Origin of the sequence: Microbacterium sp. NPDC012755 (assembly GCF_042901325.1) — a bacterium.
Taxonomy (GTDB): domain Bacteria; phylum Actinomycetota; class Actinomycetes; order Actinomycetales; family Microbacteriaceae; genus Microbacterium; species Microbacterium natoriense.
Genome location: NZ_JBIBCT010000001.1, coordinates 1,641,439 through 1,756,781 on the forward strand (window position 1 = coordinate 1,641,439; position 115,343 = coordinate 1,756,781).

88 protein-coding genes and 3 tRNA genes (2 of these 91 only partly in view) are annotated in these 115,343 nt (G+C 69.3%); 60 read left to right on the forward strand and 31 right to left on the reverse strand.

Annotated elements, in window-relative coordinates; translation table 11 throughout:
- The 32 genes from ACFY5A_RS07625 to ACFY5A_RS07780 all read left to right on the forward strand — a co-directional run.
- Window positions 1-5,030 carry the 3' portion of an Ig-like domain-containing protein gene (locus ACFY5A_RS07625; protein WP_387232875.1) on the forward strand. It extends 883 nt beyond the left edge of the window, so 5,030 of the gene's 5,913 nt are visible here — the last part of the coding sequence; its start codon lies beyond the left edge, outside the window; the stop codon is at window positions 5,028-5,030.
- Between the two features lie 37 nt (window positions 5,031-5,067).
- Window positions 5,068-6,033 (forward strand): MoxR family ATPase, encoded by a 966-nt coding sequence (locus tag ACFY5A_RS07630; protein ID WP_341940448.1) that lies wholly within the window; start codon window positions 5,068-5,070, stop codon window positions 6,031-6,033.
- On the forward strand, window positions 6,030-7,400 hold the full coding sequence (locus ACFY5A_RS07635) for a DUF58 domain-containing protein (protein WP_387232878.1): 1,371 nt from the start codon (window positions 6,030-6,032) through the stop codon (window positions 7,398-7,400). Before ACFY5A_RS07630 ends, ACFY5A_RS07635 begins: the two co-directional genes overlap by 4 nt.
- The gene (locus ACFY5A_RS07640) at window positions 7,397-9,931 is read left to right on the forward strand and encodes a transglutaminase domain-containing protein (protein ID WP_387232880.1); all 2,535 of its coding nucleotides are present in this window, start codon (window positions 7,397-7,399) and stop codon (window positions 9,929-9,931) included. Before ACFY5A_RS07635 ends, ACFY5A_RS07640 begins: the two co-directional genes overlap by 4 nt.
- Complete coding sequence (locus ACFY5A_RS07645) at window positions 9,928-11,907, forward strand: DUF5684 domain-containing protein (protein ID WP_387232883.1); 1,980 nt, start codon at window positions 9,928-9,930, stop codon at window positions 11,905-11,907. The genes ACFY5A_RS07640 and ACFY5A_RS07645 overlap by 4 nt, the downstream gene beginning before the upstream one ends.
- Entirely contained in the window at window positions 11,904-12,737 is an 834-nt protein-coding gene (locus ACFY5A_RS07650; protein WP_341940444.1) for a protein phosphatase 2C domain-containing protein, read from the forward strand. The genes ACFY5A_RS07645 and ACFY5A_RS07650 overlap by 4 nt, the downstream gene beginning before the upstream one ends.
- Window positions 12,737-13,366, forward strand: coding sequence for a hypothetical protein (locus ACFY5A_RS07655; RefSeq protein WP_387232887.1), 630 nt, complete (start codon window positions 12,737-12,739; stop codon window positions 13,364-13,366). The genes ACFY5A_RS07650 and ACFY5A_RS07655 overlap by 1 nt, the downstream gene beginning before the upstream one ends.
- A 299-nt stretch (window positions 13,367-13,665) precedes the next feature.
- Window positions 13,666-13,842 carry a hypothetical protein gene (locus ACFY5A_RS07660; RefSeq protein ID WP_387232890.1) on the forward strand — a complete coding sequence of 59 codons (177 nt, stop codon included), beginning with the start codon at window positions 13,666-13,668 and terminating at the stop codon, window positions 13,840-13,842.
- 112 nt (window positions 13,843-13,954) lie between these two features.
- A complete protein-coding gene (locus tag ACFY5A_RS07665; protein ID WP_387232893.1) occupies window positions 13,955-20,029 on the forward strand; it encodes an Ig-like domain-containing protein in 6,075 nt (2,024 codons plus the stop codon).
- Window positions 20,030-20,200: 171 nt separating this feature from the next.
- Window positions 20,201-26,242, forward strand: a complete 6,042-nt coding sequence (locus tag ACFY5A_RS07670) for an Ig-like domain-containing protein (RefSeq protein ID WP_387232896.1) — start codon at window positions 20,201-20,203, stop codon at window positions 26,240-26,242.
- A 43-nt stretch (window positions 26,243-26,285) separates the two neighbouring features.
- Window positions 26,286-27,257 (forward strand): MoxR family ATPase, encoded by a 972-nt coding sequence (locus tag ACFY5A_RS07675; RefSeq protein ID WP_105673861.1) that lies wholly within the window; start codon window positions 26,286-26,288, stop codon window positions 27,255-27,257.
- A complete protein-coding gene (locus ACFY5A_RS07680) occupies window positions 27,257-28,513 on the forward strand; it encodes a DUF58 domain-containing protein (RefSeq protein ID WP_387232899.1) in 1,257 nt (418 codons plus the stop codon). The genes ACFY5A_RS07675 and ACFY5A_RS07680 overlap by 1 nt, the downstream gene beginning before the upstream one ends.
- Entirely contained in the window at window positions 28,510-30,915 is a 2,406-nt protein-coding gene (locus ACFY5A_RS07685) for a transglutaminaseTgpA domain-containing protein (protein ID WP_387232902.1), read from the forward strand. Before ACFY5A_RS07680 ends, ACFY5A_RS07685 begins: the two co-directional genes overlap by 4 nt.
- Complete coding sequence (locus tag ACFY5A_RS07690) at window positions 30,912-32,282, forward strand: RDD family protein (protein ID WP_387232904.1); 1,371 nt, start codon at window positions 30,912-30,914, stop codon at window positions 32,280-32,282. Before ACFY5A_RS07685 ends, ACFY5A_RS07690 begins: the two co-directional genes overlap by 4 nt.
- Complete coding sequence (locus ACFY5A_RS07695; protein ID WP_105673869.1) at window positions 32,279-33,094, forward strand: PP2C family serine/threonine-protein phosphatase; 816 nt, start codon at window positions 32,279-32,281, stop codon at window positions 33,092-33,094. The genes ACFY5A_RS07690 and ACFY5A_RS07695 overlap by 4 nt, the downstream gene beginning before the upstream one ends.
- A complete protein-coding gene (locus ACFY5A_RS07700; protein ID WP_341940435.1) occupies window positions 33,094-34,578 on the forward strand; it encodes an FHA domain-containing protein in 1,485 nt (494 codons plus the stop codon). The genes ACFY5A_RS07695 and ACFY5A_RS07700 overlap by 1 nt, the downstream gene beginning before the upstream one ends.
- Window positions 34,575-36,200 (forward strand): serine/threonine-protein kinase, encoded by a 1,626-nt coding sequence (locus ACFY5A_RS07705; RefSeq protein ID WP_341940434.1) that lies wholly within the window; start codon window positions 34,575-34,577, stop codon window positions 36,198-36,200. The genes ACFY5A_RS07700 and ACFY5A_RS07705 overlap by 4 nt, the downstream gene beginning before the upstream one ends.
- 14 nt (window positions 36,201-36,214) lie before the next feature.
- Entirely contained in the window at window positions 36,215-36,922 is a 708-nt protein-coding gene (locus ACFY5A_RS07710) for a hypothetical protein (protein ID WP_223587192.1), read from the forward strand.
- Window positions 36,919-38,457 carry an RDD family protein gene (locus tag ACFY5A_RS07715; protein ID WP_387232909.1) on the forward strand — a complete coding sequence of 513 codons (1,539 nt, stop codon included), beginning with the start codon at window positions 36,919-36,921 and terminating at the stop codon, window positions 38,455-38,457. Before ACFY5A_RS07710 ends, ACFY5A_RS07715 begins: the two co-directional genes overlap by 4 nt.
- Window positions 38,458-38,500: 43 nt before the next feature.
- The gene (locus ACFY5A_RS07720) at window positions 38,501-43,000 is read left to right on the forward strand and encodes an FtsK/SpoIIIE domain-containing protein (RefSeq protein ID WP_341940432.1); all 4,500 of its coding nucleotides are present in this window, start codon (window positions 38,501-38,503) and stop codon (window positions 42,998-43,000) included.
- 108 nt (window positions 43,001-43,108) lie between these two features.
- A complete protein-coding gene (locus ACFY5A_RS07725) occupies window positions 43,109-43,396 on the forward strand; it encodes a WXG100 family type VII secretion target (protein ID WP_105673989.1) in 288 nt (95 codons plus the stop codon).
- Window positions 43,397-43,472: 76 nt separating this feature from the next.
- On the forward strand, window positions 43,473-43,781 hold the full coding sequence (locus tag ACFY5A_RS07730; protein ID WP_105673883.1) for a flagellar protein FlgN: 309 nt from the start codon (window positions 43,473-43,475) through the stop codon (window positions 43,779-43,781).
- 11 nt (window positions 43,782-43,792) lie between these two features.
- A complete protein-coding gene (locus tag ACFY5A_RS07735) occupies window positions 43,793-44,959 on the forward strand; it encodes a DUF308 domain-containing protein (RefSeq protein ID WP_341940431.1) in 1,167 nt (388 codons plus the stop codon).
- A gap of 36 nt (window positions 44,960-44,995) precedes the next feature.
- A complete protein-coding gene (locus tag ACFY5A_RS07740) occupies window positions 44,996-45,613 on the forward strand; it encodes a hypothetical protein (RefSeq protein ID WP_341940430.1) in 618 nt (205 codons plus the stop codon).
- Complete coding sequence (locus ACFY5A_RS07745) at window positions 45,610-46,230, forward strand: hypothetical protein (RefSeq protein ID WP_341940429.1); 621 nt, start codon at window positions 45,610-45,612, stop codon at window positions 46,228-46,230. Before ACFY5A_RS07740 ends, ACFY5A_RS07745 begins: the two co-directional genes overlap by 4 nt.
- Window positions 46,227-47,267 carry a hypothetical protein gene (locus ACFY5A_RS07750; protein ID WP_387232914.1) on the forward strand — a complete coding sequence of 347 codons (1,041 nt, stop codon included), beginning with the start codon at window positions 46,227-46,229 and terminating at the stop codon, window positions 47,265-47,267. The genes ACFY5A_RS07745 and ACFY5A_RS07750 overlap by 4 nt, the downstream gene beginning before the upstream one ends.
- A 128-nt stretch (window positions 47,268-47,395) precedes the next feature.
- Entirely contained in the window at window positions 47,396-47,683 is a 288-nt protein-coding gene (locus tag ACFY5A_RS07755; protein ID WP_105673989.1) for a WXG100 family type VII secretion target, read from the forward strand.
- 78 nt (window positions 47,684-47,761) lie between these two features.
- The gene (locus ACFY5A_RS07760; protein WP_341940426.1) at window positions 47,762-47,950 is read left to right on the forward strand and encodes a hypothetical protein; all 189 of its coding nucleotides are present in this window, start codon (window positions 47,762-47,764) and stop codon (window positions 47,948-47,950) included.
- The gene (locus ACFY5A_RS07765; protein ID WP_105673895.1) at window positions 47,947-48,228 is read left to right on the forward strand and encodes a hypothetical protein; all 282 of its coding nucleotides are present in this window, start codon (window positions 47,947-47,949) and stop codon (window positions 48,226-48,228) included. Before ACFY5A_RS07760 ends, ACFY5A_RS07765 begins: the two co-directional genes overlap by 4 nt.
- Window positions 48,229-48,231: 3 nt before the next feature.
- The gene (locus ACFY5A_RS07770; protein WP_341940424.1) at window positions 48,232-49,797 is read left to right on the forward strand and encodes a hypothetical protein; all 1,566 of its coding nucleotides are present in this window, start codon (window positions 48,232-48,234) and stop codon (window positions 49,795-49,797) included.
- Window positions 49,794-50,303: a hypothetical protein gene (locus ACFY5A_RS07775; protein WP_341940423.1), complete on the forward strand. Its 510-nt coding sequence runs from the start codon at window positions 49,794-49,796 to the stop codon at window positions 50,301-50,303. Before ACFY5A_RS07770 ends, ACFY5A_RS07775 begins: the two co-directional genes overlap by 4 nt.
- A complete protein-coding gene (locus ACFY5A_RS07780; protein WP_387232919.1) occupies window positions 50,285-50,959 on the forward strand; it encodes a hypothetical protein in 675 nt (224 codons plus the stop codon). The genes ACFY5A_RS07775 and ACFY5A_RS07780 overlap by 19 nt, the downstream gene beginning before the upstream one ends.
- 137 nt (window positions 50,960-51,096) lie before the next feature.
- Here ACFY5A_RS07780 and ACFY5A_RS07785 read toward each other — a convergent pair whose 3' ends face one another.
- The 3 genes from ACFY5A_RS07785 to ACFY5A_RS07795 form a co-directional block, all read right to left on the reverse strand.
- Window positions 51,097-51,570, reverse strand: a complete 474-nt coding sequence (locus ACFY5A_RS07785) for a recombinase family protein (protein WP_341940421.1) — start codon at window positions 51,568-51,570, stop codon at window positions 51,097-51,099.
- Window positions 51,571-51,644: 74 nt separating this feature from the next.
- Window positions 51,645-51,974, reverse strand: a complete 330-nt coding sequence (locus ACFY5A_RS07790) for a response regulator (protein WP_341940420.1) — start codon at window positions 51,972-51,974, stop codon at window positions 51,645-51,647.
- A gap of 118 nt (window positions 51,975-52,092) precedes the next feature.
- Window positions 52,093-53,082, reverse strand: coding sequence for a malate dehydrogenase (locus ACFY5A_RS07795; protein ID WP_223587180.1), 990 nt, complete (start codon window positions 53,080-53,082; stop codon window positions 52,093-52,095).
- A 44-nt stretch (window positions 53,083-53,126) separates the two neighbouring features.
- On the opposite strand from ACFY5A_RS07795, the gene ACFY5A_RS07800 reads away from it, so the two are divergent.
- Window positions 53,127-54,023: a neutral zinc metallopeptidase gene (locus tag ACFY5A_RS07800; RefSeq protein ID WP_387232923.1), complete on the forward strand. Its 897-nt coding sequence runs from the start codon at window positions 53,127-53,129 to the stop codon at window positions 54,021-54,023.
- Window positions 54,024-54,057: 34 nt separating this feature from the next.
- A complete protein-coding gene (pip, locus tag ACFY5A_RS07805; RefSeq protein ID WP_387232926.1) occupies window positions 54,058-55,044 on the forward strand; it encodes a prolyl aminopeptidase in 987 nt (328 codons plus the stop codon).
- 147 nt (window positions 55,045-55,191) lie between these two features.
- Here the strand turns inward: pip and ACFY5A_RS07810 are convergent, their stop codons facing one another.
- The 3 genes from ACFY5A_RS07810 to ACFY5A_RS07820 form a co-directional block, all read right to left on the reverse strand.
- Entirely contained in the window at window positions 55,192-57,216 is a 2,025-nt protein-coding gene (locus tag ACFY5A_RS07810) for an aldehyde dehydrogenase family protein (protein ID WP_387232929.1), read from the reverse strand.
- Window positions 57,217-57,443: 227 nt separating this feature from the next.
- Window positions 57,444-58,820 (reverse strand): MFS transporter, encoded by a 1,377-nt coding sequence (locus ACFY5A_RS07815; RefSeq protein ID WP_387232932.1) that lies wholly within the window; start codon window positions 58,818-58,820, stop codon window positions 57,444-57,446.
- A gap of 82 nt (window positions 58,821-58,902) precedes the next feature.
- A complete protein-coding gene (locus ACFY5A_RS07820; protein WP_105673911.1) occupies window positions 58,903-59,166 on the reverse strand; it encodes a glutaredoxin domain-containing protein in 264 nt (87 codons plus the stop codon).
- Window positions 59,167-59,239: 73 nt separating this feature from the next.
- On the opposite strand from ACFY5A_RS07820, the gene ACFY5A_RS07825 reads away from it, so the two are divergent.
- Window positions 59,240-59,632 (forward strand): SIP domain-containing protein, encoded by a 393-nt coding sequence (locus tag ACFY5A_RS07825; protein WP_223587176.1) that lies wholly within the window; start codon window positions 59,240-59,242, stop codon window positions 59,630-59,632.
- A gap of 90 nt (window positions 59,633-59,722) precedes the next feature.
- On the opposite strand, the gene ACFY5A_RS07830 is transcribed toward ACFY5A_RS07825, so the two are convergent.
- Entirely contained in the window at window positions 59,723-60,178 is a 456-nt protein-coding gene (locus tag ACFY5A_RS07830) for an adenylyltransferase/cytidyltransferase family protein (protein WP_105673915.1), read from the reverse strand.
- A 201-nt stretch (window positions 60,179-60,379) separates the two neighbouring features.
- Between ACFY5A_RS07830 and ACFY5A_RS07835 the strand changes: the two genes are divergently transcribed.
- Window positions 60,380-61,585, forward strand: coding sequence for a glycosyltransferase (locus ACFY5A_RS07835; RefSeq protein ID WP_387232936.1), 1,206 nt, complete (start codon window positions 60,380-60,382; stop codon window positions 61,583-61,585).
- Here ACFY5A_RS07835 and ACFY5A_RS07840 read toward each other — a convergent pair.
- Together ACFY5A_RS07840 and ACFY5A_RS07845 are read right to left on the reverse strand one after the other, a co-directional pair.
- Entirely contained in the window at window positions 61,582-62,490 is a 909-nt protein-coding gene (locus ACFY5A_RS07840) for a glycosyltransferase (protein WP_341940413.1), read from the reverse strand. The two genes, ACFY5A_RS07835 and ACFY5A_RS07840, sit on opposite strands and share 4 nt — an antisense overlap.
- Window positions 62,487-63,440 carry a glycosyltransferase gene (locus tag ACFY5A_RS07845; RefSeq protein ID WP_341942598.1) on the reverse strand — a complete coding sequence of 318 codons (954 nt, stop codon included), beginning with the start codon at window positions 63,438-63,440 and terminating at the stop codon, window positions 62,487-62,489. The genes ACFY5A_RS07840 and ACFY5A_RS07845 overlap by 4 nt, the downstream gene beginning before the upstream one ends.
- A gap of 181 nt (window positions 63,441-63,621) precedes the next feature.
- On the opposite strand from ACFY5A_RS07845, the gene ACFY5A_RS07850 reads away from it, so the two are divergent.
- From ACFY5A_RS07850 to ACFY5A_RS07880, 7 genes are all read left to right on the forward strand, one after another.
- Entirely contained in the window at window positions 63,622-64,356 is a 735-nt protein-coding gene (locus tag ACFY5A_RS07850; protein ID WP_105673924.1) for a CDP-alcohol phosphatidyltransferase family protein, read from the forward strand.
- Window positions 64,357-64,361: 5 nt separating this feature from the next.
- Window positions 64,362-65,267, forward strand: a complete 906-nt coding sequence (locus tag ACFY5A_RS07855) for a glycosyltransferase family 2 protein (RefSeq protein WP_387232940.1) — start codon at window positions 64,362-64,364, stop codon at window positions 65,265-65,267.
- Window positions 65,264-65,902 carry a hypothetical protein gene (locus tag ACFY5A_RS07860; RefSeq protein ID WP_387232942.1) on the forward strand — a complete coding sequence of 213 codons (639 nt, stop codon included), beginning with the start codon at window positions 65,264-65,266 and terminating at the stop codon, window positions 65,900-65,902. The genes ACFY5A_RS07855 and ACFY5A_RS07860 overlap by 4 nt, the downstream gene beginning before the upstream one ends.
- Window positions 65,903-65,981: 79 nt before the next feature.
- Window positions 65,982-66,596, forward strand: a complete 615-nt coding sequence (locus ACFY5A_RS07865; protein WP_387232945.1) for a hypothetical protein — start codon at window positions 65,982-65,984, stop codon at window positions 66,594-66,596.
- The gene (locus ACFY5A_RS07870) at window positions 66,596-71,266 is read left to right on the forward strand and encodes a PKD domain-containing protein (RefSeq protein ID WP_387232948.1); all 4,671 of its coding nucleotides are present in this window, start codon (window positions 66,596-66,598) and stop codon (window positions 71,264-71,266) included. The genes ACFY5A_RS07865 and ACFY5A_RS07870 overlap by 1 nt, the downstream gene beginning before the upstream one ends.
- 331 nt (window positions 71,267-71,597) lie before the next feature.
- Window positions 71,598-76,274 (forward strand): PKD domain-containing protein, encoded by a 4,677-nt coding sequence (locus ACFY5A_RS07875; protein ID WP_387232951.1) that lies wholly within the window; start codon window positions 71,598-71,600, stop codon window positions 76,272-76,274.
- A 60-nt stretch (window positions 76,275-76,334) separates the two neighbouring features.
- Window positions 76,335-77,633 carry a hypothetical protein gene (locus ACFY5A_RS07880; RefSeq protein ID WP_105673936.1) on the forward strand — a complete coding sequence of 433 codons (1,299 nt, stop codon included), beginning with the start codon at window positions 76,335-76,337 and terminating at the stop codon, window positions 77,631-77,633.
- On the opposite strand, the gene ACFY5A_RS07885 is transcribed toward ACFY5A_RS07880, so the two are convergent.
- From ACFY5A_RS07885 to ACFY5A_RS07895, 3 genes are read right to left on the reverse strand one after another with little or no spacing between them, the layout of a single operon-like run.
- Complete coding sequence (locus tag ACFY5A_RS07885; protein WP_105673938.1) at window positions 77,561-79,027, reverse strand: lipopolysaccharide biosynthesis protein; 1,467 nt, start codon at window positions 79,025-79,027, stop codon at window positions 77,561-77,563. The two genes, ACFY5A_RS07880 and ACFY5A_RS07885, sit on opposite strands and share 73 nt — an antisense overlap.
- Window positions 79,027-80,238, reverse strand: coding sequence for a Coenzyme F420 hydrogenase/dehydrogenase, beta subunit C-terminal domain (locus ACFY5A_RS07890; protein WP_387232954.1), 1,212 nt, complete (start codon window positions 80,236-80,238; stop codon window positions 79,027-79,029). The genes ACFY5A_RS07885 and ACFY5A_RS07890 overlap by 1 nt, the downstream gene beginning before the upstream one ends.
- A complete protein-coding gene (locus tag ACFY5A_RS07895; RefSeq protein ID WP_387232957.1) occupies window positions 80,235-81,311 on the reverse strand; it encodes a polysaccharide pyruvyl transferase family protein in 1,077 nt (358 codons plus the stop codon). Before ACFY5A_RS07895 ends, ACFY5A_RS07890 begins: the two co-directional genes overlap by 4 nt.
- Window positions 81,312-81,570: 259 nt before the next feature.
- Between ACFY5A_RS07895 and ACFY5A_RS07900 the strand changes: the two genes are divergently transcribed.
- Together ACFY5A_RS07900 and ACFY5A_RS07905 are read left to right on the forward strand one after the other, a co-directional pair.
- Complete coding sequence (locus ACFY5A_RS07900; protein WP_387232960.1) at window positions 81,571-82,944, forward strand: polysaccharide biosynthesis tyrosine autokinase; 1,374 nt, start codon at window positions 81,571-81,573, stop codon at window positions 82,942-82,944.
- Between the two features lie 79 nt (window positions 82,945-83,023).
- Complete coding sequence (locus tag ACFY5A_RS07905) at window positions 83,024-86,224, forward strand: right-handed parallel beta-helix repeat-containing protein (protein WP_387232963.1); 3,201 nt, start codon at window positions 83,024-83,026, stop codon at window positions 86,222-86,224.
- Between the two features lie 22 nt (window positions 86,225-86,246).
- Here ACFY5A_RS07905 and ACFY5A_RS07910 read toward each other — a convergent pair whose 3' ends face one another.
- From ACFY5A_RS07910 to ACFY5A_RS07925, 4 genes are read right to left on the reverse strand one after another with little or no spacing between them, the layout of a single operon-like run.
- On the reverse strand, window positions 86,247-87,260 hold the full coding sequence (locus ACFY5A_RS07910) for an acyltransferase family protein (protein ID WP_387232966.1): 1,014 nt from the start codon (window positions 87,258-87,260) through the stop codon (window positions 86,247-86,249).
- 4 nt (window positions 87,261-87,264) lie between these two features.
- Window positions 87,265-88,398, reverse strand: coding sequence for a glycosyltransferase (locus ACFY5A_RS07915; protein WP_387232969.1), 1,134 nt, complete (start codon window positions 88,396-88,398; stop codon window positions 87,265-87,267).
- On the reverse strand, window positions 88,392-89,558 hold the full coding sequence (locus tag ACFY5A_RS07920) for a DUF1972 domain-containing protein (protein WP_387232972.1): 1,167 nt from the start codon (window positions 89,556-89,558) through the stop codon (window positions 88,392-88,394). Before ACFY5A_RS07920 ends, ACFY5A_RS07915 begins: the two co-directional genes overlap by 7 nt.
- A 5-nt stretch (window positions 89,559-89,563) precedes the next feature.
- Window positions 89,564-91,096, reverse strand: coding sequence for a sugar transferase (locus ACFY5A_RS07925; RefSeq protein ID WP_341940399.1), 1,533 nt, complete (start codon window positions 91,094-91,096; stop codon window positions 89,564-89,566).
- Between the two features lie 314 nt (window positions 91,097-91,410).
- On the opposite strand from ACFY5A_RS07925, the gene ACFY5A_RS07930 reads away from it, so the two are divergent.
- The 6 genes from ACFY5A_RS07930 to ACFY5A_RS07955 all read left to right on the forward strand — a co-directional run bounded on the left by ACFY5A_RS07930 (window position 91,411) and on the right by ACFY5A_RS07955 (window position 96,502).
- Window positions 91,411-92,577: a low temperature requirement protein A gene (locus ACFY5A_RS07930; protein WP_387232975.1), complete on the forward strand. Its 1,167-nt coding sequence runs from the start codon at window positions 91,411-91,413 to the stop codon at window positions 92,575-92,577.
- A 90-nt stretch (window positions 92,578-92,667) separates the two neighbouring features.
- Window positions 92,668-93,624 (forward strand): intradiol ring-cleavage dioxygenase, encoded by a 957-nt coding sequence (locus ACFY5A_RS07935; RefSeq protein WP_387232978.1) that lies wholly within the window; start codon window positions 92,668-92,670, stop codon window positions 93,622-93,624.
- A gap of 233 nt (window positions 93,625-93,857) precedes the next feature.
- Window positions 93,858-94,142: a hypothetical protein gene (locus ACFY5A_RS07940; RefSeq protein WP_341940396.1), complete on the forward strand. Its 285-nt coding sequence runs from the start codon at window positions 93,858-93,860 to the stop codon at window positions 94,140-94,142.
- A 106-nt stretch (window positions 94,143-94,248) separates the two neighbouring features.
- Window positions 94,249-95,370 carry an acyl-CoA desaturase gene (locus ACFY5A_RS07945; RefSeq protein ID WP_308116193.1) on the forward strand — a complete coding sequence of 374 codons (1,122 nt, stop codon included), beginning with the start codon at window positions 94,249-94,251 and terminating at the stop codon, window positions 95,368-95,370.
- Between the two features lie 101 nt (window positions 95,371-95,471).
- Window positions 95,472-95,909, forward strand: coding sequence for a MarR family transcriptional regulator (locus ACFY5A_RS07950; RefSeq protein WP_341940395.1), 438 nt, complete (start codon window positions 95,472-95,474; stop codon window positions 95,907-95,909).
- Window positions 95,906-96,502: a DUF998 domain-containing protein gene (locus ACFY5A_RS07955; protein WP_387232982.1), complete on the forward strand. Its 597-nt coding sequence runs from the start codon at window positions 95,906-95,908 to the stop codon at window positions 96,500-96,502. The genes ACFY5A_RS07950 and ACFY5A_RS07955 overlap by 4 nt, the downstream gene beginning before the upstream one ends.
- A 120-nt stretch (window positions 96,503-96,622) precedes the next feature.
- On the opposite strand, the gene ACFY5A_RS07960 is transcribed toward ACFY5A_RS07955, so the two are convergent.
- Both ACFY5A_RS07960 and ACFY5A_RS07965 read right to left on the reverse strand, forming a co-directional pair.
- On the reverse strand, window positions 96,623-98,077 hold the full coding sequence (locus ACFY5A_RS07960) for a cell division initiation protein (protein WP_105673964.1): 1,455 nt from the start codon (window positions 98,075-98,077) through the stop codon (window positions 96,623-96,625).
- Between the two features lie 245 nt (window positions 98,078-98,322).
- The gene (locus ACFY5A_RS07965) at window positions 98,323-98,844 is read right to left on the reverse strand and encodes a hypothetical protein (protein ID WP_341940392.1); all 522 of its coding nucleotides are present in this window, start codon (window positions 98,842-98,844) and stop codon (window positions 98,323-98,325) included.
- Window positions 98,845-98,913: 69 nt separating this feature from the next.
- Between ACFY5A_RS07965 and ACFY5A_RS07970 the strand changes: the two genes are divergently transcribed.
- From ACFY5A_RS07970 to ACFY5A_RS07980, 3 genes are read left to right on the forward strand one after another with little or no spacing between them, the layout of a single operon-like run.
- Window positions 98,914-99,252: a metalloregulator ArsR/SmtB family transcription factor gene (locus ACFY5A_RS07970; protein WP_341940391.1), complete on the forward strand. Its 339-nt coding sequence runs from the start codon at window positions 98,914-98,916 to the stop codon at window positions 99,250-99,252.
- Complete coding sequence (locus ACFY5A_RS07975) at window positions 99,249-99,983, forward strand: DUF2071 domain-containing protein (RefSeq protein WP_387232987.1); 735 nt, start codon at window positions 99,249-99,251, stop codon at window positions 99,981-99,983. Before ACFY5A_RS07970 ends, ACFY5A_RS07975 begins: the two co-directional genes overlap by 4 nt.
- A 9-nt stretch (window positions 99,984-99,992) precedes the next feature.
- Window positions 99,993-100,664, forward strand: coding sequence for a nucleotidyltransferase domain-containing protein (locus ACFY5A_RS07980; protein ID WP_387232989.1), 672 nt, complete (start codon window positions 99,993-99,995; stop codon window positions 100,662-100,664).
- Here the strand turns inward: ACFY5A_RS07980 and ACFY5A_RS07985 are convergent.
- Window positions 100,645-101,562 carry an AEC family transporter gene (locus ACFY5A_RS07985; RefSeq protein WP_344011418.1) on the reverse strand — a complete coding sequence of 306 codons (918 nt, stop codon included), beginning with the start codon at window positions 101,560-101,562 and terminating at the stop codon, window positions 100,645-100,647. The two genes, ACFY5A_RS07980 and ACFY5A_RS07985, sit on opposite strands and share 20 nt — an antisense overlap.
- 58 nt (window positions 101,563-101,620) lie before the next feature.
- Window positions 101,621-102,073: a GNAT family N-acetyltransferase gene (locus ACFY5A_RS07990; RefSeq protein WP_387232993.1), complete on the reverse strand. Its 453-nt coding sequence runs from the start codon at window positions 102,071-102,073 to the stop codon at window positions 101,621-101,623.
- A 120-nt stretch (window positions 102,074-102,193) separates the two neighbouring features.
- On the opposite strand from ACFY5A_RS07990, the gene ACFY5A_RS07995 reads away from it, so the two are divergent.
- Window positions 102,194-102,715 carry a GNAT family N-acetyltransferase gene (locus ACFY5A_RS07995; protein ID WP_387232996.1) on the forward strand — a complete coding sequence of 174 codons (522 nt, stop codon included), beginning with the start codon at window positions 102,194-102,196 and terminating at the stop codon, window positions 102,713-102,715.
- Window positions 102,716-102,717: 2 nt separating this feature from the next.
- A complete protein-coding gene (locus tag ACFY5A_RS08000) occupies window positions 102,718-103,140 on the forward strand; it encodes a GNAT family N-acetyltransferase (protein WP_387232999.1) in 423 nt (140 codons plus the stop codon).
- Window positions 103,141-103,480: 340 nt separating this feature from the next.
- Here ACFY5A_RS08000 and ACFY5A_RS08005 read toward each other — a convergent pair whose 3' ends face one another.
- From ACFY5A_RS08005 to ACFY5A_RS08040, 8 genes are all read right to left on the reverse strand, one after another.
- Complete coding sequence (locus ACFY5A_RS08005; RefSeq protein WP_387233002.1) at window positions 103,481-104,422, reverse strand: hypothetical protein; 942 nt, start codon at window positions 104,420-104,422, stop codon at window positions 103,481-103,483.
- Window positions 104,409-105,404 carry a ParB N-terminal domain-containing protein gene (locus ACFY5A_RS08010; RefSeq protein WP_387233005.1) on the reverse strand — a complete coding sequence of 332 codons (996 nt, stop codon included), beginning with the start codon at window positions 105,402-105,404 and terminating at the stop codon, window positions 104,409-104,411. The genes ACFY5A_RS08005 and ACFY5A_RS08010 overlap by 14 nt, the downstream gene beginning before the upstream one ends.
- Window positions 105,405-105,531: 127 nt before the next feature.
- Window positions 105,532-106,770 carry a DNA cytosine methyltransferase gene (locus ACFY5A_RS08015; RefSeq protein WP_387233008.1) on the reverse strand — a complete coding sequence of 413 codons (1,239 nt, stop codon included), beginning with the start codon at window positions 106,768-106,770 and terminating at the stop codon, window positions 105,532-105,534.
- 145 nt (window positions 106,771-106,915) lie between these two features.
- Window positions 106,916-107,581: a hypothetical protein gene (locus tag ACFY5A_RS08020; protein ID WP_387233010.1), complete on the reverse strand. Its 666-nt coding sequence runs from the start codon at window positions 107,579-107,581 to the stop codon at window positions 106,916-106,918.
- 137 nt (window positions 107,582-107,718) lie between these two features.
- Window positions 107,719-107,943 carry a hypothetical protein gene (locus ACFY5A_RS08025; RefSeq protein WP_387233012.1) on the reverse strand — a complete coding sequence of 75 codons (225 nt, stop codon included), beginning with the start codon at window positions 107,941-107,943 and terminating at the stop codon, window positions 107,719-107,721.
- Between the two features lie 278 nt (window positions 107,944-108,221).
- Window positions 108,222-108,294, reverse strand: a tRNA-Phe gene (locus ACFY5A_RS08030).
- 69 nt (window positions 108,295-108,363) lie between these two features.
- A tRNA-Asp gene (locus ACFY5A_RS08035) sits at window positions 108,364-108,437 on the reverse strand.
- 28 nt (window positions 108,438-108,465) lie between these two features.
- Window positions 108,466-108,538: transfer RNA gene (locus ACFY5A_RS08040), tRNA-Glu, on the reverse strand.
- Window positions 108,539-108,766: 228 nt separating this feature from the next.
- Between ACFY5A_RS08040 and ACFY5A_RS08045 the strand changes: the two genes are divergently transcribed.
- Entirely contained in the window at window positions 108,767-110,119 is a 1,353-nt protein-coding gene (locus ACFY5A_RS08045; protein ID WP_387235908.1) for a M23 family metallopeptidase, read from the forward strand.
- 95 nt (window positions 110,120-110,214) lie between these two features.
- On the opposite strand, the gene ACFY5A_RS08050 is transcribed toward ACFY5A_RS08045, so the two are convergent.
- Entirely contained in the window at window positions 110,215-110,706 is a 492-nt protein-coding gene (locus ACFY5A_RS08050) for an inorganic diphosphatase (RefSeq protein ID WP_060926386.1), read from the reverse strand.
- An 87-nt stretch (window positions 110,707-110,793) separates the two neighbouring features.
- Window positions 110,794-111,456: a TMEM175 family protein gene (locus ACFY5A_RS08055; protein ID WP_223587154.1), complete on the reverse strand. Its 663-nt coding sequence runs from the start codon at window positions 111,454-111,456 to the stop codon at window positions 110,794-110,796.
- A 76-nt stretch (window positions 111,457-111,532) separates the two neighbouring features.
- On the opposite strand from ACFY5A_RS08055, the gene tilS reads away from it, so the two are divergent.
- Window positions 111,533-112,525: a tRNA lysidine(34) synthetase TilS gene (gene tilS / locus ACFY5A_RS08060; protein ID WP_387233014.1), complete on the forward strand. Its 993-nt coding sequence runs from the start codon at window positions 111,533-111,535 to the stop codon at window positions 112,523-112,525.
- A 125-nt stretch (window positions 112,526-112,650) separates the two neighbouring features.
- On the opposite strand, the gene ACFY5A_RS08065 is transcribed toward tilS, so the two are convergent.
- Window positions 112,651-113,238, reverse strand: a complete 588-nt coding sequence (locus tag ACFY5A_RS08065; protein ID WP_105674881.1) for a DUF937 domain-containing protein — start codon at window positions 113,236-113,238, stop codon at window positions 112,651-112,653.
- 193 nt (window positions 113,239-113,431) lie between these two features.
- On the opposite strand from ACFY5A_RS08065, the gene hpt reads away from it, so the two are divergent.
- The gene (gene hpt / locus ACFY5A_RS08070) at window positions 113,432-113,983 is read left to right on the forward strand and encodes a hypoxanthine phosphoribosyltransferase (RefSeq protein ID WP_105674879.1); all 552 of its coding nucleotides are present in this window, start codon (window positions 113,432-113,434) and stop codon (window positions 113,981-113,983) included.
- Window positions 113,984-114,102: 119 nt separating this feature from the next.
- A protein-coding gene (gene ftsH, locus ACFY5A_RS08075) for an ATP-dependent zinc metalloprotease FtsH (RefSeq protein ID WP_105674877.1) crosses the window boundary here: on the forward strand, window positions 114,103-115,343 show its 5' portion. Its footprint extends 760 nt past the window's final position; the window shows 1,241 of its 2,001 coding nt (coding positions 1-1,241); the start codon lies at window positions 114,103-114,105; its stop codon lies off the right edge, out of view.

Genomic DNA, 115,343 nt, shown 5'->3' on the forward strand with positions numbered 1-115,343 from the left:
CCAGCGGCGAATCGACGCGCGTCGCCGAGGCCAAGGGCGCGCCGGCGGCTCCGCTCGTGGTGGGCGGAAAGACCCTCGCAGCGTGGATCGACACGGACTCCGGAACCCTGTGGACCGACGGCGAGACGGTGCCGCTGGCGGTGCCGGATGCCGCGCTCGAATCCGCGTCGATCCGTCCGGTGCTGCAGACCAACGGCGATAGAGCGGTACTCGTCGAAGCAGGCACCGGCCTCATCTGGACGGCGCCGGAGGGCCGGCTGATCCCGCTCGAGCAGTGGGCCGTCGACGATGAGACCGAGCAGCAGGAGGGCACGGTCGTCGTCGAGGACGTCGCGGAGGAGCTTCCGCCGGTGGCTGTCGCCGACTCGTTCGGAGTGCGCAGCGGCCAGCAGGTGATCCTGCCGGTGCTGTTCAACGACCACGACCCCAACAAGAAAGACGTGCTCACGATCGATCCGGCATCGGTCGGCGCGCTGGCGGATGCCGGGTTCGGCGATCTTTCTCTCGTCGGCGGAGGACAGTCGCTCGTCGTGGATGTGCGCGCCACTTCGGGGCAGACCACGTTCACGTACACCGTGACCGACGGCGCTGCGGTCTCCGAGCCCACGACCGTCACGCTCACCGTCGTGGCCGCTGACGTCAACTCCGCACCCGTATGGTGCGGCGTCGAGGCCTGCCAGCAGGAGTGGCCGGCGCCTCAGCTGCTGCCTGGCGGCAGCACGATCGTCGATGCGCTCGCGGGGTGGGTCGACCCTGAGGGCGATCCCTTCGTGCTCAGCGACGCGTATGAGACCGATTCTGCGGCACCCGTCATGGTCGTGCCGATGGCCGACGGCCGGGTGGCGATCCGTCACACCGACCCTAACGCCTCAGATGCCGTGGTCTCCGTCACGGTGGTCATCCAGGACTCGTACGGCGCCACGGCGGAGAAGATCCTCGAGGTGCACGTCACCGGCAGTCCCACGCTGACCGCGGCCCCGATCGCGCTGACCGTGCGGGTCGAAGAGCCGCAGTCCATCAGGGTCGCCGATCATATCTCCGGCGGTTCGGGCACGTATCGACTGCTCGATGCCGTGCAGACCGCGGCGGCGGACGAAGGGCTCGAGGTCTCGCCGAACGCCGCGTCGGGCACCGTGGACTTCACGGTCGCCGTGCCGGGGCAGTACCTCGTGACCTACACGGCGCAGGATGTGGTGACCCAGGCCGAGAAGTCGGCCGTCATCCGCCTCACCGCGGTCGACGGATCATCGGCGCTGGCCATGGCGCCGCTCACCGCGTTCGTGCGCGAGGGCGAGGACACCACGGTCGACGTGCTGCGCGCCGTGCAGAACACCAGCGGACGCGTCCTGATCGTCTCCGAGGCGTCGAGCTCGACGCCTCGGCTCGACGTCGGGATCGTCGGCAACGAGAGCATCCGTGTCAGTGGTACGACGGAGACCGGGGAGTCGGGGGTGATCGGCTCCGCTGCAGTCACCGTCGCCGACGGAGCCGGCGCCGCGGTCAAGGGCACGGTGACGGTCTTCCTCGCTCCGCCGTCGACCGTGACCCGCCCGATCGTCTTCCCCGACGCGATCACCGTGCGGGCGGGGGCGCTCGCACGCATCGAGGTCGCCGCGAACGACGTCGCGCCGCGCGGTGAGGCGCTGATCGTGCAACCGGAGGTGATCGGCTCCGGCCAGCCCGATGAGCTGGTCTTCGCCGACGGCAACAGCTTGCGCTATCTCGCGCCCCAGAATCCTGGCACCTACCGCCTGACCTACGCGGTGTCCCTCGAGCGCAACCCCTCGCTGTCCGACACCGGCACCGTCACCGTCACCGTCGTCCCGCCGGGGACCAACCGGGCGCCCACCCCGACCGCGCTCACCGGCCGGGTGCTCACCGGGCAGACCGTCACGCTGAAGGTGCCGACGACGGGCGTGGATGCCGACGGAGATCGCGTCGTGCTCGCCGACGTGACCCAACCCGGGAAGGGACAGGGCACCGTCACCGTCACCGCCTCGGGCGATGCGATCGTGTACCGCGCCCCTGCTGCCGCGGGCGCAGGCGGCCAGGTGGGTTTCAGCTACACGGTCCGCGACCCCGGCGGTGAGGAAGGCACCGGGCAGGTGCGCATCGGCGTGCTCGACGGCAGGGTCGACGACGCCGCTCCGGTGACGTACAGCGATTACGTGCGGGTCCAGGCCGGGTCCGCCTCTCCAGTGATCCTCGACCCGCGGGCGAACGACCTCGACCCCGCCCAGGGCGACCTGGAGCTCATCGAGCTCGTTCCGAACGCTCCGCAGGTGAAGGGCAACCCGTACTTCGAACGCCTCGACGCGCTGATCGACGAATCGACGTCGCTCGATGACGGCCGCGTCGTGCTGCGCGCAGGAGAGACGGCGGGCACGAACTCGTACATCTACACGGTGCGCTCCACCCGCACTCAGAGCACCTCGCAGGGACTCATCGTCGTCACGGTCACCGACGACGCCGTGACCGATCGGCCCACGGTCGCCGATACCGTGCTCACCGCGCGCACGCGCGCAGAGCTGAGCGACGGCGGACTCGACGTCGTCAAGGATCGGGTGCGCTGGGCCTCAGGCGACACCGGGGCGCTCACGCTCAGCCTGTGGGGCGAGCAGCCCGGCTTCACGGTCGCCGGCAACCGCATCGTGGGCGAGGCCCCCGCCGAAGGCGCGCTCGTCCCGTTCCAGCTCACGGGCAAGGCCGAAGGCGGGCGCGAGGTGGTCGCTTACGGGTTCCTGCACATTCCGCCCTTCGACGATCTGCGCGTGCAGCTGAAGCCGGGTGTCGCACCGGTCGTCGTCGACGAGGAGAAGTCCAAGCCCTTCGACGTGACCGACTATGTCGACCTCCCGTCATCGGATCGCATCGAGGTCGGCACGGGTGAGTTCTCCGTGCAGCGGGCCGTCGCGAGCTGCACGCCGAAGGGCAAGACCTCCGTCTCCTACACCGCAGGCGCCGACGCTCCGTGGTCCGACACGTGCCTCGTGCAGGTGCGCGTGCAGGGCCAGCAGCGCTGGTCGTACGTCGAGGTGCCGGTCGCCATCCGCCCCGCCGCGCCTCAGGTCGTGCTCAGTTCGGCATCCCGCACGGTCGCACCGGGCGGGACCGAGACGGTCGATCTCTACTCGACCATGACCTCGTGGGAGGGCGGGCGCGAGGGCGACCCGAAGTCGCTCGACTTCGGGATCGTGTACTCCGGTGCCTCCTTCACCGTCACGCGCAACGGCTCCTCGCTGTCGATCGAGGCGCGCGCAGATGCGAAACCGGGAACCAGGGAAGACGTCGACGTGAACGTGTCCGCCTTCGGCGGGGCCGCAGCATCCCTCCGCCTGGTGGTCGGGATCGCCCCGCCGGATGCCCCCCGGGGCGCGACGTTCACCCGGCAGTGCACGGTCACCAGCGGCGGCTGCACCATCGACGCAGTGGGGGTGTCCGGAGAGTACGACCCGTTCCAGGGCAAGCAGGGTGCCGGCCTCACGCTGGTGTCGCTGGGCGAGGGGGCACGCTGCGATGTCGCGACCTTCTCGGCATCGGGCGAGCGGAACATCGCGGTGAGCTGGCCCGGCGGAGGCAAGGCGGCGGGCGGGCAGTGCATCGTCCCGTTCGTGGTGGCGGATGCTCAGGACCGCACCGGCACCGGCTCGCTCACGCTCGATCTTCAGGGCTATCCGCAGGCCCCAGCCAGCGTGACGACGGTCGGCTACACGCGAACCACCGTCGTGCTCGAAGTGCCGCTCGGGGAAGCGGCGAACGCGCATCCGGCCGTGAGCGGGGTCACGATCATGCAGGACGGCGCGCCGGCAAACGCCTCATGCTCGCCCTCCGGATCGGTCTACCAGTGCACGGTGTCGGGACTCGTGACCGGAGCGCCGCACTCCTTCACCGCGCTCGCGGTCAACGCCGTCGGCACGTCCGCACCGACATCCGCGCACACGAGCTGGGCGTACGCCCCGCCGGAGGTCTCGAACGTGACAGCCACGCCGGTCTATCGCCCCGGAGTCACCGACACCACTCGCGGCGTGGCAGCGCTGTCGATCGATTCGTCGAACGATGCGGCATCTTTTCGCGTGCAGGAGACCGGCGAGGTCATCCAGCGACAGGGGCCGACGACGAACGCCGACATCGTGCTGAGCCCGGGCGCGCAGTCGGTCACCGTCGTGCCCATCAGCCAATTCCAGCCTCCTGCGGGGAACATCGGCAACGAGGGCGGCGCTTTCGGCGTCCAGGTGCAGGTGGCGGGATCGCCGTACTTCGACCCGCGCTCGCCGTCTGCGACCGCGGTGTCGAACTCGTCGGTGAACGTCTCCGGGATCGCAGCGCAGAGCAACGGCAGCACGCAGCCGCTCACCGTGAAGTACGTCGCGTGGCGGTCGGGCACCGTGTCTTGCTCGGTCGACAGCAGCGGCGGCCTCGTCGTCTCCGGGGGAGTGGCCTCCGACTCGCCGTCGATCGGCGGCCTCGAGCAGTACAAGCGCTACAACGTCAAGGCCTGCGTCTCGAACGGCTTCGGCGTCGGAGAGTCGAACACGACCACGGTCTTCACCTTCGTCTCGGTCAGCGGACCGGGCGGCGACACGACCTACTCCGTGGCCACGACTCCGTCGCAGAACGGCAGCACCTACACCTACGGACTGGCCTCGGCGCCCGCGCCGACCGTGGAGCCGGAGTTCACGCCGTGGTACTACCTCTACGGCATCTGGCGCACCGACTTCACACTGTCATCCGACTCGGCGCCGGGGCAGGTCAGCGTGAAGGCGTGCAACGTGGCCGAGCCCGACAAATGCTCCGGTACCGCCCCGATCACGGCGGCCACGGCCCCCACCACTGTGAAGGTGACGTTCGATCCCTGTCTGCCTCTGCTGAATCAGCAGGGCGCCGTGAACGTCTCGTCTGCGGCCAGCGGGTCGTACAGCTTCTCGGCGACCGGAGTGGCCGACCAGCTCGGCGTCTACGACGTGAAGATCGACTTCACCGGTGCGTACAACACCCTCTCGACCATCACCCATCGGATGCCGCTGTGCTGAGCGGACGGCATCCGTTCCGAAAGGAAGCCCTGATCTCATGACCATCGCGACAGAGCAGGCGGCCTGGTTCGCCGAGACGTTCTCGATCCTCGCCGGCAACGTCGAGCAGGCCATCCTCGGAAAGCGCCACGTCGTCGAGCTGGTGCTCGCCTCTGCCGTCACCGGTGGGCACGTGCTGCTCGAGGACTTCCCCGGCACAGGCAAGACCGCGCTCGCCCGTTCGATCGGGCAGACGATCAACGGCACCAGCTCGCGCATCCAGTTCACCCCTGACCTGCTTCCCGGCGATGTCACCGGTATCACGGTGTACGACCAGAAGGAGGGCACGTTCGAGTTCCACGCCGGTCCGGTCTTCGCCAACATCGTGCTCGCCGACGAGATCAACCGTGCGAGCCCGAAGACCCAGTCGGCGCTGCTGGAGGTCATGGAAGAGGGCACGGTCACGGTCGATGGAGTCTCTCGCGAGGTGGGCTCGCCGTTCCTCGTGATGGCGACCCAGAACCCGATCGAGCAAGGAGGCACCTACCGCCTGCCGGAAGCGCAGCTCGACCGCTTCATGATCAAGACGTCGATCGGCTACCCCGACGATGCTGCGACCATGCGCATCCTGCAGGGCGCGGCGACCGTGAAGCCTCCGCTGAAGAGCATCGCCGGCACCGACACGATCCTCACGATGGCCGAGATGGCCCGCGGGGTGTACGTGAACCCGCTGATCTCCGACTACATCATGCGGATCGTCGACGCGACGCGTCGTGCCTCCGAGGTGCGCCTGGGCGTCAGCGTCCGTGGAGCCCTGGCGCTCTCGCGCCTCGTGATGACCTGGGCTGCGAAGTCGGGTCGCACCTTCGTGACCCCGGACGACGTGCGCGATCTCGCGGTCGTCGCACTCGCCCACCGTCTGGTGCTCGAGCCCGAGGCGGAGTTCGACGGCGTCACCGCGGTCGCGGTCGTCGGCCAGATCCTGCTCGACGTCGAACCGCCGCGCGAGAACGGGACTGCGTGAGCTTCAGCACCGAATCCCGAATCACGCGCACCGCCGCGAGCACGAGCACCTCGACTCGCACCTCGACGGTGACGCGGTATGACACGACGCGTCGCGGCCCCGTCCGCGGAGCGGTGTTCGGTGTGCGTCGGACTCTGCGCCGCACCGGTCGGATGCTGCGTCGGGTCTCCCGCTGGGTCGGGGAGACGGTCACCGCGGCCGGAGTGCTCGTCTCGGCAGCGCTGGTGATCGGTCTCGTCTGCGGCCTGCTGTTCGGGTGGGTGGAGGCGTGGGCCGTCGCGGCGATCGCCCTGGCGCTGCTCGTGCTGTGCGTGCCGTTCATCCTCGGCGAGCACGACTACCGCATCGAGCTCGCGCTCGGCCGTGATCGCGTCGTCGCCGGTTCCGACATCGGCGCCGTGCTCGACGTGCGCAACAACGGCTCGCGGCTCGCTCTGCCCGGCGTCGTCGACGTGCCGGTGGGCGAGGGGCTCGTCGAGGCCCACGTCCCGCTGCTCCGTCCCGAGGCTCACCACCGCGAGGAGCTCACGATCGCGGCTCACCGCAGAGGCATCATCGACGTCGGTCCTATGACGATCACCCGCGGCGATCCTCTCGGCATCCTGCGGCGGGAGCTGCGCTGGCCTGAGGTCCAGCGCATCCACGTCCATCCGGTGACCGTCCGCATCCCCAGCACCAGCGCCGGACTCATCCGCGATCTCGAGGGGACTCCGAGTTCGGTCCTGATCGACGCCGACCTGTCGTTCCATGCCGTGCGCGAGTACGTGGTGGGCGACTCCCCGCGCCACGTGCACTGGAAGTCGACGGCCAAGACCGGGCAGCTCATGGTGCGGCAGTACGAGGAGTCGAGGCATGCGCGCATCGCGATCATCCTCGACCTCGCTTCGTCGTCGTACGGCAGTGACGACGAGTTCGAGATGACCGTGAGCGCCGCAGCATCGCTCGCGCTGCAGGCGGTCACCGAGGGTCGCGACGTCCTGTTCGCGGTGAGCAACGAGATCTCCGAGCATGCGCGAGCGGAGGTGCTGTCGATCAGCGCGCTGCCCACGGCGACACCGAAGGCGCTGCTCGATGCGACCAGCGGAGTCGACGCGAGCGATGCCGTGATGCGGCTCGAAGCCGTGACGAAGCTCACCGTGCAGTCCTACCCCGACCTGTCGATCGCCTTCCTGATGACGGGTTCGCTGATGCCCCTCGATCGCATGCGGATGGCCGCGATCGCGCTGCCGGTCGAGGTCGAGGCGGTGGCGGTGAGGTCCGAGCTCGGCGAGGAGCCGACTCTGCGCAACGCCCGTGAGCTCTCCGTCATGACTCTCGGCGCTCTGGGCGACCTCCCGCAGCTGCTCGCCAGAGGGGTGCTGAAGTGAGTGCCAGGGCCGCGCGCGGGCAGCGGTTCTCAGGAGCTCTCGACCTCTGGGGCCTCGGATACGTGTTCCTCGGCGTCGTCCTCGCGACTCTCGCCGCCTGGCCGGTGTACGACTCCCCGCGGGCGCTCGTCGTCGGCATCGTGGGCGGACTGGTCGGCATGAGCGTGGCCGTGCTCGCACGGATGCTGCGCTGGGGGGCGCTGCTCGCCGGCGTGCTGTCCGCCGTCGCCTACGTCGTCGTCGCTGTGCCGCTCGCGATCCCCTCGGCACTGTCGTCGGTGCCCGCGTTCGTCGGCGGTCTACGGGATGCCGTGCTCGGTGTCGTGCTGGGCTGGAAGCAGATCCTCACGCTGAAGCCTCCGCTGGGCGAGTATCAGGCCGTGCTCATCCCGTTCCTCGTGATCGTGCTGTTCGGAGCCTTCCTCTCCGCTCTTCTCGTGCTCGGGGGGCGCCGCCGATCCACGCTCTCCGTGATCCCGGTGTCGGCCATGAGCGTGTTCGGCATCGCGTTCGGCGACACCGGCACCAGTTCCCCCTTCACGTTTCTCGGCTTCACTCTGCCTGCTCCCCGCGAGTGGGTCATCGGGGTCGCGGTGTTCGTCGTCGCGCTCGTGTTCCTCGTGGGTGCGGCACGGCTCCGGCGCGCGCAGGCGCTCCGCATCGTCGCGGCGCACAACATCACCCGTCGTGCAACGCCGGTGTGGCTCGGCATCCGCCGTCATGTCCTGTCGGGCGCCATCGTCGTCGTCGCGCTCGTCGCCGGCCTGGCGATCGCGCCCGCCGCTGCGGGGTGGAGTGACCGCTCCGTGCTGCGCGACGAGGTCGAGCCGATGATCGTGGTGCAGCAGCAGCCGAGTCCGCTCAGCGGGTACCGATCCTGGTTCACTGCGGAACGCGCCGACGAGACCGTCGTGCGGATCGACGGAGACCCGGGCGACCTGGAGCGCATCCGGATCGCGACCCTGGACTCCTACGACGGACAGGACTTCCACGTGGCCGCCGACGACCGCTTCACGCGCTTGCCGCGAGCAGCCGCGCCGGGTGCGGGGCGAATCGGGCTGGACATCACGGTGGGTGACGCGTACCGGGGCATCTGGGTTCCCGCGCCATCCGGCCTCGTTCAGGCGCCGACCTTCGCCGGTGCTCGCGCCGATGCGCTGGCCGACGGATTCCACGTGGATGCCGGCGGCGACACCGCGATCACGATCGCCGAGACCGCAGCCGGCGCGGCGGGTCTCGAGCCCGGCGATCGCTACAGCGTGCTCGTGGACGCGCCGGGCAGGAGCGCGACGCTGACCGAGGTGCAGGGCGGGGAGTCGCTGCTCGATGCCGACGCGCACCCTGCGCTCGCCGAGTGGGCCGACATGCAGGAGCTACCGCGCACCGGCGCGGGCTACCTCGAGCTGATCGAGCGGTTGCGTGCCCGCGGCTACCTCTCGCACGCCATCCTCGACGATGAGGCCGCCGCAGACTGGATCGCCGGACTGAAGGCGACGGAGGGCTACGCCTTCGCCCCCAGCTATGCAGGGCACTCCACGGCGAGGATCGAAGAGCTGTTCACCTCACTGGTCGACCAGCAGCGCAGGGCGGGTGCGGATGCCACGCCTGCCATGCTCGTGGCAGCGGTCGGCGATGACGAGCAGTTCGCCACCGCGGCGGCACTGCTCGCGCAGCATTGGGGTCTCGAGTCGCGGGTCGTTCTCGGCGCCCGCCTCCCCGCAGCCGAGAAGGTGCCCGGCATCCCCTCGTGCGACACGGAGTGCGTGGGGGCGAACATGACGGCATGGGTCGAGGTGCGCGCGTCGGAGGGCGAGTGGGTCGCGGTCGACGTCACGCCGCAGTTCTCGCAGCTGCCGAGCCTCATCACCGAGGGCGAGCAGCTGCCGGAACATCCGACCGTTCCCGAGCAGCCGCACTCCGAGTCCCTCGATCCGCCGCAGGCACAGAGCGACTCGCGCGATGGCGAGGCGCCGTCGGAGCCCGCCGCCTCCGACGCGTGGGCCGTGGCGATGCTCGTCGCCCGCATCGTCGGCGTCGGTCTGCTCGCCCTCACCCTCCTGCTGCTGCCGTTGATCGTCCTGCTGGTGGTCAAGGGGCTTCGCGGCAGGACCCGCAGGACGGCGGCCGACCCGGAGGTGCGTCTGGTCGGTGCGTGGGAGGAACTCGCCGACCTCTACGTCGACAACGGGATTGCGATGACCGGTCGGGGCACCAGGGTGCAGGGCGCGCGGTCGGTCGGCCGGCCGGCGGCTGAACGCCTCGCACGATCGGTCGATGACGCGGTGTTCGCGGCGCATCCGCCGACGGATGCCGATGCCGACAAGGCGTGGAGCATCGTGGATGCCGAGCGCGTCGCGCTGCGCGGCGAGCAGACCCGATGGGGCGGGCTTCGCGCGCGACTGCGGTTGAGGTCGTTCATGGCGCGGATCGCGCCGGGACGAGCCGCATCCCGGACGCCGGTTGGAAGTCGGCACCTGGCACTCGGTACGCTCGCAATGGCCGGCGCTCGCCGGCAGGAGGAGGACGCATGATCGCTGTCGCAGACCCTCGATTCCTGGCACAGATTGGCTCGCCCGATCTGCTCGCGGCGACGGCAGCCGTCGGCGGCGTCGGTGCTCTGATCGGCATCGGCGTGTACGTCTGGTACGCGATCGCGCTGTCGAAGCTGTTCCCCCGACTCGAACAGGAGAGCTGGAAGGGCTGGGTTCCCGTTCTCAACGAGGCCACGATCCTGCAGATCGGCGGGCGGCCCGCCTGGAACGTCGTGTTCTACTTCATCCCGATCGTGCAGCTGTACGGCCTGTACCTGAAGGTGGTGGCGACGCACGCGATCAACAAGCGCTTCGATCGGGGTGCCGGCTTCACGGTCCTCGCCGTGGTGCTGCCGCCGGTGTGGGCGACGCTTCTCGCTGCAGGCGTGCCGCCCTTCCCCGACGATGACCGCCTGGCCGGCCTTCACGGGCCCCGTCGGATCGGAATGGATGCCGCCCGAGCCATCGGCGCCCCCGGAGCCCAGGGCTATCTCGCACCTCCGATCCCGCACGGAGCGCCGGTGCCTCCGGCTGCCGCAGGTTCCTACCCGTCAGCCCCCTTCGCTCCGGCTCCGGCGGGGTTCCCGCCCGCCGCTCCCGGATATCCCGCACAGGGACTCGCTCCGCAGGCTCCGGGCGCCGCCTTCCCTGCCCCCGGATCTCCTCCGCAGCAGGGTGGGTACGATGCACGCCTCGCAGGACCGCCGACCCTGGATGAGACCGTTCCCGCTTCGTATCGTCTCGCCGCGCAGCACGTCGATCCGACCACAGGGCTTCCGGCTCCGGCGTTCGGGTCTCCGCAGCAGGCCCCGTCTGCGCAGCCGCCCGCTCCGGCGCCCCCGGCGCCGCCCGCGCTCCCGATCTCGCAGGGGCTGATCGATTCGGTGCCGGGATCAACTCCGCACGCTGCGTCCGCGCCGCCGCCTGCAGCTCCGGCGGCCACCGGCGTTCCGCCGGCTTCTGCGCCTCCTGTCGCACCGGTGGCATCCGAGCCGTACGTGGCACAGGCCTCGCCCCTGCAACCTGTGGTCGCGCCGCCCGCCGCGCCGCCCGCCTCGCTCGCCCCGCCTGCGGCTGCGGTTCCTGCATTCGCACCCGTCGACCAGCCTGCGCCTCCGGCAGAGGTACCTCCTGCAGCGGCGCCTGCTGCAGCTGTGACTCCAGCACCATACGCGTCTCCGGTCGAGCCGTGGGCACAGGTGACGGCACAGGCGGCACCTGTACCCACGGCGCATGATGTGTCCGCCTATCAGGCCCAGAGCGAGCACGCCGTTCCCTCCGTTCCGGCGGGGGAGCAAGCGGGGGAGCCGAGCGCGTCGCTGACGTCCGCAGCGGTTCCGATCGGGTCGCCGGTATCGGGCGTCGCCCCATCGGGAGAACCGGCATCCGCGAACCCTGAGTCGGCGGCATCGATTCCGATCGTCGTGCCGCAGTTCGAGGCGGCCAATCCGTTCGCCGAGCCGCAGCGTCTCCGCGGCTCGGGACTGGGAACCCGCGCCGACCGCACGGCGTCGATCCGGCCCGTGCCGGTCGTGCTCCCGGCTCCCGCGACCGAGGCTGCCGTCACGGCATCCGCGCCCGCTGCGGCCCCGGCCGTCGAGGGCGACGACGAGTTCGACGCGACCGTCGTCGTGAAGCGCAGTCGTGGCCCGCGTCGGGTGCTCGTGCTCGACGACGGGCGAACGTTCGCCCTCTCGGCGACGAGCATCGTGATCGGACGCAATCCCGAGGGGGAGCCGGGCGAGCAGCGGCTGGCGATCCCCGATAAGACGCGAACCCTGTCGAAGACCCACGCGCGTCTGGTCGTGCAGGGCGACGAGTGGCGTCTGACCGACCTGCACTCGACCAACGGCGTGGTCGTGGTCGCGGATGATGGTGCGGAGACCCTGCTCGACCCGGGCGAGAGCGTGACGGGCGCCGGGCGGTTCGTGCTGGGCGAGGTCGGTATGCACGTCGCCGTCGAGTCCGTGTCGTGACGTTGTCGTCCGTCGTGCTCAACGTCTCGTCGCTCAGCGACGTGGGCCTGAAGCGTGTGGTCAACGAAGACTCGGTGCTCGCCGCATCGCCCGTTTTTCTGGTCGCCGACGGCATGGGCGGGCACGAGGCCGGAGACAAGGCCAGCCAGGCAGTCGTCGCTGCGTTCGCCCCTCTCAGCGGCACGCAGGTGTCGACGGCCGAGATCGGCGCTGCGCTCGCGCGGGCGAACGACGCGGTGTCGGTCATCGCCGCACAGCATTCGAGAGGAGCGGGCAGCACGGTCGCCGCCGTGGTTCTCCTCGAGCACGACGAGGTGCCGCACTGGCTGGTGTTCAACGTCGGAGACTCGCGCGTCTACCGCCACCACGGCAACGAGCTCGAGCAGCTCACGGTCGATCATTCTCTCGGGCAGGAACTGGTCGACGCGGGTGAGCTGCGGGCCGAGGATCTCGCGACCTTCCCGCAGCGCAATGTCATCACACGGGCGATCGGGGCGGACGACAGTCTGGCTGACAGCTGGCTGGTGCCGGTGGTCAACGGCGAACGCCTGCTGATCTGCTCCGACGGCTTGAGCGGGGAGGTCACTGACGAGAGCATCCGGGCGACTCTGACGATGTGCGGTCGGCCGGAGACCGCCGCGGCTGCTCTGGTCCGCCGCGCCACACAGGCGGGCGGGCGCGACAACATCTCCGTCGTCGTGGTCGACGTCGTCTCGGGTGGACTGGCCGGCGGCTCGCACGAATCCACCGACAGCAGGCATTCGGCATCGGCCGTGCACACCACGACCATGCTCGAGGGAACGACCGTGCCGGCCCGGAGACGCGGCTGATGGACCCAGACGACGAAGTCTTCGAAGAGACGGTGATGCTCACACGGCGGGTGCGCAGGCAGCGGCGCGTCGATGCGACCGGGGAGTCGGATGACGACGCCGACCCGGTCGAGGAGCACACGGTCGTCATGGATCGTCGGCGTGGGAAGGATGTCGTCGAATCGGACTCGGGCGATGCGGACGCGGATGCGGATGCGGATGCCGGTGTTGACGAGAGCACACGGCTGATCGAGGAACGCACGGTGGTCATCGAGCGTCGGCGTCGCTCTTCGACCGACGACGCGCCCGCCGAAGAGCACACCGTCGCGATCGATCGTCGACGGCGGGAAGGCGCAGAGAACACGCCGACCGCTGACGATGAGAGCCTCTACGACACGGTGCGGAGGCCTCCCGCACCCGAGCAGAAGAGCACTCCGTCGATCTACAAGCCACGAGCGGCTCCGCGCACTCCGCATCGCCCACCGGTCCAGACCGAGGAGACCGCGCCCACCCGCGTGCACGACTCCGGCATCCTGTCCGTCACGAAGGCAGGGCGCCGTGGCGGCATCATCGCGGTCGCAGCCGTGGGAGGCGCGTGCGTCGTATCGGTCGTCGGACTGGTGCTTCTGGCGGTTGCGGTCTTGACCTGATCCGGTGCGGAGATCTCTCGTGCCAGGATTGACGGGTCGGGCGCCGCGCTCCGACGCCATCGGTCTCGCATTGAGCGGACTGCTCCTTCTCCCGGAGGTGTTATCCGTTCCTCCGGTGCAGGCCGCGACGGTCGTCGGGGTGCTCTGCGCACTGCTGCTCGGCGTGCTGCCCTGGATCGCGCTGTCGGCAGCCGGGCTCACCGGTCTCGACCAGACCGCTGCCGAATTCGCGGTGGATCGGCGCCGCGCTCCAGGTCCCGCTCGACGATGCGCTCCTCGCCACGGTCGCTCGGGCACGCGTGTTGCCGACGCCGGACGAGCTCGATCGACTCCGGCCCGATCTCGACGTCGCGTCGCTCGCCCTGCCCGTCTTCTGGACCGAGGCGTACACGCCCTGGTCTGCCGAAGGCGCGGTGGGCGTGGCTGTCCTCGACGAGCTCGCTGCCGCGGCGAAAGGCATCATCGCCCACGCCTGATGGGCAGTTCTCCCCATCGGCGAAGCGCGAGGGGACGAACTAGGGTGGGAGAGAGTGTCGCCGGTTCAGGTCCGGCGAGCTGTCGGGCAGTGACCCTGGGGGGAAACCGGGTATGAAGATGTTGTCATGGGTACGGACACGTCCGAAGACCCTCGCCTCCGCGGCCGCCGTCACCGTGAGCGCCGTGGCGATCACGACGATGGCCTTCGCCTATGACGGCAATCCCACGACGAAGGTCGACCTGAACGACGGCGGCGTCTGGATCACCAAGACGTCGAGCCTGCTGATCGGGCACTTCAACCACGAGTCCACCGTGCTCGACGGCGGGCTGCGCACCAGCGGCGACAACTACGACATCCTGCAGGATGCCGCGAACGTCCTGGTCGTTGACACGGGGGCGGCGACGCTCAGCACGGTGGATCCCGCGCGCGTCGCGCTGGGGGACTCCGCGTCCATCCCCGGCTCGGCGAAGGTGGCCCTCGGCGCCGCCACCGCGGCGATCCTCGACCGCAAATCGGGCGACCTCTGGGTCGTGCCCGTCAAGGGCATCGCGAGCTTCGAGCTCAAGGCGGCGGACCCCACGGCGGAGCTCGGGGAGAACGCCGACGTCGCCGTCGCGAAGGACGGCACCGTGTTCGGCCTCTCCGCCGACAAGGGCGAGGTCGTCACCATCCCCGTCGACAACGAGGGCCAGGCGCTCAAGCCGTCGTCGGCGTCGGTCGGCGACATCGATCCGTCGGGAGAGCACTCGATCACCGCTGTCGGCGACAAGCCGGTCGTGCTCGACCGCGACGCGGGCGTCGTGATCACCCCCGGAGGCGGCCGCACCGAGATCGCCGACGCGGAGGATGCCGTGCTGCAGCAGCCGTCGGCGGCGACCGACGCCGTGGCCGTCGCGACCGCGTCTGCGCTGCTGAGCGTTCCGCTCGCGGGAGGCGAGGCGACGAAGACCGAGGCGAGCGGCAAGGGCGTGCCCGCCGCCCCGGTGTGGCTGCGCGGCTGCACCTACGGGGCCTGGGCCGGGTCTGCGAGCTTCGTGCGCGACTGCGCGGGCGATGCGAGCGACGTGAACGAGAAGATCCCGGATGCCGAGGACTCCACGAGCCTCGTGTTCCGCGTGAACCGCGACGTCATCGTGCTGAACGACGCGGTCGGCGGCGCGGCCTGGCTCACCAACGAGAGCCTGCAGCGCGTCGACAACTGGAACGACATCACCCCGCCGGAGGGGGAGACGGAGAACCAGGAGGACACCACCGAGGAGACGGTGGAGACCACGCTCCCCGAGCGCAGCGAGCAGAACACGCCCCCGGTCGCGGAGGACGACGAGTTCGGCGTGCGGCCGGGTCGCACCACGATGCTGCCAGCGCTCGACAACGACACCGACGCCGACGGCGACGTGCTCGTCGCCTCGCTCGCGCAGAGCCAGCCGGCTCTGGGCGAGGTGCAGCCCGTCAACAACGGCGGCTCCCTGCAGATCGCCGTCCCCGAGGACGCGACCGGCGGCGGGTCGTTCGAGTACCAGGTCGACGACGGCCGCGGCGGCAAGGACACCGCGAACGTGCAGCTCTCGGTGCACGGATGGGACACCAACGGCGCGCCCGTCCAGCGCCGCACGACCGGCATCGCGGTCGAGGAGGGCGGCTCGGTCTCCTACAACGTGCTCCCGGACTGGCTCGACCCCGACGGCGACGACATCTACCTGCAGGACGTCGTGGCGGCGCCCGGCGACGAGGTCGACTTCACCACGGACGGTCAGGTCACGTACCGCGCTGTCGCGAGCATGCAGGGGCGCAAGGACATCCAGATCAGGGTCGCCGACGGGCTCGGCGAGACCTCGACCGGCGTGCTCCGGCTCGACGTCCGGCCGGCGGGATCCACCCTCCCGAAGACGAACGCCGACCACGTCGTGACCCGCGTGGGGGAGGCCGTCACCGTCGCGCCCCTCGTCAACGACACGAGCTCCGGCCGTGAGCAGCTGCGCCTGGCCAAGGTCGACGAGACCCCGGGCGCCATCATCGTCCCCGACTTCCCGAACAAGTCGTTCACCTTCCAGTCGGATGCCGCGGGCGTCTACTACGTGCAGTATCTGGTCAGCGCGGGCCCGAACGCGGTTCCCGGTCTCGTCCGCGTGGACGTGCTGGAGCCGAGCGAGACCGAGCTCCCGCCGATCGCGGTGCGCGACGTCGCCCTGCTCCCCGCCGGCGGCGAGGTGCTCGTCGGCGTGCTCGGCAACGACTCCGATCCGGCCGGCGGCATCCTCGTCGTGCAGTCGGTCACCGTGCCGCCGCACAGCGGCATCTCGGTGTCGGTGCTCAACCACGAGACCCTGCGCATCGGCGACCAGGGCGCGCTCGACGAGACCGTGCGGATCGGCTACCGCATCTCCAACGGCAGTCAGATCGCTGACGGCGAGGTCGTCGTCATCCCGATCCCGCGCCCTGAGCAGCTGATGCCGCCGGTCGCGAACGACGACCAGGTCGTCGTCCGTGCGGGCGACGTCGTCACGATCCCGGTGCTCGACAACGACACGCACCCCAACGGCGACGTGCTGCACGTGGCCCCCGACCTCGTCGAGCCGCTCGTCGACCCGGAGGACGGCGAGGCGTTCGTGTCGCAGGACACGGTCCGGTTCCGCGCCTCCGACACCCCGGGGACGGTCTACCTGACGTATCAGGCCGTCGACTCCCTCGGCCAGAAGGACGCCGGGTACGTCACGATTCAGGTGCGGCCGATCGACGAGGAGGCGAACTCCGCCCCCAAGCCCAAGGACCTCACGGTGCGCGCGCTGAGCGGGTCGACCGTGCGCATCGCGATCCCGCTCGACGGCATCGACACCGACGGCGACTCGGTCGAGCTCGTCGGGCAGGAGAGCGCGCCGTCGAAGGGACAGGTCGCCGAGACCGGCAGCAACTACCTCGTCTACGAGGCGTTCGGCGATGCCACCGGCGTCGACTCGTTCACCTATCGGGTGCGCGACCGCCTCGGCAAGGAGGGCGTCGCGACCATCAGGGTCGGCATCGCCCCCGGTGACGCCTCGAACCAGGCGCCGTACGCGGTCAAGGACACCGTCGTGGTGCGCCCGGGCCGCACGATCGCGGTGCCCGTGCTCTCGAACGACTCCGACCCCGAGGGCGACGCGATCTCGCTCGTCAAGAAGGGGCTCGAGATCCCGCCTGATGCCGGCGTCAAGGCCGTGGTGTCCGGCGATCGCGTCGTGGTCACCGCTCCGGACAAGGCGATGGACACGTCGATCCAGTACACGATCCGCGACGCCAGGGGAGCGACGGCGACCGCGGTGCTGCAGATCACCGTCGACGAGGACGTTCCGCTGAAGGTGCCGACGGCGCGCGACGACCGCATCGTCGCCTCCGACGTGCAGGACAGCCTGAAGGTCGACGTCGAGGTGCTCGTGAACGACGACGACCCCGACGGCACCGTCGACGCGCTCGACCTCTCGGTCGGGTCGGGCGGCGTCGTGCGGGAGGATCGCACGATCCGCGTCACGGTCGGCCAGGAGCGCCAGCTCATCCGCTACACGATCACCGATCAGGACGACCAGGAGGCATCCGCCTTCATCTTCGTCCCCGCGCTGAGCGAGCTCCGTCCGACCCTGACGTCGACCAAGCCGGTCGAGGTCAAGAGCGGTGAGACGGTCGAGCTGCCGCTGTCGAAGTACGTCACGGTCGCCGGCGGCGGCGATGTGCTCCTCACCGAGGCCGCGAAGGTGAGCGCCGTCTACGCCGACGGCTCGTCCCTGATCAAGGATGAGAAGACCCTCGTCTACACGTCGAAGCAGGGGTACTTCGGCAAGGACGCCCTGACGTTCGAGGTGACCGACGGCTCGGGTCCTGACGACCCTGAGGGTCGCAAGGCCACGCTGACGATCCAGATCACCGTGCTCCCGCCGGAGAACCAGCAGCCCGTGTTCGTGAACGGCCAGGTCGAGGTCGCTCCGGGCGAGCCCGCGATGCCGCTCGATCTCGCCGCCCTCACGACCGACCCCGACCCCGAGGACGCGAAGGGCATCCGCTTCAGCATCGTGGACCAGCCGTCCGGCGGGGTGAAGGCGCGCATCGACGGCTCGAAGCTGCTCGTCGAGGCGGACTCCGGTACGCCGAAGGGCACGAGCGCGACCGTCGGGCTGCGCATCGACGACGGCACGACCGAGCCGGTCGAGGGGTCGGTGGCCGTGCTGGTCGCCGCCTCGACCCGATCGCTCCCGACCGCGAACACCGACACGGTGCCCGAGGCCGACCAGGGCAAGACCGTCACGGTCCCGGTTCTCGACAACGACGTGAACCCCTTCCCGGAGACGCCGCTCAAGGTCGTCTCCGCGGCGACGGAGACCGGATCGGGAACTGTCTCGTTCACCGCGGGCGAGGTGAAGGTCACGCCCGCTGCGGAGTTCGTGGGGACGATGGTGGTGCGCTACCGCATCCAGGATGCGACGAAGGACGCCGATCGCGAGGTCGACGGACGCATCGTGCTGACCGTGCAGGGCGTGCCGGAGGCGCCGGGAACGCCGACCGTGTCGAGCGTCCAGGACCGCACCGTCGTGCTGTCGTGGTCGCCGCCCTCGAACAACGGCGCGGAGATCACCTCCTACACCGTGAAGTCGGTGGCCGGGAACTACACGAAGAAGTGCACGTCGACGACCTGCACGCTCGACGGTCTGACGAACAACGTCGAGTACGTGTTCCAGGTCGTGGCGACCAACCGCGTCGGCGACGGCAAGCCGTCTCCGACCTCCGCGGTGGCCCGCCCCGACGCGCGTCCGGACACACCCCAGCCGCCGAAGCTCGTGTTCGGCGACAAGAGCCTCAAGGTCTCGTGGACGACGCCCACGACGCCGGGCTCGCCTGTCGAGTCGTACACGCTGCAGATCTCTCCGGCCCCGCCCTCGGGCATCTCGGAGAAGTCCGGGGTCACCGGCAACTCCCTGGTCTGGGAGGGGCTGGAGAACGGCTCGAACTACCAGATCCAGATCCAGGCGCACAACCGCGCACCGGAGCCGTCGAGCTGGAGCGGCTGGTCGGCGAGCGAGATCCCGGCCGGTGTGCCCGGCACGGTCGCGGCGCCGACGGCGAAGAGCGCGCCGTCGGTGGGCAAGCAGGTGCAGATGACGGTGTCCTGGGCCGCCGCGCCGCAGAACGGCGACGCGATCGCCGAGTACGAGCTCGTCGTGATGCGCGGAGGCGGGGTCGTGAACCGCATCCCCGGCATCCCCGGCACCCAGCTCAGCCAGACCGTGAACGTCGACACGTCCACGTCCGACTACACCTACTCGGTGCGGGCGCGGAACAAGGCCGGGTGGGGCGCGCAGAGCCCGGCCTCCGCGCCGCAGCGCGCCTTCGGCAGCCCAGGGGCCCCGACCATCACCGGCACTCAGGAGCACGACGGGTACGTCACCGTCTCGTACTCGCTCTCCGACACCAACGGCGCCTCCGGAGGAGAGGTGCGCTACGAGTACTCCCTCAGCGGCGGCGCCTGGAGCCGCAACTGGGACGGCACGCGCATCAACGCCGCGAACGGCAGCAGCTACACCGTGCGGGTCAGGGCCTACTCGGTCGTCGGCGGCCAGGAGTCGCAGCCCGGTGCGCCGTCGGCGGCCTCGGGGGCTCTGAGGCCGTACGGACCCGTGCAGAACCCCGGCGCCTCCGCGACCAACCAGGGCACCTCGGTCAGGGTCGCGTGGTCTCCTCCGGCTGCGAACGGCCGTGCGATCACCCAGGTGCTCGTCAGCCTCGACGGCGGAGGATGGCAGGACCTCGGACTCAACGGCAGCCGCAGCCTCGGCGGCGGCTACAGCGAGACGCACAGCATCCAGGTCAAGGCCAAGGACGAGGCCGGCCAGTGGTCGAACGTCGTGTCGGCATCCGCCGTCACCGACAGCCAGCCCGTGCCCGAGGCGTGGGTCACGCGGGGCAACGCCAAGACCAACGGCTGCACCAGCGTCGGAGGCGGTCCCTGCTACAACCTGCAGCTGAACACGAAGAACTTCGCCGGCGGCTCGTACCGGGTCGAGTGCACGGCCGACGGCAGCGTGTTCTCCACCAACGCGGGTTTCCCGGTCAACATCCCGTCGAACGGTTCCGTGATCATCGACTGCTGGAACGGCTTCGTCACCCGCAAGGGTCTGAACATCATCGGCGGCAACCCGTCGAGCGCCAGGGAAGGCAACTTCTAGCAGGCGTTCGGCCCGTGCGCGCCGGGCGCTCTCGGTGGGGACTCCTCCCCATCGAGAGCGTCCGCCACGCAAGTTAGACTCATCTGGTATGCCGCGCGCCCTCGGGCGTGTCGGCCGAGTCCGAGAGTGCACAACCCAGGGGGGATACCGGGGATGAAGGCGTTGTCATGGATGCGTGCGCGTCCGAAGACGCTGGCCTCCGCCGCCGGCGTGGCCGCCGCGGCCATCGCGATCACCACCCTCGCGTTCGCCTACGACGGCAACCCCACCACCAAGGTCGAGCTGAACGACGGCGGCGTCTGGATCACGAAGACCTCGAGCCTGCTCGTCGGGCACTTCAACCACGAGTCCACGGTGCTCGACGGCGGCCTGCGCACGACCGGTGAGAACTACGACATCCTGCAGGACGAGAGCAACGTCCTCGTCGTCGATCGCGGCTCCTCCACCCTCACAGCCGTCGATCCGGCCCGCGTCGCACTCGGCGACAGCTCCGGCATCCCATCGTCCGCGAAGGTCGTGCTCGGCAACAAGACGGCGGCGATCCTCGATCCGAAGTCCGGAAACCTCTGGGTCATCGCGGTCAGGGCCATCGCGGGCTTCAAGATCGAGGCGGTCGACCCGACCGCCGAGCTCGGCGACGGCGCCGACGTGGCGGTCGCCGACGACGGCACCGTGTTCGGCCTCTCCGCCGCCCGCGGCGAGGTCGTCACCATCCCCGTCGACAACGAGGGCGAGCCCCTCGATCCGTCCGAGGCGTCGGTCGGCGACATCGACACCGACGAGGCGCCCACGATCACCGCGGTCGGACGCACGGCCGTCGTGTTAGATGCCGCTGCCGGTGTCGTCACGACCCCCGGTGGCTTCCGCACCGAGATCCCCGACGCAGCGGATGCCGTGCTGCAGCAGCCGTCCGCCTCGGCGGACTCCGTGGCCATCGCGACGCCGTCGGCGCTGCTCAGCGTGCCGCTCGACGGGAGCGATCCGACCGAGACCGTGGTCGACGGCGCGGGCAATCCGGCCGTCCCCGTGTCGTTGCGCGGGTGCTTCTACGGCGCATGGGCGGGCTCGGCGCGGTTCGTGCGCGACTGTCCTGGCGACGCCGACGACGTGGAGGCGAAGATCGACGGGGCCGAAGACGCCGCCTCGCTGATCTTCCGCGTGAACCGCGACGTGATCATCCTCAACGACGCCGTCGGCGGAGCGGCCTGGATGGCCGATGAGAGCCTGCAGCGCGTCGACAACTGGAACGACCTGACGCCCCCGGAGGGCGAGGCGGAGAACGAGGAGGACACGACCCAGGAGACGGTCGAGACCACCCTCCCCGACCGCAAGGAGGAGAACACCCCGCCCGTGGCGGAGGACGACTCCTTCGGGGTGCGGCCCGGAGCCTCCATCCTCCTGCCGGTGCTCGACAACGACAACGACCCCGACGGGGACGTCCTCGTGGCGGCGCTCGCCGAGCAGCAGCCCTCGATCGGCACCGTGCAGCCGATCCAGAACGGCGGATCCCTGCAGATCGCCGTCGACGAGAAGGCGACGGGTTCGGCGACCTTCACCTACGAGGCCGACGACGGACGCAAGGGCAAGGACACCGCCGCCGTCACCCTCTCGGTGCACGACTGGGACGTGAACGGCGCGCCTGCGCCGAAGCGCAAGACCAGCCTCACCGTCGAGAGCGGCGGGACGGTGTCGTACAACATCCTCCCCGACTGGATCGACCCCGACGGAGATGACATCTACCTGAAGGCGGTGGCGGCCGCCCCCGGCGACGAGGTCGACTTCAGCACCGACGGACAGATCACGTACAAGGCCACGGCGAGCCTGCAGGGCCGCAAGGACATCGAGGTCGCGGTGGCCGACGGCTCCGGCGAGGTCGGCACCGCGTCGATCACGATCGACGTCCGCCCTCCCGGCACGACCGACCCCAAGACGAACGCCGATCACGTGGTCACCCGCGTCGGCGAGCAGGTCACCGTCGCGCCGCTCACGAACGACACGAGCTCCAGCAGGGAGCCGCTGCGTCTCGGCCGGGTCGACGAGGTGCCCGGCGCCACCGTCATCCCCGACTTCACGAACAAGACGTTCACCTTCTCCGCCGACGCACCCGGCACCTACTACGTGCAGTACCTCGCGACCGCCGGGCCCAAGAACGGTGAGGGGCTCGTCCGCGTCGACGTGCTCGAGGCCGGGGCATCCGACCTCGCTCCCGTCGCCGTGCGCGACGTCGCCCTGCTGCCCTCCGGAGGCGACGTGCTGATCGGGGTGCTCGCCAACGACGAGGACCCCGGCGGCGGCATCCTCGTGGTCCAGTCGGTGTCGATGGAGCCCAGCTCCGGCGTCTCCGTCTCGGTGATCAACCACGAGACGCTGCGCATCACCGACCAGGGGTCGCTCACCGGTCAGGCGCGCATCACCTACACGATCTCGAACGGGTCGAAGTCGGCAGAGGGCGAGGTCGTCGTCATCCCGATCCCCGCGCCCGACACGATCATGCAGCCGGTCGCCAACCCCGACACGGTCACCGTGCGGGCCGGCGACGTCGTGACGATCCCCGTTCTCGACAACGACACGCATCCGAACGACGACGTCATGCACGTCGCCCCGGAGCTCATCGAGCCGTTCGTCGACCCGGACGACGGCGAGGCGTTCGTGTCGCAGGACACCGTGCGCTTCAAGGCGGGGCCGGAGGCGAAGACCGTCTACCTCACGTACGAGGCCGTCGACTCGCGTCAGCAGAAGGCCGCGGGCTACGTGACGATCCAGATCCTCCCCGTCGACGAGGACACCAACGCGGCGCCGCGGCCGCGCGACCTCGTCGCCCGAGCCCTCGCGGGCACGGAGATCAGCATCGCCGTGCCGCTGGACGGCATCGACGCCGACGGCGACTCGGTCGAGCTCCTCGACATCGCCTCCAGCCCCACCAAGGGCCGCATCAACGAGACGGGCGCGAACTACTTCACCTACGAGGCCTTCACGGGTTCGAGCGGCGTCGACACCTTCAAGTACCGGGTGCGCGACCACCTCGGCAAGGAGGGCATCGCGACCATCCGCGTCGGCATCGCCCCGCCGGAGCAGGTCAACCAGGATCCGTACGCGGTGAAGGATGCCGTGGTCGTCCGTCCGGGTCGTGAGATCGCCGTCCCCGTGCTGGCCAACGACTCCGACCCCGAGGGCGACGAGATCACGCTCGTCAGCGAGAAGAACGGCGGACTCGAGGTCCCGAAGGAGCTCGAGGCCAGGGTCTCGGGCGACCGTGTGCTCGTGCAGGCCCCGGACAGGTCCCTCGAGACGTCTCTGCAGTACACGATCCGCGACGCCAGAGGAGCCACGGCATCCGCGATCCTGCAGGTCACGGTCGACGAGGACGTGCCGCTCCAGGCGCCGGTCGCGCGCGACGACCGGGTGCGTCCAGACGACCTCAAGGACGGCGGGCTGACCGCCGACATCGAGATCCTCACGAACGACGAGGACCCCGACGGCACGACCGACTCCCTCGATCTCGACCTCGGCGCCGGGGCGACGGCGCTGCAGAACGGCAAGGTCAGGGTCACCGTCACGGACGAGCAGCAGCTCATCCGGTACACGCTCACGGACCAGGACGGTCTGCAGGCGTCGGCGTTCATCTTCGTGCCGGCCGTGTCGGGCCTGCGTCCGACCATCGACTCGACCAAGCCCGTGCAGGTGGTCAGCGGCGAGACCATCTCGCTCCCGCTCTCGAAGTACGTGACCGTGGCCGGAGGCGGCACGGCCCGCATCACCGAGCACGCCAAGGTCTCCGCTGTGCACGCCGACGGCGCCGATCTGGTGAAGGACGAGTCGACGCTCGTCTACACCTCCGCGGCCGGCTACTTCGGTCAGGACGCGATCACCTTCGAGGTGACCGACGGCACGGGGCCCGATGATCCCGAGGGACGCAAGGCGACTCTCACGATCCCGATCGACGTGCTCCCGCCCGAGAACCAGCAGCCGACGTTCGTCAGCGGACAGGTGCAGGTGGCGCCGGGCGAGAAGGCGACGGCGCTCGACCTCGCCGCGCTCACCACAGACCCCGACCCGGAAGACGAGCACACCTTCGCGTTCGTGGGCGGCGACGGCAAGGGCGTGACCGCGAAGGTCGACGGCGACAAGCTGCTCGTCGAGGCCGCGTCGAGCGCGAAGAAGGGCACCGCCCTCACCCTCGACGTGCGCATCAGCGACGGCGAGACCGAGCCCGTCGAGGGCACGGTCTCGGTGATCGTCGCGGCATCCACCCGTGCTCTGCCCGCGGCCAACACCGACACCGTCGGCCAGGCCGATCAGGGCAAGTCGGTGACGGTCCCGGTCCTCGCCAACGACTTCAACCCCTTCCCCGAGACGCCGCTCGAGATCGTGTCGTACGTCGTCGAGTCCGGCTCTGGTGACGTCTCGAAGAAGGGCGACGAGCTCGTGGTCACCCCGTCGGCGAACTTCGTCGGCACGATGGTGGTGCGCTACCGCATCAAGGATGCGACCGACGATCCCGACCGCGAGGCCAACGGCCAGGTCGTCGTCACCGTGCAGGGCGTACCAGAGGCCCCGGGCGCGCCGACGGTCACGAGCGTGCAGGACCGCACCGTCGTCATCTCCTTCGCGGCGCCGTCGAACAACGGCGCGGAGATCACCAAGTACACGGTGACCTCGGCGCAGGGCTCCTCCTACCGCAAGGAGTGCCAGTCGACGACGTGCACGCTCGACGGGCTGACCAACAACGTCGAGTACACGTTCCGCGTCACCGCGACGAACCGCGTCGGCGAGGGCAAGCCGTCCGGCACCTCCGAGGTGGCGCGTCCCGACGCTCGTCCGGACACGCCCAACCCGCCGTCGCTCAAGTTCGGCGACAAGTCGCTCCAGGTGAGCTGGGTGACCCCGTCGACGCCGGGTTCGCCCGTGGAGCGGTACACGCTCGAGATCTCGCCCGCCCCGCCGTCTGGCATCGCTCAGAAAGAGGTGACGGGCAACTCGATCACCTGGGAGGGGCTGGAGAACGGCTCCAACTACCAGGTGCGCGTGCAGGCGCACAACAAGGCGCCCGAGCCGTCGAGCTGGAGCGGCTGGTCGGCATCCGAGATCCCCGCAGGCCCCCCGTTCGCGCCCGCGGCGCCGACGACGACGGAGATCCCGAGCGTGGGCGACCAGGCGCAGATGCAGGTGAACTGGGCCGCCCCGAACAGCAACGGCGACGCGATCGACGGCTACCAGCTGGAGATCTACGAGGGGTCCACGCTGAGGCGCACGGTGACGCCCGGCGCCGGCGCCACCAGCCAGGCGGTCACTCTGCCGACCTCGGAGACCGCCTACACGTTCCGCATCAAGGCGACCAACAAGGCGGGCTGGGGAGAGTACAGCCCGATGTCGGCCCCGCGCCGCGGAGTGAACGCCCCCGGGGCGCCGACCGGCCTGACGGCGACCCCCGGTGACAGGTTCATCGACATCGCCTACACCCCGGGCTCCCGCAACGGCGCGCGCACGGGCGAGGTGAGTTACCAGTACCGACTCAACGGCGGAAGCTGGCAGGCGTTGAGCGGTACGCGGATCTCCGGGCTCACCAACGGCACGACCTACAAGGTCGAGGTCAAGGGGGTCGCGACCGTCGACGGCACGACATACTCGGGCGCCACGTCGAATGCGGCCTCGGCGGTGCCGTACGGCGTGCCGTTCGCCCCCAAGGCGACGGCGAAGAACCTCGGCACGCAGGTGCAGCTGAACTGGGATGCCTCCGGCTCGGGCAACGGCCGCAAGATCGACGTCGTGCAGATCAGCGTCGACGGCGGCGGCTGGCAGAACGTCGCCGTGAGCGGTTCCCGGACCGTCGGCGGCGGATACAAGGAGACCCACAGCATCAAGGTCAGGGCGCAGGACAGCGCCGGCCAGTGGTCACCGGAGGCCTCCGACTCCGCGCGCACCAACGACCCGCCGGCCGAGGTGCTGAAGACCGAGAAGGGCGCCTCCGGGTCCTGGCCCGACTGCGGCTCGTCCTCCTGCGCCAAGGTCAGGCTGACCGTGGCGAACTTCAACAGTCCAGGCAACTACCACCTGCAGTGCGACGACGGCAACAAGTGGGGTGGCGGCACGCTGTCGTACGTCCCCGCGAACGGCAGCGTCGACCTCAACTGCTACTACGGGTTCCCCGGCAACACGATCCGCGTCTACATCAAAGAGCTCGACAGATACGCCACGGCGATGGTCTGGTACTGACGCTCTCTCGAACGACACATACAGAACAGGAAGCACCACGCTCATGACAATGACCCCCGAACAGGCCGCCTGGTTCCAGGGCACCTTCACCCGCCTCGTCGACAACGTCGACAAGGCCGTGCAGGGCAAGCGCGAGATCGTCTCGCTCGTGCTCGCCTCCATGCTCGCCGAGGGCCACGTGCTGCTCGAGGACGCCCCCGGCACCGGCAAGACGAGCCTCGCGAAGGCGCTCGCCGCGACCGTGCAGGGCACCAGCGCCCGCATCCAGTTCACCCCCGACCTGCTGCCGTCCGACGTCACCGGCGTCACGATCTACGACCAGCAGTCGCACCGCTTCGAGTTCCACAAGGGACCGATCTTCGCCTCGATCGTGCTCGCCGACGAGATCAACCGCGCGTCGCCGAAGACGCAGTCGGCGCTGCTGGAGGTCATGGAGGAGTCGCGCGTCACCGTCGACGGCGTGACCCACGAGACCGGCCGGCCGTTCCTCGTGATCGCCACGCAGAACCCGATCGAGCAGGCGGGCACGTACAAGCTGCCCGAGGCGCAGCTCGACCGGTTCCTGATCAAGACCTCGATCGGCTACCCCGATCTCGCCATCACCGAGAGCATCCTGGCCGGAGCATCCGACCGCAACCCGTCGGCCGCGCTGTCCGCGGTGATCACGACGAGCGCCGTCGCCGACATGGCCGACCTCGGTGCATCCGTGCACGTCGAGCCCGCCGTGCTGCGCTACGTCGCCGAGCTCTCCGAGGCGACGCGCAAGGACCCCGCCATCCGCCTCGGCGTCTCTGTCCGCGGCGCGATCGCGATGGTGCGCATGGCGAAGGTGTGGGCGGCGGCCCACGGCCGTCACTTCGTGCTGCCGGATGACATCAAGGCCCTCGCACGTCCGGTCTGGCAGCACCGTCTGCTGCTGGATGCCGAGGCGGAGTTCGCCGGCACCACGAGCGACATCGTGATCGCCCGCGTGCTCGAGAACATCGCGGCGCCGCAGGCGCGATCGGCCGCGTGATGACGACGGAGGCACCCGAGGCTGCGCCGATCGCCCGCGACGCCGGCTGGCGCGACGTCGCGGCGGTCATCGGTGCGCGCGGCCTCGCGCGCCTCCGCAAGGTCACCGCGGCGATCCGGCCGCTGGCATGGGTGCTGATGGCGCTCGCCGTCGGCTTCTGGATCCTCGGTCAGGTGGCCGGATGGGCGGAGTTCACCGTCGCCGCCGTCGTGATCGCGATCACCGTCGTCCTGTGCGCCCTGTTCCTGATCGGGCGCACCGCCTACGACGTGTCCCTCGACCTCGCGCGCACGCGCGTCGTCGTGGGGGAGCGCGCGGTCGGCGGCCTGAAGCTCGCGAACCACGGCACGAGGGCGATCCTGCCCTCCCGTGTGGTGCTGCCCGTCGGATCGGGCCGCGGCGAGTTCGGCATCCAGCGGCTCGCACCCGGTGAGGAGGCGGAGGAGCTCTTCGCCATCCCCACGCAGAAGCGCGGGGTCGTGAAGGTCGGGCCCGTCAGCGTCGTGCGCGGAGACCCGCTCGGCCTGTTCGAGCGCGCCCACCGCCGCGACGACCCCGTCGACCTCTTCGTGCATCCGAAGACCATCCTCTTCGACGGCCAGTCGCTCGGGTACCTGCGCGATCTCGAGGGTCTTCCCGCCGCCGACCTCTCGCGCGACGACGTCTCCTTCCACGCTCTGCTGGAGTATCAGCCCGGCGACGACCTGCGTCACGTGCACTGGAAGTCCACCGCGCGCACGGGGACGATGATGGTGCGGCAGTACGAGGAGACCCGGCGCTCGCACTTCGTGATCGGCCTCTCCCGCGCCGCGGCGGAGTACGCCACGGGAGACGACTTCGAGCTCGCGATCTCGGTCGCAGGTTCCATCGGCCTGCGGGCCATCCGCGACTCGCAGCGCGTCGACGTCCGCGTGCAGGGGCGCGAGCTCCCCGCGGGCACCGGCAAGCAGCTGCTCGACTCGCTGTCGGCCGTGACCCATTCCAAGCCCCGCCGCGGCGGTATCGACGACCTCGCCGGCGTCGTCGCCAGGACCATGCCCCTCGCCAGCGTCGTCGTGCTGATCTGCGGGTCCAAGGTGCGCTCGGACGACCTCCGTCTGGCATGCTCCCGCCTGCCCTTCGGCGCACGCGTTCTCGCCATCGTCGCCGACCGCTCGGCATCCTCTCCCGCGCTCCGCCGCATCGGCGACGCCGACGTCGTCACCGTCGGCTCGCTCGAGCAGATCCCCCTCGCGCTCCAGAAGGTTCTCGCATGACCGCACCCGCCACCACGGCCACGGCGCTGCCGCTGCGCCGCTGGATCCTCGACCTCGGAGCGTCCGCGCTGCTCGTCGGCGTCTCCATGGTCGGCTTCTGGCCGACGTTCGCCGGCGGCTCGTACCTCCCGGCCGCGATCGGCGGCATCCTCCTGGGTCTCGCGATCTCCGCGGTCGCCGCCTGGCGCCGCTGGGGCATCCTGATCATCGCCGGACTCACGGTCGCGGCGTACTTCGTCTTCGGCGGCGCCCTCGCCCTGCCGCACACCACGCTCCTCGGTGTCGTGCCGACGCTCGACACCCTCCAGCGCCTCGCGCTCGGCACGGTCACCTCGTGGAAGCAGATGCTCACCACCGTCGCCCCCGTGGCGGCGGCGGACGGGCACCTCATCGTGCCGTTCCTGCTCGCGCTCGTCGGCACGGTGCTGACGGCATCCCTCGCCCTCCGGCTCTCTCGGGTCGCCTGGGCGCTGATCCCCGCCGGTGCACTGCTCATGCTCGTCATCGTGCTGGGCACGCCCGAGCCGGCGTTCCCGCTCGCCCAGGGGCTGGTGTTCGCCGTCATGGCCATCGCGTGGCTCGCGCTCCGCCAGCTGTGGGCGCCGCAGAACGACGCCGTGTCGGTCAGCGAGGTCGACTCCTCTCGCGCCACCCAGATGCGCATGCGGCGCCTCATCGCGGGCGCGGCGGTGCTCGTCGTCGCGGGTGGTGCGGGCATCGCCACGAGCGCGGTCGCCGCGCCGGCGCAGCCCCGGCACGTCTTCCGCGACGTCATCATCCCTCCGTTCAACATCCGCGACTATCCGAGTCCGCTGCAGTCCTTCCGCAAGAACGTGCGCGACGAAGCAGACGAGACGCTGTTCACCGTGAAGGGGCTGCCCAAGGGGGCGCGCATCCGGATCGCCGTCATGGATCAGTACGACGGCATGGTCTACAACGTCACCGACGGCGGACCCGACTCGTCGAGCGCGTTCGCGCCGCTCCGGTCGAACATGTCACCGGAGGCCGAGGGCGTCCCCGTCACGCTGAAGGTCGACATCGACCGCTACAACGGCGTGTGGGTGCCCGACGCGGGCGCGGTCTCCGCGATCGACTTCACGGGCGGTCGTGCAGAGGAGCTGCGCCGCACCGGCTACTACAACACCGAGACCGGCACGGCGGTCGTCACGTCGAAGCTCAAGAAGGGCGACAGCTACACGATCGACACGGTCATGCCCGCGCCGCTCGACGACACCCAGCTGGCCGACGTCGACTTCGGCAAGGTGCCCCTCCCGAAGCAGAGCAACGTTCCGGAGGAGCTCACCTCCCTCGCGTCCGAGACCGTCGCCGGCGCCGAGTCGCCCATCGAGCGGGTCCGCGCGCTGGAGACGTTCCTCGCCGAGGGCGGCTTCTTCAGCCACGGTCTGGAGGGCGAGGTCCTCTCGCGCGCCGGCCACACGGCCGAGCGCATCTCGACGCTCATCGGCGGCGATCAGATGATCGGCGACGACGAGCAGTACGCGGTCGCGATGGCGCTGCTCGCGCGCGAGGTCGGCATCCCGGCTCGCGTGGTGATGGGGTACTACCCCGACGAGGAGCGCGAGGGAGACCCCGAGTTCGCGGCCACAGGCGACGACGTGCACGCGTGGGTCGAGGTCAACTTCGAGGGGGTGGGCTGGCTCACCTTCAACCCGACCCCGCCCGAGGACAAGGTCCCGAACGACCAGAACACCAAGCCGAAGGTCGACCCCAAGCCGCAGGTGCTGCAGCCGCCGCCCCCGCCGCAGGAGCCGGTCGACCTCCCGCCGACGCTGCCGGACGACCGCAAGGGCGAGGACGAGACGTTCAACCTCGCGGGGCTGATCGGCATCATCCTCGCGGTCGGCGGCATCACGCTCGGCATCCTCGCGCTGCTCGCGTCGCCGTTCATCGTGATCGGCGCGTGGAAGGCGGCCAAGCGCCGCTCGCGGCGCAACGCGGCCAGGGCATCCGACCGCATCAGCGGCGGGTGGGACGAGCTGACCGATCGCGCCGTCGACTACGGCGCCAGGGTCACGCCCGGCGGCACCAGGGTCGAGGAGGCCGCGACCGTGGCCACGGCCCTCGCGCTCCCGCAGGTCACGACGCTCGCCGAGCGCGCCGACGCCGAGGTGTTCGGACCCGCCGATCCGACCCCGGAAGACGTGGACGCATTCTGGGCGGAGGTCGACGGACTCGTCGGCGGGCTCGGCAAGGAGGCGGGCTTCTTCAAGAGGATGAAGGCGCGCCTGAGCCTGCGCTCGCTGATGGGCGGCACCGCCGTGGCGACCGGGATGCAGAACCTGAAGGATGCCGCCGCCGCGCGTGTCCGCCGTGAACCTGGCACGATCAAGAGCAGCACCGCTGCGAAGACGCCCCCCGCACCCGAGAGCGAGACCCCATGAGCCAGCCCGCGATCGAGAGCAGCGCGCCGATCCCGCGGCGCGCGATCGCCTACCTGATCGACGCCCTGATCGCCGGGGCGATCGCGATCGTCGGCTTCATCGTCGTCGCCGTGATCGCCTTCAGCACCAGGCCCATCGAGAACCTCATGATCGTGATGCCGATCGGTTACGGGCTGCTCCTGCTGGTCATGATGGGCTGGGCCGTCGCCTACACCGTGATGCAGACCGGCAAGGGCTCGTTCGGCATGCGCGCGCAGGGCGTGCGGCTCGCCTCGGCGACCGACGGCTCCCCGATCCGCTTCGGACGCGCTCTGCTGCGCAATATCGTCTTCTGGCTCACCGCGAGCGTCGTGGTCGGATACTTCTCCCCGTTGTTCGACGGCTCCGGCCGGTTCCAGGGCTGGCACGACCGGGTCGCGGATGCTCGTGTGCTCGACGCGCGGCGACCGTCGACGGCGGCACCCGCAGCGCCCGCCGCTCCAGCGACGACGGCGTTCCCCGTGGTGGCTCCGGGCCAGGGGCTCCCCGGCATCCCCGCCGCGCCGCCGGTCCCCGGCATCCCCGCGCCGGCCGCACCGCAGCACCCCGGGGCGTTCGCGGCGCCCGCAGCGCCCGCCGCGCCGATCGTCCCCGCCGCACCCGCGGTTCCTCCGGCTCCGGCCGTGCCCGCGGCTCAGCCGGCGCCGGCTGCTCAGCCCGCGACCGTCCACCCGGAGCCGGTCGAGCAGGCCGACGCGGGGTCGCTGATCGCCTTCGTGCCCGGCGTCACCCAGCCCCGGCCCCCGGCCTCGGCTGCACCCGAGCCCGCTGCCGCTCCGGCGGCGTCGGACCTCGACCCGTCGCTCGATGAGACGGTGGTGCAGCGCCCGGCGCCCGCAGCGCCGATCGCCGCCGAGCCGACCCTCGCCGTGCCGCCCGCTCCCGCCGTGCCTCCCGCCCCTGCCGTGCCGCCCGCTCCTGCAGCGCCGCCCGCCCAGGATGCCTTCCCCGTCGACGGCGCGGAGGACGAGGCGGAGCTCGAGCAGACCCGCATCAGCATCCCCGGCCACCGCCTGATCTTCACGTGGGACGACGGCACCAGGGTCCCGGTGTCGCGACGCACGATCTTCGGCCGCAACCCCGCCCCCGAAGACGGCGCCGTGCTCGTGCCCGTGCGCGATGAGACGCTGTCGCTGTCGAAGACGCACTTCGAGGCGGCATCCGAGATCTCCGGCGGCTGGGTCCTCGACCGCCACTCCACGAACGGCATGACCATCGTGCGCGACGGCCAGCGCATCGCCTGCCCCGCCGGCCAGCGCGTGCCCGTGCGTCTCGGCGACGCCATCGAGATCGGCGATCGCATCGTCACGGTCGGCGGCTACGCGTGAGGCCCGGACTCGTCGTCACCACCGGGTCAGCGACGCACCCGGGGCTGCGGCGCGCCCTGAACGAGGACGCGTACCTGGCGAGCTCGCCCGTGTTCGTCGTCGCCGACGGCATGGGCGGCCACGAGGCGGGAGAGCGCGCGAGCGCCACCGTGATCGAGGAGTTCGCGCTGTTCATCGGCCGAGCATCCCTCGCACTCGACGACGTCCGCTTCGCCCTGGAGCGGGCCCGGGAGGGCGTCGAGCATCTGTCGACTTCGGGCAACGGGCGCGCCGGCACCACGCTCAGCGGCGTCGTGATCGCCTCGGTCGACGGCATGGGCTACTGGCTCGCGCTGAACATCGGAGACTCCCGCACGTATCGTCTCGCCGACGGAGAGCTCGAGCAGATCACGGTCGACCACTCGGTCGTCCAGGAGCTCATCGAGGCGGGGCAGCTCACGCCGGAGGACGCGGCCACCGATCGGCGGCGCAACATCATCACCAGGGCGATCGGAGCGAGCAGCACGGGGGATGCCGACTACTGGCTCTTCCCCGCCGAGCTCGGCGACCGGATCATGGTGTGCTCCGACGGCCTCACCTCCGAGCTCTCCGACGGGCGGATCCGCGAAGTGCTCACGCTGACGACGGACCCGCAGGAGGCCGCAGACGTTCTCGTCGCCGAGGCCCTGCAGGCCGGAGGACGCGATAACATCACGGTCGTGATCGCGGATGCCGTGTCGGTGGCCTCGCGGCCCGGCACGCTGCTGGAGACCGACGACACCGACATCGACATGGACACGCGTCCGCGCGAGGCAGCAGGAGGGGTTCGCTGATGCAGACGATCTATCGACCGGGACAGTGGCACCTGATCGTGATTCCGGGGGCTCTCGTCGCACTGCCGCCGGACGCGCCCGCCGACCTCGTCGCGCGGCTGTGGGACAGGCTCCCCGCCGAGAAGACCCTCGCCAGCGTGGTCGACGTGCTCACGACGAGCGTCGGGGGATCGTTCTCCGCGCTGCCGCCGTTCGCGGCCGCCGTCGCGGAGGGCACCGACGTCCGCATCGCGCTGCGCGGCGGCGTCGTGGCCAGGATCAGCAGCGGAACGGAGTCCGCGCAGGAGTTCACCGGCGCGGAGGTGACCACCTGGAGCGAGCGCTTCGTCGGCGGCGCCACCCGCATCGAGATCACGGTGGAGGAGTCGGATGCCGTCTCCGCGCTCCCGGTGCAGAGCGGGGTCGTGCGGGCCGCGGCCGTGAGCGCTGAGCTCGAGGCGAGCGACGCCGAGCGGATCGTCGCCGTGCTGGGCCCGGCCCCGGTGATCGAGTCCGAGGAGAGCGGCGTGTCCGCCGCGGTCCTGGGAGGCGTGCCCGCTCCGGCGCTCGCGCTGTTCGGTGCGGCTGTCGCTCCGGCCCCGCCTCTCGTCGCTCCCGTGCCGCCGATCGTCGATGTTGCTCCCGTGCCGCCGATCGCCGGAGCCGCCCCGGTCGGCGCTCCCGCATCCGCTGCGGCGGACGAGCCGTCTGCCGGGGACGGAGCCGTCGAGGCCCCGATCGATCCGGCGCCCGAGGTCTCCGAGCCGGCGGCCGCGGAGCCGGTGGTCGACGAGGTCCCGGTTCTCCCGGAGCCGGTCGAGGCGCCGTCCGATCCCGCCGCGGTGCCGTCCGACGAGGATGAGGCGCCCGCCGCGGCAACCGACGAGGACCCGTCGGCCGAGGACGAGGTCGAGGGGGTCACGCTGATCCCCACCGAGACGCTGTCCCCCCTGAGCGACATCGACGAGTTCGATCAGCTCTTCGGCGAGACCGTGCACACCGCGCCGAGCTTCGTCGACGCTCCGCCGCCTCCACCCTTCCCGATCGTGGCCGAGGGCGACCACGACGGAGCGACCATCTCGGCCGCCGAGCTGCGGGCGCTGCGCCAGCAGCCTCCGGTGGCCGATGACGCTCCCACCCAGGTGATCCCCGTCGCCTCGGCTGGATTCGGCCGCATCCGCGTCTCCACGGGCCAGGTGGTCGAACTCGACCGCACCGTGATCATCGGCCGGCGGCCGCGATCCACCCGCGCCAGCGGTGAGAACCTGCCGCATCTCGTCGCGGTGGAGAGCCCTCAGCAGGACATCTCGCGCAGCCACCTCGAGGTGCGCCCCGACGCCGACACCGTCGTCGTGATCGACCTGCACACGACCAACGGCTCGACGCTGCTGCGCCCAGGCGCCGACCCCGTTCGACTGCATCCCGGTGAGCAGACGCTCGTCCTGTCCGGAGACGTCGTCGACCTGGGAGACGGAGTGACCGTCGCCTTCGAGGACCTGCCGTGACCCGTCGCCCCTCACCGCCCCCGCAGCTGCCGGGCTTCACCTATGTGGAGCCGCTCGGCACCGGAGGGTTCGCCGACGTCTTCCTGTACGAGCAGCAGATGCCGCGCCGCCGGGTCGCGGTCAAGGTGCTGCTCGCCGACCGGATCTCGAGCGGCGCCGCGCAGGAGTTCGCCGACGAGGCGAACGTCATGGCGATGCTCTCCACGCATCCGGCGATCGTCACGATCTACCAGGCCGGCGTCGCGGGCGACGGGCGCCCGTATCTGGTCATGGAGTACTGCCCCCGGCCGAACCTGCAGCTGCGTGCGCGCAAGGAGCCGTTCTCGGTCGCCGAGGCGCTGCGCGTCGGCGTGCAGGTCGCCGGTGCGGTCGAGACCGCTCACCGGGCAGGGGTCCTGCACCGCGACATCAAGCCGGCGAACATCCTCGTCACCGAGTACAACCGTCCGGCTCTCACCGACTTCGGCATCGCCTCGACGACGGGCGCGACGGGCGAAGCATCCGGCATGTCCATCCCGTGGTCGCCGCCGGAGTCGTTCGCCGAGCCGCCGCAGAGCGGGCCGCGCACGGACGTGTGGGCCCTGGGTGCGACGCTGTACACGCTGCTGGCCGGTCGCTCGCCGTTCGAACGCGTGGGGGAGCGCAACTCCAGCGCCGACCTCATCGAGCGCATCGAGCGCGCCGCCCTGCCGCCCCTCGCGCGCCCCGACTCCCCGGAGAGCCTGCAGCGCCTGCTCGAGCGCTCGATGGCGAAGAACCCCGACGACCGCTACCCGAGCGCCGTGGCCTTCGCCCGCGCCCTGCAGAAGGTGCAGATCGAGCTGTCGCACTCGGTCACCCCGATCGACATCGTCGACGACCACGCTCCGGCCGAGGAGCAGGAGGACGACGGAGACGGGCTGACCCGCGTCAGGGAGATCGTCAGCATCGACCCCGAGGTCGCCGCCTTCACACGTCCGTCGGCGACGACGGAGCGCAAGGCGCCGGCCGTCGTGTTCCCCGAGGTTCCGCGCTTCGACTCGCCCCCCGCCGCGCAGGCGCCGTCGATCGAGGAGACCCAGATCCGGGTGCCCGCTCCCGTGCTCGGAGCGGATGCCGACGAGCGCACGCTGCTGCGCGCGCCTCGAGTGCTCGCCCCGGATGCCGCGGCATCCGCCGCCCCGCCCGTCGCTCCCGTCGTCGACGCCCCAGCGCAGACGGCGTCGAAGGCGCCTCGAGGACGCAAGGGCCTCTGGATCCTGCTCTCGGTCGCGGGAGTCGCCGTCGTCGTCGGCGCGATCGTGATGCTCAACATCCTGGTCTCCGGTATCGAACCGACTCCGCAGGCGACGTCGGAGGCCCCCGACCCGCAGGACGTCGTCTCCGACGTCGTGCCGAAGGTGGGCGACCTCAGCGGCACCAGGACGGGCGAGCAGATCGCGTTCACCTGGACCAACAAGGACCCGCAGGAGGGCGACTCGTTCATCTGGAACGTCGTCGAGGTGTCCGGCGAGATCGACCCGCAGCAGACGACCGAGCCGACCGCGCAGTTCACGGCGGGCGCGGGGAAGGTCTGCGTCGACGTGATGCTGCGCCGTGACGACGGCCGCGCGTCGGAGCCGGTGCGGGGGTGCGTCGAGTGAGCGGGACGAGCGGCGTGACCGTCGAGTTCGCCGGGGAGTTCTTCCCGCTGGAGCGCGGCGGTCGGTTCGTGGTCGGTCGAGAGGGCGACCTGGAGCTGGACGACAATCTCTTCCTGCACCGCCACTTCCTGGAGATCACGGATGCCGACGGCCTGTGGTGGCTGTCGAACGTCGGCACCCGCCTCACGGCGACGGTGACGGACTCGGCCGGCGGGGTGCAGGCCTGGCTCGCGCCGGGCGCCCGGCTGCCGCTCGTGTTCGAGATGACGACGATCGTGTTCAGCGCGGGCCCCACGACCTACGAGCTGACGGTGCACGCCGCCGAGCCGACCTTCCGCGCCACGCGCCGCGAGCACGACGACGGCGGAGCCTCGACCATCGGCGACGTGCCGCTCACCCTCAGCCAGAAGCTGCTGATCCTCGCACTCGCGGAGCCGCAGCTGCGCAGAGACGGCACCGGGATGAGCGACATCCCGACATCCGCGAAGGCCGCGGAGCGCCTGGGATGGACGGTCACCCGCTTCAACCGCAAGCTCGACAACGTGTGCGACAAGTTCGACCGCGTCGGCGTCCCCGGCATGCGCGGAGGGCAGCGCCTGCTCGCGACCAACCGCCGAGCGCGTCTCGTCGAGCACGTGATCGCCTCGCGTCTGGTGACGAAGGACGACCTGCCGCTGCTCGACACGGCGCACGCCGACGAGGCAGAGGGGGAGTCCGAGTGATCTGGGAGATCGACGATCACGCCCCGGTGATCGAGGGCCTCGACGCGCACGGACGCCCTGACCCCGCCTATGCCGCCTCGCTCGGACTCCGTGCGGCCGGCCGAGGATCCCGCGTGCTCGCGGCGCTGATCGAATGGCTCGTCGCCGTGCTCATCGCCCTGCCGGCGATCATCGTCCTCACACCTCCGCTCACGCAGGCCCTCTCGGGCACCCTCGACCTGGGATCCGTCTTCGGCGGCGCCAACGGGGTCTGGGCGATCGTGGCCGTCGCCGTGTCACAGGGACTCATGACCGCGTACGTCGTGGTGCAGCTGGTGCTGCACGGACGCAAGGGCGTCACGCTCGGCAAGGCGATCTGCGGCATCCGCTCGGTGAACGTGCGCACGCTCGAGCGCCCCGGATTCTGGCGCGGCGCCGTGGTGCGCTACCTCGTCGCGTACGCGTCGCTGCTGGTGCCGCTCATCGGGCCGCTGCTCGTGATCGCGCTCTCGCCGCTGTTCGACACCGAGCGCCGTGGACGCGGCTGGCTCGACCTGGCGGCCGCGACCTGGTTCGTCGACGTGCGCGGCGGCCTCAACCCCTACGACCAGAAGCGCATGCGCATCGCCCGCAAGCGCGTCAAGACCCCGGAGGTCGAGGAGCAGGCGCCGCTGCCGTCTCTCGCGACGCCGGTCGATCGCGATGCCCCTGCGGAGTACGTGCCGAGCGCGCGTCTGTCCGGCGGTGTGATCGGCGCACACCGCACCTCGACTCCGACAGCCCCCGATGCGGCGCAGCCGCCGGTCTCCGGTTCCATGGTGTCGGCGGTGCCCCCCTCTCTCGCGACAGGGGCCGCCACGCCCTCGCCGGCCCCTGCGGCTCCGTCCTCTTTCGCGCCTCCCGCCGCGGAGTCCGCGCCGTTCGTGCCTCCGGTGATCGCCCCGCAGCCGACGGGCGCCGCGCCCGCTGCGGTTCCCGCTCCGGCCCCGGCCCCGGTGACTCCGGTGGCGCCAGCTCCGACCCAGGCGGCCCCGGCCGTGGTCCCTGCGTCTGCTCCAGCCGTGGCGGCTCCGACCCCGCCCCCGCATACCCCCGCTCCCGCCTCGACGCCGGGTCCCGCATCCGCGGCCCCCGCCTCGGCACCGGCTCCCGCCTCGGCCCCGGCTCCCGCCTCGGCCCCGGCTCCCGCGCCGGCATCCCCTGCTTCCGCGCCTGCCGCCCCGGCCGGGGTGCGCGCCGTGCTCGTGCTCGACACGGGAGAGCGCATCGAGGTCCGCGGCACCACGCTGTTCGGCCGCTCGCCGAGCCCGGCCGCCGGAGAGGGCGAGACCCAGCTCGTGGCGGTGTTCGACGACACCCGCTCGGTGTCGAAGACGCACATCGCCGTGATGCCCGCTCGCCGCGGTCTCTTCGTCGTCGATCGGGCGTCGACCAACGGCAGCGCGATCGTGCGGGGAGGCTCCGAGACGGCGTTGGCGCCCGGCCACCCCGTGGAGCTGAAGGCGGGCGACACGGTGCGGTTCGGCGACCGCACGCTCCAGGTCGAACGGGTATGACGCGACAGTGCAGAACGCGCCTGCGGCGCGGTGAGGACGGACGATGAGAGTCAAGCTGACGTTGCGGCGCCCTTCGGCCCCGCTGACGGATGTCGTCGTGATGGCGGATTCGACGGCGACGGTCGCCGACGTCGCGAGACAGATCGCCTCGACCGACCCGCTGCGCAGCATCCCCGCCGGCCCCTCCGACGTGCTCACGCTGTCGGTCGCACCGCCCACCAGCGATCAGCTGACCATGCTCAGCCCCGATCTCCTCGTCGGAGACGCCCCGATCGGCTCCGGCTTCCTCGCCGAGGTGGTCAACGTGGGTGCGAACCGCGCGTCGACGGGCTCGGCGAGCGCACGCCCAGCGGCCGTGCTCACCGTGGTGGCAGGTCCCGCGGCCGGGCAGGAGTTCCCGCTGCCGATCGGTCACTTCATGATCGGACGCGATCACGCGAACGACGTCGCGATCGCCGATCCGCTGATCTCGAAGCGCCACGCGCGCATCGAGGTCGCCGCGACCTTCGTCGAGCTCGTCGACCTGAACTCCGCGAACGGCATCCTCGTCGACGGCGGTCTCGTGCAGCGCCTGCGCGTCATCCCCGGCCAGCACTTCACGCTCGGAGACTGCGAGTTCGTGGTGCACCTGGTCGGCGACTTCGACGGCTCGGCGTCCGGCGACCCCGTGCTCGAACGCGGCGGCGCCCTGCTGTTCAACCGCAGCCCGCGCGTCGAGGAGCGCTTCACCGGAGAAGACCTCGACGAGCCCCGCTATCCCCGCGACCAGGTGCAGCGCCTCTTCCCCTGGCCGATGCTCGTCGCGCCGGTCCTGCTGGGCGCCGTGACGTTCTTCATGTTCGACAATCCGCGCGCGCTGCTGGTGATCTTCATGTCGCCGCTCATGATGTTCGGCAACTTCATCTCGCAGAAGACCAATCTCGGCCAGCGGCTGCGCAAGGAGGCGGAGTCCTTCGAGGAGCAGTTCGAGCGCCTGGAGGAGAAGCTCTACCACTCCCACCCCAAGGAGCGGGAGGTGCGTCAGAACGAGGTGCCCGCCGTCGCCGTCGTCTTCGACGAGGCGATGCGGCTCGGCCCGCTCCTGTGGACCCGTCGCCCTGAGCACTGGAACTTCCTCTCGGTGCGGCTCGGCGTCTGCGAAGACGAGTCGCGCACCTCGATCAAGCGCACCGAGACGCCAGAGGCTCTGGTCGAGTACGTCGAGCGCGTCGACCGGCTCGAAGAGCGCTACCGGATGATCAGCGACGTGCCGATCCTCGAATCGCTGCAGAGCGTCGGCTCGATCGGCGTCGCCGGTCCCACGTCGCTCGCGAGCGACGCCCTCCGCGGCATCGCGGTGCAGCTGTTCGGCATGCACTCGCCGAACGAGCTGGTCACCGTGGCCCTCACCGAACCCGGCTGGGCCAACGAGCTCGACTGGCTGAAGTGGCTGCCGCACACGTCCAGCGAGCGCAACCCGTTCAAGGACGTCTCCCTCGCCGACTCGGCCTCCACGGGCGCCGCCCTGCTGTCGGGTCTGGAGGAGATCGTGATGCGTCGCTCCAGGGAGGCGAAGTCGCAGCGGCCGCCCTACGGCGACGACTGGGATCCGATGCTCTTCGGCACCGACGTCAAGCGAGCGGCGGAGGATGCGACGTTCCCCGGCCAGACCGCGATCCTCGTCATCGTCACCAACGACGCGCCGGTCGACCGCGCCCGGCTCACGCAGATCCTCGAGCGGGGCGCCGACGTCGGCGTGTACGGCCTCTTCGTCGCCCCCGTGGTGGCGGCGCTGCCCGCCGCCTGCCGCACGTTCGTCGACGTGGGCCGCGGGCTCGAGCACGCCACCGTCGGCACCGTGCGCAGCGGCGTCGCCTATCCCGATGTGCAGGTCGAGGGCGTCTCGCACTCGTACATGACGATGTTCGCCAAGCGGCTCGCGCCGGTGGTCGACTCCAGCACGGTGATCGAGGACTCCTCCGACATCCCCAACTCCGTCATGTTCCTGTCGCTGATCGGCGCCGACCTCGCGACAGACCCGAACGCGGTGATCGACCGGTGGCGGCAGAACAACACGATCATCGACCGCTCGGGGGCGCCGCAGTCGCGTCTCAAGAAGGCCGGCAACCTGCGTGCCATCATCGGTCAGTCGCAGACCGACGCCATGACGCTCGACCTGCGCACCCAGGGACCGCACGCCCTCGTCGGCGGAACCACCGGAGCCGGAAAGAGCGAGTTCCTGCAGGCGTGGGTGCTCGGCATGGCCGCCGCGCACAGCCCCGACCGCGTGACGTTCCTCTTCGTCGACTACAAGGGCGGCTCCGCGTTCGCCGATTGCGTCGATCTGCCGCACACCGTGGGGCTCGTGACCGACCTGAGCCCGCACCTCGTGCGGCGCGCGCTCACCAGCCTGCGCGCCGAGCTGCACCACCGCGAGCATCTGTTCAACCGCAAGAAGGCGAAGGACCTCCTCGAACTCGAGAAGCGCCGTGACCCCGAGACGCCGCCCGCGCTCGTGCTCGTGATCGACGAGTTCGCCGCGCTCGCCGGAGAGGTCCCGGAGTTCGTCGACGGCGTCGTCGACATCGCCCAGCGCGGGCGGTCCCTCGGCATCCACCTCATCATGGCCACCCAGCGTCCGGCCGGCGTCATCAAGGACAACCTCCGCGCCAACACCAACCTGCGCGTCGCACTGCGCATGGCCGACGAGTCGGACTCGAAGGACGTCGTGGACGACCCGGTGGCGGCATCCTTCCCTCCGTCCCTCCCCGGCCGCGGCATCGCCAAGACCGGACCGGGGCGTCTGGTGCCCTTCCAGTCCGCCTATGCGGGTGGCTGGAGCACCGACGAGGTGCAGGCCGCCGAGGTCAAGGTGGCGGAGCTGCGGTTCGGCTCCATCCAGACCTGGGAGGCTGAGCAGGCGCCCGAGTCGGACTCGCACGACGAGGACCTCGGCCCGAACGACCAGAAGCGCATCGTCGCGACGCTCGTGAAGGCGGCGACCGCCGCCCGCATCCCCGCACCTCGGCGCCCGTGGCTGGACGACCTCGAGCGGGCCGTCGACATGCGCGATCTGCCCGTGCTCGGCGACGGGCAGATCCTGCTCGGCAAGATGGACGTGCCGGAGCGCCAGCTGCAGGAGCCGGCGTACTTCCACCCCGACAAGGACGGCTCGCTGCTCGTCTACGGCACCAGCGGCTCCGGCAAGTCGACCGTGCTGCGCACCCTGGCGATCGCTGCGGGGTTCGACCCGGCCCGGTCGAACGTCGAGGTCTTCGGGCTCGACTTCGGCTCCGGCTCGCTCAAGAGCCTCGAAGAGCTCCCGCACGTCGGCTCGATCATCTCGGGCGACGACGCCGAGCGCGTGCAGCGCATCCTGCGCTCGCTGTCGAGGGTGCTCGATGACCGCGGCAAGCGGTTCAGCGCGGCGAACGCGTCGAGCCTGACGGAGTACCGCGAGATCACCGGCACGGCCGAGTCGCGCATCCTGCTGCTGATCGACGGCTTCCCCCAGTTCCGCAGCGAGTGGGAGTCGACGACCGCGAGGATGCCGTTCTACCAGACGTTCATGCGGATCCTCGGCGAGGGGCGACCGCTCGGCGTCCACGTGATCGCCAGCGCGGATCGCTCGGGCTCCGTGCCGACGGCCGTGAGCGCGAACGTGTCGCGCCGGGTCGTGCTGCGTCTGTCCGACGAGTCGGGCTACGCGATGCTGAACGCGCCCAAGGACGTGCTCGACGAGCGCTCCGCACCGGGGCGCGCGATCGTCGACGGCTTGGAGACGCAGATCGCCACCCTCGGGGGGACTCCCAACGTGGCGGAGCAGACGAAGCTGCAGGGCGTGCTCGCCGCGGAGCTGCGCGCGGCCGGAGCCCGCGAGGTCGCCGAGATCGGCGCACTGCCGACGCGGCTCTCGCCGCGGGAGCTGCCGGACCGCATCGGGGAGTTCCCCGTGCTCGGCATCGCGGAGGACACCCTGGCCGCACGCGACTTCGACCCGGTCGGCACGTTCGTGGTCGCGGGGCCGCCGCAGTCGGGCAAGACGAATGCGCTGAAGGCGATCATCGGATCGATGCGCCGCTTCGATCCCGAGATCAAGCTGTTCCACTTCGGCGGTCGGCGTGCGCAGCTCAAGGAGTACGCCGACTGGACGCGCAGCGCCGTCACGCCGGAGGACGCGAAGGAGCTCGCGAAGGAGATCGCCGAGATCGCCGTCGACGAGACGGTCCCTGTGCGGATGCTGATCGTGGTGGAGGACGTGCCGCAGTTCGCCGACGGACCCGCCGAGCGCGAGATGAAGGCGCTGTTCCAGGCGATCAACCGCAGCGACCACCTGCTGATCGGCGACGCCGACGTCACGCAGGTGACCAGCGGATTCGGCTTCATCGGAGACTTCAAGGCCGGACGCAAGGGCATCATCCTCAAGCCGGACGCCTTCGACGGCGACGCCGTCTTCAAGGTGCCCTTCCCGAAGGTCAAGCGCACGGACTTCCCCGACGGCCGCGGCATCTTCGTGCAGGCCGGACGTCAGGTCACCGTGCAGATGCCGCTCGTCGAGGGGTGATCGTTCGATGGGGAGTCCTCCCCATCGCGGTGGGGGGTGTTGTTTCGTAAAGTTGGTGGTGTCGGGCCGGAGAGGTCCGGTCCAATTCGATTACCGGAGGTGTGGACGATGGCCGATTTCGGTGCGTCTTATGCGGAGATGGAGCAGGTGGCGTCGTCGCTGTCGCAGGCTCGTGATGACATTCAGGGGCAGCTGGATTCTCTGAAGTCTCAGGTGGACACCCTGCTGGGTGAGGACTTCAAGACGCAGCATGCGTCGGGCAAGTTCGGTGAGGGTTATGGGGAGCTGACCACGGGTCTGAAGACCGCGGTGGATGGTATCAACGACATGTCGGAGTCGCTGCTGGGCATGATGCGTGCGATCCAGGACCTGGACACGCAGCTCGCCGGCGGCTGACACGCTGCTGCAGGATCTTCGGGGGTCGGCCGAGAGGCCGACCCCCGCTATCTGACACATACCGGAGGAGAACAGCGTGGGCGACGGGGTCAAGCTCAAGTACGACGATCTTGATGATCTGCAGACCGAGCTCAAGAACATCATCGGCGAGTTCGAGGCGGCGGGGAGCCGGCGCAGGGATCTGTCCCATGCCGTCGGGCGGCCCTACGGCGAAGACGCTCTGCAGGATGCCGCCGACGACTTCGAAGGCCGCTGGGACGACAAGCGCAAGACGCTGATGGACAACTGCAAGAAGGTCGCCGAACATCTCGAAGGCGTGATCAAGGGCTTCAAGGACTTCGACGTCGAAGCCGCGAAGAAGTCAGAGAACAACGGGGGCAACTGACGATGTACCGGATGATGCCTCAGACCTCCCCCGCCGGACACTACATCCAGGTGGTCACGGGTGATGCCGACGCGATCAAGGAGCGCGGCACGCAGATCAGCGAGCTCGCGACGGACATGCAGAAGTCCTCCGCCCTCCTCCAGCGTCTGGTCGACAACGGCTCCGACATGAGGGGCGACGCGATCGACAAGCTCAAGGAGCTGTCGAAGGAGGTCCACGAGGACCTCAAGAAGGGCGGCGAGCTCTACAGCGTGGTCGCGCCCTACATCAAGACCTACGGGCAGGAGCTCGAGGGGTCCCAGACGGCGATGACCACGATCATCGAGGACCTCTGCGACCTCTGGGACGAGTACAACCGCAAGGCCGAGGCCGCGGAATCGGCGCGCAACGAGCGCCCCGACTACCCGACGGGCGACGACGCCGACGACGAGCAGCTCCGCAAGGACGCCGAGGATGCGCGAGACGAGGCGGCCGGAGCCGCGAACACCGTCGCCACCAACGCCAAGGGCGCCTGGGACGCTCGTGCGAAGGACTACGACACCGAGTGGGACTCGTGGCACACGGCGTTCACCAACGCCGCCAACGGTATCCGCGACGACATGGCGGGCAAGATCGAGGACTCCTGGAGCGATGACTTCGGCGGCTTCCTGCAGTTCATGTCCGATGTGCTGGCCGTCGCCGGCATCATCCTCGCAGTGCTCGCCATCATCGTCGGCGGACCGATCATCGCCGTCCTCGCCGGCATCGTCGCCGTGCTCACCCTCGCGGTCGCGCTCACACGGGCGATACGCGGGGAGGGCAGCTGGGTCGACGTGGCCTTCGGCGTGATCGGCGTCATCCCCTTCATCGGTCCCGCCGCCCGCGGCATCCGGACCTTCGCCAGCGCCCCGGCCGGCACCGGCTTCCTCGCCAGGATGACCCCCGCCGCGGGGTGGAGCGCGTGGAGCCGCCAGACCGATCTGGTGAGGAGCTTCCCCGACTTCAGCGCACGACTCTTCGGAGGCCACTCTCTCGTGGAGTTCGGGACGCTGACGAGCGGCACCGCCACCGGCGTGCAGACGCTCGAGATGGTCGGGAAGATCTGGTCCGCGCAGTTCGCGATCGCCGGCGCCACCAAGGATTCCTTCGGCGGTGCCTGGTCGGGGACCTTCGATCCCGATCAGAACCCGTTCAGCTGACCGTTCGCGTTTCTGCAGGGATGACAGACTGGTGCCATGAGCGATCTTCGATCTGAGCTGCTCGGGCGCCGCGGCGCCACCATTCCCCCGTATCGCATGCTCCTTCCTCCGGGGTGGGACGCCTACGACCTGAGCGAGCAGACCGAGAAGGAGCTGGTGAACCGGGCGACGACCCGGCTGCGCGCCGCGCAGGCGACCGAGGCCCTCACCCTGAACCTCTCGCGGCAGGTCCGCGATGCGCTCGCCTCCGTGCGTGCGCAGAACGGTTTCGTGTACGCCTTCGCGGGGGAGAGTGCGCCCACCTGGGCGCTCGGCTCCGCGAGCCTGATCGGCATCAAGAGAGCGGCGACGCCCGAGGCTCCCCTCGGTCGCGTCGTCGAGAACGTGATCGCTAACCAGGGCGGCGTCGCCGTCGGCGAGGGGCATCGCATCGTCCGCTGGACCGAGCGCCGCCCCGTCTCCATGGATGACGTCGACGCCGTGTCGTTCATGATCAACTACCTCATCCCGATCCCCGGCTCGAAGCTCACCGAAGCCGTGCAGTGGACGGTCACCGTCGCGCACGAGGCCGATCTGCCCGAGGACGACCCGGTCCTTGAACTCTGGGTGGCGCTCTTCGACGCCCACGTCGCCACGTTCACCTGGGAGGCATGATGGAGATCGGCTTCGACTTCGAGCTGGCCAAGGCCATCCCGGTGGAGACCGCCGACGTCCGGCAGCTGGGCGCCGCCGAATGGGCGGCTCAGGCCGTCTCCCGGTTCACCGCGGTCGTCGACGTTCCGGTCGCACTTCGTCCGCGCCTCCAGGGGGCGCTGGAGAGCGTCGCCGCAGAGGTCTCCGACGACGCACGACGGTTCCTGCTGGTCGGCACGGATGCCGCCGTGCTCGCTCCCCTGGTGTTCTTCGTCGTCGACCGCGAGCTCACCCGGCAGGAGCAGGCCGACTTCCTGTGGGCGCCGTCGGCGATCCTGCCTCCGGCGTCGCTTCGGGTGGAGACGGCGCATCTCGGCGTCGGGTTCTCCTCGACCCTCGCGCAGCGCGAGGACGGTGTGGACTTCGGGACCCGTCGCTGGCTCTTCTTCGGGCAGGGGCTCACGGCGGGCGCTCTGCTGGGTCCGGTGGCGCCGTACTCGCTGGCCGTTGCCGAGCCCATCGCCGAGAGCATCCTCTCCGCCGCGCGCGTGGAGGGCTTCGTCCCGCTCGCGAACCACGACCGCGTCGAGGAGCTCTTGGCCGCTGTCGTCCGGGCGGGGGACGAGTGGAAGGCGTGAGTTCCCTCGAGTTCGACACCGCCGCCCTGCACGCACCGATCAGCCCGTCGGCGCCCGCCCCTCCGGCGGACGACTCGATCCACGGGAGCGCTGCGGAGGAGCTGTCTGTGCGACGGCTCGTCATCAGAGTCGTTTTCCAGGTTCTCGGGTTCGGCGCCCTGGCCGCGATCGTGGTCATGTTCGTCCAGATGATCTTCGGCGGGGACGGGATGAACATCCTCACCTGGATCATCGCCGCGTTCATGGTCGCGCCGTTCGCGATCTCGCAGATCGTCGCGTTCGGATCACGCCGCCGGGAGATCGCGGACATCGCGTACCGGCTCCCGCGGTTCGCGGCGGACAACCGGATGAGCCACGTCGCCGCCGAGCCGGCGGCGCAGCATCCCGTCACCCGTTTCCGCGCAGGCGGCCCGCTCGCGATCAGAGATCTGCTGAGCTCCCCCGAGCGGTCAGGACTCGAAGCGGGCACGTACTACTACGAGCGGAGCATGGGGCGTTCGATGGTGGAGCACAGCGCGACCTATGTCGCGCTGGACCTTCCGACCGCGGTGCCGTCGATGACCGTCGCCACGAAGCTCGGAGACGTGTGGAGCCAGCAGTCGACCCGTCAGAAGGCGCAGCATCCGGTCAGCATCGACCCCGACTTCGACGCGCACGTGCGGGTGTACTGCGAGCCGCAGGACGACGACGCCGTGCGGAGGCAGCTGACTCCGCCGGTGCGTGAGGCTCTGCGCGAGGTGGCGGGTCGGTGCGACGTCGAGGTGGACGGCGGCCGGATCCATGTCATCGCCCGCAAGGCCCTCCCCTTCGCGGAACCCGCGTTCTGGCGCTGGGTCGGCGACATCGGCGCTCTCGTCTCCGTCCTCTCGCGGCCGGACGCTCCGGTCCCGGCGGAGACGGCATCGGGATGGAGGAGCCGCGACGCCGAGCGTGAGGCGCTCTTCGCGGCGCCCAGGTCGGGGAGGGGCTTCGCCATCGGAGTCCTGTTCATCGTTCTGGGCCTGGTGGCCGCCGCCGTCATCGCAGCCACGACCTGATCCGAGCCGCTCCGCGACCCGTTGGTGGATGGGGAGTTGTGCCCATCGACCGGTGGTGCGGGTGTTGTTAGGTTGGTGGTGTCGGGCCGGAGAGGTCCGGTCCAATTCGATTACCGGAGGTGTGGACGATGGCCGATTTCGGTGCGTCTTATGCGGAGATGGAGCAGGTGGCGTCGTCGCTGTCGCAGGCTCGTGATGACATTCAGGGGCAGCTGGATTCTCTGAAGTCTCAGGTGGACACCCTGCTGGGTGAGGACTTCAAGACGCAGCATGCGTCGGGCAAGTTCGGTGAGGGTTATGGGGAGCTGACCACGGGTCTGAAGACCGCGGTGGATGGTATCAACGACATGTCGGAGTCGCTGCTGGGCATGATGCGTGCGATCCAGGACCTGGACACGCAGCTCGCCGGCGGCTGACACGCTGCTGCAGGATCTTCGGGGGTCGGCCGTCTGCGGTCGGCCCCTGTGCATACACGCGACGGAGGGGTCGTACGGATGTCGGAGGAGACGCTGAGAGCGGCGATGCAGTCGCTGCGGGTGCGTGTGCCCGCGTCCGCTGCGGACGCCGCCGAGCTGCGCGCCGAGGTGAGGGCGGCCGATGCCGCGCTGGGAGCCTGGCTGCGGGAGACGACGGCGGACCGCCTCGCGCGGCACGATCAGAGCGATGACGGGGGAGATGCATGAGCGACGTCAGGATGGACCTCGCGCGGTTGCAGTCGACCGCGCAGAAGGCCAGGGGGCTGGCGACGACGTTCGACGAGGCGGAGTCCTTCGCGGACGACCTCGGAGGCCTCACCGGTCACGGCGGTCTCAGCGACAAGGTCGACGACTTCGGCGGCAAATGGGACATCGCGCGGGAGAAGCTGCGCGACAACCTGCGTTCGCAGGCCGACTTCATGCAGGCCATCGTCGACACGTTCCGTGACCTCGATCAGAAGATGGCCCAGGACGGGGAGGGTTAGACCATGACCGTTCTTCCCGGAAGACCGGATGAGCTGACCGCGCGCGCCGCGGATCTCGTCGCATCGGCCGGCGTCATCCTCACGGTGATCCACGAACTGCGCGGCATCGTCGAGGACGACGAGGGCAAAGCCGTTCAGGCGCTCTACGAGCAGAACGACGAGATCTCGTCTGACCTCGAGCGCATCCATCCGCGCTACAAGGGCACCGCCGACGCGCTCACCGAGTATGCTGTCGCGCTCACGGATGCTCACGCCGACGCAGAACGCGCGCAGGACGATCTCGACGACGCGCTCCTCGCACAGGGCCGCGCCGACGCGGCGCTCCACGACCTCAACGATCGGGTGGATGCCGCCGGCGACTCCACCGACCCCTCCCTCGCCGATCAGGTCCCCGGCGCGCAGCGTGCGGCGAACGATGCCCAGGCGGCCGTCGGGTCGGCGCGCTCGCGGATCGAATCGGCGCGCGAGGCCATGAACGACGCCGCTGAGATCGCGATCCGCAAGATCGACGCGGCCATCGACTCCACGAACGAGGGGTTCTGGGACAAGGTCGGCGACTTCTTCTCCGACATCGGTGACTTCCTCGCGAGCATCGGCGAGTGGATCGGCGATTTCCTGCAGGACGTCGTCGATTTGCTCAAGAAGATCGCCGACACGCTCATCGCGATCCTGGGCGTTCTCGTGGTGCTGCTCCTCATCATCGCGGTGGGCGCGCTGTTCGGAACGATCGGTCTCATCATCGGGGCCGTGATCGCCGGGGTGCTCGCCGCTTTCATCATCACGAGCATCCTGTCCGACGTGCTCAAGGGCACGCCGGGGGTGAGCGAGACGGATCCTTACGCGAACGTGCCGGCGGAGGACGTTCCCGAGGGGCCGAGTCTGGCGACCGTGCTCGACGGCACCGGGGAAGTCGATGGCCTCGGCGGGGAGACCGACTCGGTCGTGAAGATCACCAAGGTGCTCGGGCCCGACGGCTGGTACTACACCGTCACGCTGCCCAGCACGCAGGAGTGGCTGTCCCGCTTCGGAGACCAGGGTGCGGTCAACGACCTCGACAGCAACCTCGCGCTGATGCTGACGCCGGCTCTGCAGACGCAGTACGAGCGGGCGGTCCTCGAGGCGATGGAGCAGGCGGGCATCGGTGAGAACGACCCTGTCATGCTCGTCGGATTCAGCCAGGGCGGGATCATGGCCGGACACCTCGCGGCGTACAACTCCGACTACAACTGGCAGGCCGTCGTCGTCTCCGGAGCGCCCATCGACCACATGCCGATCCCCGATTCGGTCGACGTGGTCTCCGTGCAGCACAACGGAGACCCGGTGCCGAACCTCGACATCGTCGCCGGCGACCTCGGCACCGAGCACGGCTCGAACTGGACGACTATCCACGTGGACCCGCCGAACCCCGCCCCGGTGCTGGGCGTGGATGCCGGCGCACACAACGCCGACAAGTACTCGCAGACCTACCAGGATCATCTGGCCGAAGTGCAGGCGAATCATCCCGGTCTCTCGAACTTCTTCAACGAGGATGGGTACGTCGACGTGTCCTACTACCACTGGAGCGAATGAGCATGAGGCGAGGACACATCGGACGGCGACGGATCATCGCCGTGATGCTGGCGGGGTCTCTCCTGAGCGGTGCGCTGGCGGGATGCACGATGCTGATGCCGCAGACGGGCCAGGCAGAACAGACGGAAGGGTCGACAGTGGACTACGGTGATGTGGCGAACGCCGTGACAGCGGCGGTGCCGAGGGTCGTGGGCGTGCGAGACCTCGCGCAGTCGGCCAATGGTCTGGGCCATCGACTCAGCCTCGGGCTGGAGGTCGACACCGCCGAGCCGCTCACGGCTGATGAGCTGGATGCCGTGGTCGAGGCGATCTGGGGCGCGCTTCCCTGGGAGCCGAACACGATCAAAATCACGGCCGGTGCGGATACGGCGGAGGGCCACGAGATCGTCGATCTCAGGACGGCGGCGGCCGATCTCGATCCGCTGGGCGTGACGAATGCGGGCACGGGTGGAGTGAGCCTGACCGACATGAGCGCTCGGTACGGGAAGTGGTCGGCACCCGAGTGACCGGTCGCGATCTGCGGTTCCGCCTCCCCGGGCGCTGGTTCTCGGTGGACCTGTCCGGTGAAGACGCCAGGACGTCCTCCATCGCGCGCATCGCCAAGGATGCGGTGGGACCGGCCGACGATCGCGCGGCCGAGCGTGCCACGGTGCGGCGTCAGCTGCAGCAGGCGGTCACGGCGGGGGCGGACGGCGACGTCCGCGCCATCATGTTCTCGACCGAGATCGCCAGGGGTACTCCGCTGCCGGTGACGCTCCTCGTCTTCGAGCCCGCAGACCTGCGGATGAGTCCCGCGGTCGGCACGGCGCCGCAGTCGGTGCTCAAGGTCATGGCCGAGGGGCTGAAGCAGCTCGATCCCGGCGCGTACGCCTCGATGATCGAGGTGCGCGGCCCGGGCGTTCCCGCTCTGCGCACGCACCGCGTCGAACAGGTCGAGGAGAGCGGGGACTCGGAGGGGATCCTGCGGTTGATCGCCGATTACTGGATCCCGGTACCAGACACGAAGCGGATGCTGATGGTGCGTTTCTCGACGCCGCTGGGCGAGCTGGAGAACGTGATGCTCGCACTGTTCGACGAGTTCATCGCCGTCGCCTACTTCAGCGAGGACAAGCCGGAGTCCCTGCGCGATCAGCTGCGTGCGGGTGCGACCGCGCACAGCTGACCGGGCGGACCTGACCGCGCGCAGTGATCGCGCTCGGCTGACCACTCGCAGTTGATCAGGCGGAGTCGAGGGCACGGAGCTGACCGCGCAGCCATCACCGCGCGCGTCCGTCGTTGGTCGACGGGTTGCGGTCGGTCTCAGCGTGCAGCCGCGTCGGCGAGGTGTCTCGCGTTGTGGCTGAGCACCTTGACCATGATGCCCCGACGGCGCAGGTCAGCCACCGTCCTGGTGCCCTCATCGGCGTTCCGGCCGAGAGCGTTGATGTTGGCGACGACCAGGACGTCACCGGGGTGCAGAGTCGCGATCAGCCGCGCGAGGCGGTCGTTCCAGCTCTCCAGGATGTCGGGCGCCGGGTGCCGGAAACCCTCGATCGGCACCCCGAACCGGGTGAGATCGTCGCGCTGCTCGACCACCGACGGCATCCCATCGCGTGCGACGACCAGACCGACCAGTCGTGACCCGTCCGGTCGCGCCGACCAGAAGTCCCTGTTCTGCTGCAGCTCGGTGAAGCACTTCGGGCACTCTGCGGCCGCGTGCGGCAGGTGCAGCGGGCTCGTCAAGGCGTCATCCACGGATGCCGCAGCCTTCGTCGGTTCTGTCGTCTCGCTCATCGCGCACCTCCAGCGTCCATTCTGCCCTGTCCGCACACCCCTGGCATGCCTGTCCGCAACCTGCGGGCACGCCCTCAGAGTCGCTGCAGTCGTCGTTGAGGACCTTCGAGGCGGGCCACGGCGATCTTGACCTCGACGATCTCACCCGCCAGGTGGTCGAGCTGGGACTCGACGCGGTCCATCCTGCCTTCGACGCGGTCGATGCGCGTGTCGAGTCTGTCTATCCGTGCATCGACCTGGTCGAACCGCGCTCCGACCTGATCGAACCGCGCATCGACCTGATCGAACCGCGCATCGAGTCCCCTCGACTGGTGCGCGATCATCCCGCCGACGCCACCGAGGACGGCGACGGCGAAGGCGAAGAGGGCGATGACCATTCCGATCACGTCAGGCGACACGAACACCCTCCCATTCTGCTCCGGCGACCAGGGCTCGTCCATCGACTTTAGGCCAGAGAATCCGGCGGTTCCGCGGTCTGTGGACGAACCCGATCGGAGGCACGATGGGGAGGAGGAGAGCGGGTCAGAGCAGGCCGAGCGCCCGCACGGTCTCGCGCTCGTCGACGAGCTCGGCGACGGACGCGTCGATCCGGGCTCGAGACCGTGCGTCGAGCTCGAGCCCCTCGACGATGCGCCACTCTCCGTCCACCGACTGCACGGGGAACGAGGAGATCAGCCCCTCCGGCACTCCGTACTCGCCGTGGGAGACCACCCCCGCCGAGGTCCAGTCGTCGGTGCCCCGCACCCAATCGCGCACGTGATCGATCGTGGCGCTCGCTGCCGAGGCCACCGACGACGATCCGCGGACCTTGATGATCTCGGCCCCGCGCTGAGCGACCCGCGGGATGAACGTCTCGTCGAGCCACGCGGGCACGTCGCCCACGATGGCGGCGAGAGCATCGCCGACCGGCATCCCGGCGACGGTCGCGTGCGAGACGTCGGGGAACTGCGTCGCCGAGTGATTGCCCCAGATGGGCACCCGGCGCACGGTCTCGACCGGGACGCCGAGGGTGGCCGCGAGCTGCCCGCGGGCGCGGTTCTCATCGAGCCTGGTCAGCGCCGTGAAGCGCTCCGCCGGCACGCCGTCGGCGGATGCCGCCGCGATCAGGGCGTTGGTGTTGGCCGGGTTGCCGACGACCGTGACGCGCACACCGGATGCCGCGTGCGCCGCGATCGCGCGCCCCTGCGGACCGAAGATGCCGCCGTTGGCCGCGAGCAGGTCTCCGCGCTCCATCCCCGGTCCTCGGGGGCGGGCGCCGACCAGCAGCGCGAGGTCGCTTCCATCGAAGCCGACAGCGGGGTCGTCCGTCACCTCGACGTGCTCGAGGAGCCCGAACGCGCCGTCCTGCAGTTCCAGAGCCGCGCCCTCTGCGGCGCCCAGGCCCTGCGGGATCTCCAGCAGGCGCAGCCGGACCTTCTCGTCGGGCCCCAGCAGGTCGCCTGCGGCGATGCGGAACAGCAGGGCGTAGCCGATCTGGCCGCCCGCACCGGTGATCGTGATGGTCGTCGTCATATGTCGAGCCTATGACGGCATCCGCCCGGGAGTACCCTCGATCCATGACGTTCAATCCGGATGCCGACATCTCGACCAACACCACTCGTCGCCGAGGACGCGGGGCTGTCGTCGCCGGCGCCGGAGGAATCGGCCTCCTCGGGATCATCGCGCTGATCGCAGGTCCGCTTCTGGGCATCGACCTGACCGGACTGATCCCCGGCGGCACCGATGGTGGCGGGAGCGGCGCGGGAGCACCCCAGGAGTCGAGTCTTACGGACTGCAAGACCGGCCAGGATGCGAACGAGAGGACCGACTGCCGTATGGCAGGCGCCGAGGTGGCGCTGAACGCCTACTGGGAGGACCACGTCGACGGATATGTCAAGCCGGGCATGGTCGTCGTCGACGGATCGACGTCCACGGCGTGCGGCACCGCATCGAACGCGGTGGGCCCCTTCTACTGCCCGCCGGATCAGACCGTCTACATCGACCCCACCTTCTTCCAGGTCATGCAGCAGCAGTTCGGGGCCTCCGCCGGAGATCTCGCTCAGCTCTACATCGTCGGGCACGAGTGGGGCCACCACATCCAGTACATCACCGGCACGATGGACAAGTATCCGAACAACGGCACAGGACCCGAGAGCAACGGCGTGCGCACCGAGCTCCAGGCCGACTGCTATGCGGGGGCCTGGATCGCGCGCATGTCGGAGGACAAGGATGCCGACGGTGTTCCCTACCTGAAGCCTTCGACCGAGGAGCAGCGACGTGACGCGCTCAACGCGGCACTTGTGGTGGGCGACGATCACATCCAGCAGCAGTCGGGCGGCTTCGTGAATCCGGAGAGCTTCACCCACGGGACGAGCGACCAGCGTCAGTACTGGTTCGCGAACGGGTACAAGAACGGCCTCGACGTGTGCGCGGCGACCTTCACTCTGCCGGGGGATCAGCTCGACGGCCAGTAGCGTTGACGGCGTAGGTCTGTGATCTGGAGGATCGATGACGATGAATCTGGATGCGCTGTATCCGGCGATCGAGCCGTATGAGACGGGCGAGCTGCTCGTGGGCGACGGCCACCGCATGTACTGGGAGGTCAGCGGCAACCCGGAGGGCAAGCCGGTGGTGTTCCTCCACGGCGGGCCCGGGAGCGGGACGTCGCCCTGGCAGCGACGGTTCTTCGACCCCGAGGTCTACCGGATCGTCCTGCTCGATCAGCGCGGCTGCGGACGCAGCACCCCGCATGCGGGGGAAGCGGGCGCCGACCTGCGCCACGTCACCACCGCGCACCTCATCGCCGACATCGAGCTGCTGCGCAAGAACCTCGGAATCCGCACCTGGCAGGTGTTCGGCGGCTCCTGGGGCAGCGCGCTCGCGCTCGCCTACGCGCAGGCGCACCCGGATGCCGTCTCCGAGCTCGTGCTCCGCGGCATCTTCACCCTGCGCCGCGAAGAGCTGGAGTGGTTCTACGAGGGCGGGGCGGCCGCGCTGTTCCCCGACCTCTGGGAGGCGTTCATCGCGCCGATACCCGTGCTGGAGCGCACGAGGATGATCGAGGCGTACCATCGGCGCCTGTTCGATCCGGACCCGGCCGTGCACGAGCCCGCCGCGGTCGCCTGGTCGACCTGGGAGGCGTCGACGGTCACGCTCACTCCCGACGCCGAGCAGATCGCCGCGATGTCCGATGCGCGCAGGGCCACCGCGTTCGCGCGGATCGAGAACCACTTCTTCGTGCATCGCGGCTGGTGGGACGAGGGGCAGTTGATCGCCGGTGTGGACGGCATCCGTCACATTCCGACCGTGATCGTGCAGGGGCGGCATGACGTGTGCACGCCCATGATGACCGCGTGGGATCTGCACAGGGCGTGGCCGGAGGCGGACTTCGTCGTGGTCGACGACGCGGGCCACTCGGCATCCGAACCCGGCATCCAGCGCGCGCTCAGGGCCGCGACCGACCGCTTCGCCGGGGCATTCTCCGCCGGTCGGTGAGCGAGCTTCCTCTCGGCCGTTGAGCGAGGGAGCGGAGCGACCGAGACGAAACGGATCTGTCGGCGGGGCGTTTCGTCTCGCTGCGCTCGCTCGACGACCGGGACTTCAGGGGGCGGAGCGACCGAGACAGACGGGGTGGGGCCAGGGCTACGCGCGCAGCGCCTTCAGCAGCGTCTTCACGAGACCCGCGGTGCTGCCGTTCACACGGAACCGGGTCAGCCCCTCGCTCACCTCGGCGCCGGTGCGGGCCGACACGAACCACGGCGGCTTCGGGAGGATCGTGAGCCGACCGCCGCCGTTCACCACGGGCAGCGACCGGGGGAACGGGCGGAACGGTCCGCGGATCACCGAGCGCTCCACGCCGTCGAGCAGCAGGGCGTTGTGCACGATGCCGATGCCGCTGCCCACGTCGTCGATCGTGCTGCCGGGGAACGCGCCCCACGTGAGGGTCGGGGTGATGAACCCGAAGGCCGTCCAGCCGTTGATGGCGATCGAGCCGTAGCGGAGGTTCGCGATCGCGCGCTCGAATCCGCTGCCGAGCGACTTCTCCGTCGCCGGGTCGATCAGCAGGTTCGCGCCGAGCGTGCCCTGCAGCTCGTCGTTGGCGTACGCGACCGCGGCGTCGAGGAAGGACTGCCCCTCGCCGGGGACGGTCACGACGCCGAGCACAGGGGCGAAGTACTCGGTGCGCTGCAGCGCGTCGGGGTCGTCTCCGTCGCCGATCTCGACGAGCAGGCGGTCGCCGAGCACGAGGGCGTCGGGGTAGGCGTCTGTGGCCTGCTGCATCCTCGAGGGCGACCCGGGGTACCAGATCGGCCGTTCCGGGGCGTTCGCGTAGGCGCGGCGCAGCTCGGCGCGGAAGCGGTCGGCCTGCGGCCAGTCGGACGACAGGATGACGACCTGACCGGCGATGCAGTTGTGTCCGCCGTTCTGCAGGCGCATGGTCGCGACGTGCTCCGCCTGGTAGCGCAGGTCGTCGTCCGACCACGCGCCGGGGACGACGATGATGGGCGAGACTCCGCCCAGCTCGGCGGTGATCGGCTTCTTCAGCTGCGGACGGTTCTCGCGGCGGCGTCTGGCGGCCGCGGCGCCCGTGCCCCACACGATCGCGTCGAACGTCGCCGCAGAGCCGGTGATGTGCACGTGGACGAGGTCGGGGTGACCGGTCAGGTAGGCGCCGACCGACGGTCCGCCGCGCACGATGCGCAGGAACCCCGGCTCGATGAGCGGCGCGAAGGCGCGTTTGTAGACGGGCACGAGGGCGTCCTGCGTGGGGTTGACCTTCAGCAGCGCGGTGCGGTTGTGGGCGAGCAGCTCGTAGAGCACGTCGAGCACGGGGATGGAGGTGATGTTGCCCGCGCCGAGCACGAGTCCGACCCCGCCGGATGCGGTCGGGGTGCGCTGCGCGAGCCCCGCGGCGGCCCGCGCACCGTTCGGGGTGATGCCCGGTTCCAGCCAGACCTCTCCGGTGAACCCCGACAGCAGGAACCTGTCGATGCCGGTCAGCGGGAAGGTGTGCACGCGGGTGCGTCCGCCCGGAGCACGGTCGATCTTCACGCCGTCGAGGGGGTTGGTGCCGTCGGCGAGACGCGAGAGGGTCTCGATGTAGGCGTCGAGGGCGCCGAGCACGCTGTACGGGCCGCTCAGCCACTCCTCGCCGCGGAGAGGATGCCGTCCGTCCAGCCCCTTCGACGCCGCAGCGGTGTCGGCCCAGTCCTCGGCGGTCGCCGCGACGCTCGTCCGCACCGCGCGCAGGAGAGTGACGCGCTGTGACAGCGTCAGCGCCGACCAGATCGAGGCGCCGGTCTGCAGGTCGCCGATCGCGGAGTCGAGGCGCGCGCGCTCGCCCTCATCGAGTGCGGGGAGGGCGGATGCGGATGCAGTGACCCCCGAGCTCTTCGCCGTCGCGGGTGCGGTGCTGGCGACTTCCGAGCTCTTCTGCCGTGCAGACGCCGGAGCCTTCGCGGTCTTGGTGGCACCCGGGCTCTTCGCTGCCGAGGCGTCGGTCTTCGGCCGTGCAGATGCCGGAGCCTTCGCGGTCTGGGCCGCATCCGGGCTCTTCGGTGTCGCGGGCGCGGTCTTCGGGGCTTTCGCGCCCGACGAGGCCTTCTTCGCAGGGCGAGGGGTGCTCGACGCGCTCTCGTCGGCGCTGGGCGATGTCGCAGAAGTCATCGGCGTCTCCTTCAAGGCAGGACCCCAGCTTATGCCGCCGGGTCCGGTTCGGCCCGGTCTCACGTGGTGGACCTGGGCTTTCGCGCGGCGAGAACCTGCACGAGCTGCAGAAGTTTCGGGCGCGTGCGCAGCGATCAGCAGCGCGAGCGGGAGAAGAGCCGCGCGAGGAGGGGAGCAGCGCGAGCGGGAGAAGCGCAGCGGGAACGGGGAGCCTGCGCGAGCGGGTATCAGCCCTCGATGTCGACGCGACGGAGGCGGTAGCGGCGCAGCGCGGCGAGACTTCCCAGCATGAGGACTGCCGGGAGGATGCTGAAGCTCAGCACGATGCCGGCGATCGCGGCATCCGGCTGGGTCGTCGTCGCCCCGGCGACCGTCGACACGTAGCCGGTCGCGGCCAGCGTGAGCGACACGACGGTGGCGCCCAGGGCGAAGCCGACGGTCTCGCCGGCGGTCCAGACGCCCGTGAACGTGCCGGCCTGGCCGGCGCCGTGGATGCGCTCGTCATGCGAGATGACGTCGGGGAGCATGGCCATCGGCAGCGACTGCAGCCCGGCGTAGGCGACTCCGGCCACGGCCACCGAACCGTAGATCCACGGTCCGGGCGCCCACACGGCGAGCGTGATCGACGCCGCCGCGACGGTGAACAGCACGCTCGCGACGCCGAACGCGCGTTCCTTGCCGACGCGACGGGCGATCGCGGTCCATCCGGGCGTCGCGAGCAGCGCGGGGCCGACGAGTGCGAGGAAGACCAGCGTCACGGCATCCTCCGACCGCAGCACCCAGGTCGCCACGTACTGGGCGCCGGCGAGCATCGTGCCGGTCGCGAGCGCCTGAAGGAGGAACGTCGCGAGCAGCGCCCGGAAGGGCTGGCTGCGGCGGAGGGCGCTGAACCCCGATGCGTAGTGGTCGCGCAGGCTCGCCGTCTCCGGCGCGGCGCTCGCCGCAGGGCGCGCACGGGATGCCGCGGCATCCGCCGTCTTCGCGGCCACGTACATCCCGATGCCGATCGCGAGACCGGCGGCGATGCCCATCAGGAGGTATCCGACGACCTGGTCGGACCCGGCCTTGCGCAGCTCGGGGCCGCCTGCGCCGAACAGCAGGATCGCCGCGGTCAGGACGATGACGCGCCAGCCGAGCAGCCGCGTGCGCTCGTCGTAGCTGTCGGTGAGCTCGGCGGGGAGGGCGACGTACGGCACCTGGAACAGGCTGAAGGCCGTGGCGGTGGCGAGGAACGCCAGGAGCACGCACGCGGCGCCGGCGACAGGACCCCACGATGGCGGCACCGCGAAGGTGAGCGCGAAGAAGAGGGGGAGCGTGAGCGCGCCGGTGACCATGAATCCGCGGCGGGATCCGGTGCGGGCGAGCTGGCGATCGGATGCCGCCCCGATGACCGGGTCGATCACCACGTCCCAGATCTTCGCCGCGGTCACGATGAGCCCCGCGGCCAGGGCCGCGACACCGAGGTTGTCGGTGAGGAAGTAGGTCAGCACGAGACCCGGGAGGGTCGCGTAACCGCCGGTCCCCAGGGAACCGATCGAGTACAGCGCGATCGTGCGGGCGGACAGGCGGGCGGATGCTCGTTCGGGGCGAGCCTCGGTGCTCATCGCGCCAGTGTATCGGTCGCCTCGGCGAGGCGATCCGCGCCGTCGCCCTGCGGGGTCGGCGAGGATCGAACGCTGATCGGGATCAGATCAGGGAGAGCTCGCGGAGCTTCGCCTCGACGTCGGCGTTGGACGGCTCGACGTGGTGGGAGGAGTCCGGGTAGACGACGACGGGGATGTTCGTGCGGCCCGAGATCTCCTTCGCGACGTCGGCCGCGGAGGGATCGGCGACGAGGTCGATGTAGGTGTACTCGATGCCGAGCTCGTCGAGCTGCTTCTTGGTGCGGATGCAGTCGCGGCACCAGTCGGCGCCGAACATCGTGATCTCGGATGCTGCAGGAGTGGTCATGCATCCAGGGTACGACGAACGGATGCCCCTGGCGTCGTTGACTAGTAAGGGTAGCCTTACCTATGCTTGAGGGATGAGCACCGCATGCGAGCACCTCGAGGATCCGGACTGGGAGAGCATCGAGGGCGCGGTGCTCATCGCGGGGGATGCCGCGGACGCCGTGTTCATCGCCGGCATCTGCGCCCGACTGCCGTGGGACGCGCAGGGCGTGGTCCTGCTCGAGGCCGCCGCCCGCATCCAGCTCCGCCATATCGACGTGCCCGACGGGGTGTCGGTGCGATGGCTGATGCGGGGCGACGGCATCCGCCAGCACGTCAAGGGGGAGCGTCTCGCCGCCGCGGTCCACGCCTGGTGCGTGGAGTGGACCTGCACGGAGCCTCCGGCGCAGTGGACGGTCTGGCTCGGCCCGCACACTCCTCCGCGGGTGGCCCGCATGGCTCGGAGCCTTCTCGGCGTCGCCAACTGACCACGCGCCGCCGACCCCGGAGGGCGGCGGCGCGTCCCTCGACCGCATCGACCCGGCGGCCCCAGCTCGGCCGGATCGATGCGGTCGGTCTCAGCGCGCGACGGCGGATGCCGTCTGCGCGGCCCCGGCGGTGATCGCATCGAGGGCGCGGCGCAGCGAGGAGCTCGAGGTGTGGGCGGTGTACGGGAAGTACACGACCTCCACTCCGACCTCGGCGAACTCCCGCTCGAGCCGCAGGCCCTTCTCGGTGCCCCGCCAGTCGTCGCCCTTGAAGAAGTGCGTGAAGTGCACGTCTCGCCAGGAGTCCATCTTCGACGGCGTCGTCTCGACGTAGACGTCGTCGACGAACGAGATGTGACGAACGATCTCCGCGCGCTCCGCCGTCGGGATGACGGGCTCGATGCCCTTCACCTCGCGCAGCATCTCGTCGCTCACGACGCCGGCGATCAGAATGTCGCACTGCTGCTTGGCGTGTCGAAGAAGGTTCAGGTGCCCGACGTGAAACAGGTCGAAGGCACCAACGGCATAGCCGATGCGCGTCCCCATGATCTCCCCAGATCAGTAGATTCCCCAGAAGCGGATCCCCATCCGCTCAGCGACTCCCACAGCCGCATCCGGTCAGCCTAGCAGGAGTTCGCCCGAAGCGGGGAGTGCCCGGTTCTGACCCTTCTCACGCGGGGCCGAATATGGAAAGGTTGTTTATGAAGTGAGTGAGGACGTTCTCAACTCATAGCAACCCGTGAAACGATGGAGTCGGCATCCGACGAGGGGGATCAGGTGGTGGCAGAGGTCACGGTCATCGTGCCGACGTACAACGAGCGCGACAACGTCGCGGAACTCGTCGCACGCACCGCCGCCGCGCTCGCGGGGCGTGACGCCGAGATCCTCTTCGTCGACGACAGCACCGACGACACCGCTCTCGAGGTCGAGCGGGTCGCGGCCGACGCGCCCCTGCCCGTCCGCGTGATCCACCGCGACGACAACACCGGCGGACTCGGCGGCGCCGTGGTCGTCGGGCTCAAGGCCGCGGCATCCGACCTCTGCATCGTCATGGACGGCGACCTGCAGCATCCGCCTGAGCTGCTGCCCTCGCTCGTCGACCGCCACGACGAGGGCGGCGCCGACGTCGTCGCGGCGTCGCGCTACATCGGCGGAGGCGACACCAGCGGGCTCGGCACGGCCGTGAGATTCGGGGTGTCGCGCGCCGCGACCTGGCTGACCAGGGCGATGTTCCCGATCCGCCTCGCGCGCAGCACCGACCCGATGACCGGCTTCTTCCTGGTCGATCGCAGCAGGCTCGACCTCGACGCGCTCCGACCGCAGGGGTTCAAGATCCTCCTCGAGATCCTCGCGCGCACCGACCTGCGCATCGCCGAGGTGCCGATGGAGTTCGCCGAGCGACGCCACGGCACATCCAAGGCGAGCCTCCGGCAGGGGGCCACGTTCATCGCCCACCTGGCCAGGCTCCGCTTCGGGAAGATGTCGCTGTTCGCGATGATCGGCGTCATCGGCGCCGTCGCCAATCTCGGCATCATGTGGCTGCTCGTCGAGGCGGGAGTGCCGGACATCTGGGCGGCGATCATCGGCGCCGAGGTCACGATCATCGGCAACTTCCTGCTGCAGGAGCGCTTCGTCTTCGCCGACATGCGCACGGACGCCAGGGCCCTCGGCATCCGCTTCGCCTCGTCGTTCGCGTTCAACAACGCCGAGGCGGCACTGCGCATCCCGGTGATGGCGCTGATGGCCTCGAGCTGGCACATCTCCAGCGTGCTCGCCACGGCGCTCTCGCTGATCGTCGCGTTCTTCGCCCGGTTCCTGTTCCACTCCCTCGTCGTCTACGCGCCGCGTCGGCGGCGGAAGGCGGATGCCGCGGAGGAGCCTTCCGTCGACACCGCGGCGCTCAGGGTCATCAGGGCGATCGACGCCGAGGCGATGCGGCCGGGGGAGCTCTAACTCTTCGGGCGGGCGTACTCGCCGCGCACGATGCCGAGGGCGGCGAGCATCCGTCCCTGCGCGAACCACGCGCGCCGCTGGTAGACGGCGTTCGCCGCCGTGTCGCGTCGCAGGGCCGAGACCGCGCGTCCGCCGGTGAAGGCGATCCAGCGCACCGCTCCGCCGACCAGGTGCGCGACGTGCAGGAGCGGGCGCTTCCACGCCGGCGCCTCCCGGATCAGCAGCCGCACGCGGGCCTGCCCGTGGGAGATCGCGCGGCGGTGCACGAACTCGCGCGTCGTGCGCTCGGGCGCGATGTCGTCGCGGGCCACGGAGTCGGCTGAGGCCACGATCGATCCGCCCCGCGCGACGACGGCGCGGCCGAACACGTTGTCCTCGCCGCCGATGAGACCGAGCGAGACGTCGAAGCGCACGCCGAGGGCCCGCACCTGGGCGGTGTCGACGAGCACGTTCCCGGTGGCGAGGGAGTCCAGCCGCTTGCCGTTCGGGAAGCGCGTGCGGCGCATGAAGCCGCCCGCGGCGATCCACGGGTCGGTGCCCTCGGGCCACACGTAGCGGACGTAGCCCATCACCACGGCGGCGCGTGTGTCGCGCCAGACGTCGACCAGGCCGTGCAGCCACCCGTCCTCGGGGAACACGTCATCGTCGATCATGACCGTGAGCTCGTCGTCGGATGCCGCGTCCAGGGCCGCCTGCCGGACGGCGGCGATGCCGGGGGTCGTCTCCGAGAGGTACTCGACGCCCAGTTCTCCGGCGACGACCTCGGCGGATCGCTCCGGGTCGTTGTCGACGAGCAGGATGCGCGTGCGCAGCCCATCGGTCTGCGTGCGGATCGCCGCGACCAGAGGGGGCAGCAGAGCAGCGCGTCGGTACGTCGGGACGGCGATCAGCACGGACTCGGTCATCGTGTCGCTCCGCGACGGTGCGCCACCGCGCGTGTGAAGGCCTCGCGATGGGCGACGCCCGCCCGGTCCCAGTCACGGGCCGAGAGGTCGGGCTCGCCGGCCGGAAGGGTGCGGATCGCCTCGGCGAACGCCAGGAGATCGGATGCCGCGAGCTCCTCGTCGAACATCGTGATCCAGCCGGGGCCGACCTCCGCCGACAGGGCTTCGTTGACGGCGGTGCGGGGCACCAGCACGGGGCGGTTCAGGGACAGCGCCGCGAGCACGGTGCCGGAGTTGTGCATGAAGCGGTAGGGCAGCACGATGCCGGAGCTGCTCATGACGGCGCGGGCGAAGTCGGGCTCCGACAGGTAGCGGAGGTCGAGCTCGATGCGGCCGTCGGCCTTCGCGCTCGCCCGCACCTCGTCGGCGAGGCCGGCGCTGGTCGGGTTGCCGGCGATGCGCAGCCGCAGCTCGGGGGCGGCCTCCGCCGTCTCCGAGAAGACGCGGATCAGGTCCTCGACGCCCTTGTACCGTCGCACGAGGCCGACGAATCCGAGGGTTCCGGGAGCGGCATCCGTCTTCTCGACATCGGCGAACCAGTCGCGGTAGTGGCCGTGCGGGATCAGCGTCGACTCCGCGCCCTCCGGAAGCTCCGTCAGCTCGTTGAGCACGATGCGGTGATCGGTGCGACGCTCCACCCATTCGAGGTAGCGGCGCTGCCAGGGGGAGACGTCGCCAGGGAGCTCGACGTTGTGCACGGTGCGGATGACGGCGACCCGGCCCATCGAGATGCGGGCCCGCAGCGCGATCGCGTACGCCCGACGGGCGAGGCCCTTCGCACCCGTCCCGGAGCCGAACAGCGTCTCCGGCCAGTGGAACTGGATGGCGTCGAGTCGGCCGAACAGCGCCTGACGGCGGTCGAAGCGCAGGTGCTCCACGCCCGGCGTCGACGCCAGCGCCTCATCCAGCATGTGCACGTACGGATTGGATGTGGGGCGCGGCGCCCCGAATGACTGCATCACCCTGATCGGGCGCGCAGAACCCCCTGATTTGTTCCCCATGGTTCCAGTGTGCCAGCAGTCGGGCTCTACACTGGTCGGGAATGACCCGGGCATGTGGGGTGCCCGCGGGTCGTGACATAGGGGAGTCGACATGTCTGCATCCTTCGCTGCCGCATACCGGCAGCTGGCCGCTGCGCAGAAGGGCCATGCCCGCGGGGCGCCCGGCTACTCGGTGTACGTGAACCGCAGGGTCGGGCGGATGCTGGCCGCTTTCGCGTTCCGCGTGGGCATCACGCCGAACCAGGCCACGGCCATCAGCGCCGTGCACACGTTCACCGGTCTCGCGCTCCTGCTCCTCCTCCCGGCGGCGTGGTGGACCGGCATCCTCGTCGCCCTGTTGCTCGCCCTCGGCTACGCGTGGGACTCGGCCGACGGTCAGATCGCACGGCTCCGCGGCGGCGGCAGCCTCGCGGGCGAGTGGCTCGACCACTTCGTCGACGCGCTGAAGATCGCCTCGCTGCACCTCGTCGTGCTGCTCGCTCTGCAGCTGCACACCCCGCTCGCCGGCACGCCGTGGCTGCTCATCCCGCTCGCCTTCTCGGTGGTCGACGTCGTGACGTTCTTCGGGATGCTCCTCAACGACCTGCTGAAGCAGAAGAAGGGAGTGCAGTCGACGCACTCCCGCGGCGGCGGCACCTTCCTGCGGTCGATGATCCTGCTGCCCACCGATTTCGGGCTGCTGTGCCTGGTGTTCGCCCTGTGGGGATGGACGACCGGCTTCCTCGCCGTCTACGCGGTGCTCGCCCTGATCAACGCGCTGTTCCTCGCGCTCGCCGCCGTGAAGTGGTTCCGTGAGATCAGCGCGCTCGACCGCGAGGACGGCTGAGCGGCATGGCTGCCGCACCCGCGTTCGCGGTCGTCACGGTCAACTACGGATCCAGTGCGCTGATCGCCGAGAACTTCGGCCGCCTCGCGCTGCCGCCGGAGGGGCGTCTCATCATCGTCGACAGCTTCAGCTCCGCGGCCGAGCGCGAGGCCGTCAGCGCCGTGGCCGACGCACTGGGCGCCGAGCGCGTGCTGCTCGACGAGAACCTCGGCTACGGCGGCGGGACCAACGCCGGGGCGGCGCGGGCGCTCGAGCTCGGCGCCGAGGTGATCGTGCCTCTCAACCCCGATGCGAGCATCGCGATCGACGACCTGCGTCGGATCGTCGACGCCGCGCACGGCACCCGAGATCTCGTGTCTCCCCGCATCGTCACGGGAACGGGCGCCAACTGGTTCGCGGGGGCCGACCTCTACCTCGATGACGGCACGACCGCCGGGCGCGCGGCCAGGGCGAGGCACGAGGGCCGCCCTCGACGCGAGTGGGCCACAGGCGCGTGCTTCGCGCTGTCCGCCGACGTGTGGCGGGACCTCGACGGATTCGACGAGGAGTACTTCTTGTACTGGGAGGACATCGACCTCTCGCATCGTGTGCTCGATGCCGGCGGGGCGCTCGTGCTGGCCGACGCGGTCGTCGTCCACGACGAGGGCGGCACCCACGAGGGCGAGACCACCGATCGTGCGAAGTCGCCGACGTACTACTACTTCAACATCCGCAATCGGATGATGTACGCCCGCAAGCATCTCGATCAGGACGGCATCCGTCGGTGGCGGCGTTCCTCGCTGCGCGTCGGGTACGGGGTACTCCTTCAGGGTGGTCGGCGCCAGCTTCTGTCCACTGCCCCGTGGCGCGCCTATGCGCGCGGGGTCCGCGACGGCTTCCGGGTGAGCCGGGGGAAGGCGACGGGACGATGAGCGGCATCCTCACGGTCTGCGACGCGAACGTGTGCCGTTCGGTCGCAGCGGAGTTCCTCCTCGCCGAGGAGTTCTCGCAGCACGCCTCGCTCGCGGGGGTGCGGGTCTCCAGTCGAGGAGCGCAGGCTCTGCAGGCCCACTCCGCCTGTCGGCTCGTGGCGGAGATGCGCGAGGACGAGATCTGGCTCGCGCGGTCTCGACGGCATCAGTCGCTCCAGCTCGGCGCCGAGGAGATCGAGGACGCGGATCTGATTCTGACGGCGACGACGAGCTCCCGCGCGGCGGTCGTGTCGCTGGTTCCGGGTGCGCGGCGCCGGGTCTTCACGCTGCGCGAGGCCCTGTGGCTCGCGCCGGGGTTCGCACCGAGACCGGGCGCGGTCGGTGACGACCTCGTGCGCGACTTCGCCGCGCACCTCGATGCGCAGCGCGGGCTCCAGCAGGTTCCGGTGAAGCGGGCGCGTCCGTGGCGGCGCGCTGCTCACCCCTTCGACATCGCAGACGGGCACGGCGCCGGTCGTCGTGCTCACGCCGCGACGCTCCAGCAGGTGCAGAAGACGGTCGCAGAGCTGGTCAGGGCGATGGCCACGGATCCGACTTTGCCTTTTCTCTCGACACGGAGGGCACCCGTCCAGTAGGATTCGGGTTGTGCGACTTAGGGAGTCGCGCATGGGAGCGGCTTAGGGGAGCCGCCACTGGGGAAAACTGGGGAAAAACGTGAGCCTTCATTGGTGCACGCGTCGAACGGGGTATTCGACGCTGTCAAAAACTGTCGGGGGAGCCGTCGTCATCGCGGCGATGCTCACCCTTGCCGCATGCGCGCCCGCTGAGACGGACGGCGCTTCGCCGTCGCCGTCGCCGAGCGCGACGCAGATCCTGCCGCCCGGCGCGACCGAGAGTCCTGACGCCGGGGACGGCCCGCAGACCGCGGCTCCGCTTCCGACGCAGGAGGCAGCCGTCGGCGAGACCGTCGCCTTCGACACCGGCATCTCCGTCGTGATCGACAAGGTCGAGTCCGTGACCGTCAAGGCGGAGACGCCCGGCGAGGTCTCCGGAACCGCCGTCGTCGTCACCGTCACCGCGAAGAACGGCACGGATGCCGCGCAGAGCCTCGACTCCGCCGTCGTCACCGTCAACGCGCAGGACGGCGAGCCCGGCATCGGCACGACCGCGGGCGATCCCGCGCCGCTGACCGGCTCACTCGCACCGGGGAAGTCCGCCACCGGTCGCTATGTCTTCATGCTCGGCTCCGCGTCCGGTCGCGACGTCGCCGTCTCCGTCAACTACGCCGCCGGTGAGCCTGTGGCGATCTTCACCGGAAAGGTCTCCTGATGGCTGTTCAGGCTGGAACCTCGCGCTCGCGTCTGCGGGCGGCCCTGGCGCTCGGCGTCGGCATCGCTCTCGCAGCGGCCGCTGTCGTCGCCGTCCCGAACGCCGCGTCCGCGGCGGTGCCGGCGGCGAAGGCGCCTCTGCTCGAGCGCACGAACGACGTGATCACCTCCGACCCGCTGCCGACGGTCCAGATCGACTCGGGGTACGTGTGGGCGCAGGCCACGATCGGCAACATCGTCTACGCGGGCGGCAGCTTCACGAACGCGCGGGCCGCGCTCGCGGCTCCGGGCACGAGCCTGACCCCGCGCAGCAACATCCTCGCCTACGACATCACGACGGGTGAGCTGCAGGGCTTCGCTCCTGCGGTGAACGGCGTGATCAAGGCCGTCGCGGCGTCTCCCGACGGATCGCGCATCTACATCGGCGGCTCGTTCACGCAGGTCAACGGCACCGCGCGGTACAACTTCGCGGCCCTCGACGCCCAGACCGGGCAGCTGATCCCGGGCTTCGCGCCCGCTGTCGGCGGCGCCGGCGTGTACGGCATCGCGGTGAGCGCGGACTCCGTGTACGTGGCGGGCAACTTCACGCAGGCGAACACGGTGGCGCGCAAGAACTTCGCGGCCTTCGCTACCGCGGACGGGGCGCTGCGCGATTGGGCGCCGACCTCCGACCAGCAGGTCGACGCGCTCATCATGGAGCCGGGCGGGCAGCACGTGATCGCGGGTGGACGCTTCTACCTCATCAACAACGCGACCCAGCGCGGGCTCGTCGCCCTCGATCCGACCACGGGGGGCATCGACACCGGGTGGGCCGCACCCAACACCGTGAAGAATGGCGGGGCACTCGGCACAAGCGCCGCAGGCAAGACGGGTATCTTCGGACTGTCCACCGACGGGACGGGCATCTACGGCACAGGGTGGGTCTACACGGCGCACACCGCCGGCAACCTCGAAGGCGCGTTCGCGGCCGAGGTGGGCACTGGCGCAATTCGTTGGGTCGCGGACTGCCACGGCGACAACTACGGCGTGTACTCGACGGGAAAGGTCGTCTACACGACGAGCCACACGCATGCCTGTGAGACGGCCAACCTCTGGCCCGAACAGAGCACCCGTACCTGGCGCTACATGCTCGCGTTCACAGCGACGGCGGAAGGAACGCTCACCCGCAGCACCAGCCTGGGGTCGACCTATGCCGACTGGAACGGCACGCCGTCTCCGTCCGCCTATGCGGTCACCCCTGACTACACGGTCGGAAACACCACGGGCCTTGGCCAGGCGGGGCTGTCGATCACGGGTGCCGGCGACTACGTCGCCGTCGCGGGAGAGTTCACGAGCGTGAACAACAAGATGTTCCAGGGCATCGTGCGTTTCTCCTCCAAGCCCGCGGGCGGCGCCAAGCAGGGGCCGCGACTCTCCGGCACCGACTGGGCCACGCCGACGGCGACGTCGACGCAGTCCGGACGCGTGCGCGTGTCGACCACGACGAACTGGGATCGCGACAACCGCGACCTCACCTATCAGCTGCTCCGCTCCGACTCGGCCACTCCGGTCGACCAGGTGACCACGCAGTCGGTGTGGTGGCAGATCGGCGCGGTCGTCCTCAACGACACCACGGCCGTACCCGGAACCAACTACACCTACACGGTCAAGGCGGTGGATGCCGATGGCAACTCCGCGCTCAGTCAGCCGGTCTCGGTGACCGCCGCGGGTGGCACCGGCTCCGACTACGCCAACCTCGTCCTCAACGACCGCGCCGAGCTGTACTACCCGCTCGGCAGCCTCGGCGGCAACTGGGCCGGCGGCGCGAACCCGGTCGTCGGCAGCGGCGTCAGCAACACGTCGCCGGGAGCCGTGCAGGGCACGACCGGCGCCAGCGCCTCCAGCTTCAGCGGCTCCACGTCGGGCCGTGTCTCGTCGGCGACCGCGGCGAAGGGCGACGACAACTACGCCGCCGAGGCCTGGTTCAAGACGAGCACCACCCGCGGAGGCAAGGTCTTCGGCTACGGTTCCTCCCAGACGGGCAGCTCCGGCAGCAATGATCGCAACGTCTACATGTTGAACAACGGGCGCCTCGCCTATGGCGTCAACCCCGTGACCGCGAAGACCGTGACCACGACCGCGTCCTACAACGACAACAAGTGGCACCACGTCGTCTCGACGCTGAGCCCGGCGGGCATGGTGCTCTACGTCGACGGCAAGGTCGTCGCGCAGGACACGTCCGTTGTCGCGGCGCAGAACAACTACAACGGATACTGGCGAGTGGGCTATGACAACCTGAGCGGATGGCCGAGCGCACCGACGTCGTACTCCTTCGCCGGCAGCATCGACGAGTTCGCGGTCTACCCGAACGCGCTGACGGCCGCGCAGGTCGCGCAGCACTACGCGACGGGTATGGGCTTCAAGGCCCCGACGGCCTCGTTCACCACGGCCGCGACCGACCTCTCGGTCGCCTTCACCGGCACCGCGACCGCCGACACCGGACAGACCATCACGGGCTACTCCTGGAACTTCGGCGACGGACAGACCGCGACCGGCGCGACGCCCACGCACGTGTACGCCGCCTCCGGCACGTACACCGTCACGCTCACCGCCACGGACAGCCGCGGGATCATCGGGGTGTCCACCCAGCAGGTCACGGCCCTCGCGCCGAACGTCCTGCCGACGGCGGACTTCACCTCCACGGTCTCCGGACTCACCGCATCGGTGAACGGCCTGCCGTCCGCCGACTCCGACGGCACGATCGCCGGGTACTCCTGGAACTGGGGCGACGGAACGCCCGCTGGTGCCGGAGCCACGGCCACGCATGCCTACGGGGCGGCGGGAACCTACACCGTGACGCTCACGGTGACGGATGACCGCGGCGGTCAGGCGACCAAGACGGGCGACGTCGTCGTGACGCATGCCGCTCCGGTCGCGTCGTTCGAGGCGAGCCCGAATGTGCTCGACGTGAACGTCAACGCCTCGGCCTCGACCGCGTCGGATGCCGCGACGCTCAGTTACTCCTGGAACTGGGGCGACGGCTCGGCCGCGGGCAGCGGAGCGACCGCGTCGCACCACTACGCGGTGGCCGGCAACTACACGATCACCCTGACGGTGACCGACAGCCTCGGCGCGACCGCGACGACCACCCGCACGGCGACCGTCGCCGACAAGCCGTTCGCGATCCGCGACGACTTCGAGCGCACCGCGGCATCCGGCTGGGGTTCGGCCGAGGCCGGCGGCGCGTACACCGTGATGAACGGGGCGGCGGCCGCGGCATCCGTCGCGGGCGGTCGGGGACTGCTGACGCTCGCCACCGGTCAGACGCGCAACCTGGCACTGCAGGGCACGTCGCTCGCCGACACGCTGACGTCGCTGTCGTACTCGATCGACCAGGCGCCGTCCACCGGCGGATCCTACGTCGGCGTGAGCGCCCGCAAGTCCGCGACGAACGAGTACCTGGCCCGCGTCTGGATGCGGACCGACGGCAAGCTCTGGCTCACCGTCCAGCGCGGCAGCACCGTGATCGCCACGCAGGCGCTCACCACGACGTGGGCCGCCGGAGACGTGTTCCGTCTCGCGGTGAACGTCAGCGGTGCGTCGCCGACGACCATCCAGGTGAAGACCTGGAAGGACGGCGCGATCGAGCCCGCCGACTGGCAGCTCACCGTGACCGACTCGACCGCCGACCTGCAGGGGACCGGCTGGACGAGCGTGCACGCATCCCGTGGATCCACGGCGACGTCGACCGCGGTCTTCTCGTTCGATTCGCTGCGGGTCACCGACCTCAAGGCCCCGCTGCCGAACGTGGCTCCGACGGCGGCGTTCACGAGCACGGTGACGAACCTCGGTGTCGCGGTCGACGGATCCACGTCGACGGACAGCGACGGCACCGTCGCCGGGTACTCCTGGAACTGGGGAGACGGCACGGCCGCAGGCACGGGCGCGACCGCGTCGCACACCTACGCCGCGGCGGGCACGTACGACGTGACGCTGACGGTCACGGATGACGACGGCGCCACCGGCACCGTCACCCACCAGGTCGTCGCCACCGACCCGCCCGTCGTGGATCCGGCGATCGCTCGCGATGCGTTCGCCCGCACGGCGACCTCGGGCTGGGGCACCTCGGACGTCGGCGGTGCGTGGAGTCTCACGGGCGGTGCGGCATCGGCGGCATCCGTCGCAGACGGCGTCGGAAAGCTCACCCTCGCGGCGGGCGGAACGCGCAATATGCTGCTGAATTCGGTGTCCGCGAAGAATGTCACGATGTCGGCCGATTTCAGCGCCGATGCGGCTCCGTCCACCGGGTCCGCATATGTCGGCCTCATCGCCAGGTCGAGCGCGACGGACAACTATCTCGTGCGCGCCTGGCTGAACGCGAACGGGACTGTGTCGATCGTGATCCAGCAGGGATCCGCTGTGCTGTCCACTTACGTGGTCCCGGGAATCACCCGCGGCGCCGGAGACTCGTTCACCCTCAAGGTCGACGTATCCGGCGGAGCATCCACGACGATCTCGGCGAAGCTGTGGCGTCAGGGCACCGAGGAGCCGGCGAACTGGCAGACCTCGTTCGTCGACACCACCGGTATCGACGCGGCTGGTGCCGTCGGAGTGCACGGCAACCGTGTCAGTTCCGCCACCGCGCCGACCGTCATCTCCGTCGACAACTTCCGGGTTCTCGACAACGGCTGATCCAGCCGCAAACGAAGAGTCGACAGGCGGCCGCCTCTCGCCGAGACATTTCTCTGCGAGGGGCGGCCGCTTTCTTGCGTGAAATCGGTGGAAATCTGCAGAAACACCCCTCGACGGGGATGAGGGCGACGGGGTAATATACCAATGCGACCGCTTAGGGGAGTGGCCGTAATACTGGGGAAACTGGGGATCACGTGAACCGTCATCGGTGCACGCGCCGAACAGGGAATTCGGCGCTGTTCGAATTCACTGCGTCTGGCCTTCCGGCCACAGCCTCCGTCAGCCATGCCGTCGGGGAGCCCGTGGCAGTCATATTCGGAAAGGTCGCCTGATGAGCACTCTGGTCGCACGTCGCAGGACCGCGCGCTGGCGCGCGGTGTTCGCCGCATTCGTCGGCATCGTCCTCGCCTTCAGCGCAGCGCTGATCGCTCCCGTCACGGCATCCGCAGCCGTCCCCACCGCCAAGGCGCCGTTCCTCCAGCGAACCGCCGACGTGGCGACGGCCGACGCGTTGCCGACGGTGCAGATCGACTCCGGCTACGTGTGGGCGCAGACCACGGTCGGCAACACCGTGTACGCGGCGGGCAGCTTCTCGAACGCACGGGCCGCGCTCGCCGCTCCCGGCACGAACCTGACTCCGCGCAGCAACATCCTCGCCTACGACATCACGACCGGCAATCTCCTGCCCTTCGCGCCGTCGGTCAACGGCGTGATCAAGTCGATCGCGCACTCGACAGACGGGTCGCGCATCTACATCGGCGGCTCCTTCACCCAGGTGAACGGCACCGCGCGCTTCAACTTCGCCGCCCTCGACGCCCAGACCGGTCAGCTGATCTCCGGCTTCACCCCCTCCGTCGGCGGGGTCGGCGTGTTCGGCATCACCCTGCTCGGCGACTCCGTCTACGTGGCAGGCAACTTCACTCAGGCCAACGGCACCGCCCGCAAGAACTTCGCCGCCTTCGCGACCTCGAACGGCGCTCTGCGGAGCTGGGCTCCGACGTCTGACCTGCAGGTCGACGCGCTCGTCACCGACCCCGACGGCTCGCAGATCATCGCGGGCGGCCGCTTCTCCATGGTCAACGGTCTCGCCTCGCAGCGCGGGCTCTCGGCCATCGACCCCGTCTCCGGTGTCGTGAACACCGGATGGCAGGCGAACAGCACGGTCATCAACGGCGCGGCATCCGGAAAGGCGGGCATCTTCGCCCTGTCCACCGATGCCACGGGCGTCTACGGCACCGGCTGGGTCTTCTCCGACGTCAACACCGGCAACCTCGAGGGCGTCTTCGCCGCGGATGCCGGCAGCGGTGCGATCCGCTGGGTGGCCGACTGCCACGGCGACCACTACGGCGTCTACTCCACCGGCAAGGTCGTCTACGCGACGAGTCACATGCACCAGTGCGAGACCGTGAACCTGTGGCCTGAGCAGCCGGTGCGTCAGTACCGCTACATGGAGGCCTTCACCACGACGGCCGAGGGGACCCTGAGCCGCTCGGTCTCCGTCGGCTCCATCTACAAGGACTGGAGCGGCACGCCCTCCCCGTCCGGATACGCCTGGTACCCCGACTTCACGGTCGGCACGGCGTCCGGACTCGGTCAGGCCGGTCTCTCCATCACCGGCGTGGGGGACTACATCTCCGTCGCCGGCGAGTTCACGAGCGTCAACGGCCAGCGCTACCAGGGCATCGTGCGGTTCTCGACGACGCCCTCGGGCGGCGCGAAGCAGGGACCGCGTCTCACCGGCGCGAGCTGGGGCGCCCCGACGGCGGCGACCGCATCTCCTGGCCGCATCCGCGTGTCCATCCCGGTCAACTGGGATCGTGACGACCGCGACCTGACCTACCAGCTCCTGCGCACGGGTACAGCCGGCGTGCTCGACCAGAAGGTCGTGTCGTCGGGGTGGTGGAACAAGACGCAGCTCTCGTTGAGTGACAAGACGGTCGCACCGGGATCCACGTACACCTATACCGTGAGAGCGGTCGACGCGAACGGCAACGCCGCCACCAGTCAACCGGTCACGGCCACGGCGACGAGCGGATCGGCCTCCGACTACGCCAACGCCGTGCTCGATGACGGCGCACAGCTCTACTATCCGCTGGGAAGCACCACCACGGACTGGGCCGGGGGAGCCGCCCCGTTGTTCAGCAGCGGGGTGAGCGTCACGTCGCCGGGAGCCGTCGAGGGCACCACCGGGACGTCGGCGTCGAAGCTCGACGGCACGACATCAGGCCTCGTCTCGTCCGGATCCTCGGTCAGCGGGCCGAACGTCTTCTCCACCGAGGTGTGGTTCAAGACCACCACCACCGACGGCGGCAAGATCGTCGGCTTCGGCAACCAGCAGACCGGCTTCTCCGGGAACTACGACCGGCATCTGTACATGCAGAACAACGGACGACTGACATTCGGCGTCTACCCGGGCGGGGTGCGCACGGTGTCGTCGAGCGCCTCGTACAACGACGGTCAGTGGCACCACGCGGTGACGTCGCTCGGCGATGACGGGATGAAGCTCTACGTCGACGGCGCGCTCATCGCGCAGGACGCCTCGGTCACCGATGCGCAGGGCTACGACGGCTACTGGCGCGTGGGCGGGGACAGCATGGGCGGCTGGCCCGATGCTCCCGGACGCTGGGAGTTCAACGGCACGGTCGACGAGTTCGCGGTCTACCCGACGGCGCTGAGCGCCGCGCAGGTCGCCGCCCACTACGCGGTGGGCGCAGGCATCCACGCACCGACCGCCGCGTTCACCTCCACGCCGACGAACCTGTCCGTGGCGTTCGACGCGACGGCCAGCACGGTCGACGCAGGACAGACGATCACGGGCTACGCGTGGGACTTCGGCGACGGCCACAACGGGACCGGCGCGACCCCGACTCACGTCTACGAGGCCTCCGGCACCTACGACGTCGTGCTGAGCGTCACGGACAGCCGTGGCCTCACGGGTACCGTCACGCACCAGGTCGCCGTCACCGGGCCCAACGTGCTGCCGACGGCGGACTTCACCTCGACGGCATCGGGCCTCACGGCCTCGGTGAACGGCGCGACGTCGGCTGACCCCGATGGCACGATCGCGTCGTACTCCTGGAACTGGGGCGACGGCTCCGCGGCCGGCTCGGGCGTCACCGCCTCGCACGCCTATGCGGCGCCGGGCACGTACGCGGTCACGCTGACCGTGACCGACGACCGCGGCGGGCAGGCGACGAAGACCGCGAACGTCATCGTGACCCATGCGGCGCCGGTGGCGAGCTTCACGGCCGCCGCCAACGCGCTGACCGTCTCGGTCGACGGGTCGGCGTCCACGGCATCGGATGCCGCGACGCTGGCTTACTCGTGGAACTGGGGAGACGGCAGCCCCGCGGGCAGCGGAGCCACCGCCTCGCACGTCTACGCGGCGGCCGGCGACTTCACGATCACCCTCACGCTGACCGACAGCGTGGGTGCGACCGCCACGACCACGCGCACCGTCACGGTGGCGGATCAGGCCTTCGCGATCCGTGACGACTTCGAGCGCACGGCATCGTCCGGATGGGGGGCTGCCGAGCTCGGCGGCACCTACACCGTGATGAACGGGGCCGCGTCGGCGGCATCCGTGTCCGGCGGCGCAGGAAAGCTGACGCTGGCGGCGGGGCAGACGCGCAACGTGGCCCTGCAGGGCACGTCGCTCGCCGACACGCTCACGACGCTGACGTACTCCGCCGATCAGGGCCCTGCCACCGGCAGCTCCTATGTGGGGGTGAGCGCCCGCAAGTCGGCGACCTCGGAGTACCTCACCCGTGTGTGGATGCGCAACGACGGAAAGCTGTGGCTGGTGATCCAGCGCGACAGCACCGTCCTGGTGTCCAAGGCGCTGACGACCACGTGGGCGGCGGGAGACGTGTTCCGCCTCTCGGTCAAGGTCTCGGGCGCATCGCCGACGACCATCCAGGTGAAGACCTGGAGGGACGGCACCGCGGAGCCCGCCGACTGGCAGCTCTCCACGACCGACGCCACGGCGGGACTGCAGGGCAGCGGATGGACGAGCGTCCACGCGAACCGCGCCGGCAGCGCCACCTCGACCGCGGCGTTCTCGTTCGACGCGCTGCGGGTCACCGACCTCAAGGCCCCGGTCGGCCCGCTGCCGAACGTGGCTCCGACGGCGGCGTTCACGAGCACGGTGACGAACCTCGGTGTCGCGGTCGACGGATCGACGTCGACGGACAGCGACGGCACGGTCGCCGGGTACTCCTGGAACTGGGGAGACGGCACGGCCGCAGGCACGGGCGCGACCGCGACGCACACCTACGCCGCGGCGGGCACGTACGACGTGACGTTGACGGTCACGGATGACGACGGCGCCACCGGCACCGTCACCCATCAGGTGGTCGCCACCGACCCGCCCGTCGGTCCGCAGCCCGGAGCGGTCGTCGCGAGCGACGACTTCGGCAGGACGGCGACCGCGGGCTGGGGCACCGCCGACCTGGGTGGCGCGTGGACGCTCTCCGGGGGTGCGGCGTCCGCAGCTTCCGTCGACGGAGCGGGCGTGCTCACGCTCGGCGCCGGCAGCACGCGCAACATGCTGCTCAACACGGTGTCGGCGAAGAACGTCACGATGTCGATGGACTTCAGCGCCGATGCCGCACCGGCGACGGGGCAGGCGTACGCCGGCCTGATCGCACGATCGAGCGCCACGGACAACTACCTCGTGCGCGCGTGGCTGAACTCCAACGGCACCGTGTGGATCGTGATCCAGCAGGGGGCTGCGGTGCTCTCGACGTACCAGGTGCCGGGGATCACGCGCGGTGCGGGCGACGCCTTCACCCTGAAGGTCGACGTGTCCGGCGGGGCCTCGACGACGATCTCGGCCAAGCTCTGGAAGCAGGGCACCACCGAGCCCGCCGCCTGGCAGACCTCGTTCGTCGACACCACCGGGATCGACGCCGCCGGAGCGGTCGGGGTGCACGCGAACCGCGTGAGCTCCGCCACCGGTCCGGCAGTCCTGAGGGTCGACGGTTTCCGGGTCACGGACAACGGGTGAATCCCAGGGCACGTGCCATAGGCTCGTGCTGATGTCCGAACAGCTGATGCGGCGATCGTCGTGAACGGGAGCACTCTCCTGCTCGCGGCGATCGCCGCTGGCGTGGGCGTGATCGGCATCCTGCTGTTCCGGGCCAGCCCGCGTCTCACCTTCGTGGTCTGGGCTCTCGTCCTCTTCTTCGTGCCCGTGTGGATCGGCGTCAACGTCGGCTTCTTCTGGTCGGCGATCACCCTGCTCACCCTCGTCGCGGTGCTGACGAACATCTCCGACATCCGCCTCAACGGGATAGACCTCATCATGGGGGTGTTCACGCTGATGGCGGCGACGCAGTTCGCCCTCAAGATGACCGGACTCTCGGCCACCGTGATCGCTCTGCTCGAGTGGGTGCTGCCGTACATCTGGGGTCGACTGGTGCTGTCGCGCGTGAAGCGCTCGTTCGTCACTGCGGTGCTCGCCACCGTCGTGACGGTGGCGGCCGTGCTCGGTCTCATCGAGTTCGCCACCGGCACGAACATCTTCGTGTCGCTTCCCGCGATGGGGGCTGACCTCTACGCCAGCTGGGGCGGCTTGCAGGTCCGTGCCGATCGGCTGCGGGTCGAGGGCGCCTGGGGTCATTCGATCGCGATGGGCGCGGCCTTCGCGATGTCGTCCGCCTTCATCGTCGCCGCCCGATGGCCGGTCGCCGTCCGGCTGGTCGCGCTCGGCATCGTCACTGCGGCGACGGTCACGACCATCAGCCGCATCGGCATGCTGACCCTCGCCTTCACCGTCGTGCTCTCGGTGCTGCTGCTCCCCGGGCTCGATCGCGCGATGCGCTGGTCGGTGGCCGCTCTCGGAGTCGTCGCCGCGATCATCATCATCCCCTTCGTCGGGGAGATCTTCCTCGAGGCGGGCGATGAGGCGGGCGGCAGCGCCGACTACCGTTCCGGACTGTTCTCGCTCGTGTCGCAGGTGCAGCTGTTCGGCAGCGCGGGCGACTGGAGCGGACTCACCGTCGGAGGCGAGTATCTCGGCGCCTACGCGAAGTCGGTCGACAACGCGTTCCTCGTGTTCGCATTGCGGTTCGGGTGGATCCCGTCACTGCTCCTGATCGCCGCGCTCGTGTTCGCCGCGGCGTACATCCTCCGCCCCGGCAAGGCGTCGCCGCCGTCGATCGCCGTGGCCTCCCAGCTGCCCGCGATCTTCGCCGTTGCGCTCATCACGCAGGCAGGCGCGTACCTGTGGTTCCTCGCCGGCCTCGCCGTCGCGTGGGCTCAGCAGGGGAGGGATGCCGATGCGGCCGACGATCAGGCCGCGCTGCCGTCCCTCTTCAGCATGAGCCGTACGAACGAGGACAGCGTCTTCGCGTCGCGACGGTAGACAGGGATCGCGAGGGCGGCGGCGGAGATCGCGAGACCGGCCACGAGCCCCACTCCGAGCTGCACCCAGGCGTTCGTCGCCGTGAGGGCCTGCGCGGCGCCCCAGGCGGCGAGTCCGGCGGCCAGCGAGACGGCGATGATGCGCCCGGCGCCCTGGTACAGCTGCCGTCGCGGCATCGGCGTGATCCGGGAGAGCCAGGCGAGCGAGATGGGCCACGCGATCGCGGGGTGCACGGCGAAGGCGATGGCGACGCCGAGGACGCCGAAGAACGAGCCGATCACGATGCACACCACCTTGATGAGGGCGGTGACGATCGTGTACCGGAGCAGGTCGGCACCAAGGCCGCGCGCGAGGTACACCCAGTACCCCACGAACGAGACGGTGGTCAGGATGCCGGCGATCGCGAACATGCGCAGCATCGGGGCGGCCTCCGCCCACCGGCTGCCGAGCATGATGTCGACGGCCGGCTCGGCGAGGCCGGCGACGATCGCCACCGGGATGCCGAACAGGAAGCCCAGCGCGAGCTGCGCGGCCGTCACATAGGTCTCGAAGCGCGGCTGGTCCTGCTGCACGCGCGACAGCACCGGGAGGGCCACCGACTGCAGCGGGGAGCGCACCTGCGTCAGAGGCGTCATGATCAGCTGGAAGGCACGGTTGTAGAGACCCAGAGGGGCCGTGCCGAACCGGAAGCTGATCATGACCGTGTCGATCTGACGCGCGGCGTAGCCGATCAGGTTGGTCGCGACCAGCGTCCATCCGAAGTTCACCAGCTGCTTGACCGGATGTGATCGCGAGTACGGGCGCGGCAGCCAGCGTCCGGCCGCGACGACGCCGACGAGCAGGATGATGCCGGTGACGAGCTGCTGGATCACCAGGGACCAGTAGCCCATGCCGGCGACCGCTGCGACGATCGCGACCGCGAGGGCGATGGCCGAGGACGCGACGTCGATGACGGCGAGGGGACGCAGCTTGAGGTCGCGCATCAGGTTGGCCCTGTGCTGCGTCGCGAGTCCGTTCAGCAGGAACGTCAGCGACAGCCACTGCGAGATGCCCACGAGCTCGGGCTCGCCGGTCACGGCGCCGATCGCCCACGACAGCGAGAACATGATCGCGGTGAGCACCACGCCGATCGCCGCGTTGATCCAGAACAGGTTGTCGCGCTGGCCGGTGGACAGCTCGGGCGCCTGGATGGATGCCGACGTGAGGCCGAAGTCGCGGAAGATCTCGCCGAGACCGACGACGACCAGGACGATCGCCAGCAGGCCGTAGTCGTGCGGGGAGAGGATCCGCGCCAGCACCACGACGGACAGCAGCTGCAGGATGATCCTCGCGGCCTGCGCGGCGAGGGTGAAGTAGGCGCCGCGGGCTGCGGAGTGCGCGAGGGACGAGGCCATCAGCGCCTCTGTGCCGCGCGCACCCGGCGGAACGTCCCGCGCAGCACCCGGATCGCCTCGCGGGGCCGCGCGGCGGTCAGGCGGATCAGGTCGAAGCCGCGGTAGCGCGGAGGGCGTCGACCGGCGAGGCGCGAGCCGAGCAGGCGGGCGAAGAGGAACTGTCGACGTGCTGTCTGCAGAGGCTGGGCGTCGCGCAGGTGCGCGCCGGGGAGCGGACGCACGGCGATGACTCCGGCGTCGACGGCGGCGAGGATCACGTCCCGTCCGCGCGGCGTGCGGGCGACGAGGGCGCTGATGCCGTCTCCCTCGGCGAAGGTCGGGTATCCCCGTTCGTCGGTCTCCCAGGAGTCGGCGCACACGATGTCGGCGGCCTGTCCGACGCCGTCGGGGCAGATCTTGCAGCGCCACTGCGTGGTGGGCCCGAGAACCCTGCCCCAGGACTCGTCGTAGTCGGCGGAGACCTCGAGATCGCCGCTGCGAGCGGTGAAGCGGCCGGGCCAGCCGTTGCCGCGATAGCGCAGCGCGTCGACGGGCTGCTCGGGGGAGATGCCGAGCTCGGTGAGCAGCGACTCGGTGGCCTTCTGGCTCGGCGTGCCGGCGCAGAAGAACGACAGCAGCAGCGGAGCCTCTCCGTCGACGAGCTGAGGCGCCGCGGCACGCAGCGCCGCCACCTCGCAGGGCTTCGCCGCCACCGCGCTGTCGGTGCGGAACACGTCGGGGTTCTCCAGGGCGCCGACGGGGGCGTAGCGGGAGCCCGCGGCGGCGAGGGCCTGCTCGCGCGTCGTGATCGTCACGGGCACCGTGCGCCGAGGGGAGGTGCGCTCCGCGGCGGCTCCGGTGATGCGGGCGGCCCGGCCGGTGTCGAGCAGCCAGGCGTGCAGCGCCGTGAGCGCGCCGCCGCTGCTGCCGGCGCGACGGATGTCGTCATCGGTCGCCCAGGCCTGCCAGAGGCCGACGTTCGGACCGAGCAGGGCATCGTGCTCGGCTCCCTCAGGGGCGGCGGGAGCGGTGATGCGCATGCCGGGGCATGAGCGGTCGAACACCTCGGCCGCTCCGTCGATCGGCGCCGACTCCGCCTCGTACGTCGGGCGCAGGTAGCCGCGGTCGTCGAGGCGCATGCTGACGCCGGGATCGAGTCGGGGGCACAGGCCGCACCCCGAGCACGCGTCGCGGGTCAGCACATCGGCGATGCGCTCCTGCAGCGCGGTCACAGCGACTGCTTCAGGCCGGCCACCAGGGGCTCGAGCAGGGCACGACCCCTGTCGCGGGCCTCTTCTGCGCCGCTGCGCAGATCGGGGGCCGCGGCGTGTGCGAGCACCTCGCCCGCCCAGTCGCCGTTCTCGGTGATCGAGACGACGCGGGTCCAGCCGACGGCATCCATCAGCGGGGCGAACTTGCGCGAGTAGGCCATCGCGATCGCCGGTGTGCCGGTGGAGAGCGCGTTGAGGCAGGCGTGCATGCGGGCGCCGATGACGAGCTCGCTCGCCGCGATGATCGACCGTGCGTCCTCGAGGTCGGCGGGCACGACGAGGTCGACCCGTCCGTCGTACTCGGCGGCGAGCTCGCGGCTCACCGGCACGTCGTTGTCGTGGCTCTGCGAGTCGAGCACGTGCGGGAAGATCGTGACCGATCGGCCTGCCGCCAGCAGCTCGTCGATGATGCGGCGGATGGCGTCGCGATAGTGCGGGGCGTCGACGTGCGGGTTGTCGTTCCACAGCAGGCCGGACACGTTCAGCAGCACGTCGCGCTTCGTCGCCGACGGCGTCGGCTGGTCGATGCCGAACACGAGATCGCTCGTGACCGCGGCGACGGGGCGCCCCAGCTGGGCGGAGGCGTTCGCGCTGACGATGTCGCGGGCGAAGACCAGGCGGCTGCGGCGCAGGTTGCGGCGGGCGAGAACGCGGCCGCGGCGGGTGTGGAACGGGCCGATGGTCTGCGGCGCCATGACCGACGGGACGCCGGCCTGGGCAGCGAACTCGTGCAGCAGCGACATCGTCGTGTGCCGGGTGAGGCCGTAGATGTCGGCGAAGCTGTCGCCCGAGCGGGTGTCCCACACGAGGTCGAAGCCGCGGAGCCAGCGCTGCATGCCGAGGCGCCCCGTGACCCGCTCGCGCACCAGGGCGCGCGGACTCCACGGAACCTCGGGCTGCCGCCGCCCGTAGTTGAGATAGGTGAACTCCGCGTCGGGCCAGACCGATCTGACCAGATCCTCGGACCCGCGCGCGAGCGCGCGGACTCCCAGATTGACGCTGGAATCGTTCGCCCATGCGATGAGAACGCGCACGTAAACCCCCTCGACCCCGACGCGCCCCGTTCGCGATCGGGCCGCTGCCCTTCAGACGCGGTCATGACGACCGCACATCTCCCCAGATGAATGCTCAGCGCGCCGTACGAGGATACGGCTGAGCAGGCTCATCCTAGCATCACGAGCCCCGTATCCTCAGGGTTCGCGCAGGCGGTCGGCTACCATGAGAACGCGCCGCGTTCGCTCGGCGACGTCGTCACATGGGGAGGCGACGCTTGCCGGCACTGGAGGGGCACGGATGAAAGCTGACGCGACGGGTTGGTCGCTCGCCAGCGCATGGTCTGCGATTCGCAAGTTCTGGTACGTCATCATCGGCATGGCCATCATCGGGGGAGCCGTCGGGTACGGCATCTCGGCGACGACGACGCCGCAGTACCAGTCGACGGCGACGCTGTACTTCGCGATGAACCAGGGCACGACGGGCACCGATCTCAACCAGGGCTCGACCTACACCCAGTCGCAGATGCTCTCCTTCGCGCAGCTCGCGACGTCGTCGCGCGTGCTCGCCCCCGTCATCGACGAGCTCGGGCTCGACATCACGCCCAAGGAGCTCGTCCGCAGCATCGCGATCACGATCCCGCAGGACACCATCATCCTCAGCGTGCAGGTGACGTCGACCAGCGCGAAGCGGTCGGCAGACATCGCCAACGCGATCTCCGAGGAGCTGTCCAGCGCGGTGAAGACGATCGTGGCCAAGGGCGTCGACCAGAAGCCGACCATCGTCCCGTCCGTCATCGACGAGGCGGTGGTCCCGCAGTTCCAGTCGCTGCCCAACAAGAGCAAGGATGCCGGCCTCGCCGCCGTCCTCGGTCTCGTCCTCGGCATCCTCGTCGCCTTCATCGCGACGATCGCCGACACCCGCGTGCGCAACGAGGCGGCGCTCGCCCGTGTGACGGACCTGCCCTACCTCGGCTCGATCACCCGCACCAAGCGGGGGACGGATGCCGGGCTGATCGTGGTGCGCGAGCCGCGCAGCCACATCGCGGAGGACTTCCGGCGGGTGCAGGCGTCGCTGGCGTTCGCCAACATCGACGGGCAGTCGCGTCGACTCCTGATCACGTCGGCGTCCCCCGCCGAGGGCAAGTCGACCTTCTCGGCGAACCTCGCCCTCACCCTCGCCGATCTCGGCGAGAACACCCTGCTGATCGACGCCGATCTCCGGCGCCCGCGCATCGGCGAGATCTTCGGGCTCGACGCCGCCGTCGGGCTCACATCGGTCGTCCTCGGCTCCGCCGAGCTCAGCGACGCGGTGATCCCGTGGCGCGAGGGCGGACCCGATCTGCTGCTCTCCGGCGAGGTGCCCCCGAACTCGGCATCCGTGCTCACCTCCCACGCGTTCGCCGAGGTCCTCGGCGCCGCCAGCGAGGGGCACGACGTCGTGGTGATCGACTCCCCGCCGGCGCTCACGGTGGCCGACACGAACCTCGTCGCGCCTCTCGTGGACGGCGTCGTCATCGTGGTCGACGCGTCGAAGACCAGCAGGCCCCAGCTGGCGGCGACGATCCGCACGCTCGAGGGGTCGGGCGCGCCCATCATCGGCATCGTCCTGAACAAGGTGCGCCTCCCGCGCAGCCGCACCACGTATTACGCGCAGGAGAAGTCTTCAAGCTAGTCCTGCTACCCTGTTCTGCGGATGGGGGCATCTGTCGTTAGCGACGGGTGTGTCTTGTTGCATACAGAACGGTTCATACGTGACTTCCATCCCATCCAGACTCCGTCGTGCGCGCGCATCGCACGGCATCCTCGCCTTCCTCGTCGTCATCACCGCGCTCGCCGCGATGCTGACGGGCACGTCCCGCGCTGACGCGGCGACGACGGGGACGATCCTCACCGACACCATGGACCGCACCTCGGCCTCCGGCTGGGGCTCCGCACCCGCGGGCGGCGCCTACACGGCATCCGCCTCCTCCGTCACGAGCGTGTCCGAGGGAGCGGCCTCACTGGCGGCCCCGGCGGCCGGGCGCACCGGGATGGTCCGCTGGAACGCGACGACCGCCGCCGACGTCGACCTGGTGACGACGGCATCCGTGCCGGAGCTCCCCGCGTCGAGCGGCGTGTACCTGAGCACCCACGTGCGCGACTCCGGCGATCGCTCGTATGCGGCCCGGCTGCGCCTTCTCGGCGACGGGCGCACCGAGCTCGAGCTCGTGTCGTTCTCCGGTTTCACGGCGTCCGTGCTGTCGGGCAAGACGATCGCCCTGGGCGACGCGGTGGGCAGCGGCTTCTCGGTCGAGGTCGTCGCCGTCGGCACGAACCCCGTCCAGCTTCAGGCGCGCGCCTGGGCCACGGGGGAGACCCGCCCCGACTGGCAGGTGAAGGCGTCCGACTCCTCGGCGACCCGCATCACCGCTGCGGGCGGACTCGCGTGGAGCGAGTACGCCTCCACCGGGGGCGCGGTGGCGCCCGTCCTGATCCAGGACGTCACGGCGACCCCTGGCACCCTCCCCGACACGGGCACGAGCAAGGGCTGCGCCGACGGCGACCTCGCCTGCGACCAGTTCGATCGCACGAACGGCACCGGATGGGGCTCTGCTGATCTGGGCGGGGCGTGGACCGCGTCCGGCGCGGCCGTCCTCAGCGTCGACGGCGATGCCGGAGTCATCTCCAGCCCTGCGGCGGGGCGTTCGTCCACCGCGACTCTTGCGGCCGCGGTCGCCGCCGACTCTCGCGTCACCGCCGACATCGGCATCCGCGCCCTGCCGACCGCGGGCTCGGGAATCTACCTGAGCGTGGCGAACCGCGTCGTGGGCGACTCCTCCTACGCCGTCCGCCTGCGCGTGATGCCCGACGGAGGCTCCGAGCTGCAGCTGGTCCGGCTGCAGAAGCTCGTCAGCGCCGAGGTGCTCGCGTCCTCCCGACTCGAGGGCAAGGTGGCGGCCGGCGATGAGCTGCGGATCGCCTTCCAGGCGACCGGCACCGCGACCGTCACCCTCTCGGGCAAGGCATGGCCGGTGGCCGGTGCCGAGCCCGCAGCGTGGAACGTGTCGGCGACGGACGCTTCGGCAGCGCGCGTCAAGGACGGCGGCCGCATCGGCATCGCGCTGTACTCGGCGAGCGGCGGCAGCACTCCGCAGGTCGCGATCGAGTCCATCGCCGTGCGCGCGGCCAAGGCAGGTACCGAGCAGCCCACCGAGCCGACGGAGCCCACAGAGCCCGAGGTTCCGACGAACCCGAACCCCGACGGGCCCTTCCCGCGCGGTGACGCCGGTGCGGCAGCACCCGGATCCTTCTCCTTCTCCGCGCCTGCGACCGCGGTGCACGTGGCCCGCACAGGGTCCGACGCCAACAGCGGCACGGCGTCACAGCCCATGCAGACCATCACCGCGGCGCTGCGCAAGGTACCCAGCGGCGGCACGATCGTCGTGCACAAGGGCTCGTACCACGAAGAGGTGCTCGTCCCGCCGCAGAAGCGCGTGACGATCCAGCCGGCCCCGGGTGACGAGGTCTGGCTCGACGGCGCCGAGGCCGTGACCGGCTGGCGTGCCGAGGGCGGCGTCTGGGTCAAGGACGGCTGGACCGTCAGGCTCGACGCGAGCCCGACCTACACCAAGGGCGCTCCGGACGGCACGTCGGCGGGGTGGCAGTTCGTGAACCCGCAGTACCCGATGGCCGCGCATCCCGACCAGCTCTGGGTCGGCGGGGTGCAGCTCACCGAGGTCGCGACGCGTGCGCAGGTGAAGGCCGGCACGTTCTACGTCGACAAGACCAGTTCGCAGCTGGTCATGGGAACGGACCCGTCGGGCAAGCCCGTCGAGGCCAGCACTCTGACGCAGGCGCTGTCGATCCGCTCGGCGGGAACGGTCCTCCGCGGCATCGGCGTACGGCGCTATGCGACCAGCGTGCCCCAGATGGGAACAGTCGTCATCGCCGCCGCCGACGTCACGGTCTCCGATGTCACGATCCGCGACAACTCGACCACCGGCCTCTACACCTGGTCGCCGCGATCGACCTTCACCCGCGTCTCCGTGCTCGGCAACGGTCTGCTCGGTGCGGGCGCATCGACCGCCGACGGGCTGCGGGTGAACCACCTGCTGTCGGTGGGGAACAACGCTCAGCAGTTCAACCGGGCGCCGGTGTCGGGGGCGTTCAAAGTCACGAGGTCCCGTGACATCGAGGTGAAGGACAGTGCGTTCCTCGACAACCTCGGTCAGGGACCCTGGTTCGACGAGTCCGTCTACGACATCACCTTCACGGGCAACGACGTCGTGGGCAACACAGGCAACGGGCTGGTGTTCGAGCTCTCGGAGAAGGCGGTCATCGCCGACAACATCGTGTCCGACAACGCGTTGAACGGCATCTACATCATCGACACCGGCAACGTCCAGATCTGGAACAACACCGCGGTCGGCAATCAGCGCAACATCGCGATCATCCAGGACAAGCGTCGCGCATCCGACACGAGCGCCGCGGGTCACGACCCGCGGCAGCCGAACCCCGACCCGACGGTGCCGTGGATCACACGCAACACCGTGATCGTCAACAACGTGGTGGGGGATGCCGGAGGCAACTGCCTGATCTGCGTCGAGGACCGTTCGAAGGAGTTCACCGGAGGTCAGCTCGTGGCCCGCAGCGACGGCAACCTCTACTCCCGACCCGCCGTCACCGCCCCGGTGTGGTTCGGCATCTGGTCGCGGGGATCCGCGGGCGATCCCGCGGTGACCAACACGCTGAAGGCGTTCAGCACGGCCACCGGGCAGGACACGCACTCGATGCTCGTCGAAGGAGGATCCGTCGTCGACGACGAGTATCAGCTGGTGGTCCCTGCGGCGCCGGCCGCATTGGCCGCCGCGGCGCCGGCGGTCTCGTCGATCGCGCAGACGATCCCCACGGCGATCGCCGCGGAGACGCGCCTGCCGTCGGGGGCGAAGCTGCTCGGGGCTCAGCCGCGCTGACCCCGGGCGCTCCGCGCCGAACTCAACGTGTCGAGCGGCTGATCCTGGTGATCAGCCGCTCGATCGCGTGACGGAGCGGTCGTGGGGCCTCGAACAGCCAGCGGATCGGGACCCGCTTCTTGAAGACGGCGAGCACCGTGCCGATCGCGGCGGCGGCGACGAGGTTGATCAGCGCGAGCAGCATCCCGTCGATCGATCCGCCCAGCCAGATCGACAGGATCGCCATGACCGGGAAGTGGCTGACGTAGTAGATGATCGAGGAGCGTCCGAGGAACTGCAGCAGGCGCACGCCCTCCCCGCCGCGGGTGAGGTGCGAGAAGATCGCCGCCAGCAGCACCGTGCCCGCGATGCTGGCGGGTGCGCCCCAGACGGCGTACTGCAGCTGCTCGGGCCAGATGCACGAGGCCACTCCGAAGAGCACGACGGGCACCGCCGCGATCAGGGCCGCCCAGCGATGCGTGACGAGCTTCAGCGCATCGGGATGCTGTGCGAGCCAGTTGCCGGCGAAGAAGAAGACCGCGAAGTAGGCCAGCCGCTGCTCGGTGCTGCCCTGGGGCAGGAGGAGGCCCGCCACGGCGGCGACCGCCACCGGCGCCCACGCAGGCAGGCGACGCAGCGCCGGGGCCGCCAGGTAGTAGACGGCGATGAAGAACAGGAACCACAGGTACGAGGTGGCGTACCAGGCGCGCCAGTGCCACCACGGCGCGCCCTCGTCGAGGAACGTCACCATGGCGATCGTGACCCAGACAAGGTAGGGCCACAGGACCATCGCGAACTTCCCGGCGAAGTACTTCCCCGCGGGCTTGCTGATCGATCGCGGCAGGAGCATCCCCGACAGGAACATGAGGGTCGGCATCCGGTACGGGAGGAAGAACTCGTTCACCGTGCGGACGAGCTCGGGCATCTCCTGGCCGTAGAGCACCGGGACGGCGCTGGCGTGCCAGATCAGCAGCAGGAGGATGGCGGTGCCCCGCACGGCATCCATCCAGCCGATGCGGACGCGGGTCGACTCGCGAGTCTGCGGCTGCGACGTCATCGGCTCAGTCGGCGATGACGGCGTCGGCGACGGCGGAGCGGTAGATCGCCGGTGCGTGGCGGCGCAGTGCCTCCGCGCGGGACTCCGGCGTCTCGTCCACCATCCGCTCCCACTCGTCGCGGACGCGGACCAGCGCGTCGGCGATCGCCCCGGCGTCGTCGGGGACGACGAGCTGGGCGGTCGGATACCCGCCGGCCGCTTCGCGAAGGCCGCTGCTGTCGCTGGCGATCACCGGACGCAGCGCGAGGATGCCCTCGACCGCCGTGTTGCCGAAGGGCTCGTCGACGCGCGAGGGCACGATGAGCACGTCGGCGTCGGCGAGGAACGGCCACACATCGGGATGGAAGCCCGCGAAGTCCACATCGACTCCCGTGCTCTCGGCCTGCTCGCGCAGCTGCTGCTCGTACCACTCGTATCCGTCGAAGACGGCTCCGAGCAGGGTGACGGAGGCGTCGACGCCCCGAGAGCGGAGCACCGACGCCGCATCCACGATGAGGTCGGGGCCCTTGCGCGGCGAGAGACGTCCGACGTAGAGGACGCGCAGCGCCCCGTCGACCGTCTTTCGCGCCGGGGTGGGATCGTCGGGGGAGCTCACTCCGTTGTAGACGACCGCTGCACGCCGGGCGAGGGCAGGAAGAGCCTGTCGGATGGTGTCGAGGCTGAAACGGCTGTTGACGAGTGTGCGCTGAGAGGCCAGGTGCGGCAGGTACAGCAGCGCGTTCACGATGCGGTTGCCCGACGCCTCCGCCTCGTGCACGTGACTCACGGAGCGGGTGCGACGCAGCCGCGCGATGATCGGCCACTGCGGGATGATGATGGTCGAGACGTAGACGGCGTCGGGGCGGATGCTCCCGATGAGCCGCCACGCCGCACCGAGCCCGCGGAATATGTCGCGGAACAGTCGCGGGAGCCCCTTGGGCGTGAGCAGGACCTTGCGCAGCACGAGCATGGGGATGATGACGACCTCGGCGCCCGCCTCGCGGAGCGCGACGTCGAGCAACCCACGGCTGGGCAGGGCGACGACGACACGCGCCCCCGACTCGACGAACCCGATCACGCTCTCGAGGAGCATCCGATCGGAGCCGAACATCTCGGCGCCGGGGTGGGCGACGAGCACGGTCTTCTTCGTGGTCACCATTCCTCCGCCCGACGGCGTGCTCGCCGCGCGACGCGGTGCACGCTCTGCCCTGCCGCGATCCTGCGCGCGAGGTCTTCGTAGGCGTCGGCGACGTCGTCCCAGCGGAACGCGACCCGAGCCCGCTCCTTGGCGCGCTCGCCGGACTCGCGCGTGGCCTGCATGTCGGCTTCGGCCTCTTCGAAGGCGGCCGCGGCGTCGGTCGGGGTGGAGAAGAACCACCCGTCTCCGTCGAGGACCTCGCGGTTGAAGGGCACGTCGAAGGCGATGACCGCGGTGCCGGCGCCCATGGCGCGCAGCAGGGAGGGGTTCGTGCCTCCGACCGAGTGGCCGTGGTCGTAGGTGAGAGCGTGGAAGTAGAGGGCGTCGAGCAGCTCCTGGTCGTACACGCCGCCGACCAGGCGGATGCGATCATCGCCCGCCGCGGCCTGCTGGATCCTCTGCGTGTACTCGCTGCTGTACGGCGCGGAGCCGACGACGACGAGCGGAAGCGTCGCGGTGCTGCGGCGGTAGCCCTCGACGATCTCGAGCACGTGGTTCTCGGGCTCGAAGCGCGCCACGATGAGGTGATAGCCCCCGGGCTTCAGACCCAGCTCCTCGACGCGTCCCTCGGCGACCTCGTCGAGGATCGGCGCCCCGTAGCGGATCATCTCCGTCGGGACCTGGAACTGGTGAGCGTAGTAGTCGGCGATGCCCGGGGCATCGGCGATGAGAGCGTCGCCCTTGCGGACGCCGAACTGCTCGGCCCACCGGTAGTACGCCTTGCCGCGCGGCCCCCACTTCGAGCGCCGCCACTCCAGCCCGTCCATGTGCAGCGCGGTCGGCACGCGACGCAGCCGCAGGAAGGGGAGGAACGGCGAGTTCGCCGCGTTGAAGACGAAGGCGGCGTCGGGCCGGCGTCGGAACATCAGGTGCAGCGTCGACAGCCCGGTGTGGCTGAGCGTCTCGACCTGCTTCACCGGGACGGCGGGGAGGTGAACCACCCGCATCCCGAGATACTCCTTCTCACGGCTCTCCGAACCGCGCGTGTACACGACGACGTCGTGGCCGCGGTCGGCGAGTCGTCTGCCGACCTCCTCGACCGCGGTCTCGAATCCGCCGTATGCTGCGGGCACCCCTCGTGTCCCCACCATCGCAATGGTGAGGGCGTTCCCCTTGCTCATGCGTCTCAGTATGCCCCGCTCGGCTGCACCATGACCTTGGCGGTGCGCCACATGATCTGCAGGTCGTTCATCACGGACCAGTTCTCGACGTAGCGCAGGTCGAGGCGGACGCTCTCGTCCCACGACAGGTCGCTGCGTCCGGAGACCTGCCAGAGGCCGGTGATGCCGGGCTTGATGTAGAGGCGGCGGAAGACCGTGCCGTCGTACGCGGTGACCTCGCTGGGCAGCGGGGGACGCGGGCCGACGACGCTCATGTCGCCGACGAGCACGTTCCAGAACTGCGGAAGCTCGTCGAGCGACAGCTTGCGCAGGATCTTGCCGACGCGGGTGACCCGGGGGTCGTCCTTCATCTTGAAGAGGAGACCGGCGCCTTCGTTCTGCGCCTTGAGGGCGGCGAGCTGCTGCTCGGCATCCGTCTTCATGGAGCGGAACTTCACGATCTTGAAGCGACGGCCGTCGCGGCCGACGCGCTCCTGGAAGAACAGCGCGGGTCCGGGAGAGTCGAGCTTGATCAGCGGCACGAGCACGAGAGACACGAGCCCGATCGGGATCAGTGCGAGAGTCGCGACCGTGACGTCGAGAGCGCGCTTGAGCACGTGGCGGCCGCCCTCGTAGCTCGGGATCTGCACCTGGATCAGGGGCAGCCCCTCGACGGGGGCGAAGGAGATGCGGGGGCCCGCGACGTCCGTCAGGCGGCTGGAGAGCACGAGCTCTGAGGCCGTGCCCTCCAGCTGCCAGCTCAACTGCTTGACGAACTCGGGGTCTCCGTCGGGACGGCTCGCCACGATGATCGTGTCGGCCCCGAGCTCTGCGGCCACGGTCGCGACCGAGTTCACGTTGCCGAGCACGGGGAACAGGGTCCCGTCGACCTCGACGTCGCGCGCGTTGCCGTCGAGGAGCGTGGCGCCGACGACCTGGTAGCCGGAGGCGCCGATCGGGTGCAGGGTGCGCACGACGTACTCGACGTCGTCCCTGTTGCCGACGACCAGTGTGCGCGAGGCGAACCGGCCGTGCACGCGCTGCGCGACCAGCCAGTGGCGCCACGCCCAGCGCGTGATCAGCAGCGCGAGCAGCCCGACCGGAAGTCCGACGAGCAGGACGAGCTGCATGTGCTGCCACGCGAGCAGCACGCCGATCATCGCGATGATCCCGAATGCGAGACCGCTGGCGTTCGCGACGCCGCGGTACTCGGTGGCGCTGGCGCGGAACAGGGCTGCATCCCGAGTGTGCAGCACGCTGAGCGTCAGGTACCAGAGCGTACCCAGAAGGATGCCGTCACGCAGGGCCTCTTCCCCCGCGGCACCGGTCATCAGCTGGATCGCTGCTGTGACACCGACCGCGAACAGGATGACAGCCGCATCCGTGATCCGCAGTCGCATCCGGTAGCGACGCTCCCACTGGCGGCGTCGCTCGAGTGTGGCGGACGCGCGCGGTGTGACCACCGTGCGTGAGACCGCCTTGGTGGCCCGCGGAGCGGCGACCGGCAGGAAGACGGAACCCGTGCGAGTGATGCTCACAGCATCTTCGACGGACGTCATGCCGAGGCCTCGTGAGCCTTGAATGTACGCAGAAATCCCCAGTGCGACATAGTTTCCCCAGTAGTTCCCCAGACCACGAACCCCACGCTCGCGGCATTGCGTCTGCAACCCGACCCCTCGGGCCTGCTGGATCATCGTGACCCCACGTCACGATTCGCGAACGCCGTCCCACACGGGTTCGCATGCAGCAGGAACTGCAGACCACATCACTCTAGCGGATGGAGGTGGCGGAGGGAAGGTATTTCACACGAGTGGATGAACCGATATTCCAGAACACGCGCTGTGGTGCGAATTCGGCCCGCTATTCTGACCCGGTGACCGCCACCTCCGCACCGCGATTCCGCCTCAGTAGGATGCTCCCGCGAGACCCGGCCCAGCCGCATCGCGCCGCCAGCTCGCTGGAGCTCTTCTTCGATCTCGTGTTCGTCGTCGCCGTGAGCAGGGCCTCCGCAGAGCTGCACCACGCGCTCGCCCACGGCGAGTTCGCGCACGGCATCACCTCCTACGCGATGGTGTTCTTCGCGATCTGGTGGGCGTGGATGAACTTCACGTGGTTCGCCACCTCGTTCGACACCGACGATTGGCTGTACCGCGTCACGACGATCGTCCAGATGGGCGGCGTGCTGATCCTGGCCGCCGGCATCCCGCAGGCCTTCGCCGGCAACTTCACCGTGCCCGTGATCGGCTACATCGTGATGCGGTTCGCGATGATCGCGCAGTGGCTGCGCGCCAGCCGCTCGAGCGAGGGGCCGCTGCGCGCCGCCACCGTCCGGTACGCGGTGGGGATCGGGGCGGTGCAGGTCCTCTGGATCCTCTTCCTGCTCATCCCGAGTGGACCGCTGCAGCTCATCGCCTTCATCGTGTTCGCCCTCATCGAGATCTGCGTACCCGTGTTCGCCGAGTTTCGCTATCAGACGCCGTGGCACCCGCACCACATCACCGAGCGCTACGGACTGTTCACCCTCATCGTGCTCGGCGAGAGCCTGCTCGCCTCCGCGAACGCGATCATCACGGCGATCGACGAGGTCGACGCCCTCGGGCCGCTGATCGGCATCTCGGTGCTGACGCTCGTGGTGACGGCATCCCTGTGGTGGATCTACTTCTGGCCGCCCCACCACCGCGCCATCACGACGTTCCGGAGCTCGCTGCGGTACGGGTACACCCACTACTTCGTCTTCGCTGCGGCTGCGGCGTTCTCGGCGGGTATCGAGGTGCAGCTCGGCGTGCTCACCCACGAGAGCCACCTGTCGGCGATCGCCGCCTCGCTCACGGTGTCCATCCCGATCGCGGTCTTCCTGCTCGGCGTGTGGTGGGTCGCCATCCGCGACAACGCCGATCGTGTCGTCAACACGGTCGTCCCGATCGGCGCCGCGCTGGTGCTGATCGACGCGGTGCTCCCCACGTCGGTCGCCATCACCGCCGTCGTCATGGTGGGGATCGTGGTCACCCTCGTGCTCCGGCCTCCCGTCGCGCGTTCATAGATTCCGCAGAGAAGAGGCAAAGGGTCCTGCTCGACTCCTCCGCGAACCTGGTGACAGCACACCAGACGTGCGCACGAGAGGAGCCAGATCATGAGCCGTATCCCCGAGCCGACACCGACCCCGAACGGCCCCGCCTACGAAGGGCGCCTGCTCGATCACCCCGACGAGGAGGTCGTCGATCAGGGGGCGCCGTTCGACATCCGCACCCTGATCAGCCGTCGCGGCGTGCTCGGCCTCGCAGGGATCGGCGTGGGCGCGGTCGTGCTCGCGGCATGCGCCCCGGCCGTGTCGAGCTCGACCACCGCGACGACCGGGACCGGAGGCGACTCGGCGACGACCGGGACATCGAGTGGGGAGATCCCCGACGAGACGGCGGGGCCGTACCCCGGCGACGGCTCGAACGGGCCCGATGTTCTGGAGGAGTCCGGCATCGTGCGGCAGGACATCAGGACCTCGATCGACGGTTCGGCCACCGCGGAGGGCGTTCCGCTGACGTTCGAGTTCCAGGTGCTCGACATGGCGAACGGCGACAAGCCCTTCGAGGGCGTCGCGGTCTACGCCTGGCACTGCACGGCGCAGGGCGAGTACTCGATGTACTCGGAAGGGCTCGAGGACGTCACGTACCTGCGCGGCGTGCAGGTGGCGGATGCCGACGGGAAGGTCTCCTTCATGTCCGTCTACCCCGGCTGCTACTCGGGACGCTGGCCGCACATCCACTTCGAGGTCTACCCCGATGTCGGCTCGATCGACGACTCCGCGAACGCCATCGCGACCTCGCAGATGGCGATGCCCGTGTCGTCGAGCACCGAGGTCTACCGGGAGTCCGCCTACGACGGATCGGCGCAGAACCTCGGACAGGTCACTCTCGCGAGCGACAACGTGTTCGGAGACAACTCGGGCGCCTCGCAGCTGGCCACGGTGACGGGAGATGTGTCGAACGGGTACACGGCGACCCTCGTCGTCCGCGTCGACACCACGACGGCGCCGACGGCGGGCTCTGCGCCGTCCGGGGGTGGGGGAGCCGGCGGCACGCCTCCCGTGCACTGAGAACCCGCGACGAGAGTGACTCCCGGCGATGTGCTCCGTCGGGGGCTGAGCGGCGAGAGAACCGATCTGCTATAGTGAAGATGCAACGTGTGTGATTTGCCCCTCTCGGCCGACACGTCGCCATTGATCAGGGCCATTACGGACCGCATGCATCGACGCGTGCGCAGTCTGCCCTCGATCTCACGAAATCTGCGGTGCGCCTGCGCGCCCGCCACAAAGCAATGAGCACCACCATGAGCAACACCACCTTTCCTCCGTTCGACCCGTTGACCTGGAAGCAGGCCGACGATGATGTGCACGTCGCGACGCGTGACGGTGAGTTCGCCGGCTTCGTCGAGTTCGACGGCACCGCCCATCTCGTCCGCGACAACCGCGGCACCGAGATCGGATCCTTCACGACCCTCGACGACGCGTTCCTGGCGCTGGAGGAGGCTCAGGAGTCGGCGCATCGCGCGCCGACGTTTCCCCTGAGCCTTCCTCGCGCGCTGCCGCGCCGTCCGCGGCGCGCCAGGGCCTGAATCGTATGCCGTTCGGCGTATGCGGACAGGTCTAGCCTGAGGTTAGCGATCGGCATCCGCCCTTGGCTTCCATAGCTCAAGGGCTCCCGATCGACAGGAGAGCACCATCTCCATCACACAGGTCGATAAGACCGCCGCAACCGCCACGCTCGGACCGATCCGGCAGACGTACTCCGGCAACGCGGAGTTCCCGCCAATGGCGCACGCCTACAAGCAGGTGTCGCAGGTCGTGAGGGAGACCGGGCTGCTCCAGCGCGCCCGCTGGTTCTACATCCTCGTCGGCACGGGCATCCTGCTCGCACTCGGCGGTGCCGTCACGGGCTTCATCCTGCTCGGCGACAGCTGGTTCCAGCTCCTGATCGCCGGCGCGCTCGGGCTCATCTTCACGCAGATCGCGTTCCTCTCCCATGAGGCGGCGCACCGCCAGATCCTCAGCACGGGCCCCGCGAACTTCCGGCTCGCCCGCATCCTCGCCGGCAGCATCGGCATGAGCTACTCCTGGTGGGACTCCAAGCACACCAAGCACCACGGAAACCCCAACCAGGTCGGCAAGGACCCCGACATCGAGGTCGACACGATCTCCTTCCTGGAGACGGATGCTGCGAAGTCGCGCGGCCTCATCAAGCTGATCACCCGCAAGCAGGGGTGGCTCTTCTTCCCACTGCTGACGCTCGAGGGCCTGAATCTGCACTACATCGGCCTCAAGCACCTCATGACCAAGAAGAACGTCAAGGGACGCTGGACCGAGCTGGGCATCATCGCCCTGCGCTTCGCGATCATCCTCGTGCCGGTGTTCCTGATGCTGCCGCTCGGCATGGCGTTCGCCTTCATGGGCGTGCAGCTCGCCGTCTTCGGCGTGTACATGGGCGCCTCCTTCGCGCCGAACCACAAGGGCATGCCGATCATCGACCCGAGCGCTCGACTGGACTTCTTCACGAAGCAGGTCCGCACCTCCCGCAACATCCGCGGAGGCTGGTGGGCGACGACGCTCATGGGCGGACTCAACTACCAGGTGGAGCACCACCTGTTCCCGAACATGCCGCGACCGCACCTGTCCAAGGCTCGGGAGATCGTGCGCGACTACTGCGCGGCGAACGACGTGCCGTACACGGAGACCAGCCTCGGCCGCTCGTACGCGATCGTCATCGAGTACCTGAACCGCGTGGGCCTGGCCGCCGGCGCTGATCCCTTCGACTGCCCCGCGGTCGCCCAGTTCGGGCGTGCGTAGCGAGAGTCCTGCCTGACAGGGGCGCGATCGGCTTCGGCCGGTCGCGCCCCTTCTGCATCCTCTGCGTGCGATCGGTAACTTAAGGTATTAAGTTACCGATCATGGATCTCGCCTACGAACTGCACGATCTGGTCCGCACGCTCGACAGGTGGGCGGAGCGGATGCTGAAGCCTGAAGGGCTGAGCTACAGCCGCTACGTCGCCCTGGTGATCGTGTGCGAGCACCCGGGGCTCACCGGACGTGACCTCGCCAGAGGGCTGGGGGTCAGCGAGCCCGCTGCGAGCGGCCTGGTAAGGGCCATGCTGCGCGACGGACTCGTCGAGAACATCGCGCCCGAGAGGGCGGGCAACATCCGCCGCCTGCGCGCGACCGACGCGGGGCACGCGCTGCAGAAGAAATGCGCCGAACTGCTCGGAGACTCTCTCGATCGCAACGCCCGCACGATCGGCATCGACCCCCTTCACCTCGCAGGCGTCATCCGCACCCTGCATGACGAGGTGCGCCTGGTGCGTGCCGCGACCACAGAGGAGCCCTCATGATCTTCGCCGTACTCGCCGCCGCCCTCTGGACGGCCAGGCTCGGCATGTTCGTCGCCCTGCACATCGTGCGCAGCGACTACTCGCCCGTGAAGCACGCGGTCAGCGACTATGCGGTCGGGCGCACTCGCACGCTCAGCTCGATCATGACCTGGACCACCGCCGGCGGGTGGGGCGCGCTCGCCGCTGCGGTCTGGTTCGGGCTCCCCGAGTGGAGCGACCGAGTGGGGGTCGCCGCCTGGCTCGGCGTTCTCGCAGTGATCTTCGTCGCCCTGCCGTTCGTGCCGACCACGCTCGAGGGCGAGGAGATGACCACGATCGGGCGCCTGCACATGCTGGCCGCCGTGGCGTGGTTCGCGATCAGCTACTCGTGCATGGGCAACTTCGTCAGGCTTGCGGAGAGCACGGTCGGCGGTGGTCTGGCGGCGACGCTCTCGGTGCTCAGCGTGGTGACGATGGTGGCGCTCGTGGCATTGATCGCCTCGCTCGTGCTGCCGTGGCTCCGCTCCCGGACCTTCGGCATCGCCGAGCGGGTGTTCATCGTCGCGGTGAACGTGTTCTACCTGATCGTCGCGATCATGCTGCTTCTCGGCTGACGGGGCCCAGGGGCGGCCGTGCCCACGCCGCGGACCGGGCAGCGATCGGATCGGAGAGCGGAACGCCAGAGGGGGTGCGAGCGGAAGACCGCTCGCACCCCCTCTGGGCGAAGATGTCGATCAGCGGGTGGTCGACTCCTCGGCGTCGACCACGTCGATGGTGATCTTGCCGTCGATGGTGGCGGCCTCGTCGTCGAGCAGTTCGTCCTCGAGGACCTCGTCGCCGAGGAACACGTCGGCGGGCTCCGCCTCGATGATCTCGGCCTCGAAGGTCTCGACCTCGTCGTCGACGTCGTCGATCTCGACGTCGTCGGAGGCGGCCGCTGCGGCAACCTCGGTCGCACCGGCGACGGCCACCGCGGCATCCGCCTTCGGGGCCGACGCAGGAGACTCGTCGCTGAACACGCCCTCCGGACGGATCATCTCGCGCACCTCGGCCATGAAGCTGGCGAGCTGCTGCTGCTGCCAGCGCAGTTGACGCGCGTGGTCCTCGGCGTCCCGCAGCACGGTGGACGTGTGCGTGGTGACCGAGTCGACGATCTTCTGCGACTTGACCCGAGCACGGTCGAGCGTGTCACGGGCCCGCACCTGCGCGTCGGCTTCGATCGCGGATGCCTGCGTGCGCATCAGGCGCTCGTAGTCATCGGCCTTCGCGGAGATCCGCTGGGCGTGGTCGAGCGAGGCGGCGACCTGCTCGTTCGCATCGGTGGTGATGCGCTCGGCGTGGGCGACGGCCTGGTTGTGCAGCACGAGGAACTCCTGCTGAGCGTCGTCCTGGCGGCGAGTGAGCGTCTCCTCGAACTCGAGGACGCGCGCGTTCATCTCGCGCACCTCGCGCTCGGCGTCCGCGCGCAGCTGCTCGGTCTCGCGCGTGACGAGCGAACGGAGGGCGGCGGCGCCCTTCTCGGCCTCGGTGCGGATGGCGGTGGCCTCCTGCGACGCCTGGTGCACCTTCTCGGCGGCGTGCGCCGACTCGCGCTCGAGGCGGGCCTCGTGCGCCGTGAACTCGGTGTCGATCTTCAGACGGATCTGGTCGGCGTCATGCTGGGCGTGCGCGATGATGCGCGTCGCGTCGGCGTCGGCCTCGGCGCGCTGCGCGGCGACCTCCTCGCGGGCGGCGGCCATCAGACGGTCGGCCTGCACCGCGGCGTTCTGGATGAGGACGTTGGCCTGCTCCTCCGCCACGCGCAGGATCGCCTCGAACTGCTCGCGCGAGGGTGCGTCCTTGCCCTCGGGCCGGGGCGCGTCGACGAGTTCGTTAGTCAGGGTGGAGACCTGCTGCTCGGCATCCGCTGCCTGCGCCTTCGCGGCGGTGAGCTCGGCCTCGAGCACCTCGCGGGCGGAGCGCTCCTCGGACCGCACCGACTCCAGGGCGTCTTCGTGGCGTGCCTCGGCATCGGCGAGGTCGGCCTTCAGCTGCTGCAGCTGGTTGCGCAGGGAGCTCAGGGCCGAGTCGACCTCGGCCTTGTCGTAGCCGCGGAACGAGGCGGTGAACCCGCCGGTCGAGGACTGGTCCTTCGGAGTCTCCTCGATCAGCTTGTCGAAGAAGTCGTTGTCGGCGGGAGTTTCGCTCATGGGTCGGCCTTTCTGGCGGGGCCGTGGCGCAGACCGGTCGTGGGGCCGCGCAGGCCTGAGGAGGAGGGGCACGCGCACCGCGAAGACCTGCGATGGCGCTGTCATCCAGCCTAGCCGCGCTGCCTGTGAGTTGTGCAGTCAGTTCTGACGCGCGATCGCCGTGATCACAGCGATCATGTCCTCGTCAGGGACCGTGGCTGCGGCATCGGCGAACAGCGCGCGGCCGAGCCCGATGACGCCGACGTTCATGAGCGCTCCTCGCGGACGATCCTCCAGACGGCGGGTTGTCCGGTGTTGCGCGAGTACTCGACGCGGACGCCGTCGGCGACCGAGATGTCCTGAGCCCCGGCGCCCGAGGCGACGCGGGAGCGGAGGTCGCGCCAGAACTCGAGGTTCTGCGGCATCCCCAGGTGCTCGCGTGTCCGCTCGATCTGCATCCGTGTGCCGTCTGGATCGTCGACGAGGTGAACGACGGCGTCGTCCGGTTCGACGAAGCGGATGCCGTAGGCGCCGCCGTCGAGCGGCGTGAACCGGCGCGGCTGCTGCAAGACGACGCGGTCGACGATCTCGCGCGCCACGGTCGCGGGCGCGTGGATCACCAGGGGCGTGCCCAGCTCGGCGAGGAGCCTCTCGTTCTGCGACGTGGCGACCTTGTGCCCTGCACGGTCTCCCGCTGAGCGCGACGAGCGCCGGATCCAGCCGGGGAGGAAGAACATCAGGACCACCAGCCCGACGATCACGATGGCGAAGAAGAGCGTGCCGTCCACGCGACAAATCTACGGGAGCGGAGGACGTCCGTCATTGCTCCTATTTAGCAGCAGTGCTAGATTGCGAACATGAGCGATGAGGTGACGAGCGTCTTCGAGGCACTGGCGCATCCGACGCGTCGGCAGATCCTGCAGGATCTCAAGGACGGCGAGCTCGCGGCCGGTGAGATCGCGGCGAGGTTCGCGGCGAGCGGGCCGACGATCTCGCGGCATCTCCGCGTGCTGCGCGAGGCCGGACTCGTCACCGAGCGACGCGATGCCAACCGCATCCTCTACTCCGCCGTCACCGATCGGCTGGCCTCGTCAGTGGGGGACTTCCTCTCGGCGGTGTGCCCCGAGCAGATCGTGCTGCGCGAGGTGCGCAAGCGCCGTACCGCCGCTCCCGCGGAGGACCGGCTTCCCGCATGAGCATCGTGAGGGGTGTGCGGGCGCAGCTGCGTCGACGCCTCCTGATCAGCTACCGTGTCGATCCCGCTGTCGCGGCGTCACTGCTCCCCGAAGGGTTCCGCCCGCAGCTCGTCGACGGCTCCGCGCTCGCCGGAGTCTGCGTGCTGGGACTGGAGGCGATCCGGCCGCGATGGTTCGCTCCGCGGTGGGGGCTCCGTTCGGAGAACGCCGCCCACCGCATCGCCGTCGAGTGGGACGGCCCGGAGGGGACGGAACAGGGCGTCTTCATCTTCGAGCGGCACAGCTCGGCGTGGCATCCGGTGCTGTTCGGCGGGCGGCTCTTCCCCGGCGTGCATCACCGGGCGCGTTTCACGACCCGTGAGGGGAGCGGCCGTTACGCCCTGACGATGGATGCCGGCGCCCACAGCATCGCCGCCGACGTGGAGGTGGGCGGGGAGTGGACGAGCGGCTTCTTCGACTCGGTCGACGAGGCGTCGGAGTTCTACCGCGCCGGACGCATCGGCTGGTCGTACCGCCACGACGGTCGCGAGGTCGAGCCCGTCGCCCTCGCCTCGGACGAGTGGGCCGTGGAGGGCGCACGGCTGTACAGCCTGCGGTCGTCGTTCTTCGACGCGCTCCCCGAGGGCGCCGCGGTCTTCGACAGCGTGGTCGTCATGCGCGACCTCCCCGTCGTGCTGTCCGCACCTCAGCCCAGCAGTGTGACCCCCGTCGCGGTGGTCGTCCAGGGCTAGCATGACCGCATGCCTCACGCGCATCCGCCTCTTCCTCAACCGGACTCGGCCGAGCCCCTTTCGCCCCGGGATTTCGCGCGGTGGTATGGACCATGGGAGCCGCTGACGCCGGCGACGATCGCCGATTTCCTCGACGGGTTCGACCGTCCATGGTGGATCGTCGGCGGGTGGGCGTTGGAGAAGGCGACCGGTGTCTCCCGCGCGCATGAGGATATGGACGTCTCCGTCGCGCACTCTGACGCGGAAGCGCTGCGGATCTTCCTTCGAGATCGTGGGTGGACGACGTGGAACGCGGACAGCGGATGGCTGAGGCCGTTCGATGACCGCTTTCGCGAGATCCGCAGCGACAGCGGCATCTGGGTGAGAGCAGATGCGACGTCGCCGTGGGTGCTCGACATCCCGCTGACGCCCTTCCGGGGCGGGCGGTGGACGAACAAGCGCCTGCCTGAACAGGAGCATGACCTCGACGAGGTGACCTGGATCGGAGAGGACGGCCTGCGATACCTGAATCCCGAGATCGTTCTCTTCATGAAGATGTGGCAGAGCCGGGCGAAGGACGTCCTGGATGCCGAGAGGACTCTGCACCTGCTGTCGGCGCCGCAGAAGCACTGGCTGGCGGCGGCGGTCGGCGCGGTGGACCCGGAACACCCCTGGGCTGAGGTCAGCCCAGCAGCGCCATGATGAGCACCAGCACGGGCAGGCATCCGATGGTGGTCAGGAAGACCGTGTCCCGCGAGATCGCCTCGCCCACGTCGTAGCGCTGCGAGTAGTTGAAGACGTTCTGCGCGGTCGGAAGGGCGGCGAGCACCACGACGATCAGTGTCTGCTCCGACGAGAGTCCGAAGAGCAGGGCGGCTCCCCACGCGACCACCGGCATCGCGATCAGCTTCAGGATGCTGGCGAGGATGACGTCGCGGCGATGTCCGCGAGTGCCGAGCACGCGCTGTCCGTGCAGGGAGATGCCGTAACTGATGAGCAGCACGGGCACCGCGGCGTCGGCGATGAGCTGGACGGGGTCCATCACGATGTCGGGCACGCGGATGCCGAGCACCGACACGAGCGTGCCGAGCAGGGAGCCGATGATGATCGGGTTGGTCGCGGTGCGCACCAGCGTGCGGCGGATCGAGACCGTGTCGCTCGTCACGGCGTCGAGGATCGTCAGCGAGATCGGCGTGAACACCAGCAGCTGCATGAGGATCACGGGTGCGGGGTACGCGGCGCTGCCAAGCAGGTAGATCGATAGGGGGATGCCGATGTTGTTCGAGTTCACCTGCCCCGCTGAGAGGGCGCCGATGACCGTCTCGCCGATGGGACGCTTCCACCAGAGCCGCGCGAACAGGACGTAGACGACGATCACCGCGACGGCCGCGATCGCCGAGACGGGCAGGAGCGAGGAGAACAGCATCCCGGCGTCGGCGTGGGCGAGCACGCTGAACAGCAGGAACGGCGAGAGCACGAAGAAGATGAGGCGTCCGAGGACGTGCCGGGCATGGGGTCCGAGCAGATCGATGCGCCCGATGACGTACCCCAGCGCGATCGCGACGCCGACGACGGCGAAGCCGGTGAGCGTATCGATCATGCTTCGAGCGTAGCGAGGGTGGGGGAGGGGCCTGCGCGGCGGTTCGCGCGGATGTCCGCTACTGCGGGGAGTACCTCAGGAAGAGGTCGACTCCGTCCTCGGAGTACAGAACGAAACCGTGGCGTTCGTAGAGGCGCTGCGCGGCGCTTCCGCGCAGCACATCGAGCCGAAGATCTCCGGCTCTGTCGCCGGACTCCGCCACTATGCGGCGGAGGACCTGTCCGCCGATTCCCTGCCCCTGGTGGTGCGGCGAGAGGTAGAAGTGCTCGATCCACAGCTCGTCGCCGTCGGGGCGGACGGCGACGAACCCTGCGTCCTGAGCATCGACGACGATGACGCGGGTGTGGGCGGGCGTGAACGCGTCGAGGAAGCGCGTCCGCACGCGCTCCTCGTCGAAGCGGCCGAGACGCTCCAGGTCGGCGCGCATCGTCTCCGCTCGCACCTCGGCCATCCACGGCGCATCCGTCGCCACGCTCGGTCTGAAGGTCCAGTTCGCTCCCATGCCTGCCATCGAACCAGCCGGTGCCGTCCTCGCCAAACCGCGGGTGCGCGACGCGCTGATCGGCTCGGGACGCCGATACGGTGGACGAGCATGCGACGACACGGGCGAGAGGGTGCCGACAGGATGACGATGAACACGACACCGCCCGCGGGGATCCGCAGAGCCACACCCGCCGATGTCCCCGAGGTGCTGCGGCTCTTCGACGAGATCATCGCGTGGTTCGTCTCCATCGGCAACGAGGGCCAGTGGGGCGTGGAGCCCTGGTCGACGCAGGAGCGGCAGATCGCTAGGGTGACCGAGGCCTGTGCGCTGCCGGGAGCGTGGATCTCCGAGCATCCCGATGTGGGTGTCATCGGTGTGCTGGTCCTGGGCGACGCGATGGACTACGTCCCGGCCGCCGAGGAACCCGAACTGTACGTGCGACTACTGCTCGCATCGCGGGATTCCCGCGCTCGGGGCACCGGCAGGCGGCTACTCGCCTTCGCCGACGACGAGGCGCGCGCCGCGGGAGTGGATCGCCTCCGCGTGGACTGCTACGGCGGAGGCACGGGAGCGCTCGTGGAGTTCTACGAGTCCTGCGGATACGAGCGCATCTCGACCTTCGATGAAGACGGCTGGCCAGGGCAGTTGCTCGGGCGGAGACTCGGCTGAGCATGGAACTCATCGCAGACGACGACCCGGCGCGGATCGACCGGCAGTGGGTGTGGCGGATGCTGTCGACCGAGGCCTACTGGCACCGCTGGCGCACGAGGGTCGATGTCGATGCCCAGCTCGATGCCGCGTGGCGGGTGGTCGGCGTGTACGACGCGGACTCCGGAGCGCAGATCGGATTCGCGCGCGCCGTATCCGACGGCGTCAACGACGCCTATCTGGCCGACGTGATCGTCGACCCAGCGGCGCGCGGCCACGGCGCGGGTGCGCTGCTCGTGCGGACCATGATCGACGACGGCCCTGGGGTCGCGTTTCGCTGGACCCTCTTCACCGGCGACGCGCACGGTCTCTATGAGAAGTTCGGGTTCGGCGCCCCCGATGCGACGGCGATGGTCAGGCCGGGGAGGCGTCCGGTCGGGCGGTGAGTCGGGTCACGAGGGCGTGTGGTCTCGTTGCGCTCGACGAGCGGGGCGGAGGGCGATCCGCTTGCACGGCGGCAGCGGTGGAGCCACCACGGGCAAAGCAAAACCCCCGCCATGTAGAAGCTAGGCGAGGGTTTCTGGGACCGTTGTAACGACGGTCCGTGTGGCTCCGACGGGCGTCGATCCCGTGACCTCACGATTTTCAGTTGGATGCGGTGAGGTTGGGGGTGCTCGTTGGTCGCCGTTCGTCGCGTGAGTCCGCGGAGGTTGTCATGGTTGGTCGCCGCTGGTTGAGGATGGCTTCAGCAGAGCTACCGGCACAGAACCGGCACAGGCTGTTGCATCAGACTTTGAAAGAAACGTAGTCGTTGGCCATGAACGCCTCGACCACTTCGCGTTGCGCTGGGCTATTCGTTTTCAAATTCTGAACCAGGCGAGTTCGATCCAGAATATTGACTTCAATGCTCGTCACGTATTTGAAGGTCTCATGGTCCGCATGATGAGGGATCGCGAGGAACGGCACCGGCTCTACCACTTCTCCGAAAAACTTCTGCCAGTCATTCGTCACGGGCTCCTGTGCCTTGTACCGCCACGAATCGCTGACTGCGCAGGTAACTTGGCCGATAAACAGCCAGCGCCCATGGCGGGGAACGCCCCAATCGAGGTGCGCGACGATATCGACATCCTCATCATTGGCGTTCTGTCTACGAGTTGTCGCGTTCGGGTTGATCGGGATGGAGAGCTCTTGTCCGAGCGCATTCATGGTGCGAACGAAGTCATACCCGTTCGCCCGCGAAAGTGGGCCCACGCGTCCAACTCGGAGCCCCACATTCTCGAGCGAATCGCCTACTACCTCTTCCAATAGATGTTCTACTGAACCCGGAGTTGAGATCTTGAATGCGTGGCTCATCGTGATCGCGAGCAGGCTTACATACGCCGAATCAAGTGGGTTCAGACCCTCAGCCCGCTTCAGTACCTGACGATGAATGGTGAACGGATACTTATCTCCCAAGGAATCCGCCCGCTCGAGGATCGAGGTCCACGCCTCGTCAGCGAGATCCGCAGGCGTCCAAGGTGCCTCGGGGTTGCCCTGGTCATCAACTGTGTCTTCTCCACCAGGGCGCAGAATCGGTGCCACCCGGGTGTACGTCTCCGCAACCAGATCGCGAAGTGAAGAGAGTTTCACGCGCTTGTCCCGAAGTGCTACGACCTCGAGATAATCTGCGAGGAAAGATGCTCGAGCTAGTGTCCCGTACTTGTCAAGCTGGGGCTCAATCTTCGCCATCGAGCCGGTCCTTCACGAGTGCGTTCAGCGACCGTGCAGTATTGAACACGCTCGCTGCGGACTCAACCTCCTCTGCCCCGATCTCGTAGGAGTCGATATTCCGAACGATGAGTTCCAGGCTCTTGATAATGTTGCGGAGCTTCTGGGGCAGAGTCGAGCCATCGGCAACCTGGGCTGCGAGATCTAGATCGCGCGAGGTGAGAAGTGTCTCTCGGGCGGCGTCGTGAGCTAGGACACGGCCGTACGTGGTGACGTCACGCGAGTCTTGTAGCAATGCAATGCGGCTTCCCGCGGGCGGAACCATGTCGTCGAGCACGATCGCGAGATTCTCTCGATCGAGGTGGCGAAGGCGGTCTTGGATCGTCGCATAATCCAACGCATCGCCCAGGCCGATGAAGCTACGAACTTCGGCGCTATTAAGGAGACGATTCCACACGCCGAATCGCTCCCTAAGAACGACTTTCGCGGGCCCGGTAAGGCCTAATTCATCGCGCGCTACTTTAAGGGTCTTGAGCGCCAAGTAGGGTCCACGAACGCCCAGAGCGTTGGTGCCTACGCGCTTGCCGACATCCTTGAACGGGTTGGCGCTACCACCTGTCGCGGCGTTCTCAACTTCAGTTTCGAGATAGCGAGCTTTGGCCTCCGCACTCCAGGTCTTGATACCCCCAATATGACGGTACCCGAGGAACTTTCGGACTTCTTCGTCGCTTGACACGATCACACATGGAACCTCGCGAAGCGCATCGAGTTGTGGCTGCGTCGGTTCAGTGTCGAAGTCGAACTCTAGATCGGCGGCTTTGGCAGCGTCGGTCTGTAGCAGGATCTGAATAGTTGAGAATCGCCGGTTTCCTTCCACCACGATGTACTCATCCGCCTTGGCTGTCGTGCGGACGATAAGTGGTTCGTGATCGAAGAAGCCGTTTTGAATCATCGACGACGCGAGTTCTTCTAGGGTCGATGATTCTTCGAGCCACGCGAGCATCTCTGCTTCCGATGCGCCAAGCAGGTCTTCCGGGAGTCGGGGGTTCTGCGGGTCCAAATGCAAGCTTGTCACGGGCAGTCGAACAATTCTCGGTGGCGGCTGAATTGCGGCGCGAGATGCCGATTCATTAGACAATGTCTTGTCCTATCCGTGAGGCTTCGGTCGTTTGTGTGTCCGGTACGGCTGATGCACGCGGCGAGGGACCGCGGCCTGTGCCACCATGGGAAGCCTTAGCGCCGATGAGGCCGCGGTACTCCCGCCGAACTGGCTCCGGTTCCGCCAGCTTAGGGGGTTCGGAACCGGCTCGCGTGATCGCAAGCTTCGGCTTCTCAGCGAACGCTCGGCCGAGTGCCTGAAGGATTGCTGATCCCATCACTTCTGCGAGCAGGGCTGGGGTCGCGTTGCCAGCCTGCTTGACTTGTTGGCGTTCATCTCCGAGAAGCGCCCAGTCGTCCGGGAACGTCTGGAGGCGTAGCTGTTCACGTATCGTCAGGTGGCGATTTTCCCAATGGAATGGGCCCGTTGCTGGTCCCGGCGATGCTGAGAGCGTCCACGAAGGTTCGTTGGGCGAAAGCTTGAGCAGGAAGTTCCAGTACCTGGTTCGGTACCCGAACAGTTCTTCACCGCCCCCTCGGCTCGTCAGCCACTGGTAGTTGGCACCAGCTGGGATGCTTTCGAGAAGGCCCTTCCATTTGCCTGCGGAGCGAAGAGAGTGGGACCCTCGAAGATCTCCGATCGCATCCCAAGCGCGAATCGGAGTGTCTGAGTGGGTTGGTGTTGGCCACTCGAAGTCTCCCCCGTCTCTCAGGGCGACAACGATTACGCGTCTACGGTTCTGAGGGACTCCGTAGTCCGCGGAATTCACCAGCCGCCACTCGAGACGGTACGAAGACCCGGTCTCTTCAGCTATTGCGTCGAACTCCCGCTGGAGGTATTCGATCGCAGAGTGGCGACCTTGGACAAAACCAAGCACATTCTCCATCAGGACTGCTTTAGGGAGGAAAGATCTAATGAGTTTCATGGTCGCGTGAACCGTCTGGGCGCGAGGATCCTCCATCCCGCGACGCCCAGATGCGGCCCACTGGGCCGCGAGTGAGAACGGCTGGCATGGAGGTCCACCAGCCAGTAGATCGAGGTCTCCCTTTGATAGCCCAAGCGACTTCGGTGAAAGGGTCTCTGCCGCGACTAGGACATCGCCCTGGGCAAGGTGCGTCCACTCCGGTTTGTTGTGTGCGAGGGTAGCCGAAGCTGCTTTGTCAATCTCGATAACTCCGACGTGATCGAACCCTGCCGCCTCGAGGCCGATGTCCATGCCGCCCGCGCCCGAAAATATAGATAGCGCAGTTGGCTTACTGAGAGAACTCATGCTTCGAGCTCAGCACGAGGGAGTGCACTTGTCAATTCGGTTGCGTAGCGCACCGAGGAGCGCCCGCCCGCAGCGAAGCGAGGACGGACGCACCGCAGGTGGCGCCGCCGGCCGGAGGCCGGCCTTGAATGAGCAAAGAAAGTTCTCACAGCTCGTCGTCCGCGCTTCGGATCGCCCTGTTCAGACGCTCAGTCTTCTCCATTGCCCCTGGCCACGGATGGAAGTTTGGGTCGGCCTCGGCGGTCGACATGGCCTGATCTAGTGGCTCGGACACTCCCCGATAGTCTTCGAAACCGAGGGCGCGGATACCGACGCGCAGAGCATCAAGGTTTGGCTCAGTAGAGAGAAGCGCCTCAATCGCCGCGACGGTCTTCGGCGTGTACCGCTTCGCGAATGACTGGGTGATCGCCCCCTGCGCGGCCGCCAATTCACCAATAGGAGGTTTTGGCTGGTGAAACTTGTGGGTGTACGCATTGAACAGACTGCGATAGTCGCGCGTAGCACGGTCCGCAGCCTCCGACGCGGCGGACATCTCAATGAACGAGGCGTCATGGTCGCGTGCCTCGCCGCCGCCAATCTTTGCCGTATTCATAGTCGCGACCGCATCGGCCGCCCGTTCCTGTAGGAGCTGTAACACGAGGCGGACAGGACGGGGAACCACCCCCCACGCGGGGATGAACGTCAGTAGTTCGCCCGTTGCGCTGTCGCGCTCAAAACTCAGGGCGTCACCGTTGCGATGTGAGCTCGGAGCAGGGGGAAGGACTATCGGGCCCTCTCCGAGGCTGGGGTGGGTGGTCTTTGCCTCGCTCATCTGAACATCTTACTCAGCACGAAGATGGGTTGGCCAGTGAGCCATAGGTGTGCCAGTAAGAAAAAGGTTGACTTCGAGCACGCATGGCGGTCGGACTTAGCGAGTAGGCAAAAGGTTTACTAACTGAGAGGAACGAGTCATGGCTTTGCAGTTCCGATCGGGAACAGACTCGCCTGCGCGTGTTCGTTGTGAATCGTATAGAGGTAGACGAGGTTCGTCTTGCCGCACACACAGATGCCAGTACCTCGCGGGTCCTCCTCGACGCCGACCACCTGCCATTCTTCGACTGCATGCGACCAGCGCCTGGAAACCGAGGCGGCGAGGACCGCGCTCCGCAACGTCTCGAAGTTGTGTGAGCTCATAGATCCTCCTGGGGAGAACCTAGCGGATGGCTGCTAGATGAGCCGTCGAAACCCGCAGCGAATCGCCTGCCACCGGCACAAAACCGGCACAAGGTCTATGTCGAGGGCGTTACGTCCCGCGGCGTTCGTTCGACGGTCGGAAGTCCCGCCCGCCCGACGAGGGGCCGGAACAGTCCAGGGGAGCGGCTCGGAAACCGACCCTCACCAGGGCAAAGCAAAACCCCCGCCATGTAGAAGCTAGGCGAGGGTTTCTGGGACCGTTGTAACGACGGTCCGTGTGGCTCCGACGGGCGTCGATCCCGTGACCTCACGATTTTCAGTCGTGCGCTCTACCAACTGAGCTACAGAGCCGTGCGACCGGCGAAACCTGTCGCATCTAGACGAAAGGCCCTCTCCGAGAAAAGGACCAATCGCACAGAGCGACCCTGACGGGACTTGAACCCGCGACCTCCGCCGTGACAGGGCGGCACGCTAACCAACTGCGCTACAGGGCCATACTTGTTTTCAATTGTATCGGATGAGTGACCCCAACGGGATTCGAACCCGTGCTACCGCCGTGAAAGGGCGGCGTCCTAGGCCGCTAAACGATGGGGCCGAAGTCTGTCCCGGGGGACTTCCTTGCCGACGCTCAAGCATAAGGGATGTTTCAGGCAAATCGCGAATCGAGGGCGAGTCTGCTTCCGCCCGGGCGTGTTCGGGAGGACGATGGGGGTGTTCACCATGCCCGCGAACCTGCTCCACACCCTGTTGCGGATGTGAAAGTTGTTGTTAGTGTGGCATGAGTGAAACCGGCGGAAGGGGCCGTGTGAACGACAAGCCATCTATGGCGGATGCTGCGGAAGCGGCATCCGTCGACTGCGGGTGCGCACCCACGCCCGCCGAAAGCCGTGCCTTCTGGAAGAACGGCTCGATCACCCGTCGCAACGCCCTCGGGATCGGCGTGCTCAGTGCCGTCGCCCTCAGCGCGTTCGGGGTGTCGTCGGGCGTCTCCGCTGCGTATGCGGCCTCGTATCCGAGCTGGGACGACGTGCAGCGCGCCATGGCGAGCGAATCGTCCAAGGCTGCGGAGGTCACCCGCATCCAGGGGCTCATCGACGGTCTGACGCAGAAGGTCGCCGAGACCCAGGCCGCCGCCGAGAAGGCCGGCCAGGAGTTCTACGACGCCCAGCAGGCGTTCTTCGACGCCGCCACCAAGGCCGACGAGCTGCAGAGTCAGGCCGACACGCAGGCGGCCACCGCGACCGAGGCCGAGCGCAAGGCCGCGCAGGTCGCCACCCAGCTCTACCGCGACGGCGGAGACGACACGTCTCTCGAGCTCTTCTTCGCAGGGTCCGCCGCGAACGCCGACGATCTCCTCTCGCGCCTCGGCACGATGGACAAGGTCTACGGCTACACCCAGACGGTGTACGAGACCGCCGTGAAGGCGCGCAACACCGCGCAGTCGCTGAGCGATCAGGCCGAGGTCGCGCGCAACGAGCGCGATCGCCTGCAGAAGCTCGCCGAGCAGAAGATGCTCGAGGCGCAGGCCGCAGCGGATGCCGCGCAGGCGGCGCTCGACGAGCAGACGGCCAACCTCGCCACGATGCAGGCTCAGCTGGCCGCCCTCAAGGACCAGACGGCGACCACCGTCGCCGGCTACCAGGAGGGTGTCCGCGTCGCCGAGGAGGAGCGCAAGCGCCGTGAAGCCGCGGAGGCCGCAGCTGCAGCCGCCGGCAACAACGGCGGGGGCGGCGGAGGCGGCGGTGGTACCGGGGGAACCCCTGGAACCGGCGGCTGGGTCCGCCCGCACGGCGGTCACCGCAGCGCCGGCTACGGCTCGCGTCCTGCGCCCTGCAGCGGATGCTCGACCTTCCACCGCGGCGTCGACATCGCCAACGGCTGCGGCGCGGCGATCTACGCGGCCCACGCCGGGACGGTCGACTTCGCCGGCCCCAACGGCGGCTACGGCAATTACATCCGCATCCAGCACGGCAACGGCGTCGGCACCGGCTACGCGCACATCAAGCCGGGCGGCTTCGCCGTCGGCCGCGGCCAGCAGGTCAGCGCCGGACAGGTCATCGCCTACGCAGGCAACACCGGGAACTCGGCGGGCTGCCACCTGCACTTCGAGGTGTACATCAACGGCGGCACGGTCAACCCGATCGACTTCCTCGCCCAGCGCGGCATCTCGGTCTGAACACCCGCCTCACGGGCGCAGACCTCATAAACGAAGAGAAGACCCCCGGCCGCTGAGCGGAACCGGGGGTCTTCTCTTCGTTCAGACGTCGAGGGTCAGTGGCCCTGCTCGCCGAAACGGACGATCGCCTCGTCGAGGATGCGCTGCGCCTCGGCGGCGTCGCCCCACTCGTCGACCTTGACCCACTTGTTGGGCTCGAGGTCCTTGTAGTGCTCGAAGAAGTGCGCGATCTCCTTCTTCGTGTACTCGGCGATGTCGCCGATGTCCTGGATGTGTGCCCAGCGAGGGTCCTTCGACAGCACGGCCACGAGCTTGTCGTCGCCACCGGCCTCGTCGCTCATCTTGAGCACGGCGACGGGACGGACCTCGACGACGACGCCGGGGTAGATCGCGTGGTCGAGGAGCACGAGCACGTCGAGCGGGTCGCCGTCCTCGCCGAGGGTGTTGTCGAAGTAGCCGTAGTCGGCCGGGTACCCGAAGGTCGTGTAGAGCACGCGGTCGAGGTGCACTCGCCCGGTCTCGTGGTCGACCTCGTACTTCACGCGGCTGCCGCGCGGGATCTCGATGACGGCGTCGTGTGCGCCCATGCGTGTGCTCCTCAGAAAAGACGGTTGGATGCCGCGGACCAGCCTACTCGGGCCGCGCGCTCACGCGGAGTCGGGGCCCGCTCGGGTCTAGGCGTCGGTTCCCGTCGCGGGCGAGGACGGGGGAGTGCGCCGTCGCGAGAGGCGGCTCAGCAGACGGCTCACGGGATCGCTCAGGAGCAGCAGGAACAGCCCTACGTAGCCGTTGGGGGAGGCGAGCACCGCGATCAGGAGCGCGCCCGCGAACAGGATGATCGCCGTGACATCGCCGATCACCCCCGCACGCAGCGTGTCGGCCGGCGCCGTCGTCAGCTCGGGGTGGCGCGACAGATAGATCCAGCCGGCGAGGGTCGTGACCTGGGTCATGATGAGCGTTCCGATGTAGACCACGGCCTGCAGCGGATCGGTGTCCATCTGGCCGATCATGGCGGTGGGCACAGGCAGCCACACGATCGTGGCCATCCAGGCGACATTGATCCACAGCAGGGGCGCGGTGATCAGCTCGACGTCGCGGTACTGCCGGTGGTGGCCCATCCAGAACGTCGCGATGAGGAGGAAGCTCAGCCCGAAGCTGAGCAGCTGGCCGGAGTGCTCGGACAGGAACTCCGCCGTGCCGAGGTGCCCGGATGCCGCCTCCGACACCGATTCCATGAGGGGGAGGATGAGAAGCGTCATCGCGATGGCGACGACCGCGTCGACGAACGCCTTGAACCGCTCGGTCGTGAAAGTCCTCATGCCGCTGTGATCTGCCACGGCGTCAGACTAGTCCGCGCGCTTCCCGTGCGGAGACGGACGCGCGGATGCCGGGTGCGTGCCCTAGCGTGGAGGAGTGCCGTCGCTCCCACCCGCTGTCGCCGAGATCCGCCTCGCCGTGCGCACCGCGCTCGCAGAGCTGCCTGAAGGAGCGACGGTCATCGTCGCCCTCTCCGGCGGCGCCGACTCGCTCGCGCTCGCCGCGGCCGTCGGCTTCGAAGCGCCGAAGCTCGGTCTGCGCGCCGCATCCCTCACCGTCGACCACGGACTGCAGGAGGGGTCGGATGCCGTCGCCCTCCGCGCAGCGAAGACCGCAGCGGGGCTCGGTCTCGATCCGCTCGTCGTGAGGGTCGAGGTGGGCGAGCAAGGGGGCCCGGAGGCGGCGGCCCGTGATGCGCGTCATCGGGTGCTGCGGGATGCCGCGTCTGACGTCGCCGCTGCCGCTGTGCTCCTCGGCCACACCCTCGACGACCAGGCGGAGACCGTGCTGCTCGGCCTCGCGAGAGGGTCGGGGGCAACCAGCCTGCAGGGCATGGCCCCGGTGCGCGAGGACGACGACGGTCTGCGCTGGATCCGGCCGCTGCTCGGTGTGCGCCGTGAGACGACGCGCGCGTTCTGCGTGGCATCCGATATCGAGTTCTGGGACGATCCGCACAACTCCGAGAGCCGCTTCGCCCGGGTCCGCGTGCGGGAACGCGTGCTCCCGGTTCTCGAGTCCGAGCTCGGACCGGGCATCGCCGAGGCCCTCGCACGCACCGCGGAGCAGCTGCGGGAGGACGCCGAGGCCTTCGACGAGATGATCCACGAGACGATCGAGGACATCGTCGAGCACGCAGAGGCCGGCATCTCGGTGAGCGTCGCGGCGCTCGCGGCCAACCCCGCCGCGCTGCGGAACCGCATCATCCGACTCGTCGTCGACAGCGAGTTCGGCGCGAGCCTCACCCGCACGCAGACCGTCGAGGTCGCCCGTCTCGCGACGGACTGGTCAGGGCAGGGGCCCATCGACCTGCCCGGATGCTCCGCCACCCGTGTCGGCGGGCGCATCGTGTTCACGGCATCCGGTCGCTGAACGGACGCAGACGAAACGCCTCACCTGACGTTCGACGTCGGATGAGGCGTTTCGTCTCTGTCGCTGCGTTCCCCCGCTCGGCGACTCGGGCCGCCAGGCGACCGGGGCGCGAGGGGAGGGGAGTCTTACTTCTTGCCGCCGAAGAGGCCGCCGAGCAGGTCGCCGATGCCGCCGCCGGACGAACCGCTGCCGCCGCCCAGCAGACCGCCGATGATGTCGCCGATGCCGCCGGTGCTCGCACCGTTGCCACCACCGCCGAGGAGACCGCCGATGATGTCGCCCAGTCCGCCGGACTGCTGTGCGCCGGCATCTGACGTCTCCGCCTTGCCCTTGTTGGCGTTGGCGATCAGGCCCATGATGATCGGCGCGAGGATCGGCAGGAGCTTGCCGAAGTCGATGCCAGCGGTCTCCTTCGAAGTCGTGAGCTTCTCGGTGACCTCCTGCTGCTTGGCGCCGAGGATGTGCGACACGATCTTGCCGCCGTCCGCCTGGTCGATGTCGTCGACCTTGGTCGCGCCGGCGGAGCCCTCGTGACGCTTCAGCGCGTTCTCGATGGCGGAGGAGCCCTCCTCCGTGGAGGCGTTCTTCGCCAGTCCGCTCAGCAGCACGGCGCCGCCCTGCTCCACGGCGGCCTTGGCGACGTCGGGGGAGACCCCGAGCTTCTCCGCGATGTCGTCGATCGGGACCTGCGCGAGGATGTCGTCGAGAGCCATGGTGAATCCTTCCGTCTGTGGGCGTCCGCCCGTCTCAAGGCTCACAGTAGTGCGGAAGAACGGGGTGTGGGTATACGCGACCCGATACATCACGACCGGGATCCGCGGTCGATCCCTGTGGTCGCGGGGCCGGGCGGCGAGGGATCGGATGCCACTGGACGCGGCACCCGATCCCTTCACCTAAAATCGATCCATGCGCGCCGCGGACATCCAGGACGACCTTGCCCAGATCCTCGTCACTGAGGAGCAGATCATCGCCAAGCTCGACGAGCTCGCAGCGAAGGTCGCCGTGGACTACGAGGGCAAGGATCTGCTCCTCGTCGGCGTGCTCAAGGGCGCGGTGATGGTCATGGCCGACTTCGCCAGGGCGCTGCCGTTCCACGCGCCGATGGACTGGATGGCGGTGTCGAGCTACGGGGCCAGCACGAAGTCGAGCGGCGTCGTGCAGATCCGCAAGGACCTCGACAGCGACCTGAACGGCAAGCACGTCCTGATCGTCGAGGACATCATCGACTCCGGACTGACCCTGAGCTGGCTGCTGGAGAACTTCGGATCGCGCGGAGCCGAGTCGATCGAGGTGCTCGCCCTGCTGCGCAAGCCGGAGGCGGCGAAGGTCGTCATCGACTGCAAGTACGTGGGCTTCGACATCCCCACCGACTTCGTCGTCGGATACGGCCTCGACTACGACGAGCGCTACCGCAACCTGCGCGACGTCGCGGTGCTCGCACCCCACGTCTACAGCTGACCCGGCGTCGTGGCGCGATGGCGCCGACGGCCCCGCCGAGCCGTGCTCTGCGGAGGCCGGTACGCCGTGGGTGAACGCACAGCAGGCACCAAGCGCTCGCGCGATACGCTGATCCGATCATGGATGTGAAGAAGCTCACCCGGAATCCGCTGATCTACGTAGCCCTGATCGGTCTGCTGCTCTTCGGCGGCTTCCTGCTGATCTCCAACCTCGGCGCCCCGAAGCAGATCACCACGCAGGAGGGTCTCAAGCTGCTCGCCGGCGAGACCGTCACCGAGGTGGTCAACACCGACGGCGATCAGCGCGTCGACATGACGCTCTCGAAGCCGTTCGAGGGCTCGGAGTCGGTGCAGTTCTACTACGTCGACGCCCGCGCGGCAGACGTGGTCGCCGCGATCGACAAGGCCGACCCGAAGAAGGGCTTCGACGACGCCGTTCCGCGCGCCAGCTGGTTCGACGGCTTCCTCTCGCTCCTGATCCCGATGCTCCTGCTCGGCCTGCTGTTCTGGTGGCTGCTCTCCTCGATGCAGGGCGGCGGCGGCAAGGTCATGCAGTTCGGCAAGTCCAAGGCCAAACTCGTCAACAAGGAGACCCCGACGGTCACCTTCGCCGACGTCGCCGGCGCCGACGAGGCGATCGAGGAGCTCCACGAGATCAAGGAGTTCCTGCAGGACCCGGCCAAGTTCCAGGCCATCGGCGCCCGCATCCCGAAGGGCGTGCTGCTGTACGGCCCTCCCGGAACCGGAAAGACCCTGCTCGCCCGCGCCGTCGCCGGCGAGGCAGGCGCCCCCTTCTACTCGATCTCCGGATCGGACTTCGTCGAGATGTTCGTCGGCGTCGGAGCATCCCGCGTCCGCGACCTGTTCAACGTGGCCAAGGAGAACTCCCCGGCCATCATCTTCATCGACGAGATCGACGCCGTCGGACGTCACCGCGGCGCCGGACTCGGCGGCGGCAACGACGAGCGCGAGCAGACGCTCAACCAGATGCTCGTCGAGATGGACGGCTTCGACCCGAACGCGAACGTCATCGTGATCGCGGCGACGAACCGCCCCGACATCCTCGACCCCGCGCTCCTGCGTCCCGGCCGTTTCGACCGCCAGATCGGCGTCGACGCCCCCGATCTCAAGGGCCGCCAGCGCATCCTCGAGGTGCATGCCAAGGGCAAGCCGCTCGCGCAGAGCGTCGATCTCGAGGTCGTCGCCCGCAAGACCCCCGGCTTCACCGGAGCCGACCTCGCCAACGTCCTGAACGAGGCGGCTCTGCTGACCGCCCGCTCGAACGCGCAGCTGGTCGACAACCGCGCCCTCGACGAGGCCATCGACCGCGTGATCGCCGGTCCGCAGCGGCGCACCCGCGT

Coding starts and splice junctions, on each gene's coding strand:
- ACFY5A_RS07630 (WP_341940448.1), top strand. CDS start 5,068: ATGACCATCGCGACAGAGCAGGCGGCCTGGTTCGCCGAGACGTTCTCG.
- ACFY5A_RS07645 (WP_387232883.1), top strand. CDS start 9,928: ATGATCGCTGTCGCAGACCCTCGATTCCTGGCACAGATTGGCTCGCCC.
- ACFY5A_RS07655 (WP_387232887.1), top strand. CDS start 12,737: ATGGACCCAGACGACGAAGTCTTCGAAGAGACGGTGATGCTCACACGG.
- ACFY5A_RS07665 (WP_387232893.1), top strand. CDS start 13,955: ATGAAGATGTTGTCATGGGTACGGACACGTCCGAAGACCCTCGCCTCC.
- ACFY5A_RS07670 (WP_387232896.1), top strand. CDS start 20,201: ATGCGTGCGCGTCCGAAGACGCTGGCCTCCGCCGCCGGCGTGGCCGCC.
- ACFY5A_RS07675 (WP_105673861.1), top strand. CDS start 26,286: ATGACAATGACCCCCGAACAGGCCGCCTGGTTCCAGGGCACCTTCACC.
- ACFY5A_RS07680 (WP_387232899.1), top strand. CDS start 27,257: ATGACGACGGAGGCACCCGAGGCTGCGCCGATCGCCCGCGACGCCGGC.
- ACFY5A_RS07685 (WP_387232902.1), top strand. CDS start 28,510: ATGACCGCACCCGCCACCACGGCCACGGCGCTGCCGCTGCGCCGCTGG.
- ACFY5A_RS07690 (WP_387232904.1), top strand. CDS start 30,912: ATGAGCCAGCCCGCGATCGAGAGCAGCGCGCCGATCCCGCGGCGCGCG.
- ACFY5A_RS07700 (WP_341940435.1), top strand. CDS start 33,094: ATGCAGACGATCTATCGACCGGGACAGTGGCACCTGATCGTGATTCCG.
- ACFY5A_RS07720 (WP_341940432.1), top strand. CDS start 38,501: ATGAGAGTCAAGCTGACGTTGCGGCGCCCTTCGGCCCCGCTGACGGAT.
- ACFY5A_RS07725 (WP_105673989.1), top strand. CDS start 43,109: ATGGCCGATTTCGGTGCGTCTTATGCGGAGATGGAGCAGGTGGCGTCG.
- ACFY5A_RS07735 (WP_341940431.1), top strand. CDS start 43,793: ATGATGCCTCAGACCTCCCCCGCCGGACACTACATCCAGGTGGTCACG.
- ACFY5A_RS07740 (WP_341940430.1), top strand. CDS start 44,996: ATGAGCGATCTTCGATCTGAGCTGCTCGGGCGCCGCGGCGCCACCATT.
- ACFY5A_RS07745 (WP_341940429.1), top strand. CDS start 45,610: ATGATGGAGATCGGCTTCGACTTCGAGCTGGCCAAGGCCATCCCGGTG.
- ACFY5A_RS07755 (WP_105673989.1), top strand. CDS start 47,396: ATGGCCGATTTCGGTGCGTCTTATGCGGAGATGGAGCAGGTGGCGTCG.
- ACFY5A_RS07760 (WP_341940426.1), top strand. CDS start 47,762: ATGTCGGAGGAGACGCTGAGAGCGGCGATGCAGTCGCTGCGGGTGCGT.
- ACFY5A_RS07765 (WP_105673895.1), top strand. CDS start 47,947: ATGAGCGACGTCAGGATGGACCTCGCGCGGTTGCAGTCGACCGCGCAG.
- ACFY5A_RS07770 (WP_341940424.1), top strand. CDS start 48,232: ATGACCGTTCTTCCCGGAAGACCGGATGAGCTGACCGCGCGCGCCGCG.
- ACFY5A_RS07775 (WP_341940423.1), top strand. CDS start 49,794: ATGAGCATGAGGCGAGGACACATCGGACGGCGACGGATCATCGCCGTG.
- ACFY5A_RS07785 (WP_341940421.1), bottom strand. CDS start 51,570: ATGAGCGAGACGACAGAACCGACGAAGGCTGCGGCATCCGTGGATGAC.
- ACFY5A_RS07795 (WP_223587180.1), bottom strand. CDS start 53,082: ATGACGACGACCATCACGATCACCGGTGCGGGCGGCCAGATCGGCTAC.
- ACFY5A_RS07800 (WP_387232923.1), top strand. CDS start 53,127: ATGACGTTCAATCCGGATGCCGACATCTCGACCAACACCACTCGTCGC.
- pip (WP_387232926.1), top strand. CDS start 54,058: ATGACGATGAATCTGGATGCGCTGTATCCGGCGATCGAGCCGTATGAG.
- ACFY5A_RS07810 (WP_387232929.1), bottom strand. CDS start 57,216: ATGACTTCTGCGACATCGCCCAGCGCCGACGAGAGCGCGTCGAGCACC.
- ACFY5A_RS07815 (WP_387232932.1), bottom strand. CDS start 58,820: ATGAGCACCGAGGCTCGCCCCGAACGAGCATCCGCCCGCCTGTCCGCC.
- ACFY5A_RS07820 (WP_105673911.1), bottom strand. CDS start 59,166: ATGACCACTCCTGCAGCATCCGAGATCACGATGTTCGGCGCCGACTGG.
- ACFY5A_RS07825 (WP_223587176.1), top strand. CDS start 59,240: ATGAGCACCGCATGCGAGCACCTCGAGGATCCGGACTGGGAGAGCATC.
- ACFY5A_RS07830 (WP_105673915.1), bottom strand. CDS start 60,178: ATGGGGACGCGCATCGGCTATGCCGTTGGTGCCTTCGACCTGTTTCAC.
- ACFY5A_RS07835 (WP_387232936.1), top strand. CDS start 60,380: ATGGAGTCGGCATCCGACGAGGGGGATCAGGTGGTGGCAGAGGTCACG.
- ACFY5A_RS07840 (WP_341940413.1), bottom strand. CDS start 62,490: ATGACCGAGTCCGTGCTGATCGCCGTCCCGACGTACCGACGCGCTGCT.
- ACFY5A_RS07845 (WP_341942598.1), bottom strand. CDS start 63,440: ATGCTGGATGAGGCGCTGGCGTCGACGCCGGGCGTGGAGCACCTGCGC.
- ACFY5A_RS07850 (WP_105673924.1), top strand. CDS start 63,622: ATGTCTGCATCCTTCGCTGCCGCATACCGGCAGCTGGCCGCTGCGCAG.
- ACFY5A_RS07855 (WP_387232940.1), top strand. CDS start 64,362: ATGGCTGCCGCACCCGCGTTCGCGGTCGTCACGGTCAACTACGGATCC.
- ACFY5A_RS07860 (WP_387232942.1), top strand. CDS start 65,264: ATGAGCGGCATCCTCACGGTCTGCGACGCGAACGTGTGCCGTTCGGTC.
- ACFY5A_RS07870 (WP_387232948.1), top strand. CDS start 66,596: ATGGCTGTTCAGGCTGGAACCTCGCGCTCGCGTCTGCGGGCGGCCCTG.
- ACFY5A_RS07875 (WP_387232951.1), top strand. CDS start 71,598: ATGAGCACTCTGGTCGCACGTCGCAGGACCGCGCGCTGGCGCGCGGTG.
- ACFY5A_RS07885 (WP_105673938.1), bottom strand. CDS start 79,027: ATGGCCTCGTCCCTCGCGCACTCCGCAGCCCGCGGCGCCTACTTCACC.
- ACFY5A_RS07900 (WP_387232960.1), top strand. CDS start 81,571: ATGAAAGCTGACGCGACGGGTTGGTCGCTCGCCAGCGCATGGTCTGCG.
- ACFY5A_RS07910 (WP_387232966.1), bottom strand. CDS start 87,260: ATGACGTCGCAGCCGCAGACTCGCGAGTCGACCCGCGTCCGCATCGGC.
- ACFY5A_RS07915 (WP_387232969.1), bottom strand. CDS start 88,398: ATGGTGACCACGAAGAAGACCGTGCTCGTCGCCCACCCCGGCGCCGAG.
- ACFY5A_RS07920 (WP_387232972.1), bottom strand. CDS start 89,558: ATGAGCAAGGGGAACGCCCTCACCATTGCGATGGTGGGGACACGAGGG.
- ACFY5A_RS07925 (WP_341940399.1), bottom strand. CDS start 91,096: ATGACGTCCGTCGAAGATGCTGTGAGCATCACTCGCACGGGTTCCGTC.
- ACFY5A_RS07935 (WP_387232978.1), top strand. CDS start 92,668: ATGAGCCGTATCCCCGAGCCGACACCGACCCCGAACGGCCCCGCCTAC.
- ACFY5A_RS07940 (WP_341940396.1), top strand. CDS start 93,858: ATGAGCAACACCACCTTTCCTCCGTTCGACCCGTTGACCTGGAAGCAG.
- ACFY5A_RS07950 (WP_341940395.1), top strand. CDS start 95,472: ATGGATCTCGCCTACGAACTGCACGATCTGGTCCGCACGCTCGACAGG.
- ACFY5A_RS07955 (WP_387232982.1), top strand. CDS start 95,906: ATGATCTTCGCCGTACTCGCCGCCGCCCTCTGGACGGCCAGGCTCGGC.
- ACFY5A_RS07960 (WP_105673964.1), bottom strand. CDS start 98,077: ATGAGCGAAACTCCCGCCGACAACGACTTCTTCGACAAGCTGATCGAG.
- ACFY5A_RS07970 (WP_341940391.1), top strand. CDS start 98,914: ATGAGCGATGAGGTGACGAGCGTCTTCGAGGCACTGGCGCATCCGACG.
- ACFY5A_RS07975 (WP_387232987.1), top strand. CDS start 99,249: ATGAGCATCGTGAGGGGTGTGCGGGCGCAGCTGCGTCGACGCCTCCTG.
- ACFY5A_RS07980 (WP_387232989.1), top strand. CDS start 99,993: ATGCCTCACGCGCATCCGCCTCTTCCTCAACCGGACTCGGCCGAGCCC.
- ACFY5A_RS07985 (WP_344011418.1), bottom strand. CDS start 101,562: ATGATCGATACGCTCACCGGCTTCGCCGTCGTCGGCGTCGCGATCGCG.
- ACFY5A_RS07990 (WP_387232993.1), bottom strand. CDS start 102,073: ATGGCAGGCATGGGAGCGAACTGGACCTTCAGACCGAGCGTGGCGACG.
- ACFY5A_RS07995 (WP_387232996.1), top strand. CDS start 102,194: ATGAACACGACACCGCCCGCGGGGATCCGCAGAGCCACACCCGCCGAT.
- ACFY5A_RS08000 (WP_387232999.1), top strand. CDS start 102,718: ATGGAACTCATCGCAGACGACGACCCGGCGCGGATCGACCGGCAGTGG.
- ACFY5A_RS08005 (WP_387233002.1), bottom strand. CDS start 104,422: ATGGCGAAGATTGAGCCCCAGCTTGACAAGTACGGGACACTAGCTCGA.
- ACFY5A_RS08010 (WP_387233005.1), bottom strand. CDS start 105,404: ATGCTCGCGTGGCTCGAAGAATCATCGACCCTAGAAGAACTCGCGTCG.
- ACFY5A_RS08015 (WP_387233008.1), bottom strand. CDS start 106,770: ATGAGTTCTCTCAGTAAGCCAACTGCGCTATCTATATTTTCGGGCGCG.
- ACFY5A_RS08020 (WP_387233010.1), bottom strand. CDS start 107,581: ATGAGCGAGGCAAAGACCACCCACCCCAGCCTCGGAGAGGGCCCGATA.
- ACFY5A_RS08025 (WP_387233012.1), bottom strand. CDS start 107,943: ATGAGCTCACACAACTTCGAGACGTTGCGGAGCGCGGTCCTCGCCGCC.
- ACFY5A_RS08045 (WP_387235908.1), top strand. CDS start 108,767: ATGGCGGATGCTGCGGAAGCGGCATCCGTCGACTGCGGGTGCGCACCC.
- ACFY5A_RS08050 (WP_060926386.1), bottom strand. CDS start 110,706: ATGGGCGCACACGACGCCGTCATCGAGATCCCGCGCGGCAGCCGCGTG.
- ACFY5A_RS08065 (WP_105674881.1), bottom strand. CDS start 113,238: ATGGCTCTCGACGACATCCTCGCGCAGGTCCCGATCGACGACATCGCG.
- hpt (WP_105674879.1), top strand. CDS start 113,432: ATGCGCGCCGCGGACATCCAGGACGACCTTGCCCAGATCCTCGTCACT.